Source organism: Streptomyces sp. NPDC057939 (assembly GCF_042887545.1).
GTDB lineage: Bacteria > Actinomycetota > Actinomycetes > Streptomycetales > Streptomycetaceae > Streptomyces.
In genome coordinates this window covers 1-114,131 of record NZ_JBHVPG010000016.1, presented here as the reverse complement: position 1 = coordinate 114,131, position 114,131 = coordinate 1, and the positions used below count along the sequence as shown (strand labels likewise).

The following is a 114,131-nucleotide window of genomic DNA, read 5'->3' as shown; positions in this document are numbered from 1 at the left end:
GTACTGGCCGCCGTCGGCCGAGCCGAGAGCGGCGAGGCGGCCGTCGCGGCCGCCCGAGGGGTCCGCCGCCGCGAACTCTTCCGCACCACCGCCGCCGACATCATCGCCTCGTACGGGACGGAGGACAGCCCGGCCGTGACGGACCAGGGCGCGCTCGTCGACCGGGTCGGCGAAGCCGTCTCCGACCTCACCGCCGCCACCATCGCCGGAGCCCTGCGCGCAGCCGTGCGCGACCACTGGGGCGAGACCCTCCCCACCCGCTTCGCCGTCATCGGCGTCGGCCGCTTCGGCGGCCACGAACTCGGCTACGGCTCCGACGCCGACGTCCTGTTCGTCCACGAACCCCGCGAGGGCGTCGACGAACAGGAAGCCGCCAAGGCCGCCCAGACCGTCATCTCCGAGATGCGACGGCTCCTCCAGCTGCCCACCGCCGACCCGCCGCTGCTCATCGACGCCGACCTGCGGCCCGAGGGCCGCTCCGGCCCCCTCGTGCGCACCCTCTCCTCGTACGCCGCCTACTACCGCCGCTGGTCGCTCACCTGGGAGAGCCAGGCGCTGCTGCGCGCCGTACCGGTCGCCGGGGACGACGAACTCGGGCGCCGCTTCATCGACCTCATCGACCCCCTGCGCTACCCCGTGGAGGGCCTCGGCGAGGAGGCCGTACGGGAGATCCGCCGGCTCAAGGCGCGGATGGAGACCGAGCGGATGCCCCGCGGCGCGGACCCGACCCTGCACACCAAACTCGGCCGCGGCGGCCTCAGCGACGTCGAGTGGACCGTCCAACTGCTCCAGATGCGGCACGCCTGGGCGGAGCCGGGCCTGCGCACCACCCGAACCCGTCGGGCCCTGTCGGCCGCCCACGCCGCCGGACTGATCCCGACCGAGGAGGCCCAGATCCTCGACGAGGCCTGGGTGCTCGCCACCCGGGTCCGCAACGCCGTCATGCTGGTCCGCGGCCGGGCCGGGGACACCTTCCCGTCCGAGGCCCGCGAGCTGGCGGCCGTCGGCCGCTACCTCGGCTACCCGGAGGGGAAGGTCGGCGAGATGCTCGACGACTACCGCCGTACGACGCGCCGCGCACGGGCGGTCGTCGACGAGCTCTTCTACGGCTCCTGACCCGGGCGGGACTGACCCGCGCGCACCCGGCCCGCGGGCACCCGACCCGCGGGCACCCGACCCGCGGGCACCCGGCCCCGGCGGCCCGCGCCGGCCGCGCGCTCGGGGCCCGGACCGGGGTGCCGAGCGCGCGGGCGCCCCGCGCCTTCCCGCCCGGGGTGCCCGCCTCTCACTCCCGCGCCGCCCGCAGGGCGCGGGCGTGCGCGAGGAGCGCTTCGAGGCCCAGGTCGAAGGCCGCGTCGGCCCGCCCCGGCCCGCCCGCGGCGAGCGCCCCGGCCAGCAGCGGGGTCTGCGGCGAGGGCTCCCACATCGCCTCGGGGGCCGCCAGGTCCAGCGCGGAGCCCAGCACCAGGTTCTCCAGGCCGGTCAGCAGCGGCATCACCTGCTCCCGGCCGAACCCGGCCGCGAGGAGCAGGGCGACCGCCCGTTCGTACTGGGCGAGCACGGCGGGGGCCCGTACCGGCGTGGTCATCAGCAGCGGGATGGCCCGCGGGTAGGCGGCGAACGCCGCCCGGTAGGAGCGGGCCCACTCCTCCAGCGCCCGGTCCCAGGGGGTCAGGGTCAGCGCCGAACCGGAGATCGAGGCGCACACCCGTTCCCGGATCAGCTCCACCACCCCGGCCCGGCCGTCCACGTGGTGATACAGCGAGCCCGTCTGCACCCCGAGCGCCCGGGCGATCTGCGGAACACTGAATTCCCCTTGTTCCGCGACCAGTTGCAGGGCGGTCGCGGCGATCCGCTCCCGGTCGAGCAGGGGGGTGCGCGGCCGTGCCATCGGTCTTCTCCCGCCGTGAGGTCTTCCCGTACGCCAGAACCGGAGGCTACATTGCCGCAAACCGAAAGCCTTTAGGTTTTCGGATTCCCGCCGCCTGCCGTTCGCAGAAGGGTGCCCCCGCATGCCCGAAACGCCGGACCCCGCGCCGAGACCCACCTCCGCCGCCACCCCCGCTCCCACCCCGGGCCCGCCCCCCACCGCGGCCGGATCCGCCCTGCGCCGGGGCGCCCTCGGCACCGCCGACATCTCCTTCTTCGTCGTCTCCGCCGCCGCCCCCCTGACCGTCATGGCCGGCGTCGCGCCCGTCGCGATCCTCCTCGGCGGCATCGGCGCCCCCGCCGGGTACCTCCTCGCCGGCCTCACCCTCACCGTCTTCGCCGTCGGCTTCACCGCCATGAGCCGCCACGTCAGGAGCGGCGGCGCCTTCTACGCCTACATCGCGCGCGGCCTCGGCAAGCGCGTCGGCATCGGCGCCGCCCTGCTCGCCCTCGTCGGCTACAACGGCATGGAGATCGGCGTCTACGGCCTCCTCGGCACCACCACCGCCGACACCGGCCACGCCCTCGCCGGCATCGACGTCCCCTGGCTGCCGGTCTCCCTCGCCGGCCTCCTGCTCATCTGGTACGGCGGCTTTCGCTCCATCGACTTCGGCGCGAAGCTCCTCGGCGTCCTCCTCGTCGCCGAGACCGGAATACTCGTCCTCCTCGCCGTCGGCGTGCTGGCCGAAGGCGGCGCCCACGGCCTGTCCGCCGCCTCCTTCACCCCCGGCGCGGTCCTCGTCCCCGGCACCGCCGCCGTCCTGGCCTTCGCGTTCGCCGCCTTCACCGGCTTCGAGTCGACCGTCATCTACCGCCGCGAGGCCCGCGACCCCGACCGGACCATCCCGCGGGCCACCTACATCGCCGTCGCCTTCCTCGGCCTCTTCTACGCCTTCATCGTCTGGACCGTCATCCAGGCCTTCGGCGCCGAGGAGGTCGTCACCGCCGCCGCCGAGGACCCGGGCGGCCTGTTCTTCGCCGCGATCACCACCTACGTCGGCCCCTGGGCGGCGGACCTCATGCACGTCTTCATCGTGACCAGCGTCATCGCCTCCCTCCTCGCCTTCCACAACGCCATCAACCGCTACGTCCTCGCCCTCTCCGAGGAAGGCGTCCTGCCCGCGGCCCTCGGCCGCGTCCACCCCCGCCACGGCTCCCCGTACCTCGCAGGCGCCGCCCAGACCGTCCTCGGCGCCGTCATCGTGCTCGCCTTCGCCCTCGCCGGCGCCGACCCGTACCAGCAGCTCCTGCTCTGGGTGAACACCCCGGGCATGATCGGTCTCATGGCCCTGATGCTGCTCGCCGCCATCGCCGTACCGGTGTACTTCCGGCGCACCGCCCACGACGAAGGGCCCTGGCGCACCCTGATCGCCCCCGTGACCGCGGCCGTCCTGCTGGCCGTCGCGATCTTCCTCGTCGTCTCCAAGGTCGGCCTCTTCACCGGGGCCTCGACCACCGTCAACACCGTCCTCGTCGCCGTCGTCCCCGCGGTGTTCCTCACCGGCCTCGGCCTCGCCCGCCGGATCAGGACCCGCCGCCCCGAGGTCTACGCCCGCTTCGCCGAGGAACCGGCCGAAGCCGGCGCCGCGGCCGAACCCGCAACCCCCGCCACCCCCCTCGAAGGAGCAGAGCCGTGCCCGCTGCCGACACCGTCCTCACCGGAGCCCGAGTCCGCACGCTCGACCCCGCCCGTCCCGAAGCCGGCGCGGTAGCCGTCCGCGACGGGCAGATCATCGCCGTCGGCCACGAAAGCGACGTACCGGACTGGCGCGGACCCGGCACCGAGGTCGTCGACCTGGCCGGCGCCACCCTCACCCCCGGCCTGACCGACGCCCACAGCCACCCCGTCTGGGGCGTCGAGATGGCCACCGGGACCGACCTCTCCGCCGTCCGCGACCTCGACCAACTGCGCGCCGTCCTGCGCACGGCGGAGCGCGGCCCCGGCGGCTGGGTGCTGGGGCACGGCCTCGACCACAACGCCTTCGGCGGCCGCCCCGTCGACCGCGCCCTCGTCGAGGAGTCCCTCGCGGGCGCCCCCGCCTTCCTGCGCCTCTACGACGGCCACTCCGCCCTCGCCACCGGCCCGGCCCTCGCCGCCGCGGGCATCACCGGACCCCGCGTGTTCGCCCAGCGCTCGGAGATCGTCTGCGCCACCGACGCCACGGGCGCCGTACGCCCCACCGGGCACCTCATCGAGCACGCCGCGATGGCCCTCGTCGGTGCCGTCGCCCCCAAGCCCACCGCCGCCGCCCGCCGTGCCCGCCTCCTCGCCCTGCTCGGCGAGATGGCCGCCACCGGCCTCACCGGAGCCCACGTCATGGACCTCGGGGACGGCGACGTCCCGGCGCTCCTGGCCACCGTCGAGTACGAGGGCGACCTGCCGCTCCGGCTGCGGTTGGCCCCCTGGTGCATGCCGGGAGCGAGCGACGAGGACCTGGCCGAACTGATCGAACTCCAACTCACCGGCGGCCGCCACTGGCAGGTCGGCGGCGTCAAGTTCTTCATGGACGGCACCGTCGAGGGCGGCACCGCCTGGCTGGAGCACGCAGACTGCCACGGCCAGGGCACCGACGCCTTCTGGCCCGACCTCCCCGCCTACGCCCGCGCCGTGCGCATCCTCGACACCGCCGGGGTCCGCACCGCCACCCACGCCATCGGCGACGCGGCCGTCCGGCACGTCCTGGACACCGTCGCCTCCCTCGGGGCGCACGGCTCCATGCGACACCGCGTCGAACACATCGAGACCGTCCCCGACGACCAGCTGAAGCGGTTCGCCGAACTCGGCGTGATCGCCTCCATGCAGCCCCCGCACACCGCGTACACCCGCGCCGACCACACCGACGAATGGTCCAGGCGGCTCGGCGACGAGCGGGCCGCCCGGGCCTGGCGCTGCCGGGACCTGCGGGACGCGGGCGCGGTCCTGGCCCTCGGCTCCGACTGGCCCATCGCCCACCACGACGCCCGCCAGGTCCTCGCGACGGCGCTGCGCCCGCGCGGCGCGGCAGCCGCCGGCCGCTACCTGACGGGGCTGATGGCCCTGGAGGGGATGACCTCGCACGCCGCGCTCGCGGCGGGGGAGCAGCGGGTGGCGGGCCGGATCGCCCCCGGATACCGGGCGGACCTGACGGCCTTCGCCCTCGACCCGGTCACGGCCGCCCCGGACGAACTGGCCGAGGCCCCGATCCGCCTCACGGTCTCCGGCGGCCGCATCACCCACCGCGACCAGGGCCCCTCCACCCCCTGACCACGGCCGGCCGCACCGTGGCACGATCCGCTCGGTTCTTCGATCGAGAAAGCACCGGGAGAGACATGAACATCGAGCCGTCGGGCGAGGACCTCTGCCGGAGCGGCTCCGTCGCGCACGCCGTCGCCGCGTGAGACGGGTGGAGTCCGCCGTCGCCGCCGTCCACCGCCACCGGCGGCCGGATCCTTCGTGCTGGGACGCCGTGGTCGAAGCGGTCTGTGGTGACGGGTCGAGCCACGACGCCGACCGGGCGCTGGTCCAAGGGGGCCGGGCGATCCTCCGGCACGCCGACCGGCGCTCGTGGGGTGACGGACGGACCGGGCGGTGCCCGCGCCCATCCGCCCGAGCCTTCAGGCGCGGGCGCGGAAGCGGTTCAGCAGCGCGGCCGCGGGATGCGGTCCGGTGTGCTCGGGGTGGCGCGGCAGCCGGTGCGGCAGCGCGCCGTACCAGGCCCGCGAGACGGCGTAGCCGAAGGCCAGGCAGATCATCCCGCCGACCGCGTCGAGCCAGAAGTGGTTCGCGGTGGCCACGATGACGACGAGGGTCGCCGTCGGGTAGAGCAGGCCCAGGATCCGGGCCCAGGGGGCCGAGGCGACCGCGAAGATCGTCAGCCCGCACCAGAGCGACCACCCTATGTGCATGGACGGCATCGCCGCGTACTGGTTCGACATGTTCTTCAGGTTCCCGGAGGCCATCGAACCCCAGGTGTGGTGCACGAGCACCGTATCGATGAAGTTCTGCCCGTTCATCAACCGCGGCGGCGCGAGCGGGTACAGGTAGTAGCCGACCAGGGCGACGCCCGTGGTGGCGAAGAGGACCAGGCGGGTGGCGGCGTAACGCCCCGGATGGAAGCGGTAGATCCAGACCAGCACGCCGATCGTCACCACGAAGTGGAGGGTGGCGTAGTAGTAGTTCATGCCGACGATCAACCACGTCACCGAGTTGATGCCGTGGTTGACGCTCTGCTCCACGGCGATGCCGAGGCTGCGCTCCACCTCCCAGATCCAGTCGGCGTTCGCCAGCGCGGCGGCCTTCTGCTCGGGCACGGCGTTGCGGATCAGCGAGTACGTCCAGTAGCTGACCGCGATCAGCAGGATCTCGAACCAGATGCGGGGGCGCCGCGGTGCGCGCAGCCGTGTCAGCAGGGTGCGTTCCGACGCCGGACGGGCCTCGTTCTCGGCCACGATGGGTGGCGAGACGTCCGTCCGGGTTTCCAGTGTCTTCACGCTCGCTTCACCCATGGGGAGAGAGTCTGCCAGATGAGATCTCCCCTCCGATCATCCCTCGGGACGGTCTTGGGGATGAGGGGATCCCCCCTGCGGACTACACCCCGCCCCCTAGGGAGCGGGGGCTTCCCGAACCCGTCGCTGTCCCGGCCCCGAAGCCGTCGATCCGCGGACCACCAGCTCGGGAAGGAAGACGAACTCGCTGTGCGGGGCCGGCGTACCGCCGATCTCCTCCAGCAGGGTCCGTACCGCGGCCTGACCCATCGCCTGGACCGGCTGCCGGATCGTGGTCAGCGGCGGATCGGTGAACGCTATGAGCGGGGAGTCGTCGAAGCCCACGACCGACACGTCCTGCGGCACCCGCAGCCCCTGTTGCCGGGCGGCACGGATCGCGCCCAACGCCATCATGTCGCTCGCGCACACCACGGCGGTGCAGCCCCGGGAGATCAACGCGGACGCCGCGGCCTGACCGCCCTCCAAGGTGTAGAGGGAGTGCTGGATCAGCTCCTCCGCCTCGGCCTCGTCGAGCCCGAGGCGTTCCCGCATCCCCAGCCGGAAGCCCTCGATCTTGCGGAGCACCGGCACGAACCGCTTCGGCCCGACGGCCAACCCGATCCGGGTGTGCCCGAGCGCGGTGAGGTGGGTCACGGCGAGCTGCATGGCGGCCCGGTCGTCGGGGGAGACGAAGGGGGCCCGCACCTTGTCGGAGAACCCGTTGATCAGGACGTACGGGACGCCCTGGCCGCGGAGTTGGTCGTAGCGGCCCATGTCGGCGGTGGTGTCGGCGTGCAGCCCCGAGACGAAGATGATCCCCGAGACGCCGCGGTCGACCAGCATCTCGGTCAGCTCGTCCTCGGTGGACCCGCCGGGCGTCTGCGTGGCCAGTACCGGGGTGTACCCCTGCCGGGTCAGCGCCTGCCCGATGACCTGCGCGAGCGCCGGGAAGATGGGGTTGTCCAGCTCGGGCGTTATCAAGCCGACGAGCCCCGCGCTGCGCTGCCGGAGTCGTACGGGACGCTCGTAGCCGAGGACGTCGAGGGCGGCCAGCACGGACTCACGGGTGCCTGCGGCCACACCGGGCTTGCCGTTGAGCACGCGGCTGACTGTGGCTTCGCTGACCCCCGCCTGGGCTGCGATGTCGGCTAGCCGTGCGGTCACGGGATTGGACTGTACCGGGCGCGCGTTCAGATTGCCCACCACGTGCAGGAATCCGCCGGGAGCAGCACCGTACGCCCGTCCGTCCGCACCGGCGCGCTCGACAGGACGGGACGTCCGGGCGACGGCAGCTCCATCGGTTCCGGCCGGGTGTTGAGGGTGCAGGCGAAGCCGGGACGGGTGAAGAGGAGCACGCCCTCGGGCGCCGGCAGCCACTCCATGCCGGAGGGGAGGACGACCCCGGGCCCGGCGGCGCCGGGTTCGCGGGCCCCGGGGTCGGCGCCGCAAGCCCCGGCGTCCGCGGCCCCTGCGACCGCTTCCGGCCGGCCCGCTTCCGGGGCGCCCAGGCCCGGCATCGCCCGACGCAGCTCCAGGGCGGCCCGGTACAGCTCCAGGGTGGAGTGCGGGTCCCCGGTCTGGGCGGCCACGCTCAGGCCGGCCCAGTCGGCGGGCTGCGGGAGCCAGCTGCCGGCGCCGCCGAAACCGTACGGGGGCTCCTCGCCGGACCAGGGCAGCGGGATCCGGCACCCGTCGCGCAGCCCGTCCTGCCCGGCGGCCTCGACCTCGCCGCCGACCGCCCCGACCTCCACGCCCCCGGCATCCGGCCCCGCCTGTCGCGGGATCCGGCCGCGGCGGAACGCCGGGTCGCGGCGCGCCGCGTCGGGCAGGTCGGTGACCTCGGGCAGCCCCAGCTCCTCCCCCTGGTACACGTACGCCGACCCGGGCAGGGCCAGCATCAGCAGCGCCGCCGCCCGCGCCCGGGCCAGGCCGCGCGCCCCGCCCCCGTAGCGGGTCACGTGCCGGACGACGTCGTGGTTGGACAGCACCCAGGTGGTCGGCGCCCCCACCGAGGCGGTCGCGGCCAGGGACTCGTCGATGACGGTCCGCATCGCGGCCGGGTCCCACGGACAGTTCAGGAAACGGAAATTGAAGGCCTGGTGCAGTTCGTCGGGCCGCACGTACAGCGCGAGCCGCTCCGAGGTCGGCGCCCACGCCTCGGCGACGCCGATCCGCTCGCCCCCGTAGGAGTCGAGGAGCCGCCGCCACGAGCGGTGGATCTCGTGGACCCCGTCCTGGTCGAAGAAGGGGAGCGGCTCGGTGCCGATGAGCGTGGCCTGGGCGCCGCGGCCGATGTCGGGCAGCCCGGGCGCCTTGACCATGCCGTGGGCCACGTCGATGCGGAAGCCGTCCACCCCGAGGTCCAGCCAGAACCGCAGGACCGAGGCGAACTCGGCCGCCACCTCCGGATGCTCCCAGTCCAGATCGGGCTGCTCGGGGGCGAACAGGTGCAGGTACCAGTCCCCGTCCGGCACCCGGGTCCAGGCGGGGCCGCCGAAGACGGACTCCCAGTCGTTCGGCGGCAGTCCTCCGTCCGCCCCGCGCCCCGGGCGGAACAGGTACCGCTCCCGGGCCGGGCCCCCGGGTCCGGCGGCGAGGGCCTCCCGGAACCAGGGGTGCTGCTCCGAGGTGTGGTTCGGCACCACGTCCACGATGACCCGCAGACCCAACGCGTGCGCGGCCCGGACCAGGTCGTCGGCGTCGGAGAGGTCCCCGAAGAGGGGGTCGACGGCGCGGTAGTCGGCGACGTCGTAGCCGCCGTCCGCCTGGGGGGAGACGTAGAAGGGGGTCAGCCACACCGCGTCGACGCCGAGCCGGGCCAGGTGCGGGAGCCGCTCGCGGACCCCGCGCAGGTCGCCGACCCCGTCGCCGTCGCCGTCGGCGAAGGAGCGCACGTAGACCTGGTAGATGACGGCATCGCGCCACCAGCCGCCGCTCGTGGACGTGTTGCTGGAAGCGCTTGCAAGCCCGGAGGCCGTCAACTCGTGGGTCATATCGGGGTCAACGCGGGTACACACCCCATGGTTGCGGGCCCGGTCACTCGAAGGTGGGTCGAACTAACAGCAAGCTGCGGCAACCGTCCGGACACACCGATGTAACGATCACCGCGTCTTGCAGAAAATTGCCGCAAGGTCTTTCGGTCGGCTTTCAGTCTTGTTACGTTCTCGGCAACTCGGGACCGCAGGGACGCGGCCGGGATCATCGAAGGAGTTCATATGCGGCGTGGCATAGCGGCCACCGCGTTGGTCGCGGCCCTGGCGCTCGCGGCGACGGCTTGCGGCGGTGACACCAAGGACGACGGTGGGGACATCAAGGCCGGCGGCGAGCTGAGCGGCACGGTCACCTGGTGGGACACCTCGAACGAGGCCGAGAAGGCGAGCTTCCAGAAGATCGCCGAGGCGTTCACGGCCAAGCACCCCAAGGTCACCGTCAAGTACGTCAACGTCCCGTACGGCGACGCGCAGAACAAGGTCAAGAACGCCTTCAACTCCGGCGCCGAAGCCCCTGACGTGATCCGCGCGGACGTCGGCTGGGTCGCCGACTTCGCCTCCCTCGGCTACCTCGACGAGGTTCCCGCCGAGACGGCCAAGAAGGTCGACGCCGAGTTCCTGCCGCAGGCCGCGGCCAGCGGCAAGTACGAGGGCAAGACCTACGCCGTCCCGCAGGTCATCGACACCCTCGGCCTCTTCTACAACAAGAAGATGCTCGCGGACGCCGGAGTCCAGCCCCCCACCACGCTGGAGGAGCTGAAGACGGCCGCCGCCGCCATCAAGGCGAAGACCGGCAAGACCGGCCTGTACCTGCGCGGCGACGACTCCTACTGGTTCTTCCCGTTCATCTACGGCGAGGGCGGCGACCTGGTCGACGCCAAGAACAAGACCGTCACCGTCGACAACCCCGCCGGCGTCAAGGCCTTCAAGGCCGCCCGTGACCTCGTCGCCTCCGGCGCGGCCGTCACCAACGCCACCGACGGCTGGACCAACATGCAGACGGCCTTCAAGTCCGGCGAGGTCGCCATGATGATCAACGGCCCCTGGGCCGTCGCCGACACCTACGCCGGTGAGCAGTACAAGGACAAGGCCAACCTCGGCGTCGCACCGGTCCCGGCCGGCTCCACCAAGGCGGGCGCCCCCCAGGGCGGCCACGACCTCGCCGTGTACGCCGGCTCCAAGAACCGCGCCGCCGCGCACGCCTTCGTCGAGTACCTCACCTCCCAGGAGGTGCAGGTCCGGTCCGCCAAGGAACTGAGCCTGCTGCCGACCCGCACCGCCGCCTACGACCAGCCGGACGTCAAGAGCAGCGAGATGGTCCAGTTCTTCAAGCCGGCCATCGACAAGGCCGTCGAGCGCGCCTGGATCCCGGAGAACGGCTCCCTCTTCGAGCCGCTGAAGGTCGAATACACCAAGGCCCTCACCGGCACCTCCACCCCGGAGGAGGCCGCCAAGGCCGCCGGAGCCGAGTTCCGCAAGATCCTCAAGGGCTGGAAGTAACGAACCATGGCTGCTCACACCAGCCAGTCGGTGGCGAAGGCCGCGGACGGGGAAGCCGGTACCACCGGTCCCGTCCGCGGCCGGAGCCGCAGGACTGACAGCGACAGCACCGGCGGCGGGCGCGGCGGACTCAAGCGCGCGCTCGCCACACACTGGTACGCCTGGACCATGATCGCCCCGGTCGTGCTCGTCCTCGGCGTGATCATCGGTTGGCCCCTCGTCCGCGGCATCTACCTGTCGCTGACCGACGCCAACGAGCGCAACGTCGCCCGGACCATCGGCGTCCGCCACATCGAGGCCACGTACGAGTTCGTCGGCCTCGACAACTACGTGGCCGTCCTCGGCGACCCGGTGTTCCTGCAGCGGCTGGTGTGGACGGTGGTGTGGACCGTCGCGTGCGTGTCCATCACCTTCGCCATCGGCCTCGGCCTGGCCAACATACTCAACCGGCAGTTCCGGGGCCGCGCCGCCTACCGGATGGCGCTCATCCTCCCCTGGGCCGTCCCCGGCTTCGTCTCCGTCTTCGCCTGGCGGTTCCTCTTCAACCGCGACAACGGCATCCTCAACAAGATCCTCGACGGCGGCGGCATCAGCGCGATCCCGTGGCTCGACGACCCCACCTGGGCCAAGTTCGCCGTCATCGCCGTCAACGTCTGGCTCGGCGTCCCCTTCATGATGGTCGCCCTGCTCGGCGGACTGCAGTCCATCCCCGGCGAGCTCTACGAGGCCGCCGAGATGGACGGGGCCAGCCCCTGGCAGCGCTTCCGGCACATCACCCTGCCCGGGCTGCGCGCGGTGAGCATGACCGTCATCCTGCTCTCCACCATCTGGACCTTCAACATGTTCCCGGTGATCTTCCTGCTCACCCGGGGCGGACCGGGCGACTCCACGGAGATCCTCGTGACCCAGGCCTTCCGCGAGGCCTTCGTCGCCAGCCCGCGCGACTTCGCCGGCTCCGCCACCTGGGGCGTCCTCATCCTGGCCCTGCTCATGATCTTCGCGCTGGTCTACCGGCGCTCGCTGCGCAAGCAGGGAGAGGTGTGGTGACCGTGACCACTTCCACGACCGCCGACACCACGACCGCCGCGGGCACCCGGAGCGCGCCCGCACCGGCGAACACCGACCGCGTCCGCCCCCGGGGCAGCCGCTCCCCGCTCGCCTCCTTCGCGCTGCACGCCACCCTCGTCGCCGCGTCCGTGATCGCCGTCTTCCCGGTGCTCTGGATCCTGCTGACCTCGTTGAAGCCCGCGCAGCACGCCATCACCACCGACTTCGTCAAGGAACCCACCTTCGCGAACTACAGCCACCTGCTGGAGGACACGCACTTCCTCAGCTGGTTCGCGAACTCCGTCCTGGTCGCCGGCGTCACCACCGTCCTCGGCGTGTTCATCGCCGCCACCACCGGATACGCCGTCAGCCGCTTCAAGTTCCCCGGCATGAAGCCCCTCATGTGGACCCTGCTCGTCACGCAGATGTTCCCCATGGCGATCCTCATCGTCCCGCTCTACAACCTGATGGGCGAGCTCGGACTGCTCAACCAGCCGCTCGGCCTGATCATCACGTACCTCACCATCGCCGTGCCGTTCTGCGCCTGGATGATGAAGGGGTTCTTCGACACCATCCCCGTCGAGATCGACGAATCCGGACGCGTCGACGGCCTCAACCCCTTCGGCACCTTCTGGCGACTGATCCTCCCGCTCGCCAAGCCCGGCCTCGCCGTCACCGGCTTCTACGCCTTCATCACCGCCTGGGGCGAAGTCGCCTACGCCTCCGCCTTCATGGTCGGCGAGGAGAACCTCACCCTGGCCGGCGGCCTCCAGACCTTCGTCACCCAGTACACCTCCAACTGGGGTGCCATGAGCGCGGCCTCCGTCCTCATCGCCATCCCCGCGGCCGTCTTCTTCCTCTTCGCCCAGCGTCACCTCGTCGCCGGGATGACGGCAGGCGCCACCAAGGGCTGACCACCCGAGCCTGCCCGCCCCGCTCCCGGCCCGATCTCTCCAAGGACGACATGACCCAGCACCTCGCCGACGCACTTCCCGCCCCGACCGGCACCCTGCCCGGTTGGTGGAGAGAAGCGGTGATCTACCAGGTCTATCCGCGCAGCTTCGCCGACTCCAACGGGGACGGCATGGGGGACCTCGAAGGCATCCGCACCCGACTGCCCTACCTCAAGGAGCTCGGCGTCGACGCCGTGTGGCTGAGCCCCTTCTACGCCTCCCCGCAGGCCGACGCCGGCTACGACGTCGCCGACTACCGGGCCATCGACCCCATGTTCGGCACCCTGCACGACGCCGACGCCGTGATACGCGAAGCCCACGCCCTGGGCCTGCGCATCATCGTCGACCTCGTCCCCAACCACTGCTCCGACCAGCACGAATGGTTCAAGCAGGCACTGCGGGAAGGGCCCGGAACCCCGCTGCGCGAGCGCTTCCACTTCCGCCCCGGCCGCGGGACCGACGGCGAGGAGCCCCCGAACGACTGGGAGTCCATCTTCGGCGGACCCGCCTGGACCCGCGTCGCCGACGGCGAGTGGTACCTGCACCTCTTCGCCCCCGAGCAGCCCGACTTCAACTGGGAACACCCCGCCGTCCAGGACGAGTTCCGCTCCATCCTGCGGTTCTGGCTCGACCTCGGCGCCGACGGCTTCCGCATCGACGTCGCCCACGGCCTCGTCAAGGCCCCCGGCCTGCCCGACCTCGGCCGCGACGAACAGCTCAAGCTGCTCGGCAACCAGGTCCTGCCCTTCTTCGACCAGGACGGCGTCCACGAGATCTACCGCTCCTGGCGCACCGTCCTCGACGAATACGCGGGCGACCGCATCGGCGTCGCCGAGGCCTGGACCCCCAGCGCCGACCGCACCGCGCTCTACCTGCGCCCCGACGAACTGCACCAGGCCTTCAACTTCCACTACCTGAACACCGGTTGGGACGCCGCCGCGCTGCGCGGCGCCATCGACGACTCCCTCGACTCGATGCGGCCCGTCGGCGCCCCGACCACATGGGTGCTGTCCAACCACGACGTCGTCCGCCACCGCACCCGCTTCGGCAGCCTGGACCGAGCCCGCGCCGCCGCGCTGCTCATGCTGGCCCTGCCCGGATCGGCGTACGTCTACCAGGGCGAGGAACTCGGCCTGCCCGAGGTCACCGACCTGCCCGACGAGGTCCGCCAGGACCCGTCCTTCTTCAAGGCGAACGGACAGGACGGACTCCGCGACGGCTGCCGCGTCCCGATCCCGTGGTCCGGCGACCGCGCCCCCTACGGCTTCGGCGACGGCGGCAGCTGGCTCCCGCAGCCCGCCGAGTGGGCGGGCCTGAGCGTCGAGGCGCAGACCGGCGACCCGGCGTCCACCCTGGAGCTGTACCGCGCCGCCCTGCGGATCCGGCGCGAGCACACCGACCTCGGCGCGGGCGACTCCGTCGACTGGCTGCCCGCACCTGCCGGGGTGCTGGCGTTCCGCCGCGGCGGCTTCGTGTGCACCGTCAACACCACCGGCGAGGCCGTCGCGTACCCGGCACCGGGCGAGGTGCTGCTCGCCAGCACCGACCTCGACACCGCCGCAGTCCCGCAGGGGGTCCTGCCCGCCGACAGCACCGTGTGGTGGCGGGGGTGACTTCCCCGCTGAGGCTGACGGACATCGCCGCGCAGGCCCAGGTCAGCGAGGCGACCGTCAGCCGTGTGCTCAACGGCAAGTCGGGCGTGGCCGCCGGCACCCGCCACAAGGTGCTGGCCGCGCTCGACCTGCTGGGCTACGAACGGCCCGTACGGCTCAAGCGCCGCAGCAACGGCCTCGTCGGGCTGCTCATCCCCGAACTCACCAACCCCATCTTCCCGGCGTTCGCCCAGGTCATCGAGCAGGCCCTGGCCGGGCACGGGTACACGCCCGTGCTGTGCACGCAGACTCCGGGAGGGGCCACCGAGGACGAACTCGTCGAGCAACTGGAGGAGCGCGGCGTCACCGGCATCGTGTTCCTGTCCGGGCTGCACGCCGATGCCCACGCCGACCCGTCGCGCTACCAGCGGCTGGCGGCGCGCGGCGTGCCCTTCGTGCTGATCAACGGGTTCAACGAGGGCATCAGCGCCCCCTTCGTCTCCCCGGACGACCGGGCGGCCGCGGACATGGCCGTCCGGCACCTGGAGGAACTCGGACACCGGCGGATCGGCCTGGCCATCGGGCCGACCCGGTACGTGCCGTCGGCGCGCAAGGAGCAGGGCTTCCTCGCGGCCGTCCCCTCGGCCGAGACGGAGGGACTGATCCAACGCACCCTGTTCACGGTGGAGGGCGGCCACGCCGCCGGCGGAGCCCTGCTCGACCGGGGCTGCACCGGCATCGTGTGCGGCAGCGACCCGATGGCACTGGGCGTCGTCCGCGCCGCCCGCGAGCGGGGGCTGCGGGTCCCGGAGGACGTGTCGGTGGTCGGCTTCGACGACTCCCCGCTCATCGCGTTCACCGACCCGCCCCTGACGACGGTCCGCCAGCCGGTCCGCGCCATGGCCACGGCGGCCGTCGGCGCCCTCCTCGAAGCGGTGGCCGGCACCCCGGTCCAGCGCACGGAGTACGTCTTCCAACCGGAACTGGTGGTACGCGGCTCAACGGGGCCGGGGCCGGGGGTGGGGGCGGGGCCGGGGGCGTAGGGGCGGGGCTTGAGGGGGTGGGGGCGGTGCGTGGGTCGGGGGGTAAGGGGCGGGGTCCGGCTGGTCCGTGTCAGGGAGGGTTTGGTGGTTTCCCGCCGGTCTCATCGTCTCCCCGTGGCGGGCCGGTCCCTCAAGGGCGCTCCTCCTTCGTCGTCGCGTCGCTTCGCGATGGCCTTCGGCCACCCTTGACCGACCGACCCGCCACGGAAAGCCGAAGACCGACGGGAACCCCCCAAAAGAACGGTCACGGGTCAGAGACGAGGAGGGGCGGGTCCGTCAGTGACGAGACGAGGGACCGGGCGCTGCCATGCCGGGCATGCGGGCGCGCCGTACCTTTCCCGGGGCCACGGCCACGCCCCGCCCACCGGGCGAGGCGGATCGCTACGTATTTCTCGCGGCTGGTGTCCTACGGCCGTTCTGTGGTGAGAACCGGATCAGTCGACGGCTTTTTCGATGGCCTCGAAGATGTCCGAGTCGGTTTCCTGCTGCCAGGTGGGCAGTTCGGGCCAGTCGGCGACGTACCCGGGCTTCGGGTCCTCGAACTGCTTGTACATCTGGGCCGTCCAGCACGTCGCGACGAACCGGCCCTTCTGCTCGCGTGACAATCGGGACGTGTGGCCGCCGCTGAGCTTCACGAACTGCCGTACCTGTTCGTAGACGGAGCCGGCCGCCTCGCGTTCCCACTGCGGCGTATCGGACCACGGTGTGACGTAGCCCGGCTTGGGTTCCCCGGGAAAGTGCTGGTGGACGCCCGCGATCCACGTCTCCCGGAACAATCGTGCGCCTTCGGTCTGTGGCATGCCGACCCTTCTCCTCACGGTGTGTTCAGCATGGCGATGCCCGCTCCCAGCTCTGCCACGCGACGGTCGTGTCTCATAGGGCCGAACTCGTCGCACAGCGCCAGGAGTCTACGGGCGATATAGCCGGATGATGAGGCCTGAGCCAGATGGATGGCCTGCCATCCATACGCGATGAGCTGTTCAGGATCGCGCCGCCTTGCCCCGATGGCGGCCAGGTCCGCGAGCACCACGCCCTTGCGGCGGTAGGACTGTCCGGAGAGCAGAGCGGCTTGATGCAAAGCGGAGTTCAGCGTCTCCTCTGCCGAGTCCAAGCGGCCGAGCTTCAGGTACCGGGCTCCTCTCTCCTCGGCGAGTCGTGTTCCGTCGAATCGCAACCAACCGCCATTGGTGCTGTCGGAAGCGAGGTCACGGACCTTCTCGGCCCGGTCCAGTGCACGTTCGCAAGCACTCAGGTCACCAAGGCCCGCATAGGCCTCAGCCTGGACCGACGCGACCCACTGGCGGGTGGACAGACTGCTGTTTCCTCGTCCGGCCAATCGCTCGGCCGCGCCGAGCATCTGTGCCGCCTGCCCGTAGCGGTGCTCGGACATGTCCACATAGGCGTGGCGAACGAGGGCGCAGGCCCACAGGTCGTATGCGTCCGCGTCCTTGCTGACGGAGGCCGCGAGCGTGTAGGAGGCGGCCGCATCGGCGTACCTGTTGCTGTCGAAGGCGACTTCGCCTGCCATTTGGAAGAGATCGGCAGCCGCACTCAGGAGGAGGCGGGAATTGCCTCGGCCGGCGGACAGAGCCTCGTTCAATGTCGTCAGCTCGTCACGAATGATCGTGTATACGGAGCCTTTCGAGCGGGCCAGTCGATAGACCTGCCAAAGGTGGGCGTTCATCAGCTCGAAGTCTGCGGGCGTGCCCCTTGCCGCCCCGCCCGGGAGGGCGTCGGCATCGTCCAAAGGGAAGGAAGAGAGCGCCCCGCTGATCGTGAGAATGCGGAGGAATTCGCGGCGGATCATCTCGTCGAGGTCTCCCGCGGTCGGGTGGTCACTGCACTGCTTCCCCGGGGCCTCAAGGCCTACGGCTCGTGGCTGCGCGAGGAGGTCTTCGAGCTCTTGGAGGCTGATCCCGAGGGTGGTTGCCAGGCGTCGTCGCTGGGGTGGTTGCGGCTCGACCTTGCCGCTTTCCCAGCGCCCGACCGTCGTACGGTCCACGCCGAGCAGTTCGGCCAGTTCCTCCTGACTGTAGCCCAGGGCCTTCCGCCGTCCAGCAAGTCCCATTCCGGTCCCTTCTCGCAGTTCGGAACCTCGTGCACGGATCTGCGTCAAGCCTGCCGCATCGATGCTGTGGAGTCCGCCGACTTCCGTCGGTTTCCTTGGACTTGTCGCGAGCGGGTCGTCGAGTCGGAAAAGGGATGAGCCATGGCAATGGATGGCGCGGAGGGTCTGCCTTCGGACGGGACCGGTGGGCTCCAGCCCCTCGTGAGGGCCCACGGCCCGGGCTGGGGAGCGTGTTTCGGGATCAGCGAGGAACTGCTTGAGCGGGCACGTGCCGGTTGGGAACTCTTCGTCTTCTCCCTTGAGGAGTCGGCCGATGAGTGAGCGGTACGAGTACGTGCCCCATCGGCTCCTGCGTCACCGGGTTCGCGATGTCGCTTCCGGCGTCGAAGGCGAACTGATGGCCGTGATCAACGAGAACGTTTCGGACACGGCAGTGGAGCGCTGGATGGAGCTGGCCTACATTCGTGCCGAGTCCGGTCGGGAATTCACCACCTCGGTCGCCAACCTCGCCCCCGCCGCTGACCCGCCCCAGGCGGCTCGCGGACGCTGAACCGGGCGAGGGACGCACGGATCTGAAGCGTATGGGCCGTCTGCCGTGCCCTGGGTCGATTTCCTCGTTCTGGCGGGCGGGTAGGGGCTCGTGGCCGCGCTCGTGGCCCGGCCGCAGCCCTCCGAACTCCCCGTGTGCCCGGTGGGCCGACCCCTGACCCCTCGCCTCGTCACTGAGGGACCCGTCCCTGTTCATCTCTGACCCGTGACCGTTCTTTTGGGGGGTTCCCGTCGGTCTTCGGCTTTCCGTGGCGGGTCGGTCGGTCAAGGGTGGCCGAAGGCCATCGCGAAGCGACGCGACGACGAAGGAGGAGCGCCCTTGAGGGACCGGCCCGCCACGGGGAGACGATGAGACCGGCGGGAAACCGCCAAACCAGCCCTGATCCGGAGGAGTTGGATCCCGCCCCCGGTGGCCCGACCGGCCCTGTACCCCACCCCCGGAAACAAATCTGCAACCTCTTGCGCAAAGTCTTGCAACACTCCCGGCCTGGCCCTACGGTCGCGTGCAATCCCCACCTCTACGCCAGGAGGCCCCCGCATGCCTGTCAGAGCCGCCAGAGCTGCAACCCTTTTCGCCGTCGCCGCAGTTGCCGCCGCCGGGACCCTCACCGCCCAGGCGCCGCAGGCGCGGGCCGCCGCGCCCGGGGAGCGGGACGTGACCGCCGTGCTCTTCGAGTGGCGGTTCGACTCCGTCGCCAAGGCCTGCACCGACGGCCTCGGACCCGCCGGGTACGGGTACGTCCAGGTTTCGCCGCCCCAGGAGCACGTCCAGGGCAGTCAGTGGTGGACCTCGTACCAGCCCGTCAGCTACAAGATCGCCGGCAGGCTCGGTGACCGGGCCGCGTTCAAGCGGATGGTCGACACCTGCCACGCCGCCGGCGTGAAGGTCGTCGCGGACGCCGTCATCAACCACATGGCCGGCCCGGCGGACGCGGGCGCCACCCACACCGGGACCGGCGGGAGTTCGTACACGAAGTACAACTACCCGGGCCTCTACTCCGGCGCCGACATGGACGACTGTCGGGCGACGATCTCCAACTACCAGGACCGGGGCAACGTCCAGAACTGCGAGCTCGTGCAGTTGGCCGACCTGGACACGGGGGAGGACTACGTACGGGGCCGCATCGCCGGGTACCTCAACGACCTGCTGTCCCTCGGCGTCGACGGGTTCCGGATCGACGCCGCGAAGCACATGCCCGCCGGCGACCTCGCGAACATCAAGTCCCGGCTGACGAACCCCGGCGTGTACTGGAAGCAGGAGGCCATATTCGGCGCGGGCGAGGCCGTCTCCCCGAGCGAGTACCTCGGCAGCGGGGACGTCCAGGAGTTCCGCTACGCCCGCGACCTCAAGCGCGTCTTCCAGAACGAGAACCTCGCCCACCTGAAGAACTTCGGCGAGGCCTGGGGCCACATGCCCTCCGGGCAGAGCGGCGTCTTCGTCGACAACCACGACACCGAGCGCGTCGGCGACACCCTCAGCTACAAGAACGGCTCCGCCTACACCCTGGCCAACGTCTTCATGCTGGCCTGGCCCTACGGTTCCCCGGACGTGCACTCCGGCTACGAGTGGTCCGACAAGGACGCCGGCCCGCCCAACGGCGGTACGGTCAATGCCTGTTACGCGGACGGCTGGAAGTGTCAGCACGCCTGGCGGGAGATCTCCTCGATGGTCGGCTTCCGCAACGCGGCCCGCGGTCAGTCCGTGACGAACTGGTGGGACAACGGCGGCGACCGGATCGCGTTCGGGCGCGGCGCGAAGGCCTACGTGGCCATCAATCACGAGGGTTCCGCGTTCACCAGCACCTTCCGGACCTCCCTCCCGGCCGGTGCCTACTGCGACGTGCAGAGCGGTCGCGCGGTGACCGTGGACGGCTCGGGCCGCTTCACCGCGACCCTCGGCGCGGGCACCGCGCTCGCCCTGCACGTCAACGCCCGTACCTGCGCCGCGACCCCGGAGAACCCGTCCCCGGCGACGGGCGCCTCCTTCGCCGTCACCGCGACGACCGTGCCCGGTCAGGACGTGTACGTCACCGGGGACCGCGCCGAGCTCGGCAACTGGAGCCCGGCGTCCGCCCTGAAGCTCGACCCCACCGCCTATCCCGTGTGGAAGCTCGACGCGGGCCTCCCGGCCGGCGCGGCCTTCGCCTACAAGTACGTGCGCAAGGACGCCGCCGGGAACGTCACCTGGGAGAGCGGCGCCAACCGTACGGCCACCGTCCCCGCGAGCGGCAAGGTCACGCTGACCGACACCTGGCGCAACTGAGCCGCCGCCCCGCAGACCAGGGCCGCCCGGCACCCATCGGACCCGCCACCGCCGGGCGGCCCTCCACCCCGTGACCGAGGAGAAACCGCCTTGATACGCCCCGTCGCAGGAGCGCTCGCCGCCGCACTGGCCGTGACGCTCCTGCCCGTCCTCCCGGCGGCGGCCGCCGCACAGGCCCCCGCCCCGCCCCCGGACGCGAAGTTGGCCGCCGAGCCGGCCCGGCACGACCTGACCCGGGAACAGTTCTACTTCGTCCTGCCCGACCGGTTCGCGAACGGGGACCCGCGCAACGACCGCGGCGGTCTGACCGGCACCCGCCTGCGGACGGGCCTGGACCCGACGGACAAGGGCTTCTACCAGGGCGGTGACCTCAAGGGCCTCACCGACCGGCTCGACTACATCAAGGGCCTCGGCACCACCGCCATCTGGATGGCGCCGATCTTCAAGAACCAGCCGGTCCAGGGCGAGGGCAAGGACGCCTCGGCGGGCTACCACGGCTACTGGATCACCGACTTCACCCAGGTCGACCCGCACTTCGGCACCAACGCCGACCTGGAGAAGCTGATCGACGCGGCGCACGGGAAGGGGATGAAGGTCTTCTTCGACGTCATCACCAACCACACCGCCGACGTCGTCGACTACCGCGAGGGGTCCCACTCCTACCTGTCGAAGGGCGCGTTCCCCTACCTGACCAAGGACGGCGTCCCCTTCGACGACGCCGACTACGCGGACGCCAAGGCCAGGAACGACGCCAAGGGCACGACCGACGCCAAGGCCACGACCGACGCCAAGGGCACGACCGACGCCAAGGACCCGAGCGACGCCAGGGCCAAGGAGAAGTTCCCGAAGACCGGCCCCGCCACCTTCCCCCGGACCCCCTTCGTGCCCGACGCGAAGAAGAACCTCAAGGTCCCCGGCTGGTTGAACGACCCCACGATGTACCACAACCGCGGCGACTCCACATTCGCCGGCGAGTCCTCCGAGCAGGGTGACTTCTCCGGGCTCGACGACCTGTGGACCGAGCGTCCCGAGGTGGTCAGCGGCATGGAGAAGATCTACGAGAAGTGGGTCAAGGACTTCCGGATCGACGGCTTCCGGATCGACACCGTCAAGCACGTCAACACGGAGTTCTGGACCCGCTGGGCCACCGCCCTCGACGCGTACGCCGCCGAACGCGGCCGCGACGACTTCTTCATGTTCGGCGAGGTCTACTCCGCCGACACCGCCGTCACCTCCCCGTACGTCACCCGCGGCCGCCTCGACGCGACCCTCGACTTCCCGCTCCAGGACGCCATCCGCGCCTACGCCTCCCAGGGCGCGGCCGCCGGCCGGCTGGGCTCCGTACTCGCCGACGACTACCGGTACACCACCGACAAGGCGAACGCCTACGAGCAGGTCACCTTCCTCGGCAACCACGACATGGGACGCTTCGGGACCTTCCTGAAGCAGGACCGGCCCGGGGCGGGGGAGCAGGAGCTCCTCGACCGCTACCGGCTCGCCAACGAGCTGATGTTCCTCTCCCGGGGCAACCCGGTGATCTACTCCGGGGACGAGCAGGGCTTCACCGGAGCGGGCGGCGACAAGGACGCCCGCCAACCCCTGTTCGCCTCCCGGACGGCCGACTACCTCGACGACGACCAGCTGGGTACGGACCGCACCCACGCGAGCGACGCCTTCGACGCGAAGCACCCGCTGTACCGGCAGATCGCCGCCCTCTCGAAGCTGACCAAAACCCACCCCGCCCTGCGCGACGGCGTGCAGAGCGAGCGCCTCGCCGACGGCCCGGTGTACGCCTTCGCGCGCACCGACGCCCGCACCCGGACCGAGTACCTGGTCGCCGCGAACAACGCCCCCGAGGGCCGCACCGTGGAGATCGACGCCCCGGCCGGCGCCCAGTACCGCACCCTGTACGGCGGCACCGCGCTGGTCCGCGCCTCCGCGGCCGGCAAGCTCACCGTCCCGCTGCCCGCGCTCGGCTCGGTGGTCCTCCAGGCGGTCGCCCCGCTCGCCCTGCCCGCCACCGGACCCGCGCTCACCCTGAAGGCCCCGGCCTCCGGTGCCACCGGCACCGTCGAGCTGTCCGCCGAGGTCACCGGCGGCGGCCTGAACCGGGTCGTGTTCGCCGCGCAGACCGGCACCGGGAAGTGGCAGGTCCTCGGCTCCGCCGACCACGCCCCGTACAAGGTCACCCAGCACGTCACGGCCCCGGCCGGAACGCCCCTGCGCTACAAGGCCGTCGTCATCGACTCGGCCGGACGCACGGCCTCCGCGCTCGCCGCGTCCGTCGCCGGACAGGTGCCGCCGAAGGAAACCCCGACCGCCGGCCAACGTGAGTACGCGGTCGTCCACTACAACCGCCCCGACGGCGACTACGCGAACTGGCGGCTGTCCGCCTGGGGCGATCTGGCGGAGGACGGGACCGCGGCGTCGAAGGCGCAGCCCGAGACGCACGCCTTCACCGGTCGCGACGCCTACGGCGCCTTCGCCCACGTCAGGTTGAAGCCCGGCGCCTCCTCCGTCAGCTACCTCGTCATCGACAAGGACGGCAACAAGGACGTCGCCGTCGACCGCACCATCGACGTGACGAGGACCGGCGAGATCTGGCTCGAACAGGGCAAGGAACCCGCCCGAACCGACCGCCCCGCCCAACCGCCGCAGGACACGACGAAGGCCGTCCTGCACCACCAGCGCCCCGACGGCGCCCACGACGGCTGGGGCCTGCACGTCTGGACCGGCGCCGCCAACCCCACCGACTGGTCGAAGCCGCTGATGCCCGCCCGGTTCGACTCCTACGGAGCGGTCTACGAGGTTCCCCTCGCGCCCGGTGCCACCAGCCTGAGCTACATCCTCCACAAGGGCGACGAGAAGGACCTCCCCACCGACCAGTCCCTCGACCTGAAGGCCACCGGCCACGAGGTGTGGATGCTGGCAGGCCGCCAGACGTACCTGCTGCCGCAGCCCGCCGGATCGGCCGCCGCCCTCGACCTCACCAAGGCCGAAGCCGTCTGGATCGACCGGGACACCGTCGCCTGGAAGGCACCCGCAGCGGCCGCGTCCGTGCAACTCCTCGCCTCCCGCGAAGGCCGGATCACGGCGGACAACGGCATCCTGCGCGAGGCCGGCGCCGGCTGGCTGCGGCTGAGCCCTTCCGAGCTGACCGCCGCCCAGAAGCAGAAGTTCCCGCACCTGGCCGCGTACCCGGCCTTCACCGTCGACCCCCGCGACCGCGACCGCGTGCGCGACGCCCTGCGCGGCCAACTCGTCGCGAGCGCCCGCACCGCCGACGGAGCCGCCCTCGCCGCCACCGGCGTCCAGCTCGCCGGGGTCCTCGACGACCTTTACGCGACGAACGCCGCGCTCGGACCCGTCTTCAAGGACGGCCGCCCCACCCTGTCCGTGTGGGCGCCGACCGCCCAACAGGTCGCGCTCGAACTCGACGGCCGCAGCGTCCCGATGCGCCGCGACGACACCACCGGCGTCTGGTCGGTGCGCGGCGAACGCTCCTGGGCCGGCAAGCCCTACCGGTACGCCGTGACCGTCTGGGCGCCCAGCACCCGCCAGGTCGTCCGCAACCTCGTCACCGACCCCTACTCCACCGCCCTCACCGCCGACTCGACGCACAGCCTCGCCGTCGACCTCGCCGACCCGAAGCTCGCCCCGCCCGGCTGGAAGGGCCTGCGCAAGCCGGCGGCCGTGCCCTTCACCTCCGCGCAGATCCAGGAACTGCACGTCCGTGACTTCTCCGTCGCGGACCGCACCAGCACCCACCGGGGCCAGTACCTGGCCTTCACCGACACCGGCTCGGCGGGCATGCGGCACCTGCGCGACCTCGCCGCCGCCGGCACCTCGTACGTCCACCTGCTGCCGGCCTTCGACATCGGCACCATCCCCGAGAAGCCCGCCGACCGCACCGAACCCGCCTGCGACCTCAAGGTGTACGCCCCCGACAGCGAGGAGCAGCAGGCCTGCGTGGCGGCCGCCGCCGCGAAGGACTCGTACAACTGGGGCTACGACCCGCTGCACCACACCGTGCCGGAGGGCTCGTACGCGAGCGACCCGAACGGAACCGCCCGCACGGTCGAGTTCCGCAGGATGGTCCAGTCGCTGAACGGGGCCGGGCTGCGCACCGTCATGGACGTGGTCTACAACCACACCGTCGCCGCGGGCCAGGACGACAAATCGGTCCTGGACCGCATCGTCCCCGGCTACTACCAGCGGCTCCTCGCGGACGGCGGCGTGGCCACCTCCACCTGCTGCGCCAACACGGCGCCCGAGAACGCCATGATGGGCCGGCTCGTCGTGGACTCCCTCGTCACCTGGGCGAAGGAGTACAAGGTCGACGGTTTCCGCTTCGACCTGATGGGCCACCACCCGAAGGAGAACATCCTCGCCGTCCGCAAGGCCCTCGACGCCCTGACCGTCGCCAAGGACGGCGTCGACGGCAAGAGGATCGTCCTCTACGGGGAGGGCTGGAACTTCGGTGAGGTCGCCGACGACGCCCGCTTCGTCCAGGCCACGCAGAAGAACATGGCGGGCACCGGCATCGCCACCTTCTCCGACCGCGCCCGCGACGCCGTCCGCGGCGGCGGGCCCTTCGACGAGGACCCGCGCGTCCAGGGCTTCGCCACCGGCCTGTTCACCGCCCCCAACGGTTCCCCGGCCAACGGCACCCCCGCCGAGCAGCGCACCCGGCTCCTGCACTCCCAGGACCTGATCAAGGTCGGCTTGTCCGGGAACCTCGCCTCGTACTCCTTCACCGACACCACCGGCCGCCGCGTCAAGGGCTCCGAGGTCGACTACAACGGCTCCCCGGCCGGGTACGCGGCCGCCCCCGGCGACGCCCTCGCCTACGTGGACGCCCACGACAACGAAACCCTCGCCGACGCCCTCACCTTCAAGCTGCCGCAGGGCACTTCACCCGCCGACCAGGCCCGCATGCAGGTCCTGGCCATGGCCACCGCCGCGCTCTCGCAGGGCCCGGCGCTCTCCCAGGCGGGCACCGACCTGCTCCGCTCGAAGTCCCTGGACCGCAACTCCTACGACAGCGGCGACTGGTTCAACGCCCTGCACTGGGACTGCCGGGACGGCAACGGCTTCGGTCGGGGCCTGCCGCCCGCCGCCGACAACCGCTCGAAGTGGACGTACGCGAAACCCCTGCTGACCGGCCCGGCTCCGGGCTGCGCCGAGATCACCGCGACGTCGGCCGCCTACCGGGACCTGCTGCGGATCCGCACGACGGAGGCCGTCTTCGGCCTCACCACCGCGGACGCCGTCGGGGCGAAGCTGGCGTTCCCGCTCTCGGGCCCCGAGGAGACCCCCGGCGTGATCACCATGACCCTCGGCGACCTGGTGGTCGTCTTCAACGCCACCCCCGCCGTCCAGCGACAGCGCGTACCCGCCCTCGCGGGCACCCCGTACGCGCTGCACCCCGTCCAGCGGGCGGGCGCGGACCCGGTGGTCAAGTCCGCCGGGTACGAGGCGACGAAGGGGGAGTTCACCGCACCGGCCCGTTCTGTCGCCGTCTTCACACGACGGTGAGCCGGTCCAGCCGCTTCTCCAAAAGGATCACCCCGTAGATCCTGCCGTCCGGCCCCTCCTTGTGGGGGAACTCCCCGACCACCCGGTAGCCCGCGTTGCGGTAGTACGCGAGCAGCCGGGGGTTGGTGGAGACGCAGTCCAACCGGACCCGGGCCAGCCCGGACCGGGCGACGCGCCGCTCGACGTGTTCGAGCATGCGGCGTCCGGTCCCGGCCGGCGCGGTCCGACGGTCCACCATCAGCCGGTGCACGTAGCCGGCGACCGGCGGTTGAACCCCCCAGGCCTCCTCGTCGGACCACCACAGCTCGTACGCCCCGACGATCCGCCGGTCCGGGTCCCCGGCCAGCCACACCTCGCCCTCGCGCATCTTCGTCAGGAAGTGCGCGGCGTCCTTCTCGCCGGGTTTCCACTGCTCGATCCCGCGCTTCTGCATCCACCGGGCGGCCTGGTCGTACAGGTCGACCAACGTGCCGACGTCCTTCTCCACGGCCCGCCGGAACAGGATCTCGTCGTCAATGATCACGCGGGCATTATCGCCACAGCGGTGATCATCCGGTCGCGGGCACCCCGCCGCGCTCGTCACCTTCACCGGAGCCGGCCGCCGTACCGCTGCCGGGCACCAACCCGACCAGCCGCGTCACGAGCTCCCCGAACGGTCCGTCCGCCGGCTCGTGCACGAGGATCTGCCCCAGGATCCCCGCCATCTCCGCGTCGTACGCGGCACTGACCGCGGCCAGCGCCGCGAAGTCGTGCACCAGCTGCAACTCCAGCTCGGCACGCGGAATGCGCCGGCCGTCGAGCCAGATCAACGCCGTCGACTCGGCGAGCGACACCCACGACCGCACGACGAGCTCCAGCCGGGCGGGCGGCTCCTGCACCCCGATGTGCGAGACGATCTGCTCGTAGGCGGCCTGCCGCACCTCGTCGATCATCGCGTTCGCCCGGCTGCTGCCGGCCGCCGGACCACCGCGCATCAACGCCGAGAAGCCGGGCCCGTGATCGTCCACGAACGCGAAGAACCGACCCATGACCCGCAGCAACCGCGCCCCGAGCGGCCCCTCGTGCGGCTCGACGAACCGCTGCGCCAACTCGTCGGCGGCCCGCCGCAGCGCGGCCTCGTACAGGCTGAGCTTGCCGGGAAAGTAGTGGTAGACGAGCGGCCGCGATATTCCGGCCGCCGCCGCGATCTCGTCGATCGAAACGTCGTCGGGGGAGCGGTTGCTGAACAGCTCCAGGGCCACCCCGATCAGCTGCTGCCGCCGCTCCTCGACTCCCATCCTGCGCCGCACCCCGGTTGTCATGCCGACACCCTACTGCGCGCCGCCCGTTCCCCGACCGGAGCGGGTGGGCACCTCTCCAACCTGCGGCAGGCACGCCGCCATGCACGGTGATGTCGGACTCTTGTGCGATTTATCGAGCGGGCTGTTTCCCGTCAATCATGAACCCGCCAACTCGGCACCATTGTTCGACAGTTGATGGTCGTCGTACGTTCGCGAACGCGATCGTTTTCGGCAACTGGTGGGTGATCAAGTGTGGTCTCGCAGGTCTTTCCTGAAAGGGCTCGTTGTTGGCCACCTGCTACTGGTGGGATGCACGCCGGCGCCGAAGCAGATCGTGGGGGTGGAGCGGACGGCGGGGGGTGTGGGGAAGGTGCTCATCGCACCCTGCCCGGGGTACGTGGCCCAAGTCGTCGGGGTCTCGGCGGACAAGGGCGCTCCGCGGTGGTCGGTGTGGAACAGTCCCGGGACCCGGGATGTCTCCGAGGTCGAGTTCTTCCGGGCGCCCGATGGATGGAGGGTTTCGAAGGCCTCCCTCACCGATCTCAAGACCGGTGACGACACCTTCTCCGCCGGTGTGATGGGAGGCATCGCGGGACGTGGGCTGAACGGTGACGTGACGTTCGACCTGGACCGGTTCGAGGGGCTCGGGGACGGTGAGGTCATCGTGGGTGACAACAAGGTCGTCAAGCGGGCGGACTTCATGAAGGCCGACTCCGACCGCTGCGAGCCGTGATCGGGGACGGGAGGTCCGGGGCGGGTCGCCCCGGGCCCCCACCGGCCGTTACAGGTCCAGGACCAGGTGGTCCGCCGCGGCGCGGGAGACGCACAGGAGCATCGAGTCCGCGCGTTCGCCGTCGGTGAGGAGTTCGTCGCGGTGGTCGATCTCCCCCTCCAGCACCCGGTGTTGGCAGGTTCCGCAGAAGCCCTGCTCGCAGGAGTACGGGGTGTTGGGGAGCTCCCGGCGGACCGCCGTCAGGGTGGATTCGTCCGCCGCGACCTGCACGGTGCGGCCCGAGCGGGCCAGTTCCACCGTGAAGGGGCGCGCCGGGCCGCCCGCTTCCGGCGCGAACCGTTCCAGGCGGACCGCCGACGGGTCCGCCACCGCCCCGGTGACGGCCCGCATCAGGGCGTCCGGGCCGCAGCAGTAGACGAGGGTGCCCGGCGCGAGCGCCGCCAGCGGGCCCAGGTCCGGCAGGCCCGTCTCGTCCTCGGGCAGGACGGTGACCCGGTCCCCGTACGCGGCGAGTTCGGGCAGGAACGGCATCGAGGCGCGCGAGCGACCCCCGTACAGGAGGGTCCAGTCGGCGCCGGAGGCCGTTGCCGCGCGGAGCATCGGGAGGATCGGGGTGATCCCGATGCCGCCCGCGACGAAGGCGTACGAGGGTGCGGGCGCGAGCTCGAACCGGTTGCGGGGCGGGCGGACCTCCAGCTCCGCGCCCTCCACCAGTTGGGCGTGCGCCTCGCGGGAGCCGCCCCGGCCGTCCTCGATCAGCCGGACCGCGATCGTGTACCGGCCGGCTTCGGCCGGGTCCCCGCACAGCGAGTACTGGCGGACCAGACCCGAGGGGAGGACGACGTCCACGTGCGCGCCCGGCGCCCAGGCCGGCAGCTCGGGGGACTCCAGGACGAGCCGCAGCACGCCCTGCGCCGGTTCCGAACGGGACACGATCAGGGCGCTCAGCAGTCGCCGCGGGGAGTGGCCCGACACCGGGTTCTCCAGCGCGGGCAGCGGCCACAGCGGGGAGCGGCGGATCCGCCCGCTCAGCGCCCGCCGGGTGAGGTACGCGGCGCCGGCGACGGCCGTGACCGTCAGGACCCGCCTCACGGCCGGACTCCGCCGTTGGCGCCCGGCGAGGTGGCCAGGTAGGCCTCGGCCTGGGCGGTGGATCCCTCCTGGGAGGGATGGTAGGTACGGGAGAGGTACGTCGGGATCGACCGCGCCATCGCCCCCGCCGACGGCAGGACGCCCTGCTGTCCCGCCCGGAAGAACTGCCCCAGGGAGGCCTTGGCGGCCGGCAGGTGCGGGTCGTTCTCCATGAAGAAGCGGGCGCCGCGCTGCCACAGGAACACCAGGGCCGTGAAGGCGGTCGCCCAGGTCCGGGCGCGCCGCCGGTAGTTGCCGTCCACGTGCATGAACAGGTCGAAGGCCACCGAGCGGTGCTCGACCTCCTCCGCGCCGTGCCAGCGCAGCAGGTCCAGCATCGTCGGGTCGGCGCCGCGCCGGTCCAGTTCGTCGGCGTTGAGGATCCAGTCGCCCAGGAACGCCGTGTAGTGCTCGATCGCGGCGATCATCGCGACCCGTTCCATGAGCCACCACCTGCGGGCCCGCCCCGGCGGCAGGGTCCGGTCGCCGAGCAGCTTCTCGAAGAGCCAGTCGACCTGCGCGGTGTACGGGGTGGGGTCCAGTCCCAGCCGCTTCAGGTGCGGAAGCACGTCGTCGTGGGCGGCGGCGTGCATCGCCTCCTGCCCGATGAAGCCGATGACGTCCGCCCGCAGCCGCTCGTCCGTGATGTACGGGAGGACCTGCTTGTAGACGTGGACGAACCAGCGTTCACCGGCGGGCAGCAGCAGGTGCAGCACGTTGATGGTGTGCCCGGCGAAGGGGTCGCCGGGCAGCCAGTGGAGCGGGGTGTCCTGCCAGGAGAAGGAGACGTTCCGCGGCTGTAGGTCCGTCTGTTCCGACGCCACGGGGGCGGGCACGAGCGGCGTATTAGACATGGCGTCAATGTACTGATGGGTACGGGTGAGGAAAACCCCTCCGGCACGCCAATCTGCCACCGCCCCACCGGGACGACGCGCCCTATCGCAACACCCCGGCCTTCGTGCCGTCCGTCAGCTTGCCCGAGAGGTCGACCTGCGCGCCCTCCGGGGCCTTCACGGCCAGCCGGTTGCCCGTCGCCGAACCGCTGACACCACCCGACACCGACAGCGAGGCGAACTGCGCGCTGCCCGCGGCCAGGACGTACCAACTCCCCGCGCGGGACTTCCACAGCACCCCGGCGAGCACCCGCGGTTCCCGGGGACCGCACGCCGCCGACCCCTCCGCCTTCGCCGCCTGGGCCGCCAGCGCCGCCCCCGGGGCCAGGAACTGCGCCTGCACCCGGTCGGACCCGCCGTGCCAGGTCTCGGCACGCGTGCACAACCAGGTCGCCGTCCCGTCGTTCTCGGGCAGCGGCTGCTTCGCGTACGTCCACGCGTTGACGCTGCGCACCCCGTGCGAGCGGACCGAGGGCAGCAGGCAGGCGATCCGCGACCACTCGCCCAGCTCGGCCGCCTCCGACACGTCCCGCGCGGCACCCGGCGCACCCGACGTCAGCCGGGCCGGGGTCAGCTCCCCCAGGTCCGTGACCAGCCGCGTCGCCCCGTCACCGGTCAGGGCGATGGCGTTCCAGGCGGTGCAGCTGCCGCCGGGGGCGGGACTCCCCACCGGAGGGGTCATCCCCTCCGGCGTCAGCTTCAGCGCCACCGGCGCCTCACCCGGCTTGAGGAGGTCGCGCAGGGCGGCCCCGGTGACCCAGGGGGCCGTCAGGTAGCGGACGTTGCCGTCGACCCGGCTGAGCACCAGCCCCGTCGCCGTGTCCGCGGATGCCCCGTCGGTCCGGGCGAAGTCGAGGGCCGCGCCCGCGGTCCCGGCGCGCGGTTCGGCGTACCGGACCACCCGCAGCCCGTCGTGCAGCAGCACCACCACCGCCTGGTCGACGACCCCCGCGAACAGCAGCTGCGGCGGCCCCATCGGCGGCCCGGACGGCGTCGCCGGCGTCGCCGAGACCACCACCGACTTCCCCGGTCGGGCCCACACGGCCAGCGCCCGGCGCAGCAACTCCTTGTCGTCGGCGCGGTCGCCGCGCGCCGGCCACGCCGAGTAGTCGGTACGGGACGACGTGCGCCACAGCGTCGCCGGGGCCCGCACCAGCTGCCCGGGGTCCAACGCCTGCTCCGCCGCCGCGTTCAGCGCGTACGGCGGAGCCGCCGGCCCGTCGGAGCCCCAACCGCCACCCGGTAGCGCCAGCAGCGCCCCGCACACCGCGAGGGCCGCGGCCGCGGCCAGCCCGGCGCGGGTGAACCGCCGCCGGCGCAGCAGGTCGGTGGGCCGGGCCTGGAGCACGCACGGATCGAACTCGGGGGACGCGAACAGGCCGTCGTGCGCGGGATCCCCGGACTCGGCGACGGCCGCGGCCGGATCGGCGACCCCGGCCTCGGTCAGCACCCGGAGCACGTCCGGCTCGGCCAACCCCTCCAACGCCCGCAGGACGCACGCCGCCCGACCGGGCCCGTTCAACGTGGCCAACCACTGGTCCAGCGCCAGCTCCTCGGCCCCGCCCGACCTCGGGAACAGCCGCAACCCCCACACCTGGGGGAGCAGTGGCGGCAGCTGCCCGCGCAGCGGGAGCGCCCGGAAGCTCAGCGGGATCCCCGCCTCCAGGGCGGAACGCAGCACCCGCAGCCGGACGTACGCGTACCCCGACTCGGGCCCGTCCGCCCCGTCGCGCTGCGCGGGGACCCCGCCGCGCACCTGGGCGGCGTCGGCCGCCGCGGCGCGCCGGCCGCGCGGCAGGGCGCGCTGGGCCAGCGAATGGGCGGTCAGGACCCGCCGGTTGCGGCCGAGGGAGGGCGGCAGCACCAGATAGGCGAGCCGCACCAGCCGCGGGTAGTGCTCGACGATGGCGGCCTCGGCCTGCTCGACGTCGGGAGGCAGGGGGCGGGTGGCGGTATCCGGCGCAGTCACGTTCAGCAGAACGAGCGATTCGTCGGATGGTCACCCGTCCCCAGCGCACACGTTCGGACGAACCCGGCGCCCCGGAACGCGCACGCCCCGAGGGCCCGCGGGGCGTGCGGGGGACGTCGGGCGCGGGGTGCGCCGGGTCAGGCGATGAGCTTGGTACGCAGCGCCTCGACGGTCTCGTCGGACACGCCGAGGCCCTCGCGCACGTACTTCTCCATCGATCCGTAGCGCGTGCGGACCTCGTCGAGGCCGGCCTCCAGGTACGAGGGGAACACCCCGATCAGGGCGAGCGCGATGTCCGGGTCCCCGCCCGCCGCCGTGAAGCCCTCGATCATGGGGGCGAAGGCCACCTTGACCGCCGGGTTCACCGACAGGTACTCCGCCATCAGGGTCTCCTCGTCGGCGCCGAGCAGCGCGAGGATCAGCGTCGCGCCCCAGCCCGTACGGTCCTTGCCGGCCGTGCAGTGGAACAGCAGCGGACCCGAATCCGGATCGGCCGCCTCGACGAGCAGCGTGCGGTACGCGGCCTGCCCGGAGCCGGAACTGACGAACGACCGGTAGACCGACCCGAAGAGTTCCTGCGCCCGGCCGCCGCCCAGGTGCTCCTCGGCCACCACCGGATCGGCGAGCAGGTCCTTGAGCTGGGTCGCGGCGGGCATCCGGCCGTCGTTCATCTTGTCGGCCAGCACGTCGCGCACCACCAGCCGCGCGCCCTCGGGCAGCCGGTCGGGGTGGTCGGCGCGCTCGGAGTCGCTGCGGAAGTCGATGACCGTACGCAGCTCCAGCGCGGCCACCACCGGGTCGGCGGCGAGGTCGAGCCGGTCGAGGGAGCCCGAACGCAGCACGAGTCCGGGCCGGACGGTCCGGCCGCCGGCGAGCGGGGTGCCACCGAGGTCGCGGAGGTTGGCGACGGTGGTGGAGGGCGTGGCGGTCATCGTGGCGTCTCCAGCGGTATGCGCGAGGTGTGGATTACTCGTGTCATTCAGATCATTCGTATCATTCGGGTCACGCAAGGGCGAGATTCCGACGAGCCGGTCCCACATGCCGGTCGAGAGGGAACCGGTGCAGGGGCGACCGGGCGAGGGGCGACCGGTCGAGGGGCAACCGGTCCAGGGCCAGGGAGAGTCCGATCCCCAAGCCCAACGCGGCGAGGTGCCCGGCGTCGGTGAAGGTCCGGTCGCGGCTCAGTACCGGCCGGACCGCGAGCGCCAGCAGCCCCACCCGGGCCGTGTTGCGCACGGTTCCGCGGGGCAGGGCGGAGGTCAGGGCGCCGAGCACGGTGTTGAACCCGTAGCTCGTGCCGACGTCCACGGCGCGGCGGGTCTCCTTGTCGGTGGTGCCCCGCAGGGCGCCGTAGACGAGCAGGGTCGCCGCGGCGTGCCCGAAGAGGAACGCCGCGGCCGTCCACCACGCCCCGTACGCGTACTCGGCGTATCCGAGCACCGCCGCCAGCAGCAGCGCGTAGGGCAGCGGCATCGGTTCCTCGACGACGAAGGCGCTGCTCAGCAGGGTTTCCCAGCGTCCGGTCGCGAGGTTGTCGACGTTCGTCGAGCAGCCGCGCAGCACCCGGTCCCGGCGTTCCGGCCCCAGCCGGTCCAGGGCGTGAGCGCCGAGCTGCACCCCTGCGGCGTACACCGCGCCGAAGGGCAATGACCATGACCATGGCGATGGATTCACCCGCCCATGATCGGATACGACCCTGCCGGCGGCATCACCGGGCCTCGTGGGAACATGACCGGAACATGTCTGGAACCCCCGCGCCGATGCGCGTCGTGCGGGCCGCGATGTTCGCGGCCGTGTGCGTGGCATTGGGCGCGCTGGGGCATTCGTACATGTCCGGGATGAATGTCCCCCTCGGCTCGTTGACGGTCGCCTTCGCCGTGACGGGCGCGCTCGCCTGGCTCGCGGCCGGCCGCCGCCGCGGACCCGTCGGGATCGGCGCGACCCTCCTCGGCGCACAGGCCGCGCTCCACCTCACCTTCTCCGCGGGCCAGGCCCACGCGCCCACGGCCGCCGCGCACCGGCCGAACCCCGGCCACCACCCCGCGCACACGGTGCCCGCCGCGGCCGGCGAGGCCTCGGTGGACGGTGCGGCGGCAGGTCCCGCCGGGGGAGCGGTCCACGGTGTGCCGGGCACCGCGCATGCGCCGGGCACCGCACATGCGCCGAGCACCGCAACTGACATGGCGGGCATGACCCACGACATGCCCGCCACCGCCGGCATGGGCGACGGCACGGCCGGCATGCACGACGGCATGGCGGGCATGCACGAGGGCGCAACCGGAATGGCCGACGCCGTGACCGGCATGCACGACGGCATGGCCGGCATGGCCGACGGTCTGCAGGGCACGGCCTCCATGCTCGCCATGGCGGGCCACGGCGGCTTCGGCATGATCGCCGCCCACGTCCTCGCCGGGCTCTTCTGCGCCGCGTGGCTGGCCCGGGGCGAGGCCGCCGTGTTCCGGCTGGCCACCGTCCTCGGCGCGACCGCGCTGCTGGCGGCCCGTCCGCTCGCCCGCGCCCTCGCACTGGTCCGCACCCGGGTGGCCCTCGTACCGCCGCCGCCCGCGCACTGCGCCCCGTGCGACCGACCGCGCCGACTCCGCGGCGCGGTCCACGCCCACACCGCGGTGCGCCGCGGGCCGCCCGGCCGGTGGAACACCCGCGCCACGGCCCCCGGCCGTCCTGCCCGCGCCTGACCGGCGCACCTCCTCGGCGAGGGGGCGAGACCTGGGGCCGCCCACCCATGCCTTCGCCAACCCTGAGGACCGACATGTCCCTCGACATGCTTCCGGACGCCCCCACCGGGGACTCCGCCGCACCGCCGAAGCGCACCGGCGGCACCTGGGCCGCCCTGCGCCCGCTGCTCCTGCGCCTCCACTTCTACGCGGGGCTGCTCATAGCCCCGATCCTGTTCCTCGCCGCCACCACCGGCCTGCTGTACGCCGGTTCGTGGCAGGCCGAGAAGATCCTCTACTCCGACGAACTCACGGTCGCCCGGGTCGGTGAGGGCGCCCTGCCGCTCGGCGCCCAGATCGGGGCCGCCCGCGCCGCGGCGCCCGAGGGCAAGGTCCTCGCCGTGTGGCCCGCGCCCGAGGAGGAGGCGACCACCCGGGTGATCATGGAGAGCCCGGGCCTCGGCGAGGGGGAGACCCTCACCGTGTTCGTCGACCCGTACACCGCCGACGTGCGCGGCCAGCTCACCACCGCCGGCGACGCGCTGCCGCTGCGGGCCTGGCTCAGCGGGTTCCACGCCAACCTCCAGCTCGGTGAGTTCGGCCGGAACTACAGTGAGCTGGCCGCCAGCTGGTTGTGGGTCGTCGCCCTGGGCGGCCTGGCCCTGTGGATCGGCCGCCGCCGCTCCCGCAAGGCACACCTCGTGGTCCCCGACCGCAAGGCCACCGGCCGCCGCCGGACCTTGTCCTGGCACGGCACCGTCGGCCTGTGGGCCGTCGCCGGACTCGTCGTCCTCTCCGCCACGGGCCTGACCTGGTCCCGGTACGCCGGCGAGAACATCGGACAGCTCCAGGACCGCCTCGGCGGAGCCACTCCGTCCGTCGCCGCCGCCCTGAACGGCGCCGCGGCGGGCGGCGACGAGCACGCCGGGCACGTCATGACGCCGGGCATGGAGATGCCCCCGCCGCCGCCCACCGCCGACATCGGCATCGACCGTGCCGTGGCCGCCGCGCGGGCCGCCGGGGCGAACGCGAGCCTGCGCGTCACCCTCCCCGCCGACGGCAAGGGCTACGTCGTCAAGGAGGCCGACAAGCAGTTCCCGGTGCACCTGGACGCGGTCGCCGTCGATCCCGCCGACGGCCGGATCATGGACGAACTCCGTTTCTCCGACTACCCGTTGCTCGCCAAGCTGACGCGCTTCGGCATCGACCTGCACATGGGCCTCACCTTCGGGCTCGCCAACCAGATCGCCCTGGCCGCGCTCGCCGTCGCCGTGATGTTCCTCGTGGTGTGGGGGTACCGGATGTGGTGGATGCGCCGCCCCACCAAGGAACGCAGGCTCTCCGTGGGACGCCCGCAGCCGCGCGGCGCCTGGCGGAAGCTGCCGGTGACCCTCCTGCTGCCGCTCGCCGCCGTGACCGCGCTCGTCGGATGGTTCGTCCCGATGCTCGGGATCAGCCTGCTCGTCTTCCTCGCGGGTGACGTGCTGCTCGGCTTCGTGGCCGGCCGTCGCGGGGCCGGGTCGCCCGAGTCCCAGGTCCGGTAAGCGGGCCGACGTACAGGTGGGCCCGCACTCCCCCCGGAGAGTGCGGGCCCTTCGTCATCCCGGTGTGCGGGCGTTTCGGCCCGTGGGCCGCCGCGCCGCTCAGGGCGCGTACTTGTAGCCCACCCGGCGCACGGTCTGGATGGTGCCGCGGTGGGCCGCGCCCAGCTTGCGGCGCAGCCGGGCGATGTGGACGTCGACCGTACGGCCGTCGCCGACGTGGCCGTAGCCCCACACCGTGGTCACCAACTGGTCCCGGCTGTGCACCCGGTGGGGGTGGGCCACGAGGTGGGCGAGCAGCTCGAACTCCAGGTAGGTCAGGTCCAGGACCTCGCCGTCCACCTCGGCGGTGCGCTGGGCGGAGTCGATCCGTACGAGGGCGTCCCCGGTGGTCGTCGGCGCCTCGGGGGCCGGGAGGGGGACGGACTGCGGGGCGAAGGCGATCGGCGGCTGCTGGTCGGCCGGTACGAGCACCAGGTAGCCGACCATCGGCGGGTTGCCGGGCAGCGTCGGCAGGGTGTGCTGGGGCGCGGGCAGCCAGGTGGCGCCGGGCGGGAGCAGGTCCACGACGCGCGCCACCTCGTCCCGGTCGACGGCGCGCAGTCGATGGCGCGGACTGGGCGGGAAGGTCAGGGGCGAGGTCGCAGCGGAGGTCAGGGTACGGGTGTTAGCCATGAGTGGTCAGCTCTTTCACGCGGAGTGGTCGGCAGGAGACGTGCGTACGTCGTCGTTGTCGTACCGCGCAGACCGAAGGCCTCGGGCGGGTCTGTCGGGAGGTCCCGGAAGGCTTTAGAGGGCCGGCGCGTTCTTCGCGCGGCAACACTCCCGGTCGAAATCGTGATCCTGACGGGAGGGCCAGAACGGCTCGAGGTCGCTGCGACCCGTCGAGGTGTGCAAGTGGCTGGCCATGGGCCATATTGAAGCAGATTCAGGGGGCCGGAGCAGCCCCTGTCTCACTCAGTGGAGCGGAATCTCATATTCCGTGACCAAGGTTTCGTCAGGACGTCACATTCCCGACAAACGGTCAGCCGATCAGGCGCTTCCGCCAGTCCAATCCGGTGACCCGTACCGCATCCTGGGCGGATCCGTCCCATACCCACTTCAGCCCGACCCCGTCGAGCGCCGCGACGACCTCCCTGCCGACGGAAACCGTCAGCTCGTCGCCGCCCTCGAAACCCCCGTACAGCAGCCACAGGTCGTGACCCGCCGCCACGCCCCCGGTGCACTGCGAGTGGAAGAAGACGAACCCCCGCGCGTCCTCCTCACCGTCCCCCCGAATCTCCCCGAGGCCGCAGGTGCGGCAGCAGGTGAAGTTCTCCCGCGCCGTGATCCCGCCCGCGTCGAGCGCCTCGAACGCCCGGGTCAGCCGCTCGGGATCGGTCTCCCCCTCCCAGCCGGCCTGCTCCGCCACCCGCTCCCGCCACAACCGGTCCACCAGCCGCCACGCCTGCGCGGGGGACACCGGCGACCCGTCCGCGCTCCCCAGGACGTATCCGGCGTACTCGGCCAGGGCCGCCCGGTCGTCGTAGCCGCACAGGAGCCGCTCCCGGACGAGCCCCGTCAGCTCCTCCTCCACCCCCGCTTCGAGCGGCGGCGCCTCCTCCACCGGGAAGTCCAGCCGCTCCCACGCCGGTCCGAGGTCCCAGCCCGACTCCTGCCGGGCCCAGCCGAGCATCACCCGCGCCACCTCCGCCGTGGTGCGGACGGAGGCCGTGAAGTGCAGGTCCGGGCTCCCGGCCCGGTGTTCCAACCGGTAGTCACCGCCCGCCTCGTGCCAGACCTGGACGAAGCCGTCCGGCTCGTCGGGGATCCGGTTCACCACGAGGAACCGGTCCCCGTCCGCCCCGATGCGCTCCACGAGCTCGGACAACAAGGGGGCGGCGGGCCGTTCGTAGGACTCGGCGCGTTCGGTGTGGATCTTCACGGGCAGCATGGCCACACCCTGGCAGGCGCCACCGACAACGCGGCGCCCGCCCTCCCGCGGGGGAGGACGGGCGCCGCGTCGTCGGGGGGCGCCGGTCTCAGACCAGACCGTCCTTCTTCAGGCCCGCGCAGCAGGTGTCCGTGATCAGGCGCGTCACCACGTACGGGTCGACGTTCGCGTTCGGGCGGCGGTCCTCGATGTAGCCCTTGCCGTCCTTCTCCACCTGCCACGGGATGCGCACCGAGGCACCGCGGTCGGAGACGCCGTAGCTGAACTCGTTCCACGGGGCGGTCTCGTGCAACCCCGTCAGGCGCTCGTCGATGCCCGCGCCGTAGTTCTTGACGTGGTCCAGCGGCTTCGAGCCCTCGCCCAGCGCCTCGCACGCCGAGATGATCGCGCGGTAGTCCTCGCGCATCGCCTTCGTGGAGAAGTTGGTGTGCGCGCCCGCGCCGTTCCAGTCGCCCTTGACCGGCTTCGGGTTCAGCGTCGCCGACACGTTGAAGTCCTCGGCCGTGCGGTACAGCAGCCACCGCGCGATCCACAACTGGTCCGAGACCTCCAGCGGACCCACCGGGCCCACCTGGAACTCCCACTGGCCCGGCATGACCTCGGCGTTGATGCCCGAGATGCTCAGGCCCGCCGCCAGACAGTGGTCCAGGTGCTTCTCGACGATGTCCCGGCCGAAGATCTCGTCCGAACCGACACCGCAGTAGTAGCCGCCCTGCGCCGCCGGGAAGCCGTTGACCGGGAAGCCGAGCGGGCGGGCACCGTCGAAGAACGTGTACTCCTGCTCGATGCCGAAGATCGGCGCCTGCTCGGCGAACTCCTCCGCGACCGGACGCAGCAGCGCGCGGGTGTTCGACTCGTGGGGGGTCATGTCGATGTTCATGACCTCGCACAGGACGAGCAGGTGGTCGCCACCGCGGATCGGGTCGGGGCAGGAGAACACCGGCTGGAGCACGCGGTCCGAGGCGTGGCCCTCCGCCTGGTTCGTGCTGGACCCGTCGAAGCCCCAGATCGGCAGGGCCTCGCCGTCCGCCAGGATCCTCGTCTTGGAGCGAAGCTTCGCCGTCGGCTCGGTGCCGTCGATCCAGATGTACTCAGCCTTGTAGCTCACGGGCCCCATCCTGACTCTGCGGGTGCTGCGGATCGCCTTGGTGTCCTCCGCAGAGTCCCCCGCCGCGATTTCTCATCCGTTGCCCATGTGTGAACCCCGTGTTACCGAGGTTTACACCGCAGGTCGAACGGGCTGTGCGGGTTTGCGACCGCACGCCCGTCCGGGTGCGGCAGACTGGGCGCGTGAGCATTTCGTACGATTTGAACTCCGCCGACGGCGCCCCCGAGGCAGCCCCCGGCCACGCCCCCCACCAGGCCTCCGGCACCCCCCGCCCCCGCATCGGCCTGCTCGGCACCGGCCCCTGGGCCCGCCGCACCCATGCCCCCGCCCTCGCCGCCCACCCGGGCTCCGAGTTCGCCGGGATCTGGGGTCGGCGCCCCGAAGCGGCCGCCGAGCTCGCCCGGGAACACGGCGTGAAGGTGTACGAAGACCCCGACGCGCTGTTCGCGGACTGCGACGCGGTGGCCTTCGCCCTGCCCCCGGACGTCCAGGCCCCCCTCGCCGTCCGCGCGGCCGCCGCCGGCTGCCACCTGCTGCTCGACAAACCCGTCGCCACGACGGTCGAGGAAGCCCGCGCCGTCGCCGACGCCGCGGCCCGCAACCAGGTCGCCTCCGTCGTCTTCCTCACCCTCCGCTTCGCCGAACCCACCGCCGGATGGGTCGACGAACAGGCCGGCCGGACCGGCTGGTTCACCGCCGCCGCCCACTGGCTCGGCGCCGTCTTCCCGCCCGACGGCACCCCCAGCGCCTACGCCGACTCGCCCTGGCGCAAGTCCAAGGGCGGCCTGTGGGACGTCGGCCCGCACGCCCTCTCCGTCCTGATCCCCGTCCTCGGCGACGTCACCGACCTCACCGCCGCACGAGGCCCCTCCGACGTCGTCCAGCTCACCCTGCGCCACACCTCCGGCGCGGCCAGCACCGCCGTACTCAGCCTGGGCGCCCCGCAGGCCGCCGCGGGCGTGGGGCTCGAACTGCGCGGAGCCGAGGGCGTCTTCGCCCTCCCCGACTGGAGCGACGTGCCCGGCGCCTACGGCCGCGCCGTGGACGCCCTGCTCACCTCGGCCCGAACGGGCGTCCCGGACCCGCGCGGAGCGGAGTTCGGGGCCCGCCTGACGGAGATCCTGGCGGGGGCGGAGGAACAACTGGGCGACTGAGGGGGAACGGCCGACGGGCGGGGGAGACGGCCCCGGCGAGTGGATCACGCCCGTGCTCCGCGCGATGGAAAAGCACACCGTGGGAGCCGTGGGAGCTGCTTATGATCCGCTTGATCGACACGGCACGCTCTTCCCGGGGGGAACCACCCATGCGTCACCACCTGCTCCGCAGAACACTCGCTCCGCTGCTCGCCGCCAGCGCCGTGACCGTCCTGGTCCCGGCGGTGGCGTCGGCGGCCACCGACCCCGGTCGGTGCCGGACCGGCGGCGGCGGGCTCACCTCCGACCTGCGGCCCGGTCAGCGCCTCGAATCGGGCGCGAGCCTGGTCCCGACGCCCGGCAAGGCCGAGCTGGTCATGCAGCCCGACGGCAACCTCGTCATCCACCTCCCCGGCAGGCCGGGCGGCTACAAGCTGCCGGTGTGGAGCAGCGGCACCCACGGCAACCCAGGCGCGTACGCCACGATGCAGGAGGACGGCAACTTCGTCATCTACCGCAAGGGCGGCGGCCCCCAGCAGGGCGGCGCGATCTGGGACACCGCCACCTACGGGAGTCGGACCGGCACGTACGTGAGCGCGTCCTTCGTGGACGACGGCCGGCTCGTCGTGACCGGCCGCAGCGAGGACTACTACTGGACGACCGAGACCGTCGAGCAGCACGTCAGGGTGTGCGCGTCCGACATGTCCTGGAGCCAGGGCTTCTGGGCCCAGTCCGCCTCGGTGTGGCTGGTGCTCCAGCGGGACAACAACCTCGTCATGTACCGCAAGAGCGACGGCAAGGCGATCTGGAGCAGCGGAACGTACGGCAACCGGAACACCCTGACCCTGGAGATCAGGGACAGCGGCGACCTGGTGCTGCGCGAATACGACCGGAACGAGACGGTCCGCTGGCGCAGCAACACGGCCAAGAGCCCCGGCGCCTACGCCCTCCTCCAGGACGACGGCAACTTCGTCGTCTACAAGAAGGACGGCGGCCCCACCAAGGGCGGCGCGCTCTGGAACACGGCCACGTACAACAAGATCTGACCCGCGGCCGCGCCCCGTCGGCAGGCATCGCCGGGGGCCGCTCGGCCCGTCCGGGCCGACCGGCCCCCGGCACCGCGCGCGGGCCCGCTCCGGCAGGCCCTAACCCTTGCGGGAGAGCGCGTCGCGGACGGCTTCCTCGGAGCGGGCGACGACGGCCGTGCCGTCCTCGGCGGTGATGATCGGGCGCTGGATCAGCTTCGGGTGCGCGGCCAGGTGGGCGATCCAGCGCCGGCGGGCCTCCTCGGTCCCCTCGCGCGGCAGGTCCCGTACGCCGGTCTCCTTCGCCAAGGCGTCCGAGGTGCGGGTGATGTCCCAGGGCTCCAGGCCGAGGCGCTCCAGCAGCTCGCGGAGCTCGGCCTCGGACGGCACGTCCTCCAGGTACCGGCGGACGGTGTATTCGGCGCCCTCCGCGTCCAGCAGGGTCAGCGCGCCGCGGCACTTCGAGCAGGCGGGATTGATCCAGATCTCCATGGCCGCCAGCCTAGTTGGACCGCGTCCGGCCAGGGGCTTTTGTCAGTGCCCCCCGGTAAAATCGAGGGAGAACGACAGGAAGCCAACTACTGTTTGGGAGGCTGTAGATGGCCGCTGCCGCGATCATTGTGATGCCCAAGAAGAAGCCGCTGCCCGCGGGTCTGCCCCGCGAGTGGTACGAGAGCCACAACCGCCGTCTGAAGGCGATGCGGCTCGCGATATCCCTGCTCGACACCGGGACCTACGACGCACGGCGCGCGACCAACCGCAAGATCCGGACGATGGCGGTGCGGGTGGGCATCCACCGCCCCTCCAACCTCACCTGCAAGATGGTGCGCTCCTTCATCCGCGACGGTTCATGACGCCGCGATGACGTCCGGGACGCCGGCGAAGCCGGAGGCACCGGCGGAACCGGCGGCCCCGCCGTGGTCGAGGGGCACGCCGACCACCGTGCCGCCCTCGTCCCCGACGAAATGAATGGATCCGGTCCGCGCCCCGGCGGGGGTCACGACGGCGGCACCGCCGTCGTGACCCGTGGAGCGCTCGGCGTGATCGCCGACCTCGTACCCGAGCAGCATCGCGCCGGTGAGCAGCCCGGTCGCGGCTGTCGCGGCGGCGACCGCCGCCAGGCGCTTCCTGTGCTTGAGCGGTGCGCGCATCGGGGGGCCTCGTCTTTCCGAGCTCGGTGTCGGGTTCGTCGCTGCCGAGCGAAACACGGAAACCGGGCCGGAGCCCGCACTGTTACCAACTGATCATCCGATCAGTACGGGCCGGTCACTCCGCCCCGACGGACAGCAACAGCAGGGCCACGTCATCGCGCGGACCGCCCCCGGTGAAGGCCGCCAGGTCCTTCCACACCGCTCGGACCAGTCCCGCCGGGTCGCCCGACAGCGCCGGCACCCGGGCGGCCAGCGGATAGAAGGCGCCCGCGGAGTCGCGTGCCTCCGTGACCCCGTCGGTGTGCGCGAGCAGCCGGTCGCCCGGCACCAGCCGGAGCTCGGTCACCGCGGGGAGGGTCGGGCCCGACAGGCCCAGACCCAGTGGAGGGCCCGGCTCCGTCACCACCTCCGAGGCCACGAAGTCCCGTAGCAACAGGACCGGGGGATGCCCGCACGACACGATCCGTACGAGGTCCAGTCCGGTCGGGAACTCCAGCAGCACGGCCGTCGCGAACAGCTCCGGATGCTCCACGGAGTCCGCGGCGGCGTCCGCCACCAGTCGCCTGTCCAGCCGCGAGGCGACGTCCACCAGCTCCCGGTCGTCCAGGACCGCCTCCCGGAAGGCGCCGAGGAGCGCCGCCACCGTCCCGACCGCCGCCAGGCCGTGCCCCTGCACGTCCCCCACGACCGCCCGCACCCCGAACGGCCCGGCCCGGACGTCGAAGAGGTCACCGCCGACCAGCGTGCCCTGCTGGGCCGCCCGGTAGAGGGCGGCGCAGCGCACCGGACCCACCCGTTCCGGGACGGGTGGCAGCACCGCCAGCTGGGCCGCCTCGGCGACGGTGCGGACGCTCACCAACTGGGTGTCCCGGCGGTGGCGCACCCAGGCGATGACCACGCTGAGCAGCCCGACGACGGCCACCGTGGCCAGGTCGGAGCCCTGCGCGTGCCCCACGCCGAGCTCGGGGAAGGCGAGCAGCACGAGCACCAGCGCGGCGAAGACGGCCGTGCCGGCCGCGCCGTAGGAGAAGGCGGCCACGGCGGGGAGGGCCGCCAGGAAGTAGCCCAGCTCGACGTTGCCGGGCGTGAGCCACTGGGCGAAGCACAGCGCCACCAGGGCCACGGCGGGCGCGAACCGGGCCCAGCGCGGCGGCGGGGCACCGTGCAGTCTGCCGGGATCCTCCCGTGCGTGTCTCACCCCTCCACCCTGGTACGGGCTCCCGGGCCGCGCACGCCGGGTGGCCCCTCGGGGCGTCGCCCGGGACAGTGGAGCGGTGACGGAAACCAGCGCGGCCATCAGCACCCGCCTGAACTGGCTGCGGGCGGGCGTGCTCGGTGCCAACGACGGGATCATCTCCACCGCGGGCCTCGTGGTGGGCGTGGCAGGCGCCACCACCTCGCGCACCGCGATCCTGACGGCGGGGGTGGCGGGGCTCCTGGCGGGCGCGCTGTCGATGGCGGCGGGGGAGTACGTGTCGGTCAGCTCCCAGCGGGACTCCGAACGGGCCGCGCTGGACGTGGAACGCCGGGAACTGGCGCAGCAGCCCCAGGCGGAGCTCGACGAACTCACCGACCTGCTGGCCGAACGGGGCCTCGGCCGGGAGCTGGCGCGGGAGGCCGCCGTCCAGCTCACCGAACGCGACGCGCTGCGGGCGCACGCGCGGGTGGAGCTGGGCATCGAGCCGGACGAACTGGCGAACCCGTGGCACGCGGCGGTGGCCAGCCTGATCGCGTTCACGGTGGGGGCGCTGCTGCCGCTACTGGCGATCGTCCTGCCGGGGGCGTCGGCGCGGGTGCCGGTGACGGTGGCGGCGGTCCTCGCGGCGCTCACCCTCTGCGGGGTGGTCAGCGCCCGGCTGGGCGGCGCGCCAGCGCCTCGCGCGGTACTCCGCAACGTCACGGGAGGCGCCCTCGCGATGGCCGTCACCTACGCGGCCGGCACCTTGCTGGGCACCACCTGACCGCCCCCGTGTCCCGCGCCTCAATCGCCGGCGGGGCTGGGTGGTGCGGCGGGGCCGGATGGTCCGCAGGGCCGGGTTGTGCGGCGGGGTCACGGTGCAGGCTCCCGGGGCTCCGCCCCGGACCCCGCGCCTCAAACGCCGGCGAGGCTGAATTGTGCGGCCGCGCTGAATTGTGCGGCGGGGCTGGATCGGGCGGGGCCGTGTTGGCGGACCCGGAGCGGGACGGTGATGCCGCGGGGCGGGGTCGGGGACGGGGTGGGGTGTCGGCCGGGACTAAAACGTGATTTGTTGGCGCGCGGTGCCGCCCCGCAACAGGAGGCTCGGACAGGGCGCCATAAATCATGCCCGTCCCGGACGACACCCCACCCCGGCACCGGCCCCGCCCCACCCGCGCAGCCACCAACCCACCCGCAGCCTCCACCCCCACCCCCACCCCCGAACCCCCGACCGGCCAGGTCAGGCGGGACGTCGGCGGATCACCATCGCCATCAGCGCCGCCATCGCGCACAGCCCCCCGGACGCGTACCAGACCAGGTCGTACGAGCCGAACGCGTCCCGGGCGACGCCGCCCAGGAAGGCCACCAGCGCCGCGCCCACCTGGTGCGAGGCCAGGACCCAGCCGAAGACGATCGCGCTGTCCTCCCCGTAGTGCTCCCGGCACAGGGCGATCGTCGGCGGAACGGTGGCGACCCAGTCCAGGCCGTAGAAGACGATGAAGAACACCATCGGCGGGTGCACCGAGGGCGCGAGCAACATCGGCAGGAAGAGCAGCGAGACCCCCCGCAACGCGTAGTACACCGCCAGCAGCCGCCGCGCCTCGAAGCGGTCCGTGAACCAGCCGGAGGCAATGGTCCCGACGACGTCGAACACGCCGATCACCGCCAGCAGCCCGGCGGCCGCCGTCACCGGCATGCCGTGGTCGTGCGCGGCCGGCACGAAGTGGGTCTTGACCAGCCCGTTCGTCGAGGCCCCGCAGATCGCGAACGTGCCGGCCAGCAGCCAGAACGGCCCCGTCCGCGCCGCCTTGAACAGCACCGTCACCGCCCGCCGCGCCGCCCCCGGCACCGGCGCCGGCTTGGGCGCGTACGCGCCCCCGTACGGCGCGAGCCCCACATCGGAGGGGTGGTCGCGCAGCAGCAGCCACACGAACGGCACGACGGCCAACGCCGCGAGGGACACGGTGACCGCCGCCGGGCGCCAGCCGTGGTGTTCGACCATCCAGGACAGCAGCGGCAGGAACACCAGCTGGCCGGAGGCGCCCGCCGCGGTGAGGATCCCGGTGACCAGGCCGCGCCGCGCCGTGAACCAGCGGTTGGTGACGGTGGCCGCGAAGGCCAGCGCCATCGAACCGCTGCCGAGACCGACGAGGACGCCCCAGTAGAGGACCAGCTGCCACGGTCGCGTCATCCACACCGTGGCCACCGAGCCGCCGGCGATGACGGTGAGGGCCAGGGCGACGACCTTGCGTATGCCGAAACGATCCATCAGCGCGGCGGCGAACGGCGCCGTGAGCCCGTAGAGGGCGAGGTTGACGGAGACGGCGAAGCCGATCGTGCCGCGCGACCAGTCGAACTCCTCGTGCAGCGGCTCGATGAGGAGGCCGGGCAGGGAGCTGAAGGCGGCGGCCCCGATGATCGTCACGAAGCCGACGGCCGCCGCGTACCAGGCACGGTGGATGCGGCCGGCCCGGCGAGGGGCCCGCGGGGCGCCCGTGGGGGCGGCGGAGGTGGGTGCTGTCTGCGTCACCCCGACAGCTTCCGGTGGGCGCTGCACCCGCCGACAGTGGCCTGACTGTCACGCTTCGGTACGATCGGGCCATGGAGTCGAACAGGCCGGCCCAGACCCCGGCCCCCGCCCACCGCGTCGTGGTCCTCGCCCTCGCCGGGCTGCTGCCCTTCGAGCTCGGGATCCCGCACCGGATCTTCGGTCGGGCCAAGGATCCGGCGGGGCGCCCGCTCTACGAGATCCTCACCTGCGGACTGGCCCCCGGCCCGGTGTCCACGGACGCCGACTTCGCGGTCCACGTCGAGCACGGCCCGGAGCTGCTGGCCACGGCCGACACGGTGGTGGTGCCCGCCTCGTACGAGCTGGGCCCGGTGCACGAGAGCGGGGTGCTGACCGAAGGGCTCGCGGCGGCCCTCGCGCACATCCGACCCGGCACCCGGCTCGTCTCGATCTGTACGGGCGGCTACGTACTGGCCGCCGCCGGCTACCTGGACGGCCGGCCCGCCACCACGCACTGGGCGTCCGCCGAGCACTTCCAGCGGCTCTTCCCGGCCGTCCGCGTCGACCCGGGCGTGCTGTACACCGATGACGGGGACGTGCTCACCTCGGCCGGGGTCGCCGCCGGGATCGACCTGTGCCTGCACATCGTGCGCCGCGACCACGGCGTGGCCGTCGCCAACGAGGTGGCCCGGCGGACCGTCGTGCCGCCCCACCGGGAGGGCGGCCAGGCGCAGTTCGTCGACCGGCCGCTGCCCGAGCCGCGACAGGCCTCCACCACGGCGGCCCGCGCCTGGGTGCTGGACCGGCTGCACGAACCGCTGCGCCTCAGCGACCTGGCCCGGCAGGAGGCCGTGTCGGTACGGACCTTCACGCGCCGGTTCCGGGAGGAATCCGGCGTCAGCCCGGGGGAGTGGATCACCGGGCAGCGGGTCGAGCGGGCCCGGCGGCTCCTGGAGCGGACGGAGCTGTCCATGGAACAGGTCGCGCGGGAGGCCGGCTTCGGAACGGCCCAGTCGCTGCGCAAGCACGTCCAGGCGGCCCTGGGCGTGAGCCCTACGGCCTACCGGCGCACCTTCCGCCCGGCCGCGGACACCGCGGATCGGGTCACCCTGCCGGCTTCTGATGGCCCATCAGAGACTGCCGGACCCGTGCATTGACTTCTCCCGCCGCCCGCTCGTGAATGGCCCCCTGTCGGGGCGACGGAACGCAGGGGGCGGGCAGTGCGAACAGGCGCGCGCAGCAGGGGACGGTCGGCGGCCGTCGGCATGGTCGTGCTCGCGGCGGTGACCGGGGGAGCGCTGAGCGCACCGGCCGCCGCCGTGGGGGAAACACCCCCCGGGCAGGTGGAGTTCCCCACCCACTGCCTGCCCCCGCAGGAAGCCGGACTGCCCCCCGCGGACGGACCCACCACGGCCCGGATCACCGTCGACGACCCGGCGCCGCGCGTCGGCGACACGGTCACGGTGACCTACCAGGTGGCCGCCGCCCCGGCCGTGAACCCGCTCCCCTCCGAACTGCCCGTCGACGTGCTCACCCCCACCGGACGGGTTCTGCTGGGCGGTGCGCAGAGCGGCGAGGTCACCGTCACCGGAGCCAAGCGCAACGAACCGGTTCCGCCGGGCGGCGCGCTCCCGGCCGTGACGATGACCGGCACCTTCACCGTCACCGCGCCCGGCGCGATCACCCTCACCCCGGGCCCCTACACCCTGCACACCGCCCACCTGCTCGACCTGGCCACGGTCTGCACCGCCGGACCGGGCACCCCCGTGTCCGAGCGCCTGACCGCGACCCCGCTGCCCACCGCCAACCTGCGCGGCCTCACCCTCGCCACCGCCTACGGGGCACCGGGCGCCCGCGTCAAGGTCACCGGCGCGGGCTTCGCCCCCGGCGCGGCCGTGACCGTGGCCGGTCGGGCGGGCGCCGCCGAGACGGCCGACCGGGTCGCCGCCACCGCCGACGAGCGGGGGCAGGTCGTCGCGGAACTGCCCCTGACGGACCGGGCGACCACGGGGGTGGTCGCGTACGAGGGCACGGCCTGGACGGCGCCGCGGGGCACCGCCCCGGCCGCCTACACCGTCGTCGAGCCCGCCCCGCCCGCTCCCGCGCGGACCCCCGAGCCCGTGGCCCGCGAGGTGATCGCCACCGTGGAGCCGGGCACGCTCGCCATGACCCAGGCGGGCGAATCGGTGACCCTCGGGGCGGTTCCGTACGGGGACGGCGGCGCGGCCCCCGGCCGGATCGGCACCGTCACCGTCAAGGACGCCCGCGGCGGCCCGGCGGGATGGTCGCTGGTCGGGAAGGTCACCGACTTCACCGGTCCCGGCGGCATCCGCATTCCCGGCGCCCGACTGTCCTGGACCCCGTCCTGCACGGCCGCCGAGGGCAGCCCCGGCGCCTGCGCGGCCGGCAGCGCGGGTGTCGTCGGACCGGAGGGGGCCGTCCTGGCCTCCACGGCCGACGGCCCGACGCCCGGCGGCACCTTCACGGTGGACGCCGCCGTCTCCCTCCAGGTGCCGCCCTACACCCCGCCGGGCGCGTACACGGCGGTCCTGACGCTGACCCTGTCGTGACCAGGGACCGCCGCCCCGCCCCGCCGGCCCGGGCCGGCGGGTTCGCGCGGGCCGTCCCGGCCGCCCTGGCCGTGGCGGCCCTCGTCCTGCTCGGGACGCTCGCCCGCACCGCACCGGCAGCCGCCGCGGACAACGGCCGGTGGTCCGTCCTCCCGGCCACCACCGCCGTCGGACAGCGCCCCTACTTCCACCTCTCCGCCCCACCCGGCGCGGAGGTGCGCGACACCGTCACCGTCGCCAACCGCACCGACCGGCCCCGCACCTTCCGGCTGTACGCCGCCGACGCCCACAACACCGCCCGCGACGGCGGTTTCGCCCTGCGCGGCCCCGACGAGCCGCGCCTGGGCGCCGCCGCCTGGACCCGGCTGTCGCGGGAGCGGATCACCGTTGCGGCCGGGGGCACCACGGACGTGCCGTTCACCGTCGCCGTCCCCGAGCGGGCCGAGCCGGGTGACCACCCGGGAGCCGTCGTCGCCGTCGAGGACGGCCCCGCCACCTCCGCCGGCGGCGGGATCGGCGTACGGCAGGCCGTCGCCGCCCGCCTGTACCTGAGGGTGGCGGGACCCACCGCGCCCGCCCTCGCCGTCGAGGACGTCCGGGTCGCGCCCGTCGGCACCGGCGCGGTGGTCACCTACACCCTCCACAACCTCGGCAACGTGACGCTGCGCCCCCGGGGGACCGTCACCGCCTCCGGTTTCCTCGGCCGCGACCTGTTCCGGCGCGAGCTCACCGGCCTGCCCCCCGAACTGCTCCCCGGGACCCGGGTCACGCTCACCGTTCGTTGGGACGACCCGCCCGACCTGGAGTGGAGCCGGCTGACGGTGCGCGCCGAGGGCGGTGGAGCGAGCGCCCGGGGCGTCGCCGACCACGCCGCGCACCCCGGTCTGACGACCGCTCTGGGCTTCGCTTCGGCCCTCGCGGCGGTGGCCTGGTCGGCGCTGGGAGCCGCATCGGGGAGAATGGCCCGTATGAGCGATCGTTCCCCCGAGCCCACCGCCCCGCACCGCGCGGGCTTCGCCTGCTTCGTCGGCCGCCCCAACGCGGGCAAGTCGACCCTGACCAACGCGCTCGTGGGCACCAAGGTCGCGATCACCTCCAACCGGCCGCAGACCACGCGCCACACCGTCCGCGGCATCGTGCACCGCCCCGACGCGCAGCTCGTCCTGGTCGACACACCGGGTCTGCACAAGCCGCGCACCCTGCTCGGCGAGCGCCTCAACGACGTCGTTCGGGCCACCTGGTCCGAGGTCGACGTCATCGGCTTCTGCCTGCCCGCCGACCAGAAGCTCGGCCCCGGCGACAAGTTCATCGCCAAGGAGCTCGCGGGGATCAAGAAGACCCCCAAGATCGCCATCATCACCAAGACCGACCTGGTCGAGTCCAAGGCGCTGGCCGAACAGCTCCTCGCCGTGCACCAGCTCGGCGCCGAGCTCGGTTTCGAGTGGGCCGAGATCGTGCCCGTCTCGGCGGTCGGCGACAGCCAGGTCCAGCTGCTGGCCGACCTGATCGCGCCGCTGCTACCGGAGAGCCCGCCGCTCTACCCGGAGGGCGACCTCACCGACGAGCCCGAGATGGTGATGGTCGCCGAGCTCATCCGCGAGGCCGCGCTGGAAGGCGTGCGCGACGAGCTCCCGCACTCCATCGCCGTCGTGGTCGAGGAGATGATCCCGCGGGAGAACCGCCCGGCCGACCGTCCGCTGCTGGACATCCACGCCAACGTCTACATCGAGCGTCCGAGCCAGAAGGGCATCATCATCGGCCCGAAGGGCTCGCGCCTGAAGGAGGTCGGCATGAAGTCGCGCAAGCACATCGAGGCGCTGCTCGGCACGCCGGTCTTCCTCGACCTGCACGTGAAGGTCGCCAAGGACTGGCAGCGCGACCCCAAGCAGCTCCGCAAGCTCGGCTTCTGACCCACGGCGCCGCGGTCGCGGCGCCCACCGTGCACAGCGGTCCGTCCGGGTCCGGCCCGGCCCCGGGTCCGGCCCGGACCCCGACGCGCATTCAAGACCCGCTCCCGTAGCCGACCCGCGCGCGGCCGCCCGGCCGTTCGCGGGCCCGGTACGGACGCGGCTACTCCGCCGACGGCTCCGCGATCATGGCCGTGCCCACCCGGCGGAACCCGGCGCGTCCGTAGATCCGGGCCACGTCCTCGTCACCGGCCGACAGGAACACCGTCCCGGCCCCTCGTTCGCGGGCCCGCTCCACCAGGGCCGCGGTCACCCCGAGGGCCAGGCCCTGCCGCCGGGCGGCGGGCAGCGTGCCCACACCCACGATCTCGGAGACCTCGCCGACCGGGTTGAACTGGCCCGAGCACAGCACCACGCCGTCCCGGACGGCCGCCGCCAACCCCGTGCGACCCGTGGCGAGCATCCGCGCGACGAAGGCGCGGCGCTGCTCCACGCCCGGATCCGCCAGCGCGGAGGCCAGTTCGGCGGGGCCCGCCTCGCCGAGTGCCGTGCCCGGCGCGGAGAACGCCAGCGCGGGCACCGTCACCGCCGCCGCGAGCAGCGGGTCGTCCGGTCCGAGGACCCTTACGTCCGGATGCGGCGCGGGCGGTTCCGCGTCGGCCTCCAGGACCATGAGCGGGTGCGCGTGGACGTGCAGGCCCGCCGCCTCCGCGGCGGCCCGCAGGGCGGGGTTGTTCTCGGCCACCCACTCGAAGGCCTCGGGCACCTCCAGCTCCCGCTGTCTCTCCCGCACCCGCTCCACATCGGCCGCGGTGGCCTCCGGGGCTCCGGGCGTGGGGCGCGCGTAGTACTTCCAGCCCTCACCCTCCTGCACGAAGAGGGTCAGCGGTCCGAAGTCCTCGCCGCGAGCCCCGCCCCGGCGGGGGACCGCGTCGTAGTACCGCTCCAGCGCTGTCAGGATCATGTCGGTCATCCGGACATCAAAGCGCAAGGGGAGGGGCCGGGCATCCGGGTTTCAGGCGCCCTCCTTCAGCACGCGCGAGATCAGGTTCCGCTGCGCCTCGGACAGGTGGGGGTCCCGGCAGGAGACCGTCCGTCCGTCCACCGTGATCCGGTACGAGAAGCCGTCCCGGACACCGCTCGCGTCCTGCGGCCCCGCCGGGTCCGGCCGCAGGGCCAGCAGGGCCAGCGCCCGCCACTCGTCCTCGTCGGACCGGCCCGAGGTGTCCACCTCGGCCCGGCGCTCGATGCCCGCGAAGCCGCCCGTCCTGATCACCTGGATGCGCATGGGGAGCGTCCTACCCCGCCGCCGGGACGCCTACCGTCGCCCAGGCCTTCTGCAGGGCCCGGTGTTCGGCCCCGCCGTCCCCGAAGCGGGTGGCCGCGGCCGCCACCGACAGCCGGGCGAAGTCGGCGAAGCCGGCCTTCTCCGCCAGCTCGCCGCCGGTCAGGGTGTCGTACCAGATCTGTCCGGCCCGCTCCCAGGCCCGGCCGCCGAGTTCGGTCGCCGCGATGAAGAAGGCGTGGTTGGGGATGCCGGAGTTGATGTGGACGCCCCCGTTGTCGCGCGAGGTGACCACGTAGTCGTCCATCGTCGCGGGCTGGGGGTCCTTGCCGAGCTCGTCGTCGTCGTAAGCGGTGCCCGGCGCCCGCATCGAGCGCAGCGCGACGCCGGTGACGTTGGGTCCGAGGAGCCCGGCGCCGATCAGCCAGTCGGCCTCGTCGGCGTTCTGGCCGAGGGAGTACTGCTTGATCAGGGAGCCGAAGACGTCCGACATGGACTCGTTCAGCGCGCCCGACTGGCCGTGGTAGTCGAGGTTGGCCGTGTACTGGGTGACGCCGTGGGCCAACTCGTGCCCGATGACGTCCACGGCGACGGTGAAGTCGAGGAACAGGTCACCGTCCCCGTCGCCGAAGACCATCTGTCGGCCGTCCCAGAAGGCGTTGTTGTAGTCCTCGCCGTAGTGCACGGTCGCGTCGAGCGGCAGCCCGGAGTCGTCGATGGAGCGGCGACCGAAGCCCTGGAGGAACAGCTCGAAGGTCGCCCCGAGGCCCGCGTAGGCCCGGTTGACGGTGGCGTCGCGGCCCGGCTCGTCGCCCTCGCCGCGGACCTTCCTCCCGGGGAGGCGGGTGCGGTGCTGGGCGTCGTACACGGTCCGCAGCGGGGTGTCGGAGCCGGGAACGGCGGCCGCGGGGACGATGCCCCGGACGGTGCTGATGCGCCGCCGGGTCCGCAGGAAGGCGTCCTGTTCCAGGGTGCGCTGCGCGGCGTCGGCCCTGCCGCTGTCGGCCGAGCGGGCGGCCCTGTCGAGCAGGTGCGGGGGCACGACGGTGCAGAAGACGGGGTGGCGGTGGGTGTGGCCTGGGGAAAGGGGGGCGTCCATGACCGGCAATGTGGCAGTGGGTCACGCCACTGTCACTACCTGCAACCATGATTCATTCTCTTGTCTGAAAGCGGTCGCGCCGCGTTGACGGATCGACCGGACATCGGACGGCGAACCCCTCCAGGAAAGAGAAATACCTCACCAAGGGTACAAATCGGACCCAAGGGTCTTGCATACTGAACAGGTCCTCGCGATACGGCGCGGCTCGGATAGGCTCGGTCCATCATGCGTTTCGGGCTGCTTCTCCTTAGCTGCCGCGGCGAGGGTCTGTAGTCGTAGGCCGGCCCCCTCCCCGCGGAGTTTGGTGTTGCGGTTTTTACGACCGCCGTCGGCCGTCCCAGCGAACTACACGCGGACACGCGAGGAGCCCAACGCCATGAGCCAGCAGCCTTTTGTCGGTCGCCCCACGCCCATCACGAACGCGACCCACACCCAGAAGCCCTCCGGCATGCCGATCCACAAGTACGGCTTCTACGAGCAGGTCGAGATCGCGGACCGCACGTGGCCCGATGCCCGCGTCACCAAGGCCCCGCGCTGGCTGTCCACCGACCTGCGCGACGGCAACCAGTCGCTGATCGACCCGATGACCCCCGCCCGCAAGCGCGAGATGTTCGACCTGCTGGTGCGCATGGGCTACAAGGAGATCGAGGTCGGGTTCCCCTCCTCCGGCGAGACCGACTTCGCCTTCGTGCGCTCGATCATCGAAGAGGGCGCGATCCCGGACGACGTCACCATCTCCGTACTGACCCAGGCCCGCGAGGACCTGATCGAGCGGACCGTGGAGTCCCTGGTCGGCGCCAAGCGCGCCACCGTCCACCTGTACAACGCGACCGCCCCGACCTTCCGCCGGGTCGTCTTCCGCGGCTCCAAGGAACAGATCAAGCAGATCGCCGTCGACGGCACCCGCCTGGTCATGGAGTACGCCGAGAAGCTGCTGGGCCCCGAGACGACCTTCGGCTACCAGTACAGCCCGGAGATCTTCACCGACACCGAGCTGGACTTCGCCCTGGAGGTCTGCGAGGCCGTCTGTGACGTCTGGCAGCCGGCCGAGGGCCGCGAGATCATCCTGAACCTGCCCGCCACCGTGGAGCGTTCGACGCCGTCCACGCACGCGGACCGCTTCGAGTGGATGGCCCGCAACCTGACCCGGCGCGAGCACATCTGCATCTCCGTGCACCCGCACAACGACCGCGGCACCGCCGTCGCCGCCGCCGAGCTGGCCCTGATGGCCGGCGCCGACCGCGTCGAGGGCTGCCTGTTCGGACAGGGCGAGCGCACCGGCAACGTCGACCTGATCACGCTGGGCATGAACCTGTTCTCGCAGGGCATCGACCCGCAGATCGACTTCTCGCAGATCGACGAGATCCGTCGCACGAGCGAGTACTGCAACCAGATGGAAGTCCACCCGCGCCACCCCTACGCGGGCGATCTGGTCTACACGGCCTTCTCCGGCTCCCACCAGGACGCCATCAAGAAGGGCTTCGACGCCATGGAGGCCGACGCCGCCGCCGCCGGCAAGACGGTCGACGACCTGGAGTGGGCCGTCCCGTACCTGCCGATCGACCCGAAGGACGTCGGCCGTTCCTACGAGGCCGTCATCCGGGTCAACTCGCAGTCCGGCAAGGGCGGCATCGCCTACGTCCTGAAGAACGACCACAAGCTGGACCTGCCGCGCCGCATGCAGATCGAGTTCTCCCGGATCATCCAGAACAAGACCGACGCCGAGGGCGGCGAGGTCACGCCGAAGGCCATCTGGGACGTCTTCTCGGACGAGTACCTGCCCAACCCCGAGAACCCGTGGGGTCGCATCCAGCTGCGCTCCGGTTCGACCGCCACCGACAAGGACGGCACGGACACGCTGACCGTCGAGGCCGTCGTGGACGGCGTCGAGGCCGTGCTGAGCGGCACGGGCAACGGTCCGATCTCGGCCTTCTTCGACGCGCTGGCCGGCATCGGGATCGACGCCCGCCTGCTGGACTACACCGAGCACACGATGAGCGAGGGCGCCTCCGCCGTGGCCGCCTCCTACATCGAGTGCGTGATCGACGGCCGCGTCCTGTGGGGCATCGGCATCGACGCCAACACCACCCGCGCCTCCCTGAAGGCGGTCATCTCCGCCGTCAACCGCGCGGGCCGCTGACCCACCCGCCGGAGCCCCCTCCCTTCCCCCGTGCGGGCAGGGAGGGGGCTCCGGCGTTTTCCGGGCCGCGGCGTCCCGGCCGGCCGCCGTCCACCGGCAGGACACCGCCCGCCGGGACCGGCGCGGGGAGGGGCGCAGACCGGCCAAGTACGCCCCCCTGGGCGAGGTTGTCCTGTCACACGGCTGACGCATCCTCACCGATGTGGCTAACATCACGCCAACCCGGCGATGTTGCCGGAAGGTTACGGAGGTGCGACGTGCTGCCAGTTCGGGGTGGGGACGGCCGGAAGCTGACGGCCTGGGGCATCCGTACCACCTGGAGCACCGTGGGCGACGGGGAGTTCTTCTGCCCCGGCTGCGGCGGTGACCGCAACTACCGTCGGCGCACCGGGCGACGCCGGTTCACCGTGCTCGGCGTCCCGCTGCTGCCGCGGGGCCAGGCCGGGCCCGTCGTCGAATGCCACGGCTGTCGGGAGCGCTACGACACCGACGTGCTCGACCACCTCACCACCACGCGCTTCTCCGCCCTGCTCCGGGACGCCGTGCACACCGTCACGCTGGCGGTCCTCGCCGCGGGCGGCACCACCTCCCGCAGCGCCCTGGAGGCCGCAGTGTCGGCCGTACGGGCCGCCGGGTTCCAGGACTGCACCGAGGAGCAGCTGGAGTCCCTGGTGGAGGCCCTGGCCACCGACGAGGGCCGGCTGGGGCTGTACGACGGGCCCGAGTGCTGCGGGGCCGCGCTGTCGATAGAGCTCCACGAGGCGCTGGAGCCCCTCGCCCCCCACCTGGCCGGTCCCGGCCGGGAGTCGATCCTGCTCCAGGGTGCTCGGATCGCCCTCGCGGACGGGCCGTACATCCCCGCCGAGCGGGAGGTGCTGGCCACCGTCGGCGCCGCCCTGCGCATGGACACGGACGAGGTGGCGCGACTGCTGTCGGCGGTGCGCGCCCCGTAGCGCCCCGCCCGGCCCCGCCCGAGCGGGACGCGGGGCGTACGAGGCTCCGGGCCCGGCGGGATCCCCCGCCGGGCCCGGCCGCGTGTCCGGGCGGCTCCGGAGCGCGGGCGAACGTCCGAAACGGGCCCGGGGAGGGTAACGATCCGGCCTCGTGAGGGGTGAACCGGCCTCCCGCTCCGTCCGTGCAGAGGGATGGAGGCTCCGCCTCCACCCCGGACCGTCCACCCCTTGGACGGCCGGAACCGGGCGTCCCGACGGGCCCGTGACGCGGTCCCCGGAAGCGTGTTTCCGCAGGTCCGGTGGTGTGGCCGCAGTGGATGCCACCGTTCGGAACGGATGCTTCGACGGTCTCCGGGCATACGCCCGCGCAGAGGTCCGCGCCATTGGGGGAACCTCCAGATCGTGCGTCCTGGAACTTCCACAGTTTGTAGAAGTCGACGATATCTGTGAGCCCTCCCACAGGCGTTCAATTCCGGTCACACGACGAGACGCCGCCTGAAACACAGCGGGGCTTCGATCCACGTGTTCCCACCATCGGCCTCCGGCGGATCAACGGGTTAGCGACCCACTCCGACCGGGGCAACCAGACTCCTCTCGTTACCTACCTCTTTGAAGGGCAAGGCAGAGATGGCACGTGTCGCCGCCCGGCTTTCCGCCAACGGAGAGCAGAGCACGCACCCGGTCGACGAGGTGCTCCCCCTCCCCAAGCTCGCGCTGTACGGCTTCCAGCACGTACTCGCCTTCTACGCCGGCGCGGTGATCGTCCCGATCATCGTCGGCAACGCGCTGAAGCTGAGCCCTGAGCAGCTCGTCTACCTGATCAACGCCGACCTGTTCACCTGCGGCATCGCCTCGATCATCCAGGCCTGGGGCATCGGTCGGGTCGGCGCGCGCCTCCCGCTGATCCAGGGCGTCACCTTCACGGCCGTCTCCCCGATGATCGCCATCGGCCTCGGCGCGGGTGGCGGGACCGCCGCGCTGCTGGTCATCTACGGCGCGGTGATCACCGCCGGCATGGCGACGTTCGCCTTCGCCTGGCTGCCCGCCAAGGCCTTCCGCACGGTCATGAGGCTGTTCCCGCCGGTCGTCACCGGCACCGTCATCACCGTGCTCGGCATCGTCCTGATCCCGGTCGGCCTCAACGACGCGGCCGGCGGCCTCGGCAGCCCCGACTTCGGAGACCCCAAGAACTTCGCCTACGCCGGCGGCACGATGCTCTTCATCCTCATCCTGATGAAGATCGGCAAGCCGTTCCTCTCCAGCATCTCCATCCTCCTCGGCCTGGTCGGCGGCACCGCGGTCGCCTTCCTCCTCGGCGACGCGAAGTTCGGCGACGTGGGCGACGCGGGCTGGATCGGCGTCACCACCCCCTTCCACTTCGGCGCCCCGAAGTTCGAGTGGTTCCCGATCGTCCTGATGCTCATCGTCATGCTGATCACCATGGTCGAGACGACCGGTGACACCTACGCCGTCGGCGAGATCGTCGAGAAGGACATCGACAGCGAGACCGTGGCCCGCGCCCTGCGCGCCGACGGCGCCGCGACCGCGCTGGGCGGCGTCCTCAACTCCTTCCCGTACGTGGCCTTCGCCGAGAACGTCGGCCTCGTGCGGATGACGAAGGTCAAGAGCCGGTTCGTGGTCGTCGCCGCCGGCGTCTTCATGATCATCCTGGGTCTGTTGCCCAAGGCCGCGGCCATCGTCGCCGCGGTCCCGCACGGAGTCCTCGGCGGCGCCGCGACCGTGATGTTCGGCATGGTCGCCCTCGCCGGCATCCAGACGCTCGGCAAGGTCGACCTCAAGGAGGAGAAGAACGCCCTCATCGTGGGCGTCTCCCTCGCCTTCGCCCTGCTGCCCGCGACCGTCCCGGTCTTCTTCACCAAGCACATGGACCCGGACCTGTCCTCGCTCCTCAACAGCGGCGTCACCCTCGGCGCCACGGCCGCCATCGTCCTCAACCTGATCTTCAACGGCCTGGCCAAGGACAAGGCGCCGGCCCCGCTCGCACCGGTCGGGCTGCCCGTCCAGGCGGCGGCGGCCCCCGCGGGCGCCGAGAAGGCCGCGGCGACCGCCGAGAAGCCCGCCGTGACCACCGAGAAGACCCCGGTGAGCACCGAGAAGGCCCCCGCGGCCGCCGAGCAGGCCCCGGCGAGCGGCGAACGGGCCGACGGGGCGGGAACCCCCGCCGGCTGATCCTCCCAAGGGGGTGCCGACCCCTCGTCCGGACCCCGGGTCCGGACGAGGGGTCCGCGCCGTCCGCGCAGGCGTTCCCGTACGGGTTCCCGCGCAGGGGACAATGGGCGCATGAGCCTGTTCCGCGACGACGGCATCGTGCTGCGCACCCAGAAGCTGGGTGAGGCGGACCGCATCATCACGCTGCTCACCCGCGGCCACGGCCGCGTCCGGGCCGTCGCCCGCGGAGTGCGGCGCACCAAATCCAAGTTCGGCGCCCGGCTGGAACCCTTCTCCCACGCCGACGTCCAGTTCTTCGCCCGCGGCGCCGACCTCATCGGCCGCAGCCTGCCGCTGTGCACCCAGACCGAGATCATCGCCCCGTACGGCAACGGCATCGTCACCGACTACGCCCGCTACACCGCCGGCACCGCGATGCTGGAGACCGCCGAGCGCTTCGCCGAGAACGAGGGCGAGCCCGCCGTCCAGCAGTACCTTCTGCTCGTCGGGGCCCTGCGGACCCTCTCCCGCGGCGAACACGAACCCCACCTGATCCTCGACGCCTTCCTGCTGCGCTCCCTCGCCGTCAACGGCTACGCGCCCAGCTTCGACGACTGCGCGAAGTGCGGCATCCACGGCCCCAACCGGCACTTCTCCGTCGCCGCGGGCGGGGTGATATGCGGGGACTGCCGCGTCCCCGGCTCCGTCGTACCCTCGTCGGAGGCCATCGCTCTGCTCAGCGCCCTGCTGACGGGCGACTGGGCTCACGCGGACGCCTGCGAGGCGCGTCACGTGCGGGAGGGCAGCGGGCTGGTCTCGGCCTATTTGCACTGGCATCTGGAGCGCGGGCTACGCTCCCTGCGATACGTCGAGAAATAGGAGCTGGGCACATGGCACGACGCGGGATTCTGGGACGCTCTCGCCGCGAGTACAAGGTTCCCGAGCCGCACCCGTCCGGTGCGCGCCCCCCGAAGATCCCCGGCGAGCTGGTCCCGAACCACGTCGCCATCGTGATGGACGGCAACGGCCGCTGGGCCAAGGAGCGCGGGCTCCCGCGCACCGAGGGCCACAAGGTCGGCGAGGGCGTCGTCCTCGACGTCCTCAAGGGCTGCCTGGAGATGGGCGTCAAGAACCTGTCCCTGTACGCCTTCTCGACGGAGAACTGGAAGCGCTCGCCCGACGAGGTCCGCTTCCTCATGAACTTCAACCGCGACGTGATCCGCCGCCGCCGCGACGAGATGAACGAACTCGGCATCCGCATCCGCTGGGTCGGACGCATGCCGAAGATGTGGAAGTCGGTCGTCCAGGAGCTCCAGGTCGCCCAGGAACAGACCGTCGACAACGACGCGATGACCTTGTACTTCTGCGTGAACTACGGCGGCCGCGCCGAGATCGCCGACGCCGCGCAGGCCATCGCCCGCGACGTCGCGTCGGGCCGACTGGACCCGTCGAAGGTCAACGAGAAGACCTTCGCGAAGTACATGTACTACCCGGACATGCCGGACGTGGACCTCTTCCTGCGCCCCAGCGGCGAGCAGCGCACCTCGAACTACCTGCTCTGGCAGAGCGCGTACGCCGAGATGGTCTTCCAGGACGTGCTGTGGCCGGACTTCGACCGCCGCAACCTGTGGGCGGCCTGCCTGGAGTACGCGCAGCGCGACCGCCGGTTCGGCGGCGCCGTCCCGAACCAGGCCGAGGGTCCCACCGGCTGACCCCGCCGGTACGCTCTGCCGCCATGGACACGACTGACAGGGCGGTGGGGCTGTACTACGGCACGGCGCGCTCCGACGTGCGGCAGGTGCAGCGCTGGTGCCTGCGCGAGCGTCCCCAGGACCGCCGAGGACTGCCGTCGAGGCTGCTCTCGGTGCCCGTGCTCGTCGTGGCGCTCGCCTGGCTCACCAACGGGGGCCGGGTGCCGCAGCCTGCCGTCACGGTCGCGGCGGGCCTGGCCATGGGCCTGCTGTGGTGCCTGACCGACCTGGCGCTGCGCTGCCGCCGCTGGTACGCGTGGGCGGCGGAGCACCCGGAGTACCACTGCGTGATCTCGGAGTCGGGGACGACGAACCACCGGCCCGACGGGTCGGTGGTCCGCTACGGGTGGGCGCAGTACAGCGGCTGGAGCGAGACCCGACACCTGTTCGTCGTGGTCTTCACGACGGGGGACGTGGCATGGCTGCCCAAACGGGCGGCGACGACCCCGCAGGACATCGACCGGATCCGATCGATCTTCGACCGGAACCTGACCCGGGTCGGGCGCGTCGGCCGCGGCGGACTGGCCGGCCGGGGCGCCGGTTCCTGACGGATCAGCCGGCGGCCGCGCAGTCCGCGCAGGTGCCGAAGATCTCGACGGTGTGGGCCACGTTGACGTAACCGTGCTCGGCGGCGATGGACTCGGCCCACTTCTCCACGGCCGGTCCCTCCACCTCGACGGCCTTGCCGCACTTGCGGCAGACCAGGTGGTGGTGGTGGTCGCCGGTGGAGCAGCGCCGGTACACGGACTCCCCGTCGCTGGTCCGCAGGACGTCTACCTCGCCCGCGTCGGCGAGGGACTGGAGCGTGCGGTAGACGGTGGTCAGGCCCACGGAGTCACCGCGGTGCTTGAGCATGTCGTGCAGCTCCTGGGCGCTGCGGAACTCGTCCACCTCGTCCAGCGCCGCCGCTACGGCGGCCCGCTGCCGGGTGGACCGTCCTCGTACTGGCGCGGTATTCGTCTCGCCAGGCGCAGTCGCCACCGGTTCCTCCTCGTTTCGGCCTGCCGCCATTGTGCCAGGCGGCCGCCGGCGCCAAGCCGTCTCTTCGGGATCTTGCCGGGCCCGCGCGGCCGAGAACCCTAGACCTTCACGTCGTCGCGCGTGCAGACCTCTTCCGCGGCCGCCCGGGCCGCCTTCGCCCGGCGCCTGGCCAGCGGCGCCGAAACCGCGGTCATGACGACGAACACGGCGATGGCGAGCAGCACGATCGCCGCGCCGGAGGGGGCGTCGAGGTAGTACGTCGTGGTCACGCCGGTCAGCGAGACCAGCACGCCGATCGCCATGGCCAGCGTCAGGGTCGCGGTGAACCCGCGGGTGACCCGCTGGGCGGCCGCGACGGGGATCACCATCATGGCGCTGACCAGCAGCAGGCCCACGATCCGCATCGCGACGGTGACGGTGAGGGCGGCGGTGACTGCCATCAGGAGGTTCAGCGCGCGCACCGGCAGGCCGGTGACCCGCGCGAACTCCTCGTCCTGGCTGATCGCGAACAGCTGGCGGCGCAGCCCGACGGTGACGGCGAGGACGAACACCGCGAGGACCGCCGCGGCCGTGACGTCCTCCGGCGCGACGGAGGTGATGCCGCCGAAGAGGTAGCTGCTCAGGCTGGCGGTGGACCCACCGGCCACGTTGATGATCATGACGCCGCCGGCCAGGCCGCCGTAGAAGAGCATGGCAAGCGCGATGTCGCCGCTGGTCCTGCCGCGGGAGCGGATCAGCTCCATGCCGACCGCGCCGACGACGGCGACGATGCTGGCCATCCACACCGGGTTGGTGTTGAGCAGGAACCCGAGCGCGACACCGGTCATGGCCACGTGCCCGATGCCGTCGCCCATGACGGCCTGCCGGCGCTGGACGAGGTACGTGCCGATGGCGGGCGCCGTCAGGCCCACCAGGACGGCCGCGAGCAGCGCCCGCTGCATGAAGGCGTAGTTCAGGAGGTCCATCAGCTCAGCAGTCCCGTCCGCAGGGGCTCGGCGTCGTGCGCCGCGTGGGGGTGTACGTGGTCGTGGCCGGGCAGGGCGTGCTGGCCGACGGCCTCCGGGGGCGGCCCGTCGTGGACGACGCAGCCGTCGCGCAGGACGACGGCCCGGTCGATGAGCGGCTCCAGCGGCCCCAGCTCGTGCAGGACCAGCAGGACGGTGGAACCGGCGGAGACCTGCTCGCGCAGGGCGTTCGCGAGGACCTCCTGGTTGGCGAGGTCGACGCCCGCCATCGGCTCGTCCATGATCAGCAACTCGGGCTCGACGGCGAGGGCCCGGGCGATGAGCACGCGCTGGTGCTGCCCGCCGGAGAGGGCGTTCACCGAGGCGTCCCCGTACGCCTCCATGTCGACGAGGGCCAGGGCGCGGTTCACGGCGTCCTTGTCGGCCCTGCGCAGGATCCCGAAACGGGAGCGGGCCAGCCGGCCGGAGGAGACGACCTCGCGGACGGTGGCCGGGACGCCGCTGGCGGCGGTGGTGCGCTGCGGCACGTAGCCGATCCGCGACCACTGCCGGAAGCGCCGGAAGTCGGTGCCGAAGAGGGACAGCGTTCCGTCGGTCAGCGGGACCTGGCCGACCACGGCGCGCACGGCCGTGGACTTGCCGGAGCCGTTGGCGCCGAGGAGCGCGACGACCTCGCCGCGGTGGACGGTGAGGTCGACGCCGCGCAGTACGGGGCGCGAGCCGAGCGAGGCCGTGGCCCCGCGCAGGGATATGACGGGCTGGTCCTCTGCCGTGCGGGGCGTGGACTGCATGGCTCGCACCTCCGTGACTGCTGGTGTCATTACTTGGCTCCGAGTGCCTTCTGGAGGTTCTTCAGGTTGGACCGCATGACCTCGAAGTAGTCCTTGCCCTGGGACTTGTCGGTGATGCCCTCGAGCGGGTCCAGGACGTCGGTGGTCAGGCCCGTGTCCTTGGCGAGGGTCTTGGCGGTCTTGTCGCTGGCCAGCGCCTCGAAGAACACCGTGGTGACGTTGTCCTTCTTGGCCAGGGCCTGGAGGTCCTTCATGCGGGCCGGGCTGGGCTCGGCCTCGGGGTCGACGCCGGAGATGCCCTCCTGGTCGAGGCCGTAGCGCTCGGCGAGGTAGCCGAAGGCGGAGTGCGTGGTGATGAACGTCTTGGTTGCCGTGTTCTTCAGGCCGTCCTCGAACTCGGTGTCCAGGGCCTGCAGTTTGCCGACCAGCTCGGAGGTGTTCTTCCGGTAGTCCGTGGCGTGGGCGGGGTCGGCCTTCTCCATGGCGGCGCCGAAACCGGTGGCTATCTCCGCGTACTTGGTGGGGTCGAGCCAGACGTGCGGGTCCTCGCCGGCCTCGCCGTGGTCGTGGCCGTCGCCCTCGGAGTGGCCGCCGGCGTGCTCGTCGCCGTCGGTGTGCTCGTGACCCTCCTCGCCGTGGCCCGCCCCGGCGTGGGACTCCAGCTTGGTGAGGGCGGTCGCGTCGACGGCGTGCTCCAGGCCGGAGTGGGCGACGGCCTGGCCGACCGCCTTGTCGACGGCGGGCTGGAGGGTGCGCAGGTAGAGCACCACGTCGGCCTCGGCCAGCTGCGCGGTCTGCTTCGGCGTGATCTCCAGGTCGTGCGGTTCGACACCCGGCTTCGTCAGGGTCTCGACCTTCACGTGGTCCCCGCCGACCTGCTCGGCTATGAACTGCATGGGGTAGAACGACGCCAGCACACTGACCTTGCCGTCCTTGTTCCCGGCCGCGTCGGCGGCTCCGGAGCACGCGGTGAGGGCCGTGGCCGCGAGGGCGACGGCACCGGCGAGGGCGGCGCTGGGTATGAGGCGTCGTACGTTCATGACATCCATTTTCATCAAAGATGGAAACGATTGTCAAAAACCCAGGTGAGGGGCCCGGGCGGTATGCGTAGAAGGGGATCCCGATTTGAAGAGGGGGGTGTGGGCGCCGGTAACCTGAAGCCTTCGCCGTTCGTCCTCGTAATGAAGAGAGCACCGTGGCCGCCGACAAGATCGAAACCATCGTCAGCCTGAGCAAGCGCCGTGGCTTCGTTTTCCCGTGCAGTGAGATCTACGGCGGCTCCAGGGCTGCCTGGGACTACGGCCCGCTCGGTGTCGAGCTCAAGGAGAACATCAAGCGCCAGTGGTGGAAGGCCATGGTCACCGGACGTGAGGACATCGTCGGTATCGACTCCTCCGTGATCCTGGCCCCCGAGGTCTGGGTGGCCTCCGGCCACGTCGGCACCTTCTCGGACCCGCTGACCGAGTGCACCTCCTGTCACAAGCGTCACCGCGCGGACCACCTTGAAGAGGCGTACGAGGCCAAGCACGGCCGTGTGCCCGCCAATGGTCTTGCCGACATCAACTGCCCCAACTGCGGTGTGAAGGGCCAGTTCACCGAGCCGAAGCAGTTCTCCGGCATGCTGGAGACCCACCTCGGCCCGACCCAGGACACCGGCTCGAAGGCGTACCTGCGGCCCGAGACCGCCCAGGGCATCTTCACCAACTTCGCCCAGGTGCAGACCACTTCGCGCAAGAAGCCCCCCTTCGGCATCGCGCAGATGGGCAAGTCCTTCCGCAACGAGATCACGCCGGGCAACTTCATCTTCCGCACGCGCGAGTTCGAGCAGATGGAGATGGAGTTCTTCGTCAAGCCGGGCGAGGACGAGCAGTGGCAGGAGTACTGGATGCAGGAGCGGTGGAACTGGTACCGCGACCTCGGCATCCGCGAGGAGAACATCCGCTGGTACGACCACCCGAAGGAGAAGCTCTCCCACTACTCGAAGCGCACCGCCGACATCGAGTACCGCTTCAACTTCGGTGGCAACGAGTTCTCCGAGCTCGAAGGCGTCGCGAACCGCACCGACTTCGACCTCAAGGCCCACTCGGCCGCCTCGGGTCAGGACCTCGTCTACTTCGACCAGGAGACGAAGGAGAAGTACACCCCGTACGTCATCGAGCCGGCGGCCGGTGTCAACCGCGCCATGCTCGCCTTCATGCTCGACGCGTTCAACGAGGACGAGGCCCCGAACGCCAAGGGCGTCATGGAGAAGCGCACCGTGATGCGCTTCGACCCGCGCCTGGCCCCGATCAAGGTCGCCGTGCTGCCGCTGTCCCGCAACGCCCAGCTGTCGCCGAAGGCCAAGGGCCTCGCCGCCGACCTGCGCAAGTTCTGGAACATCGAGTTCGACGACGCGGGCGCCATCGGCCGCCGCTACCGTCGCCAGGACGAGATCGGTACGCCGTTCTGCGTCACCGTCGACTTCGACACCCTCGACGACAACGCGGTGACCGTGCGCGAGCGCGACACGATGAAGCAGGAGCGCGTCTCCCTGGACCAGATCCAGAGCTACCTGGGCAGCCGTCTGCTCGGCTGCTAGTGGCACCCCGGGCCCTCTTCGAAGCGGCCTGAAACGACCGGTGGCCCGGTGCGCGATCCGCGCACCGGGCCACCGTCGTCCCCACCCGCCCTACGCGGGCACACCGCCGGTACCGGCGTCGGCCGGCTCGTCCCGGCCCTCGCGCGCTGCCTTGGCCTTGGCCTCGGCCTCGCGGCGCTCACCCTCGGCCTGGGAACGCTTGCCGTAGAGGGCCGTCCAGACGCCGAGGGCGGCCAGGACGGCGTAGACCATGATCGGACTGACGACCACCATGGTCCCGGTGCTCAGGCTGTACGACAGGACGACGCGCACCAGCGCCTCGATCACGTAGGCCACGCCCCAGACCAGGGTCATGCGGCGCATGGTGGTGCGGAAGCCCTCGTACTGCCACAGGCCGTTCCACCAGGCGGTGCTCTCGGCGGTGCCGTCGGTGGCGAACTTGCGGCCGAAGTAGAACATCAGCGGGCGCTTGGCGAGCAGGGTGGCCAGGCAGAGCACGCCGAAGAGCCCCGTCACGACGGAGTCCTTGATCAGCAGTGTCCTGGCCGAGTGGTCCCCGACGAGTCCCACCACGGCGGTGATGACCAGGAACACCATGGTGACCACGGCGAACTCGTCGACCTTGCGGCGCCAGGCCACGTGGATCACGGTGTCGAGGACCGGCCAGACGCCGCTCAGCAGCAGCGCCGGGAACTCCTCCCAACCCCGGCTGTCGGTCAGGATGTTGTAGGTGACGATCGGCGCGACCACGTTGAGCCCGATGGTCAGGAGCCAACCGAGGGCGGTGGCGACGCCCGATCGGGCGGGTGCGGCGGGTCGAGCGACCTGGGTGGACATGCTTCCCCTTGGTGTGCCTCGTGCGTGCGGTCCAGGGGGACCGTAGGCAGCAAGATGGCATGGACAAGCCATCGCGTGCCCAAAATGATCGTCAAGACACCCGGACCATCGAATTCCGGACATCGCGCCGAACGGGCTCACGGCGAACCGAGCAGCGGGCGCGGGGGAGCACGCGGGAACCCGGGCGCGCCGGGGCTCAGGCGCGCAGGCCCCGGATCACGAGGGCGGTGACCGCCTCGAACTCCGTGAGGATCGACGGCGAGAGCCAGTCCGCCGCGTACTGGGGGTCGTGGAACCGCCCGGTGGCGTGGAAGACCGCGCGGGCGGCGGCCCGGACGTCGGGCGCGGACAGGGTTCCGTCCTCGACTCCCTCGGCGATGATCCCGGCCAGCTGGTCGATCAGCTCGGTGAGGTGCGCGTCGACCGTGCCACTGTTCTCGGCGAGCAGCACCGTGTAGGTGGCGAACAGCTCGGGGTCGTCACCGGCCTTGTGGCGCTTGGCCTCGAAGAGCGCCTCCAGCCACGCCTCCAGCTTGGAGGGGGCAGGCTCGGCCGGGGCCGAGGCGATCTTCTCCAGCATCACGACGCTCTTGGCGAGCCATCGGTCGGTGACCGCCTCGCGCAGCGCCGCCTTGGAGGGGAAGTGCCGGTACACGCTGCCGTGGCTGACTCCCAGGGCGCGTGCGACGTCCACCACGGTCGCCTTGGTCGGGCCGAAGCGGCGCAGCACCTCCTCGGTGGTTTCGAGGATGCGCTCAGGGGTCAGTGGCTCGGCGGCAGCGGGAGGCATGAGTACGACCGTACAGCCGCGTCAGTGCTCGCTGTCGAGGTGGGCCATCTGCGCCGCCGGGTAGCGTTCGCCCGCCGCGGCTCCGGCCGGTACTGCCTCCTCGACGGCCGCCAGGTCGGCCGCGGTCAGCTCCACCCGCATGGCACCGAGTGCCTCGGTGAGCCGGTCGCGGCGCCTGGCGCCGACCAGCGGCACGATGTCCTCGCCGCGCGCGAGCACCCAGGCGATGGCTATCTGGGCGACGCTCACGCCCTTGTCCTCGGCGACCTTGCGCAGGGCCTCGACCAGGTCGAGGTTGCGATCGAGGTTGTCGCCCTGGAATCGGGGGCTCATGCCCCGGAAGTCGCCCGGGGCCAGTTCCCGCTCGCGCGAGAAGTGCCCGCTGATCAGTCCTCGGGACAGCACCCCGTACGCCGTGACGCCGATGCCGAGCTCGCGGGCGGTGGGCAGGATCTGCGACTCGATGTTCCGGGAGACCAGGGAGTACTCGATCTGGAGGTCCGATATCGGGGCGACGGCGGCGGCCCGGCGCAAGGTGTCCGCGCCGACCTCGGAGAGGCCGATGTGTCGGACGTGCCCGGCCTGCACGGCCTCGGCGATGGCGCCGACGGTCTCCTCGATCGGCACGTCCGGGTCCACGCGGGCGATCCGGTAGACGTCGATGTGGTCGCGGCCGAGCCGCTGGAGGGAGTAGGCCAGGAAGTTGCGGACGGCGTCCGGCCTGCCGTCGTACCCGGTGAAGCCGCCTTCGACCGTCCGCAGGGCGCCGAACTTCACACTGGTCAGGGCCTTCTCGCGGGCCGCTGCGGGCGCGGTGCGCAGGGCTTCGTTGATGAGCAGTTCGTTGTGGCCCATCCCGTAGAAGTCGCCGGTGTCGAGGAGGGCGTGCGTGCCCTCGGGGACGGCTTCGAGGAAGGCGTGGAGGGTGGCGAGGGATTCGTTCCGGTCGGCCTCGCCGTACAGGGCGGACATGCCCATGCAGCCCAGGCCGAGCGGGAAGACGGAGGGGCCGTTCGCGCCGAGCGTGCGAGGGGCCTGCGGGGTGTTCCGGTTCGTGGTCATGGAACGAGAATGACATGACGAGTGACAGATTTCAATATCTGTCACTCGTCAGTGCGACGGGATGGCCCCGGCCCGTCACGGCGGGGGAGGGGCGGAAGGGTGAGGTCGTCGTTACCGCGGCGCCCCGACCGGGGCGGAGCCCTGCCCGGGCGGGCCGGGCTCCAACTCGGCGGCGGTGCGCAGGGCGGTCTCGCGGGCCCAGCGGCCGTTGGTGGCGGCGCCGACCAGCAGGACGAGCAGCCCGCAGACGGTGATGATCCAGTAGGCGGGCCGGGCCGCCGCCGTGAACTCCCCGCCGCCCGCCGTCCCGGCGGCCAGCACGGCGCCGATCACGGCGACCCCCAGCGTCCCGCCGGTCTGCCGGCTGGTCGCGGCCACGGCGGCCGCGACCCCGGCCTGGGACCGCGGCATCCCGGACACGGCCGTATTGGTGATCGGGGCGTTGACCATGCCGAAGCCCAGGCCGAAGAGCATGAACCCGGTGAACATCAGGGGGGTGGAGGTCTCCGCCGAGAAGGCCGCGAACAGGAGCCCGCTGGAACCCATCGCCCCGCCCGCGATCAGCAGCGGCAGCCGGGGCCCGCGACTGCCGGTCAGCCGTCCCGACAGGGGTGCGAAGAGCAGCGTCAGCCCCGCCATCGGCACCATGTACAACCCGGCGTGCAGGGCGCTGAGCCCCCGTACGTCCTGGAGGTACAGGGTGTTCAGGAAGAGGAACCCGGACAGCGCGGCGAAGGCGCTGACGGCGCACACGGTCGCCCCGCTGAACGGCGCGCTGCGGAAGAACCGCAGGTCGATCAGGGGTTCCTCGCGCCGGGGCTCGTACAGCAACAGTCCCACCAGCGAGGCGACGGCCACGAGGGCGCACCCCAGGATCAGCGGGGAGCCGATGCCCGCGGCCGGGGCCTCGATGATCCCGTACGTCAGGGAGCCCAACAGGCCCATGATCAGCAGCTGCCCGACCGGGTCCGGCCGGCGCGCGTGCGCGGCCCGGGAGTCGGGGACGTGCCGCAGGGTCAGCCAGAGGGCCGCGAGCCCGATCGGCAGGTTCACCCAGAAGATGGACCGCCATCCCACCGAGTCCACCAGCACGCCGCCGATCACGGGACCCGCCGCCATGGAGAGACCGGCGACGGCCCCCCAGATGCCGATGGCACGGGCCCGTTCGGCCGGATCGGTGAAGGTGTTGGTGATGATCGAGATCGCGACGGGGTTGAGCATCGCCGCGCCGACGGCCTGGACCATCCGGAAGGTGATGAGCCAGCCCAGCCCGGGGGCGAGGGAGCACAGCAGGGAGCCCAGGGTGAAGAGGATCAGGCCGGTGACGAACACCTTGCGGCGGCCGATCCGGTCGGCGGTGGAGCCCGCGAGCATCAGCAGCGAGGCCATGACGAGGGTGTAGGCGTCGATGGTCCACTGCATGCCCGCGACGGAGGCGTCCAGATCCTGGCGCATCGAGGGCAGCGCCACGTTGAGGACGGTGTTGTCGAGGCTGACGATGAGCAGGCTGATGCAGCAGATCGCCAGGACGAGCGTGCGTTGCCGGTGACTCGGCTCGATCATGGGGCCGATCGTACGTCCGCACCCGCGACCCGGCATGCGGGACAATGGGCGGATGACCACGCTTCCCCAGCCCCTCGCGATCGGCCCGCACACCGTGCAGCCCCCGGTGGTGCTCGCGCCGATGGCCGGCATCACCAACGCCCCCTTCCGCACGCTCTGCCGCGAGTTCTCGGGCGGCAAGGGGCTGTTCGTGAGCGAAATGATCACGACCCGCGCCCTGGTCGAGCGCAACGACAAGACCATGCAGATGATCCACTTCGACGCGACCGAGAAGCCCCGCTCGATCCAGCTGTACGGGGTGGACCCCGCGACCGTCGGCAAGGCCGTCCGGATGATCGTCGACGAGGACCGCGCCGATCACATCGACCTCAACTTCGGCTGCCCCGTCCCGAAGGTCACCCGCAAGGGTGGCGGCTCGGCGCTCCCGTACAAGCGGAACCTGCTGCGCGCCATCCTCCGCGAGGCCGTCGCGGGCGCCGGGGACCTGCCGGTCACCATGAAGATGCGCAAGGGCATCAACGACGAGCACCTCACCTACCTCGACGCGGGCCGGATCGCCGTCGAGGAGGGCGTCACCGCCATAGCCCTGCACGGCCGGACCACGGCCCAGCACTACGGCGGCACCGCCGACTGGGAGGCCATCGCGCGCCTCAAGGAGCACGTGCCGGAGATCCCGGTCCTCGGCAACGGCGACATCTGGTGCGCCGAGGACGCGCTGCGCATGGTCCGGGAGACCGGCTGCGACGGGGTCGTGGTCGGGCGCGGCTGCCTGGGCCGGCCGTGGCTCTTCAACGACCTGGTCGCGGCCTTCGAGGGCCGCCCGGAGGACTTCCACAAGCCGACCCTGCGCGAGGTCGCGGTCACCATGCACCGGCACGCCCAGCTGCTGGGGGAGTGGATCGGTGACGAGGCGCGCGGGGTGATCGACTTCCGTAAGCACGTGGCCTGGTACCTGAAGGGCTTCGCCGTCGGATCCGAGATGCGCCAGAAGCTGGCGGTCACCTCCACCCTGGCGGAACTGGACGCTCATTTGAGCGAGCTCGATCTGGATCAGTCGTGGCCCGAGAGCGCGGACGGCCCGCGGGGTCGGACGTCCGGAAACAACCGAGTTGTCCTGCCTGAGGGCTGGCTGAACGATCCGTACGACTGCGCGGGTGTGAGCGAGGACGCGGAGCTGGACACTTCCGGAGGCTGACAAATCGCCCTCCGTGTCGCGTGATATACGCCACGCATGGGAGAGGTTTCGCTCAGATGAGCAGAAAGGTCACGGGTAAGACTTTCAAAGGGTGGCACTGGGTGCCACCCTTTGTGCGTTCAAGACTTGAACGCAAATGTATCGATGATCGCTCATCCGAGCGTGATCAGGCCTGTGTGGGCCCCTCCGCCTTCGAAAGGTGAACGCTCTTCGTACCTTCCGATTACCCGTGAGTTACTTTCGATCTGCTGGCGCACGGGTGGTTACAGCCGTATGACGACCAAGTGGACGTACCCATAAGCCTTCGATCTGGGTATGTTCCTGGCCGTCAGGGCAGCCACCCGAGTCCTCGAGGAGTCGAGACCCGTGTCGGAAAACAAAGATCAGAAGTTCGTCTACGACTTCACCGAGGGAAACCGGGACCTCAAGGACCTTCTCGGCGGCAAGGGAGCCAACCTCGCCGAGATGACCAACCTGGGTCTCCCCGTCCCTCCCGGCTTCACCATCACCACCGAGGCCTGCAAGGTCTACCTCGAGAGCGGCGAGGCTCCGGCCGAGCTGCGCGACGAGGTCAGCGCACACCTTGCCGCCCTTGAGGCGCAGATGGGCAAGAAGCTCGGCCAGTCGGACGACCCGCTGCTGGTCTCCGTGCGTTCCGGCGCCAAGTTCTCGATGCCCGGCATGATGGACACGGTCCTCAACATCGGCCTCTCCGACGAGTCCGTGACCGGCCTCGCCTCCCAGGCCGGTGACGAGCGCTTCGCGTGGGACTCCTACCGCCGCCTCATCCAGATGTTCGGCAAGACCGTCCTCGGCGTCGACGGCGAGCTCTTCGAGGACGCCCTCGACGAGGCCAAGGCCGCCAAGAAGGTCACCGTCGACACCGACCTCGACGCCGCCGACCTGAAGAAGCTGGTCAAGCACTTCAAGAAGATCGTCGCGAAGGAGGCCGGCCGCGAGTTCCCGCAGGACGCCCGCGCGCAGATGGACCTCGCCGTCGAGGCCGTCTTCAACTCGTGGAACACCGACCGCGCCAAGCTCTACCGCCGCCAGGAGCGCATCCCGAGCGACCTGGGCACCGCCGTCAACATCTGTTCCATGGTCTTCGGCAACCTCGGCCCCGACTCGGGCACCGGCGTCGCCTTCACCCGCGACCCGGCCAGCGGCCACGCGGGCGTCTACGGCGACTACCTCCAGAACGCCCAGGGCGAGGACGTCGTCGCGGGCATCCGCAACACCGTGCCGCTCGCGGACCTGGAGGGCATCGACAAGACCTCCTACGACCAGCTCATGACGATCATGACGACGCTGGAGACCCACTACAAGGACCTCTGCGACATCGAGTTCACCATCGAGCGCGGTCAACTGTGGATGCTCCAGACCCGTGTCGGCAAGCGCACCGCCGGCGCCGCCTTCCGCATCGCCACGCAGCTCGTCGACCAGGGCCTGATCGACGAGGCCGAGGCCCTCCAGCGCGTCAACGGTCACCAGCTCGCGCAGCTGATGTTCCCGCGCTTCGACGACACCGCCCACGGCAGCGAGGGTCCGACCCTGCTGGGCCGCGGCATCGCCGCCTCCCCGGGCGCGGCGGTCGGCAAGGCCGTCTTCGACTCGTACACGGCCGTCAAGTGGTCCCGGTCCGGCGAGAAGGTCATCCTGATCCGCCGCGAGACCAACCCCGACGACCTCGACGGCATGATTGCCTCCGAGGGCATCCTGACCTCCCGCGGCGGCAAGACCTCGCACGCCGCCGTCGTCGCCCGCGGCATGGGCAAGACCTGCGTCTGCGGCGCCGAGGAACTCGACGTCGACACCAAGCGCCGCCGCATGACGGTCGGCGAGACCGTCATCGAAGAGGGCGACGTCGTCTCCATCGACGGCTCCACCGGCAAGGTCTACCTCGGTGAGGTACCCGTCGTACCGTCCCCGGTCGTCGAGTACTTCGAGGGCCGCATGCACGCCGGCGCCGACGACGCCGACGAGCTCGTCGCCGCCGTGCACCGGATCATGGCGTACGCGGACCGCGTCCGCCGCCTGCGGGTGCGCGCCAACGCCGACAACGCCGAGGACGCGCTGCGCGCCCGTCGCTTCGGCGCCCAGGGCATCGGCCTGTGCCGCACCGAGCACATGTTCCTCGGCGAGCGCCGTGAACTGGTGGAGCGACTGATCCTCGCGGACACCGACGGCGAGCGCGAGGAGGCACTCAGTGCCCTCCTGCCGCTGCAGAAGAAGGACTTCGTCGAGCTGTTCGAGGCGATGGACGGTCTGCCCGTCACCGTCCGCCTCCTGGACCCGCCGCTGCACGAGTTCCTCCCCGACATCACCGAGCTGTCGGTCCGCGTCGCCCTCGCGGAGTCCCGCAAGGACGCCAACGAGAACGACCTGCGCCTGCTCCAGGCCGTGCACAAGCTGCACGAGCAGAACCCGATGCTGGGTCTGCGCGGCGTCCGTCTCGGCCTGGTCATCCCGGGTCTGTTCAAGATGCAGGTCCGGGCGATCGCCGAGGCCGCGGCCGAGCGCAAGAACGCCAAGGGCGACCCGCGCGCCGAGATCATGGTCCCGCTCGTCGGCACCGTCCAGGAGCTGGAGATCGTCCGCGACGAGGCCGACCAGGTCATCGCCGAGGTCGAGGCGGCCACCGGCACCAGCCTCAAGCTGAGCGTCGGCACCATGATCGAGCTGCCGCGCGCCGCGCTGACCGCCGGCCAGATCGCCGAGGCCGCCCAGTTCTTCTCCTTCGGCACGAACGACCTGACCCAGACGGTGTGGGGCTTCTCCCGCGACGACGTCGAGGCCAGCTTCTTCACCGCCTACCTGGAGAAGGGCATCTTCGGGGTCTCGCCCTTCGAGACCATCGACAAGGACGGCGTCGGCGCCCTCGTGCGCAGCGCGGTCGTGGCCGGCCGGGCCACCCGCCCCGACCTCAAGCTCGGTGTCTGCGGTGAGCACGGCGGCGACCCCGAGTCGGTGCACTTCTTCCACGAGGTCGGCCTCGACTACGTCTCCTGCTCGCCCTTCCGGATCCCGGTGGCGCGCCTTGAGGCGGGCCGTGCGGCCGCCGAGTCGAAGGGCTCCGACAGCCGCTGACCGTAGAACGTCACCGGCCTCCTGACCGCGCCCGCCCCGGGTTCCCTGACTGCCCGGGGCGGGCGTCCACGTCTTTTCGAAGGTCCCGTTCCGCAAAGTATTCAACAAAGTTTTACGGCGTCAGGCGGTGGACGGATCCCCACCCGTCCACCGCCTGACGCCTATCCGCCAGGCACGTCGGCGCTTCCCTGTGCGACCGACCGCCAGGCCCCGCAAAGCCCCCCACGGCCTTCACGGAGCGTTTCGGTCGCACCGGAGTGTGCCTGGCGGACTACAGGATTTCGCTTGTCACGCCCCTGCCGAAAGGGGTTTCAACTGTGGCCGAAAGGGCGTGGTGACCACGTGTGACGGCATGCATACTCATGGGGCGGGGGGATTGCGGTTGCACAGCTGGGGGTTCGGTGCTTCGTATCCATTTCACTGGAGTGGACCTGGCACGCGTAAGGATGGCAGGGCGTCCCGATGCGTTGTGGGAAACGATTCTTAGTTTTCACCGCTTAAGAGACCGGCGCGACGCCCGGCTGTTCGGCGAATGGCGTACGGAAACCCGGAGCCGGTTGAATAGTGAAACAAGGCTGCTCGGTGCCTTGATACCGGCGCGCGGCTATTTCCCGGATTTCCTCACCCCGACCGAGGGGCAGTACGGCTGGGACGTCGCCCTCGACGCGCTGCGCGGGCTCCGCCCCGAACGGCTGCGGCGCGAGCTGTCCCTCGTCGGCGCGGGCGCCGGGGCCGGCTTCGGCGCGGCCTTCGGGACACCGCCGCCGAACCGGCTGCGGGAGTTCATGGACGGCGGCACCAAACACCTGCCCCGGTTGCTGAGCGAACTGCGCGGGTACCACCGGGCGGCCGTGGAGCCGTACTGGACCCACATACAGGCCCAGATAGAGGCCGAGCGGGCCGCGCGCGGTCGGGCCCTCCTCGACGGCGGCGCGGACGAACTGCTCGCCTCGCTGCCGCCGATGCTGCGCTGGCGGGCGCCCGTCCTGGAATGCGAGTACCCCGTGGACCGGGACGTACGGCTGAGGGGGCGCGGGCTGCTGCTCCAGCCGTCCTTCTTCTGCCGGCGCACCGCGGTGACCCTGCACGACCCGGAGCTGCCGCCGGTCCTGGTCTACCCGGCCGCCGCGCAGCTGGCCTCCGCGTCCGCCGGGGGCGAGTCGGGCCGGCCCGAGGAGCTGCGGCAGAGGACCCTGGGCAAGCTGGTGGGGCACACCCGCTCGGTGGTCCTGCGGGCCATCGGCGACGGGGCCACCACCAGCGAGCTCGCCCGCCGGGCCGGGGTCTCCCTGGCCTCGGCGAGCCAGCACGCCTGCGTGATGCGCGAAGCGGGCCTGGTCACCACGCTGCGCCACGGCAATGCCGTCCTGCACACGGTCACCCCGCTCGGCGCGGCCCTGCTCAAGGGCGGCGCCGTGGTCTCGTGACGGGGCTCGTGCGGGTGCTTGCGTACGGGCTCCCGCGCGGCCCGGGGTCTGCGGGGCCGCGCGGGAGCGTCGGTGGCGGCCGGGGCCGCGGGGGCGTCAGGTGCGGAAGGGGCCGGTCACCTCGTAGGTGATGCCGTTGGAGGAGCTGCCCGTGGTGCCGCGCTGGCTGCTGAAGTACAGACGGTTGCCGGCCGGGGAGAACGCCGGGCCGGTGATCTCCGAGGAGGACTGGCCGGTGATCCGCAGGAACGGGGCCACCACGTCGTCCGGGGTGATCACGCAGATCTCCATGTTGCCGCCGTCCTCGGCGACGTACAGGTCCCCGTACGAGGACCCCGTCACGTTGTCGACGCCGGTCAGCGGGGCCGCGCCGCCGGGGACCAGGGAGTCGTCGTAGGCCAGCTCGTAGGTGCTGTTGGCGAGGTTGAGCTGCCAGACGCGGTTGTCGCCCTTGGTGGTGAACCAGACGGTGTCGTTGGCGTAGTGGCAGCCCTCGCCGCCGTTGAACTTCTTCGACCCCGAGACCTGGCTGCGGGTGACCGTCGGCGAACCGTCCGGGTCGGGCACGTTGGCCCAGGTGAAGGAGCCCGAGGTGGCCGTGCCCGCCTTGAGGACCTGGAGGGTGCCGGAGGACAGGTTGCCCCAGGTCGTGGGGATGAAGCGGTAGAAGCAGCCGCTCGTCTCGTCCTCGGTCAGGTAGATCACCTTGCGGACCGGGTCCGCCGCCGCGGCCTCGTGCTTGAAGCGGCCCATCGCCGGGCGCTGCACCGACGCGTTGATCCCGTACGGGTCGGCCTCGTAGACGAAGCCGCGGTCGACCTCCTCGCACGACAACCAGGTGTTCCACGGGGTCTTGCCGCCCGCACAGTTCTGTCGGGTGTTGGAGAGGATCCGGTAGGCGCCGGTGACGGTGCCGGACGAGTTGAACCTGACCGCGCTCGCCCCGCCGGAGGGGTTGATCTCCGAGTTGGACACGTAGATCCAGCCGGAGCCGTCGGCGTAGCAGGCGCCGCCGTCCGGGGCGTTGTGCCAGGTGTACGAGGTGCCGGCGACGGTCTGGCCGGAGCGTGCGACGACCCGGCTGGTGAAACCGGCGGGCAGCATGATGCCGTTCGCGTCGGCCGCGCCGAGGGCCCCGTAGGGGCCGGCGCCGGGCTGGGCGGGTGCCGCGTAGGCGGCCCCCCGCATCAACGTGCCCCCGAAGGCGGCGGCGGACGAGCCGATGACAGCACCGCGCAGGAAGGTACGACGTTCCACGGTCACTCCAGTGGGAGGAAGGCCCCGCGTCCGGTCGGGCGCGAGGTCGCATGCGTCGAGGAACCTAGAGGCGTCGAATTGACGTGACGTCAATTCCTCATGACGCACGAGCGACCGGCTCGGGGTCAATCCTCCTGCGGGGACTTCCGTACACGCGGACGTTCCCCGCGGGTCGCTTCGGGCCGGTGTCCGGGCGTCGACGGCCCGCCCCCCGCGCACGGCGCCCCGGGAGCCCGCCCGCCGCCGGAGGCGACCCCGGCCCACCCTGCCGACCTGCGTCTTCGTCGGGGTGGGCGGGATCCTCGAAAAAAGTTCGCCGGACGCCGATGAGTTTCGCCGGCGGCTCCCGTCTACCCCTCGAACAGCACGGACGGCGCTGCGCCGCACACGAGAGAAGAGGGACCGAGATGTCCGCCACCATGATCTTCGTCAACCTGCCGGTCAAGGACCTGGACGCCGCCAAGGCCTTCTGGACCAAGCTCGGCTACTCCTTGAACGCCCAGTTCTCCGACGAGAACTGCGCCTCCGTGGTGATCAGCGACACGATCGTCGCCATGCTGCTGACCGAGGCCCGGTACAAGGACTTCACCCACAAGGAGATCGCCGACGCCACCCGCACCTCGGAGGTGCTCCTGTGTCTGAGCGCCGAGAGCCGCGCGGCGGTCGACGAGCTCGTCGACGCGGCGGTGGGCGCCGGGGCCACCGAGCCCCGGCCGGCCCAGGACCACGGCTTCATGTACGGGCGGGCCTTCGACGACCTCGACGGCCACACCTGGGAGATCATGTGGATGGACCCGGCCGCCCTCCAGGGCTGAGCCCGGCCCGGGCCGGACCCGGGCCGGCGCCCGCGGGGCTCAGGAGGTCGCGGCGGTCCGCACCGGGTAGGTCAGGACCGTCACCGCCTCGTCGTCCAGGCAGCGCCCCGACTCCAGGTCGAAGCGCTGCTTGAGCAGCGGCGAGGCGACGAAGGGCCGTCCCGCCGCGCAGCCGACCAGCCCGCGCGACAGGACGTGCGCGCCGGTGAAGGGGTCCTGGTTGCCGATGGCGTACGGGCGCCCCGACCGGTCCACGAACACCGCGGCCTGGCTCCCGTCGGGGAGCAGTGCGGCGACCCCGCGCCCGGGGACGAGCGCGGACAGCTCGCACACCGTGAGCCAGCCTTCGGCCACCCGCAGTTCGACGGTCATCGGACGGTTCCTCCTATGGTCAGGACGGCCAGGTCGGGCTTGACCTGGTCGCGTTCGGGGACGAACCTCACGGTCGGGTCCGGGGCCCCGGGGGCGTTGACGAAGGACACGAACCGGCGCAGCCGCTCCGGGTCCTGAAGGGTTTCGGCCCACTCGTCCCGGTAGTGCGCCACGTGCCCGGCCATCAGCGACTCCAGTTCGGCGCACAGGCCGAGCGAGTCGTGCACGATCACGTCCCGCAGGTGGGACAGCCCGCCCTCCAACCGGTCCAGCCAGGTGGAGGTCCGCTCCAGCCGGTCGGCGGTGCGGATGTAGAACATGAGGAACCGGTCGATCAACCGGACCAGTTCGGCGTCCGACAGGTCCTGGGCGAGGAGGTCGGCGTGGCGCGGGGTGGCCCCGCCGTTGCCGCCGACGTAGAGGTTCCAGCCGCTCGCCGTCGCGATGACCCCGAAGTCCTTGCTCTGCGCCTCCGCGCACTCGCGGGCGCAGCCCGACACCGCCGACTTCAGCTTGTGCGGGGCGCGCAGGCCGCGGTAGCGCAGCTCCAGGTCGATGGCCATCCGCACGCTGTCCTGGACCCCGTAGCGGCACCAGGTCTGCCCCACGCAGGACTTCACCGTCCGCAGGGCCTTCCCGTACGCGTGGCCGGACTCGAACCCGGCGTCGACGAGGCGGGCCCAGATCCGCGGGAGCTGGTCGACGCTCGCGCCGAACAGGTCGATGCGCTGCCCGCCGGTGATCTTCGTGTAGAGGCCGAAGTCGCGGGCCACCTCGCCGATCACGATGAGCTTGTCCGGGGTGATCTCCCCGCCGGGGATGCGCGGGACGACCGAGTACGAGCCGTTGCGCTGGAGGTTCGCGAGGAAGTGGTCGTTGGTGTCCTGGAGGGCGGCCTGCTCCCCGTCGAGGACGTAGCCGCTGGCCCCGAGGACGGGGGCGAGCGAGGCGATGATCGACCCGACGGTGGGCTTGCAGACCTCGCAGCCGTCGCCGCCGCGGGCCTCCGGTCGGCCGTGGCCGTCGAGGATCTCCTCGTACGAGACGAGCCGGCGGGTCCGGACGATCTCGTACAGCTCGGCCCGGGTGTACGGGAAGCAGCCGCACAGGCCCTTGTCGGTGGCGGCGGGCAGCAGCTGACCGATGACCTTGACGCAACTGCCGCAGCCGGTGCCCGCCTTGGTGCACTTCTTGACCTCGGGCAGCGTGGCGCAGGCGGTGATCGCCTTCTTGGTGACGTTGTGGCAGGAGCAGATCACGGCGCTGTCGGGGAGCGCCGACGGACCCAGCTGGGCGGCGGGACCGAGCCCCGCGGGCAGCACCAACTGCTCCGGGGCGACGGGCGGGACGCTGCCGGTGAGCGGGCGCAGCAGGCCGTACGCGTCGGCGTCGCCGACCAGGACCCCGCCGAGCAGGACCCCGTCGGGGGAGACCACCAGCTTCTTGTAGACGCCGGAGCGGGAGTCGGACCAGACGACGTCGAGGCTGCCGGGGGCGGTGCCGTGGGCGTCGCCGAAGGAGGCCACGTCCACGCCGAGCAGCTTGAGCTTCGTGGAGAGGTCGGCGCCGGTGAACTCCTTCTCGCGCCCCAGCAGGTCCTCGGCGGCCGTCTCCGCCATCTCGTACCCGGGGGCGACCAGGCCGTAGACGCGGCCGTCGCTCGCCAACGCGCACTCGCCGATGGCGTAGACGTGCGGGTCGGAGGTGCGGCAGCGGGAGTCGACGGCGATGCCGCCGCGTTCGCCGACGTCGAGGAGGGCCTCGCGGGCGAGTTGGTCGCGCGGGCGGACGCCGGCGGAGAAGACGACCAGGTCGGTGTCGACGGTCGAGCCGTCGGAGAGCCGCATCCCGCTGACGGAGCCGTCCTCCCCGGTGAGCACCTCCTGGGTGCCGACGCCGGTGTGCACGGTCAGCCCCATGGACTCGATGGTGCGCAGCAGCGCCGCACCGCCGCCCTCGTCGACCTGGACGGGCATCAGGCGGGGGGCGAACTCCACGACGCGGGTGACGAGCCCCAGCCCCTTCAGGGCGCCCGCCGCCTCCAGGCCGAGCAGGCCGCCGCCGACGACCGCGCCGCTGGTGCGGGTCCTGGCGTACTCCTCGATCGCGAGGAGGTCCTCGATGGTGCGGTAGACGAAGCAGCCGGGGGCGTCCTTGCCGGGAACGGGCGGCACGAACGGGTAGCTGCCGGTCGCCAGGACGAGCACGTCGTACGGGAACACCCGCCCGGAGCGGGAGGTCACCGTACGGGCATCCCGGTCGATGCTCTCGGCGGGGTCGTCGAGGTGCAGGTCGATGCCGTTGTCGCGGAGGAAACCGGCCGGGGTCAGCGACAGGTCCTCGGGGGTGGAACCGGAGAAGTACGAGGTCAGGTGCACGCGGTCGTACGCGGGCCGGGGCTCCTCGCACAGCACGGTGACGCGGTGCGTGGCGGTGGCGCCGCGCTCGGCGAGCGCCTCCAGGTAGCGCTGGCCGACCATGCCGTGCCCGATGAGCACGATTGCGGGCAGGGGCTCGGTCATGTCAGTGGCCTCCGTCGTCGGTGAGCAGGTGGAACAGGTCGTGCAGCGACTCGTCGTCCTCCCAGGTGCGGGCCAGGGCCCCCACGGTGGAGAGCTCGCCGAGCAGGACCCCGCCGACGAGCCGGTCGCCGCGGACGACGACCTTCCGGTAGGTCCGGCGAGTGGCGTCGGCGAGGCGGACCACGTCGTCGCCGGGCCGCGGCGTCGGCTCGCCGAAGGCGGCCAGGTCGAAGTGGCCGTCCCCCCGGTCGGTGCGGCCGAGGGTGAGGCGGGTGAGGGCGCGGGTCCCGGCGTACGGGGCGGACGCGGGGGCCGGTCCGGGGCCGCCCGTCAGCAGGGCGGCGAGGGTCTCGGCCTGCTCCAGCGCGGGTCCGGCCAGGCCGTACACCCGGCCCGCGTGCTCCGCGCAGTCGCCGATGGCGTGGACGCGGGGGTCGCTCGTGCGGAGCCGGTCGTCGACCACGACGCCCTTGCGGACGTCGAGCCCGGCCGCCCGGGCCAGACCCGTACGGGGGCGAACCCCGCAGGCCAGTACGACCAGGTCGGCGTCGAGCCGGTAGCCGTCGGCGAGCTCGACCCCGGTGACCCGCCGTCGCTCCGGCCCGGGTCGCTCCGGCCCGCCCGGAGCGGGCCCCGGGCCGGCCGCCGGGCCGGTGGCCGTGGTCAGGCCGCGGACCCGGCACTCCGTGTGGATCTCCACGCCGAGCGCCGTCAGGTGCGTGTGCAGCAGCGCCGAGGCGTCCGCGTCCAACTGGCGCTCCATCAGGCGCTCCGCCTGCTGCGCGAGGACCACCTGGGCACCCCGGGCGGCCAACGCTCGGGCCGCGGACACCCCCAGCAGCCCGCCGCCGATCACCACCGCCCGCACCCCGGGCCGCACCGCCGCGTCCAGCGCCAGGCAGTCGTCCATGGTGCGGAACGCGTGCACCCCGTCGGGGAGTTCCCGGCCGTCGGGCGGGAACAGCCCGCGCAGCGGCGGCAGCACCGGGTTCGACCCGGTGGCCAGGACCAGTACGTCGTACTCCGGCGCCGTGCCGTCGTCGCAGTGCACCCGCCGGTCCGCCCGGTCGATGCGGACCGCCCGGACGCCCCGGCGCAGCACCGGGCCGGGCGCGGGCAGCGCCGTCACCTCGGGCGGGTACCGGCCGGCGAGGACCTCGGCGAGCAGGACCCGGTTGTACGGCGCGTGCGTCTCCTCCCCGAGGACGGTCACCGCCGGGCCCCGCTCCGCGCCGAGCCGCTGTGCGAGCCGCAGGCCCGCCAGCCCCCCGCCGATCACCACCACACGCTGTTCCGAGGTCATGGCACGAGCGTGCGCGGCCGCTGTTTCCCCTCGGCATCGCCCTTGTTACCCGGACGGAACGCCGACCTCAGCGCCCGGATCGCAGGCCGGTGAGGCGTCCCTCAAGGGCCCGTACCGGGGTCGGTGAAGTGCTCCTCAAGGGCTCGGATTAAGGGTCGGTGAGGCGCTCCTCAAGGCCGCCTTAAGGATCACCCCGGGCGTCCGGACGGGCCCCGGGGGCCGCCTAGCGTGAGCGGCATGCGAGATGCGGCGGTGCGGGTCAAGGGCGGGATGCTGGGCGGAGCGGGGCTGGTGACCCTGCTCTGGGCGGCCCAGGTGCGCCCCTCGGCCCGGCTCGACGCCCTCTTCGCGACGGCCGCGCACCTGACCGGCCTCCTCGCCGGGTACGGAGTGCTCGTCATGCTGTTCCTCATGGCCCGGGTGCCCGCCGTGGAGCATGGCGTGGGCGCCGACCGGCTCGCCCGCTGGCACGCGTTCGGTGGCCGGCACGTGCTCCTGCTCTGCTTCGGGCACGGCCTGTTCGCCCTGCTCGGTTACGCCGTGCACGAGGGCGTCGACGTGCTCTCCGCCGCCCGGGAACTGCTCGGCTACCCCGCGCTCGCCGCCGCCGCGGCCGGGACCGTCCTGCTGGCCGCCGTCGGGGTGACCTCGGCCCGCGCCGTACGCCGCAGGATCCCCCACGAAACCTGGCGCGGGGTCCACCTCCTCGTCCACCTCGCCGCCGCCCTGGGCTTCGTCCACCAGCTCGCCGGGCCCGACCTGGCGGCCGTCGGCTGGTTCTGGGCCCTCGCCCACGCCGTCGTCGCCGTCCTGTTGGTCTGGTACCGGGTCGTGGTCCCGGTGCGCCAGGCCCTGCGGCACGCGCTGCGGGTCGCCGAGGTCCGGGTGGAGGGGCCCGGGGTGGTCTCCGTCGTCATGTACGGGCAGCACCTCGCCGAGCTGCGCGCCGAGCCGGGACAGTTCCTGCGCTGGCGCTTCCTCCAGCGACGGCTCTGGTACACCGCCCTGCCGTTCTCCCTCTCCGCGCCCGTCGAAGGGGGCCGGCTGCGGATCACCGTCAAGGCGCTCGGCGGCCACTCCCGCCGGATCCGCCGGCTGCGCCCGGGCACGCGGGTCCTGGCCACCGGGCCGTTCGGGGCGCTCACCGCCGCCCGGCGGACCAGGCCCAAGGTGCTGCTGATCGCCGGTGGGGTCGGGATCACCCCGATGCGGGCCCTGTTCGAGACCCTGCCCGGCGGGCCGGGGGACATCACCCTGCTCTACCGGGCCGGCGCCGAGGAACACCTCGTGCTGCGGACCGAGCTGGAGGCCATAGCCGCCGGACGCGGGGCCGGGCTCCACTACCTGCTCGGGCCGTCGGGGGCCGCGTACGACCCGCTCGCCCCGCAGGCGCTGACCGCGCTGGTGCCGGACCTCGCGGAGCACGACGTGTACCTGTGCGGGCCGCCCGGGATGACGGAGGCGACCCTGGCCGCCCTGCTGCGGGCCGGGGTGCCCGCGGACCGCGTGCACAGCGAGTGCTTCAGCTTCTGAACCCGTGGCCCGCCCCCTCCGGCCCCGCCCCGCCCGCCATCCCGCGCTTCCCCCACTTACTCCGCTTACTCCGCTTCCGCACGTCCCGCCGAGAGGTCACCGCGTCCATGCGTCACCCCCTGCACGTCGCCCTGCCGTTGTCCGCGACCGCGACCGCGATCGTCACCGCAGCCCCGGCCGCGGGCCGGCACCGCAAGCCGCGCCGGGAGTCCCTCGTGCGGGTCGGGCTGGGCGCGGCGGCCCGCGTGCCGGCACCGCGACGGCTGGCGGCGGGCCTCGGGCTGGCCGGAGCGCTGATCGCGACCGCGTTGACGGCCGTGGTGGACCCGGCCGCGCCGGTGGCTCCGGACCGGGTGCCGGCCCGGCAAAGCTCAACCTTTGCGCAAGATTCCGGCGATTGATGGCCGCTGCACCGATCCGCTCCATAGGGTCATCAGGTGCCTGACATATCGACGACGATGATCATCGTGCTGTGCGTGGCCGCCGCGGCGGCCGGCTGGATCGACGCGGTGGTGGGCGGTGGCGGACTGCTCCTCCTGCCCGCCCTGCTGCTCGGCCTGCCCAACGCCCACCCCGCGACCGTGCTCGGGACGAACAAGGCGGTGGCCATCGTCGGCACCGCCGGCGCGGCCGTCACGTACGCCCGCAAGGCCCCGGTGGACGTGAGGATCGCGGTCCGGATCGGGCTGGCCGCGCTCGCCGGGTCGATGGGAGGGGCCGCCCTCGCGGGCGGCATCAGCAAGGACGCCCTCCGGCCGCTGATCATGGTCGTCCTCGTGGTGGTCGCCGCGGTGGTCATCTTCAAGCCGGGGTTCGGCGCCGCGCCCTCCGCCTCGCCCGTCTCCCGGGGCCGGGTCCTGCTGACCATCGCCCTCGCCGGCCTCGGCATCGGCTTCTACGACGGCCTCATCGGACCGGGCACCGGCACCTTCCTGGTGCTCGCGCTCACGGCCCTGCTCCACCTCGACCTGGTCACCGCCTCCGCCACCGCCAAGATCGTCAACACCTGCACGAACGCCGGAGCGCTCGCGATGTTCGCCCACCAGGGCATGGTGCTCTGGCAACTGGCCGCCCTCACGGCGGTCTTCAACCTGGCCGGCGGCATGATCGGGGCCCGCATGGCCCTCAAGAAGGGCAGCGGCTTCGTCCGCGGCGTGCTGCTGACGGTCGTGGGCGCGCTCGTCGTCAAGCTCGGCTTCGAGCAGTGGGGCTAGGGCCTGTCGTCGAAGTCCCGTTGTCGCCCGGAGGCGGACGGGAGTTCGGCGACAGGTCCTGGGCCCGGGCCGTGCGGGTCAGTACGTACCCGTGAGGTGGGCGAAGACGACGACGTTGCCCTGGTAGCCGGTCCGCGGTGAGAAGCCGCCGCCGCAGGTGATCACCCGCAACTCCGCGCGCGGGGAAGGCCCGTACACGCGTCTGTCGGGGAACGCGTCGGCGTCGTGGACCTCGACGGCGTGGACGGTGAAGACGGCCGTGCGTCCGTCCTCGCGGACGACCTCGATGGCCGCTCCCCGGCGCACCGCGCCCAGGTGGTAGAAGACGGCCGGACCGCGCGCGTGGTCCACGTGACCCGCGACGACGGCGGTACCGGTGGCCCCCGGGGTGGTCCCCTCGCGGTACCAGCCCGCGAGGTCGCCGCGGGTCGGCGGGGGTACTTCGAGGCTGCCGGCGCGGTCCAGACCCAGACCGGTCATCGGCGCGTCCACACGGATCGAGGGAATCCGGATCCTGGTCGGCGGGGAGCCGGGCAGCGGATCGATGCTCCCCGGGTACGCCGCCTGCGCGCTCAGCGCCTCACCGGGGGAGGGCAGCGGGGGCCCGACCGTCTCGCCCGAGCCGCTGCTCACGAGCCAGACGCCGACGCAGGCGGCGAGGGCGACGAGCCCTCCGCGCCCGGAGGTCCGCCCGGAGGTCCACATGGCTGCCCCCTCGTCTCGCCGTTCCTGTGACTGGCCGTCGCCCGGCCCCGCGAACGGGGGGGACCTCGCGGGGGCGGGCGACGGGGACGGTACCGGTCGGACCGCGGCCGGAGCCGCGGTGGGCGTCCGTCAGCTCCGCGTGCCGCTCGCCCGGCGACGCAGGAGCCAGGTACCGCCGACGGCGGCGGCGGCCAGTACGGCCACCCCCGCCGCGATCTTGGCGGGGTCGGAGGTGGTGGTCGTCCCACCACCCACCCCGGTGCGGACGTGGCCCTGCGGGCCGCGTTCGGTGATGGCCAGGTCGCCCGTCGCGAACTTGCCGTTCGCGCAGGTCACCCCGATGCCGTAGGTACCGGACCGGGTGCCGTGGGCGACCTGGAACTGACCCACGACGACCTCCTTGTGCGTGCCCGGGGCGAGCTTGAACCGCCCGCCGCCGACCGTGCTCGCGTCGCCCTCGGCGTGACTGCCCTTGCCGCAGGCCGTGGTGTTCACGGTGACGGTCGCGCCCGCCGGGGCGGACTTCGGCCAGACCTCCAGCACGGCGAAGTCCCCGGGCGCGAAGGCGGTCATGCCGAGGTCCGCGGCGGCGACCGCTCCGGCGACCGGACCGACGAAGGCGACGGCGGTCAGCGCGGTGGCGGTGAGCACGTGGGCGGTGCTGCGGCGCATGGGAACTCCTGAGTGCACGGGGTCGTGTCCTGAGGTAAACCTGCGTGTCCGGCGCGCGCCTGCTGAGCCTCCGTCAGATCTCTGTCGTGCTGCCCGCCGGAACGGCATCCGTGCACGTCAGGGCCGTGCGACGGCATCCGTGTCCGCCCACCCCGTCCGGGTGAACGCGAGCCACCGGGGCCGGCCGGACGGACGGGCGGCCGCGCCGGCGGGCAGGCCCCGTCCACGCCCTCCGCGTCACGCCGCCGGCAGGGTCACCGTCGCCGCCGCGCCCGACGGCGCCGGGTTGGTCAGGATCACCTCGGCGCCGATGACCTGGGCCTGCCCGAAGGCGATGGTCAGTCCGAGCCCGGTGCCCTGGCCGCGCTCCGCCGCGCCCGTCATGAAACGTCGCGGCCCCTCCCGCAGCAGCGTCGCGGGGAAGCCCGGACCCCGGTCCCGGACGGTGACCGAGGTCCCCGACACCGACACCGTCACCGGCCCGCCCCCGTGCCGATGGGCGTTCACCAGCAGGTTCGTCAGGATCCGCTCCAGCCGCCGCACGTCGGTCCGCACCCACGCCCCGGCCTCGCCCGTCCCGCCGGCCTCGCCCGTCCCGCCGGCCTCGCCCGTCTCCCCGGCCCCGAGCATCTCCCCGGCCTCGTCCGTCACGCCGGTCACCCCGTCCACCACGGCCGCCACCCCCGACCGTCGGGTGATCGACGCCACCAGCGGCCCCAGCCGGTGTGCCTCCAGCCGCGGCTCCTCCTGGTCGGCGTCGAGCCGCGCCACCTCCAGCAGGTCCTCCGTCAACGTCCGCAACACCGCGACCCGGTCGCGCACCAACTCCGTCGGCCTCCCGGCGGGCAGCAGCTCGGCCGCCGTGTGCAGCCCGGTCAGCGGAGTCCGCAGCTCGTGCGCCACGTCCGCAGTGAACCGCTGCTCCGCCACCAGCCGCCGTTGCAGGCTCGCGGCCATCGTGTCGACCGCCGAGGCCAGCTCGGTCACCTCGTTGCGCGTTCCGGGCACCCCGGACGGCCCGATCCGGGCGTCGAGGTCGCCCGCGCTGATCCGGCGCGCCGTCTCCGCGGCCGTCCGCAGGTCCTTGCTCAGCCGGCTCGCCAGCAGCGCCCCGCCGCCCGCCGCCAGGGCCACGACACCCGTCCCCGAGGCGATCAGCAGGCCGTCGAGCTCCGCGAGCTCGGCCTTCTCGGCGGCCAGCGGATGCCGCACCGTCAGGACGTGGGAACCGCCGATCGGCCGCGCCGCCCATACGGCCGGCCGCGGGCCGGTCAGGTCCAGGTAGGTGGTGCGGAGACCGCCCAGGGCGGCTCTCCGCAGGGCCGGGGGCACGGCGGGGCAGTCGATCCGGGCATCGGCCTCGCCGACCTTGTCGAAGTCGAGCTTGCCGGTGAGCTCGTACACCTGCCCCACGCGGACCAGTTGCTCGATCGCGCTCCTGCGGGCCGCGTCGGCCACCTGACGCGCCCGCGCCTCGTGGATCAGGACGCCGATGGTGACCGCGACCAACGCGCAGCCCACGGCCAGCAGGGCGGAGATCTTCCAGCGCAGCCCCAGCGACCGGACGGCCCGTTGGACGCGCCGCAACAGCGCTCTCATCGCGGGTCCCGCCCCGCCGCGGCGGACGGCCCGGCTCCTGTGCTCGGCGGGGACTTGTCGAACCGCCGCTCGTCGCTGACCACCTTCATCCGCTCGCCGTCCCAGCGGTAGCGGACGGCCTGCTCGGAGTTGTCGTCGGCCGCGGTGCGGATCAGCAGGTCCGATCCGAGGGTCTCGGCGACCATCCGCCGCCCGAGGGTGAACAGGATGGGAACGATCCGCTTTCCCCGCGCGGTGTACACGCTCAGCGCCGTGCGGCCGCTCTCGGTGTCGGCGGCGACGACCAGGTCCTCCTTGCCGTCCCCGGTGAGGTCGGCGTGCACGACGGGCCGCACACCGGCCCGGCCCGGGAAGCGGATCGTCCCCTTGGCCAGGAACGGGCGCATCCGTTTGTCGGCCCGTACGACGTCCAGCGCGTTCACCGCCGCGAGGCCCCCGGGGCCCACCTCCGGCCCGTCCGGCAGTGAAGCCGGCGCGGGCACGCGGGTGGCGGCGCCCGTTCCCGGCGCCCGGGGCGAGGTCCCGGGCCAGGCCGGCCACAGGGCCTCGGGCCGCGGCTGGGCCGACACCGCGGGCACGGGCTCGCCCGGGCCGAGTCCGCCGGGCGCGGCGCAGCCACCGACGGCCGACGCGGCGGCGGCCAGCACGGCGGCGCGGAGCAGGAGGGCGGCGGGGCAGCGGCGGGATGATCGCGTCATGGGGGAGGGGAGCCGTCGGATTCGGGGATTCGGGGATTCGGGGGGCCGGGCGGGGGACGCGGGAGGGATGCGTACCGTGTGGGTCGAGTCAGTCTGAGTCGAGGGAGGATCCCGTGGCATCGGTCGATCGGCCAGAATCCGGCGCCCTGCCGTTCTTCGTGTACGGGACGCTGCGGCCGGGCGAGGTCAACCACGACCTGTTCCTGCGCGGCCGCACCGCCGCCGAGGAACCGGCCGTGCTGCCCGACGCGGCCCTCTACGACGGCCCCGGCTACCCGTACGCCGTGGACCGACCCGGCGCCGCCATAGCCGGCGAGCTGATCACCGCGCTGCCCGACGCGTACGGGGAACTGCTGACCGCGCTGGACCTGCTGGAGGAGTACGAGGGCCCGGGCCGCCCGGGGAACCTCTACGACCGGGTGGCCCGTGACGCGGTCCGCCCCGACGGCGTCCGCGTCCGCGCCTGGGTATACCTCGCGGCCGCGCCCCTTGCCGGCCGACTGGCCGACTCGGGTACGGAGATCCCGGGCGGCGACTGGCACGGCCGCCGCGGCACGGGACTTTGACGACAGCCCTAGAGCCCTTCCGCCCCGCGGTTGCGCAGGCGGCGGCCGTACTGCTGGAGCACCCACAGCTCTTCCTGGACCGCCGCGTGCTGCTCCGGCGGGGCCTGCGGCCCGAGCCGGGACATGGTGCCCTGGACCTCGTGGACCCGGCGGTCGACGGCGCGCAGGCGCACCTGCACCAGTTGGACCCCGGCGTACACCTCGTCCACCGTCTTGGCGTGGATGGCCTCGACGGCCAGCTCCGTCACCAGGGCGCGGACGGTGTCGTTGGGCGCCGCCTCGCGGACCCGGATCAGGTAGTCGTCGGCTTCCTGCGCGGCGCCGCCCGCGTCCTGGATGGCCTGGCGGACCGCCGCGTAGGGCGGGGCGGTGAACTCGTCGATGCCGTACGCGTCGAAGGCGGGGGAGACCAGGGCCGGGCGTTGGAGCGCCAGCTTGAGGAGCTCGCGCTCGGTGCGGTGGGCGGGGCTGCGCAGGTTCAGCGCGGGTCCGCCGGGCATCACGGCCGGGGTCGCGGGGGCCGACTCGGGGGACCGGCCGCCGCCGCGGCCCTGCTGCTGGGGCTGGTTGCCGCGCTCGCGGGCCCAGCGGGCCAGCTGCGCGACCCGCTTGACGACGAACTGTTCGTCACGGATGCCGAGCATGCCCGCCAGCTGGACGGCCGACTCGTGCTGGATCGCGATGTTCTTGATGTTGGCGACGACCGGAGCGGCCTCGTCCAGCGCGGCCGCCCGGCCCGCCGGGTTCTCCAGGTTGTGCCGGGAGACGATGTGCCGCAGCGCGAACTCGAACAGCGGGGTCCGTGACTCGACCAGCCCCGACACCGCCGCGTCGCCCTGCGCGAGGCGCAGGTCGCAGGGGTCCATCCCGTTGGGGGCGATGGTGATGGAGGTCTCGGCCGCGAACTTCTGGTCGTCCTCGAACGCCCGCAGCGCGGCCTTCTGGCCGGCCGCGTCCCCGTCGAAGGTGAAGATCACCTCGGCGGTCGCGTTGTCCATCAGCAGCCGGCGCAGGATCTTGATGTGGTCCCCGCCGAAGGCCGTGCCACAGGTGGCGATGGCGGTGGTGACGCCGGCCATGTGGCAGGCCATCACATCGGTGTAGCCCTCGACGACCACCGCCCGGGAGGTCTTCGCGATCTCCTTCTTCGCCAGGTCGATGCCGTAGAGGACCTGGGACTTCTTGTAGATCGCGGTCTCGGGGGTGTTCAGGTACTTCGGGCCGTTGTCGTCGTCGCGGAGCTTGCGCGCGCCGAAGCCGACCACCTCGCCGCTGATGTCCCGGATCGGCCACATCAGCCGGCCTCGGAAGCGGTCGATGGGCTTGCCGCTGCGGCTGTCCTGGGCGAGCCCGGAGGTGACCAGTTCCTTGTCGGTGAAGCCCTTGCCCCTCAGGAACCGGGTCAGGTGGTCCCAGCCGGCCGGGCTGTAGCCCACGCCGAAGTGCTCGGCCGCCGCCTGGTCGAAGCCGCGCTCCGCCAGGAAGCGGCGCCCGATCTCCGCCTCGGCGCCGTCCAGCTGCTCCGCGTAGAAGAGGGCGGCGGCCTTGTGCGCCTCGACCAGCCGGATCCGCTCGCCGCGGCCGCTGGTGCCGGCGGTGTAGCCGCCCTCCTCGTACCGCAGGGTGATGCCGGCCTGGCCGGCCAGGCGCTCGACCGCCTCCGAGAAGGAGAGGTGGTCGATCTTCATGATGAAGTCGAGGGTGTCCCCGCCCGCCTGGCAGCCGAAGCAGTGGTAGAAGCCCTTGCTGGGACTGACCTGGAAGGACGGGGACTTCTCGTCGTGGAAGGGGCACAGGCCCTTGAGGTTGCCGCCGCCGGCGTTGCGGAGCTGCAGGTACTCGGAGACCACGGCGTCGATCGGGACCGCGTCCCGTACCGCCTTCACGTCGTCGTCGTTGATCCGTCCTGCCACGCGTGAAGTCTACGGCCGGCCGGGGACAATCCCGTCAGGCGCCCTCCCCGGTGATCAACGACGCGAGCGGAACGGACGGGTCCGCCAGCCTTTCGCGGTCCACGGGCGTCTTCGACCTGATCAGCGCCTGGATGTGCTCGGTGACGTCCCACACGTTCACGTTCATTCCGGCGAGCACGCGGCCCTCCGACAGCCAGAACGCGATGAACTCGCGCTTGCCGACGTCCCCGCGGATCAGCACCTGGTCGTAGCCGCCCGCCGGGGCGTACCCCGAGTACTCCAGGCCCACGTCGTACTGGTCGGAGAAGAAGTACGGCACCCGGTCGTAGCGGACCTCCTGCCCGAGCATCGCCCGCGCCGCGGCGGGCCCGCCGTTGAGGGCGTTCGCCCAGTGCTCGACCCGCAGCCGGGCCCCCAGGACCGGGTGGTGGGCGGCGGCGACGTCCCCGACGGCGAAGACGTCCGGGTCCGAGGTGCGCAGGGAGGCGTCCACGGCGATCCCCCCGCCGTGCTCGCGGTCCACCAGGGCCAGCCCGGACGTCTCGGCCAGCGCCGTCCGCGGCGCGGCCCCGATCGCGGCGAGCACCGCGTGCGCCGGGTGTTCCTCGCCGTCGTCCGTGCGGGCCGCAAGCACCATGCCGTCGTGACCGACGATCTCGGTGAGCCGCGCCCCGAAGTGGAACCGGACCCCGTGCGCGGCGTGCAGGTCGGCGAACAGCCGGCCGATCTCCGGCCCGAGCACCGTGTACAGGGGGGTCGCCTCCGACTCGACCACGGTGACCTCGGCGCCGTAGCCGCGGGCCGCCGCCGCGACCTCCAGACCGATCCATCCGGCGCCCGCGATCAGCAGGTGCCCGTTGTCCCGTCCGAGGGAGGCCAGTACGTTGCGCAGCCGCTCGGCGTGCGCGAGCCGCCGCAGGTGGTGCACCCCGGCCAGCCCGGTGCCCGGGATGTCCAGGCGCCGCGGTTCGGCCCCGGTGGCCAGCAGCAGCTTGTCGTAGTGCAGCAGCGCGCCGTCACCGAGGCGCACGGACTTGTTCTCCCGGTCCAGGTGGACCGCCGGCTGCCCCAGGTGCAGCTCGATGTCGGCCGCCGCGTACCAGGACGGTTCGTGGACGAAGACGCTCTCGCGCTCCTCCTTGCCCGTCAGGTACCCCTTGGACAGCGGAGGCCGTTCGTACGGATGGTCGCGTTCGTCGCCGATCAGGATCACCCGGCCCGTGAACCCCTCCGACCTCAGTGTTTCGGCCGCCTTCGCCCCGGCGAGCCCTGCCCCGACGATGACGAACGTCCGGTGTGCGTCGACCACCTGATGCCTCCTCATAACCTCTCCGCCACATGCGACCACATGCGAGCGTCCCGCACCCAGCCTGCCGCGTGAAGGGGGAGTGGCCCGATCGGCTCACCCTTCGGCGCGTTGCGGGCGTCTGGTGAGGCGGGCGTGCAGGGAGCGGGCGGCCGCGTCGGTGAGGCAGGCGATCTGGTCGATGACCGCGCGTTTCCGCGCCCGGTCGTCGGGCGCCGCGTCGAAGATCGCCCGGAACTGCGGGTCCAAGCCCTCCGGGGCCCGGGCGCTCAGCGCCTCCGCGAGTTCGGCCAGGACGATGCGCTGGTCGGCCCGCAGACGCTCCTGCTCGTCGCGCTGCATGACGTACAGGTCGGCGACGGCCTTGAGGACGGCGCACTCGTTGCGCGCCTCGCGGGGGACGACCAGCTCCGCCGCGTACCGGGTGAGCCGGCCGGGCCCGTACGCCTCGCGGGTGGCGCCCTCCGCCGCCTGGCAGAACCGGCCGATCAGCTGGCTGGTGGCGTCCTTCAGCCGGGCCTGGGCGACGGCCGAACCGTCGTAGCCGTGCGGCCACCACTCCTGCTCCATCAGCCGGTCCAGGGCCTCGCGGAGTTCCTCGGGGGCGGTGTCGGAGGGCACGTACCGGCCGATCGCGACCTGCCAGATCGAGGTGCGCTCGGGTTCCGCGAAGAGCATGTTCGGGTCGAGGTGGCCGGCGTGCAGGCCGTCCTCGAAGTCGTGCACCGAGTACGCGACGTCGTCGGCCCAGTCCATGACCTGCGCCTCGAAGCACTTGCGGTCGGCGGGTGCGCCGCGCCTGAGCCACTCGAAGACCGGCAGGTCGTCCTCGTAGGCGCCGAACTTCACCGAACCCGGGTCCGTCGGGTGGTCGCCGCGCGCCCACGGGTACTTGGTGGCGGCGTCCAGGCAGGCGCGGGTCAGATTGAGGCCGACGCTCATCAGCCCGCCGCCCGCCGGATCGGGCACGAACCGCTTGGGCTCCAGCCGGGTCAGCAGGCGCAGCGACTGGGCGTTGCCCTCGAAGCCGCCGCTGTCCTTCGCGAACTCGTTGAGAGCCTCCTCGCCGTTGTGCCCGAACGGCGGGTGGCCCATGTCGTGGGACAGGCAGGCCGCCTCCACCAGGTCGGGATCGCAGCCGAGGGCCGCGCCGAGCTCGCGTCCGACCTGAGCGCACTCCAGAGAGTGCGTCAGCCGGGTACGGGGGCTCGCGTCCCAGTCGTAGGAGCGGGTGCCCGGGGTGACGACCTGGGTCTTCCCGGCGAGGCGGCGCAGCGCGGCGGAGTGCAGGACGCGCGCCCGGTCGCGCTGGAAGGCGGTGCGGCCCGGTTGTTTGTCGGGCTCGGGGGCCCATCGTTCGGTGGCGGCGAGGTCGTAGGACTCGTAGGCGGGGGGGTGTGCGGTGCCTTCCATGCTCCGACGGTAACCGCACCGGCCGACAAACCGGGAGATCCGTCTCGACGCGGCCCCTCAGGCCGTGGCCAGTTCGAGGGGCCGGGCCCGCCGGGCGAGGGCCTGTTCGTAGCGGAGCAGGACGAGCCGGGCGAGCGCCGGGTGGTCGCCGAGCGGGGCGGCGGCCGGACCGGGCGCGGCGGCCGCGCACGCGGCGGAGAACCGGCCCGGGGCGGCGAAGTACGAGGCGACCGCGATCCGGTGGTGACCCCGGGAGGTCAGCGCGCGGACGGCGTCGGGCACGCCCGGCGCCGCGGCGGAGGCGTAGGCCGGGACCACGGGCACCCCGTCGAGCCGCTCCGACAGCAGGGCGGCGGCGCGCCCGGTGTCGGCGGCGGAGTCCGGGTCGCGGGACCCGGCGGCGGCCAGCACCACCGCCGTCCCCGGGGTCCAGCCGGCCTCCAGGAGCCGCTCGTACAGGGCCTCGACGAGCAGCGGGTGCGGCCCGAGCGGGGCGGCGACGCGGACCCGCAGGTGTCCGGCGCGGGCGGCGGCCGCGGGGAGGTCCCGCTTGACGTGGGTGCCGCGGCCCAGCAGCAGCGGCACGAGGACCGCCTCCCCGCCCGCCGGCAGCCCGCTCAGGGCGTCGCCGAGGAGCGGCTGGTTCAGTTCGACGTGCCCGAGCCGGACGTCGAGGCGGGGGCGCAGCTCGCGGACCCGTTCGAGGAGGGCGAGGACGGTGCGCGGGGCGCGCGGGTCACGGCTGCCGTGGGCCACGGCGACGAGGGTGGGCTGCATGCGGGGGCTCCGTGGGCGCGTGGTGGGCGCAGGCCGCTGAGCTGCGTGCCGAGTTGTGAGGTGATCCGGGTCAGCAGCTCGGCCGCGCTGCCGAAGGGGAGGGCGAAGGGTTCGGGAGGGTGCACCGGCTCCGTCATGAACCGATCCTGGGGGTCGGAGGTTGCGCGGGCGTTGCGTCGGGGTGACGGGTGTTTACGGGCTGCTCACCGGCGGGTGTACGGCGCCGTGCGCGCGGCCCGGCCGCCGGGTCCGGGGGCCTTCGGACCGGGCCGTCGTCGGCCCCGGACGGCGGCCCCGGCGCGCGGCGCTCCGGCGGCCGGTGAAACCGTCCTCCTCCCGCGCACGTCCTGACCTGCGGGTGCGGCACCGGCCGCACACCGGCCGGCACGACCAGGGGGAACCTCATGCGCACACCGCGCCCGCACCGGATCGCGCGCGCCGCGCGGGAGTTGGTGCCGCGCACCGTCAGGGCCCGACGCCGACTCGTACGGCTGGTGATGGCGGCCTGCGTCCTCGCGCTGCTGCCCTCGGCGTGGACCCACGCGGTCGCCGCCGATCGGCTGCGGACCACGGCCGACGCGCCGCGGGCGGAGGTGGCCGTCGTGTTCGGGGCGGGCCTGCTCCACGACGGCCGTCCCACGCCGTACCTCGCGGACCGGCTCGACGCGGCCGTGGAGCTGTACCGCGCGGGGAAGGTGAAGGTGGTCCTGGTGACGGGCGACAACAGCCGTACCGAGTACGACGAGCCGAACTCGATGCGCGGCTACCTCACCGCCCACGGGGTGCCGGACGGCCGGATCGTCAGCGACCACGCCGGCTTCGACACCTGGGACTCCTGTGTGCGCGCCCGGGAGATCTTCGGCGTCGACCGGGCGGTGCTGATCAGCCAGGGGTTCCACATCCGCCGCGCGGTCGCGCTGTGCCGGGCGGCCGGCGTGGACTCGTACGGGGTCGGCGTCCAGGACGTGCACGACGCCACCTGGTACTACGGCGGGACCCGCGAGGTCTTCGCGGCGGGGAAGGCGGCGCTGGACGCCGTCTTCAAGCCGGAGCCGCGGTTCCTGGGGCCGAAGGAGGAGGGGGTGTCGCGGGTGCTGGCCGCTCTGGCAGACTGACGCCGCGATCGGCGTATGCCGATTAGTCATATACCAGTCTGTACGTCAGGGGTGTGGAACCGTGGCTGTTGTGGATCTGGGCGGCAAGGCCGTCGTCATCACCGGTGGGGCCCGAGGCCTGGGCGCGGCGGCCGCCCGGGCCGTCGTCGAGGGCGGCGGCCGGGTGCTGATCACCGACGTGCTGGAGGCCGAGGGCGCCGACACCGCGGCCGAGCTGGGGGACGCGGCGCGCTTCCTGCGGCACGACGTGACGAGCGAGGCCGACTGGGAGGCGGCGTTCGCGTACGCGGTCTCCGAGTTCGGTCGGGTCGACGGGCTCGTGAACAACGCCGGCATCTCCACCGGCCAGTTCCTGGAACACGAGAGTGTCGAGGACTTCCGCCGGGTGGTCGACATCAACCTGGTCGGCGTGTTCATCGGCATCAGGACCGCGATCCCGCTCCTGCGCGACAACGGCGGCGGCTCCATCGTCAACATCTCCTCCGCGGCCGGCCTGACCGGACTCGCCCTCACCGCCGGATACGGGGCCTCCAAGTGGGGCGTGCGCGGCCTGTCGAAGATCGGCGCCGTCGAGCTCGCCGAGGCCCGGATCCGCGTCAACTCGGTCCACCCGGGGATGACGCTGACCCCGATGACCGCCCCGATCGGCATCGCGGCGGGCGAGGGCAACTACCCCGGCGCCCCGCTCGGCCGGGTCGGCCTCCCCGAGGAGATAGCCGCCGCCGTCGCCTTCCTCCTGTCGGACGCCGCAGGCTACGTGACCGGCGCCGAACTGGCCGTGGACGGCGGCTGGACCGCGGGCCTGACCGTGAAGTACCTGACCGGCGGGTGACCGGACCGGCCGTCCCCTCACCCCGGCCCCCGGCCGGTGGTGAGGGGGCCGTCCGGGAGGCGTAACCGGGAGCGGCGGCCGGTGTAACACCGCCGACGCACGCTGGGGCGCATGCACACGCCGCAAGCCGCTCCCGGCGCCCCGATCGCCACGCACTGCCCGTACTGCGCCCTGCAGTGCGGGATGAACCTGCGCCCCGCGCCCGGCGGCGACGGCGTGACCGTGGAGGAGCGGGCCGAGTTCCCCGTGAACCGGGGCGCGCTGTGCGGCAAGGGCCGCACCGCCCCCGCCGTGCTGTCCTCCCGGGTGCGCCTCACCGAACCGCTCGTCCGCGACGACGCGGGCCGGCTCGTGCCGGCCGGCTGGGAGGAGGCCCTCGACAAGGTCGCCGAGGGCCTGGCCCGCACCCGCCGCAGCCACGGCAACGACGCCGTCGGGATCTTCGGCGGGGGCGGGCTCACCAACGAGAAGGCCTACGCGCTCGGCAAGTTCGCCCGGGTCGCCCTGCGGACCTCGCAGATCGACTACAACGGCCGCTTCTGCATGTCCTCGGCGGCAGCCGCGCACCAGCGGGCCTTCGGCCTCGACCGCGGACTGCCCTTCCCGCTGGAGGACGTGCCCCGCACCGGCTGCGTGATCCTCGTCGGCTCCAACCCGGCCGAGACCATGCCCCCCGCCCTGCGCTTCCTCACCGAGCTGAAGGCGAACGGCGGCACCCTGATCGTCGTCGACCCGCGCCGCACCCGCACCGCGGAACTGGCCGACCTGCACCTGGCGCCCCGCCCCGGCACGGACCTCGCCCTGGCCCTCGGCCTGCTGCACCTGATCGTGGCCGAGGGCCGCACGGACGAGGAGTTCATCGCCGCCCGCACCACCGGCTGGGAGGAGGCCCGGGCCGGTGCGATGGCCCACTGGCCCGAACTCGTCGAACGGATCACCGGCGTCCCCGTGCCCCGACTCCGCGAGGCCGCGGACCTGTTCTGCGCCCCCTCCACCGCCATGGTCCTCACCGCCCGCGGCCCGGAACAGCAGTCCAAGGGGACCGACACCGTCGGCGCGTGGATCAACCTGTGCCTCGCCACCGGCCGGGCCGGCCGCCCCCTCTCCGGCTACGGCTGCCTCACCGGCCAGGGCAACGGCCAGGGCGGCCGCGAACACGGCCAGAAGGCCGACCAGCTCCCCGGCTACCGCAAACTCACCGACCCCGCCGCCCGCGCCCACGTCGCCGGGGTCTGGGGCGTCGACCCCGACACCCTGCCCGGCCCCGGCCGCAGCGCCTACGAACTCCTCGACGCCCTCGGCACCGACGTCCGCGCCCTGCTCCTCATGGGATCCAACCCGGTGGTCTCCGCGCCCCGCGCCGGCCACGTCGAGGACCGCATCCGCTCCCTGGACTTCCTCGCCGTCGCCGACGTCGTCCTGTCCGAGACGGCCGCCCTCGCCGACGTGGTCCTGCCCGTCACCCAGTGGGCCGAGGAGACCGGCACCACCACCAACCTCGAAGGCCGGGTACTGCTGCGCCGACGCGCCCTCACCCCGCCGCCCGGCGTCCGCGGCGACCTCGACGTCCTCCACGGCCTCGCGGCCCGCCTCGGCGTGGAGAAGGGCTTCCCCACCGACCCCGAGGAGGTCTTCGAGGAACTGCGGCGCGCCTCCGAGGGCGGCCCGGCCGACTACTCGGGCATCACCTACGCCCGCATCGAAGCCGAACAGGGCGTCTTCTGGCCCTGCCCGGCCGGCTCGCCGGGCGCGCCCCGCCTCTTCCTGGACCGGTTCGCCACCGACGACGGCCGGGCCCGGTTCGTCCCCGTCGTCCACCGGGACGCCGCCGAGATGCCCGACGCGGACTACCCGCTGCTGCTCACCACCGGCCGGGTCGTGGCCCAGTACCAGTCCGGCGCCCAGACCCGCCGGGTGCCCGAACTCAACGAGGCCGCCCCCGGGCCCTTCGTGGAACTCCACCCGCGCCTCGCGGCCCGCCTCGGCATCGACGACGGCGCCCCGCTGGCGGTCGTCTCCCGCCGCGGCCGGGTGGTGGCCCCGGCCCGCATCACCGACACGATCCGCGCCGACACGGTGTTCATGCCGTTCCACTGGCCGGGCGAGGGCCGCGCCAACACCCTCACCAACCCGGCCCTCGACCCCGTCTCCCGAATGCCCGAGTTCAAGACCTGCGCGGTCCGGCTGGAGGCGGCCGGCGACACGCCCTAAGGGGCCTCGCCGGAGAAGGTCGGACGCAGGGCCGCCGCCAGGCGCGCGACGAACGCCTCCTCGCCCGGTCCGGCCAGGTGCGGGTACTCCGCCTCGAAGTGCTCCCACTCGGCGCCGACGTACCCGTTCGGAACGAGGAACTCGATGTGCTCCGGGCCCACCTCCGCGTTCGGGTGGGGCCACTCGCCCGCCTCCCGGAAGACCTCCTGCAAAAGGGAGTTCGGCAGCCGGTGGTGCTCCGCGAGCAGCACCGCGTCGTACAGGTCCTTGCCCTGCGGGTGCCGGTCGCTGATCAGCCACAACACCTTCCACGCCAGGGACAGCGCGGGCGTCGCCGCCAGGACCAGGGCCCCGCAGGCCAGTTCGACCGGCTCCGGCGGCCGCGCGAGCCGCTCGTTGAACACGAAGTCCAGCTGGACCTGCCCGGCCGGCAGCCCCGGCACGGACCACGGCAGCACCATCCGCCGTCCGGGCACCCGGTCGTACGTCCAGATGTCCTCGCAGACCGCGCCCGGGGCCCGGATCCCGGCCCGACCGTCGGCCGCCGCCGCGATCCCCTCCAACATCCGCCCGGTACGCGCCGATTCCATCGGCCACGTGTGCGGGACCACCACGAAGTCCAGGTCGCCCGGCTCCCGCGCCGCCTCCCCGAACCGGTCCGCCGGCAGCACGCTGCCGCGCAGCACGAGCGAGTCCACCCACGGCGACTCCGAGATCGACAGCAGTACGGCGTCCATCGCCGCCCGCCGCGCCGCCACCCAGGCGACCGTCCGGTCCGGGTCGTCGAACACCGGGTCCCCGGCCCGGTACGCCCGGAAGTTGTGCCGCAGCGACGGATCGAAGAGGGCCCGTTGGCGCACGTCGTCCCCGGCCACCGGCCGGAGCGTGCGCGGCAGGTCCCCCGCCACCCGCGTCCCCTCGTCCAGCGGCTCCCGCGGCAGGTGCGTGCTCCGCGTCCCGAACTCCCGCCACGAGCTCATCGCGGCACCTCCCCGGTCCCGATCCAGCCCTCGTCCACCGACAGGTCGCTGTCGTACAGCACGAACTCCCTCTCCTCCGAGAGGATCTCGTACCCGCATTCCACCAGGACGGAGATCAACGTGTCGCAGGCGGCCGTGGCCCCGGAGGCGGTGCCCCGGCAGCGCTGCGTGATGAAACGTTCGTGCAGACCGTCGGGACCCGGCAGGGTGCGGCGGGCGTTCCACGACAGGTGGGCCCGGTGCTCCATGACCAGCGTCTCCAGGGCCGCCCGGTCGTAGTCCGCCGGCAGCCGCAGCTTCAGGTGGTGCTCGTAGTAGCCGCCGCCCGGACCCGGGCTGTCCGTGGTCCACGGGACCGTCTCGACCTTGACCCTGACCGGGTCGAAACCCGCCGCCCGCAACTGCGGCACCAGCCGCTCGTGGCTCGTCCGGTCCGGCAGCGTCAACATCGGTTGGGAGAGCATCCGACCCCGGGCCAACAGGATGTGCGTGACCTTCAACTCCCGCGCCGCGGCCCAGGATTCGAGCCGCTCCAGCTCCACCGCGTCCGGGCAGCGGACCGTCACGTGGGTTTCGTAGGTTCCGTGCGAAGACATGACATCGATCATCTCGGACATGCGTCCGATCCGCATCGGGGTTCCCACCGGGGGGTAACCATCCGGTCACGCACCGGACTCAGAAAATGCTCGCACGCCCCTCGTGGCGGTGATGTGTCGTACCCCACACTGAGGTGCGGTGCCACCGTCCTCGGAGCCCTGGAGGTCGCCCCCGTGCAGTCCCGGACCCTGACCGCGAACGTGAGCCACCCCGCCGCCCCCGCCGCCGACGCGGACCCGGCAGACGACACCGAAGCCGTCGCCGCCGTCGCCGAAGAGCCCGACCCCGAGGCCGAAGCCGTGGACGACGAACCCGAGGCCCTGGAACCGGTCGACCGGGAGCCCGCGCCACGTACGCGCAGCAGGGACAACGCGGCCGGAGCGGGGCCGTCCGCGGACCTCTTCCGGCAGTACCTGCGCGAGATAGGCAGGATCCCGCTGCTCACCGCCGCCGAAGAGGTGGACCTCGCGCGGCGGGTGGAAGCGGGTCTCTTCGCGGAGGAGAAACTGGGCAGCACCCCGGACCTCGACTCCCGGCTGGCCCACGACCTCGACAAACTCGTCGTCATGGGCCGGATGGCCAAACGCCGCCTCATCGAATCGAACCTGAGGCTCGTCGTCTCCGTCGCGAAACGGTACGTCGGCCGCGGCCTCACCATGCTCGACCTGGTCCAGGAGGGGAACCTCGGACTGATCCGCGCCGTCGAGAAGTTCGACTACGCCCGCGGCTACAAGTTCTCCACGTACGCCACCTGGTGGATCCGCCAGGCGATGTCCCGGGCCCTCGCCGACCAGGCCCGGACCATACGCGTCCCCGTCCACGTCGTCGAACTCATCAACCGCGTCATCCGGGTCCAGCGCCGCATGCTCCAGGAGCGCGGCTACGAGCCCACCGCCGAGGAGGTCGCCGTCCACCTCGAACTGACCCCCGAGCGGGTCATGGAGGTGCTCCGGCTCGCCCAGGAACCGGTCTCCCTGCACGCCCCCGTCGGCGAGGAGGACGACGTCGCCCTCGGCGACCTGATCGAGGACGGCGACGCCGCCTCGCCCGTGGAGTCCGCCGCGTTCTTCCTGCTCCGCGAACACCTCGAAGCCGTCCTGTCGACCCTCGGCGAACGCGAACGCAAGGTCGTCCAGCTCCGCTACGGACTCGCGGACGGCCGGCCCCGCACCCTGGAGGAGATCGGCCGGATCTTCGGCGTGACGCGCGAACGGATCCGCCAGATCGAGTCCAAGACCCTCGGCAAGCTGCGCGACCACGCCTTCGCCGACCAGCTCCGCGGCTACCTCGACTGAAACGGGCAGGGGGCGCCCCGAAGGACGCCCCCACCCCGCTCGACCCCGCGGGTCAGTCGACCTCGGCCACCGCCTGCGCGAACTGCGCCGCGTACAACCGCGCGTACGCGCCGCCCGCTGCCAACAGCTCCTCGTGCGTGCCCTGCTCCACGATCGAACCGCTCTCCATGACGAGGATCACATCGGCGTCCCGGATCGTGGACAGCCGGTGCGCGATCACGAAGGACGTACGGCCGTGCGCCAGGCGCGCCATCGCCTTCTGGATCAGCACCTCGGTACGGGTGTCCACCGAGCTCGTCGCCTCGTCGAGGACCAGGATCACCGGATCCGACAGGAACGCCCGGGCGATCGTGATCAACTGCTTCTCGCCCGCGCTGACCCCGGCGCCCTCGTCGTCCAGCACCGTGTCGTAGCCGTCCGGCAGGGTACGGATGAACCGGTCCGCGTGCGCCGCCCGCGCCGCCTCCTGGACCTCCTCCCGCGTGACCTCGCGGGAGGCGCCGTAGGCGATGTTCTCCGCGATGGTCCCGCCGAACAGCCAGGTGTCCTGGAGGACCATGCCGATGCCGCCGCGCAGCTCCTCGCGGGTCATCTTCGCGATGTCCACGCCGTCCAGGGCTATCTCCCCGCCGGTCACCTCGTAGAAGCGCATCAGCAGGTTCACGAGCGTGGTCTTGCCGGCGCCCGTCGGGCCGACGATCGCGACCGTGTGACCCGGCTCCACCGTCAGCGAGAGGTTCTCGATGAGCGGCTTGCCCGGCTCGTACCGGAAGGCCACCTTGTCGAGGGTGACCTGGCCGCGCAGGACCTCCGGACGCTCCGGAACCTCCACGTCCGGCTCTTCCTCCTCCGCGTCCAGCAACTCGTACACCCGCTCCGCCGAGGCGACGCCCGACTGCACCAGGTTCGCCATCGACGCCACCTGCGTCAGCGGCATCGAGAACTGGCGCGAGTACTGGATGAAGGCCTGCACGTCACCGATCGACAGGGTGCCCGAAGCCACCCGAAGACCACCGACGACCGCGATCAGCACGTAGTTGATGTTCGACAGGAAGAACATCACCGGCTGCATGATGCCGCTGACCAGCTGCGCCTTGAACGAGGCCCGGTACAGCTCCTCGTTCTGCTCGGCGAAGACGGCCGCCGACTCCTCCTGCCGCCCGAACACCTTCACCAGCGTGTGGCCGGAGTACATCTCCTCGATGTGCGCGTTCAGCGCGCCCGTGGTCTTCCACTGCGCCACGAACTGCGGCTGCGACTTCTTGCCGATCCTCGCCGCGACGACCACCGACAGCGGAACGGTCACCAGCGCGACCAGCGCCAGCAGCGGCGAGATCCAGAACATCATCACCAGCACGCCGACGATCGTCAGCAGCGAGTTCAGCAGCTGCCCCATCGTCTGCTGGAGCGTCTGCCCGATGTTGTCTATGTCGTTCGTCGCCCGGCTCAGCACCTCGCCGCGCTTCTGCCGGTCGAAGTACGACAACGGCAGCCGCGACAGCTTCGCCTGCAACTCCTCGCGCATCCGGTAGACGGCGCCGTTCATCACGTGGTTCGACAACCGCGTCGCGACGAGCATCAGCAGACCGGCCAGCGTGAACACCAGCAGCGCCCACAGCGACACCACCCCGACCGCGCCGAAGTCGATGCCCTTGCCCGGCGTGAACGCGGTGCCCGACAGCATGTCGGCCATCCCGCCGTCACCGTTGGCGCGCATCCGCTCCAGCGCCTGCTCCTTGGTGACGCCGGCCGGGAACTCCCGGCCGACGATCCCCGCGAAGACCAGGTCCGTCGCGTTGCCGAGGATCTTCGGGCCGACGACCGCGCAGCCCACGCTGCCGACCACCGCCGCGACCATGCCCCACAGCTTCGCCCGGTCCTGCGCCAGCTGCCCCAGCAGCCGCTTGCCCGACCCCTTGAAGTCCATGGACCGCTCGGCCGGGCCCATCATCATCCGTCCTCCGGGCCCGCTCATGCGGCCTCCGCCTCCGTCAGCTGGGAGAGCACGATCTCCCGGTAGGTCTCGTTGTCGGCCATCAGCTCGTGGTGCCGTCCCTCACCCACGACCGCGCCCTCGTCCAGGACGATGATCCGGTCGGCGTCGCGGATCGTGGAGACCCGCTGCGCGACGATGACCACCGTCGCGTTCTCGGTCTCCCGGGACAGCGCCGCGCGCAGCGCCGCGTCCGTCGCGTAGTCCAACGCCGAGAAGGAGTCGTCGAAGAGGTAGATCTCCGGCCGCTGCACCAGGGTCCGGGCGATGGCCAGGCGCTGGCGCTGCCCGCCGGAGACGTTCGTACCGCCCTGGGAGATGGGCGCGTCGAGCCCGCCCTCCAGCTCGGAGACGAACTCCTTGGCCTGGGCGACCTCCAGGGCCTGCCACAACTCCTCGTCGCTCGCCCCGGGGCGCCCGTAGCGCAGGTTGGAGGCGATCGTCCCGGAGAACAGGTACGGCTTCTGCGGAACCATGCCGACCGTCCGGGCCAGCAGCGCCGGATCGATGCGGCGCACGTCCTCCCCGTCGACGAGGACCTCGCCGCCGGTCGCGTCGAACAGTCGCGGGACCAGGCCCAGCAGCGTCGACTTCCCGCTGCCCGTCGAGCCGATCACCGCGGTGGTCTCGCCGGGACGGGCCACCAGGTCCACCCCGCGCAGCACCGACGCCTCGGCCCCCGGATAGCGGAAGTCGGCGCCGCGCAGCTCCAGCCGCCCGCGCAGTGCCAGCTCGCGCACCGGATCGGTGGGCGGCACCACGCTCGATTCGGTGTCCAGGACCTCCTGGATGCGCTCCGCGCAGATCTCCGCGCGCGGCACCATCATGAACATGAAGGTGGCCATCATCACGGACATGACGATCTGCATCAGGTAGGCGAGGAAGGCCGTCAGCTGACCGATCTCCATGCCGCCGCTGTCGACGCGCATCGCGCCGAACCAGATCACGGCCACGCTGGACACGTTCACGACCAGGATCACGACCGGGAACATCAGCGCGAGCAGCTTGCCCGCGGCCAGCGACACCCCGGTCAGATCGGAGTTGGCCTCGCGGAAGCGCTCCTTCTCGTACGGGTCGCGGACGAAGGCGCGGATCACCCTGTTGCCGGTGATCTGCTCGCGCAGGACCCGGTTCACGGTGTCGAGCCGGTCCTGCATCTGCCGGAACAGCGGGCGCGTCCGGAAGACGATCGCACCGACCGACAGGCCGAGGACCGGCACCACGGCGAGCAGCACGCCGGACAGCTTCACGTCCAGGGACAGCGCCATCGCGATGCCGCCGACGCACATGATCGGCGCCGAGACCATCAGCGTGAACGTCATCAGGGCCAGCATCTGGACCTGCTGGACGTCGTTCGTCGTACGGGTGATCAGCGACGGGGCGCCGAACTGTCCCAGTTCCCGGGCGGAGAAGCTCTGCACCCGGTCGAAGACGGCGGCCCGGATGTCGCGCCCCAGCGCGGCCGCCGTGCGGGCGCCGTAGTAGACGGCCCCGATGTTGCAGACCAGCTGGACGAGCGAGACGCCGAGCATCAGGGCGCCGAAGCGCAGGATGTAGCCGGTGTCACCGTTGACGACACCGTTGTCGATGATGTCGGCGTTGAGCGTCGGCAGGTAGAGGCTCGCACTGGTCTGCAGCAGTTGCAGCAGCACCAGGGCGGCGATCGGTTTCCGGTACGGACCCAGATGGGTCCGCAGAAGTCGTATGAGCACGCGCAGGCTCCGGTCGGCAAGATCGAGGGGGTTCCCTCCATCTTGTGCCAACCGGCACCCCGATCCCCACCGGATTTCGTAAAGCCCGGTCAAAAGGAGGAGGGCGCCCGCGTCCCCGGACCTAGAACTGGAACGCGCCCGGGTGCAACTGCTCCCGGGTGGCGATGTACTGCTGGCGGACCGCCTGCCAGGTCGGGTAGTCCTCACCGGGCTCGAAGACCTGCGCCGCGGCGGCCGGCCAGATCGGGGGGGTGTGCGGGGCCAGCGTGCCCCGGTGCACCCCGAGCGCCCACGCCGCCTGCCGGGCCGCGCCCAGCGCCGCGTAGTCGGCCGGGGCCGGGACCACCACCTGCGTCCCGAACAGGCCGGGCGCCGCGAGCTGGACGGCCGGCAGGTCGGCCGCCGCGCCCAGCAGGAACACCCGCCGGATCCCGACGCCCCGGTGCCGCAGCACGTCGAGGGCGTCCACCAGCCCGCACAGCATGCCCTCGAAGGCCGCCCGCGCCAGGTGCTCGGGCTTCATCGAGTCCCGGCGCAGCCCGCTCAGGGTGCCCGCGGTGTGCGGCAGGTTCGGCGTCCGCTCGCCCTCCAGGTACGGCAGGAGCACGAGCCCGTGTGCACCGGGAGTCGACTTCAGCGCGAGCGCGCTGAGTCCTTCCAGGTCGGTGCCGAGCATGTCGGCGGTGCCCCGCAGGGCCCGCACCGCGTTGGAGGTGTTCACCACGGGCAGGTGCATGCCGCCCGCGTCGGCGAGGGAGGTGATCAGACCGCCCGGTTCCGCGAGGGCCTCGTGGTGGACGGCCATCACCGAGCCGGAGGCGCCCAGCGAGACCACCGCGTCACCCGGACCCAGACCCAGCCCGAGGGCGGCGGCCATCGTCTCGCCGGTCCCGGCGGAGATCAGCAGGCCCTCGGGCGTCATCCCGGCGGCCTCGGCCGGGCCGAGCACCTCGGGCAGCAGCGCCTGCCGGCCCAGCGCCAGCTCGACCAGGTCCGGACGGTACGAGCCGGTCGCCGCCGACCAGTAGCCGGTACCGGAGGCCCCGGCCCGGTCGGTGGTGCGACGGGCCGGCCGGCCGAGCAACTGCCAGACGAGCCAGTCGTGCGGGGACATCAGCACCGCAACCCGGCGGGCCGCCTCCGGCTCCGTCCGCGCCAGCCAGGCCAACTTCGCTATCGGCTGAGCCGCGTGCGGCACCGAACCCACGGCCTGGACCCATGCCTGCCGCCCGCCGAGCGCCTCGACCAGATCCGCCGCGGCGACCTGCCCGCGCTTGTCGTTGCCGACGAGCGCGGGACGTACGAGTGCGCCCTGCGAGTCCAGCGGCAGGACGCCCTGCTGCTGCGCCGAGACGCCGATCGCCTCGACGCCCTCCAGCAGCCCGCCGCCCGCGGCCTCGCCGAGGGACAGCAGCCACGCCTGCGGATCGGTTTCGTGGGGGACCGTCTCACCGGCGGACTGCGGATGGGGCGCGTAGCCCTGGCGCAGCACGGCGCCCGTGTCCGCGTCGCAGACGACGATGCGAGTGAAGGTGGAACTGCTGTCCAGTCCGGCGACTATCCCCATGCGGAGAATTCTGCCGCACGCCGCGCCGGGCTCCCGCGCGGACTCCGTCCCACCCGCACCCGGGGCTCAGGTGTTGCTCGTGCCCCACTCGTCCTCGGTGCCCGCGCCGCTCCCGACGCGGCCCCGCAGGGTCCGCACGCGCTCGGTCAGCGAGTCCGGTACGGCGTCGCCGACCTTCTGGCTCACCGCGGCGAAGGCCTTGCCGGCGACCTGGCGCCCGCTCTGACCGGCCGTTTCGGCGGCGTTGCGCACCACTGGGTTCTGCGCGACCTGGCGCGCGGACTTCTTCAGCTGCTCGTAGCGCTCGCGTCCCGCCCGTGTTCCGAGGACGTATCCGAGGGCCAGTCCGACCACGAACGTGACCTTGTACCGCATGCCTGCCACCCTTCGTCGTGTGGTGCCCGGCCCGCTGGCGATACCGATTGGCGGAGCACCCCCCTGCTTGCGCTAATCTATGACTCGCAACGAGCGCTCGCCCCCCGGCAAGGCCGGAGGTGGGCCGTTCGATGCACCCGCAGCAATCCCCTGTAGCTCAATTGGCAGAGCAGCCGACTGTTAATCGGCAGGTTACTGGTTCGAGTCCAGTCGGGGGAGCGCGGTCCCCTGTAGCTCAATTGGCAGAGCAGCCGACTGTTAATCGGCAGGTTACTGGTTCGAGTCCAGTCGGGGGAGCAAAGAAGAAGGGGACCCGGGTGGGTCCTCTTTTTTTTGCCCGGACCCTGGAACCGGGCAGCACTCAACGCGGTCTCTCTGAACAGCGAAGCCGATCATGCGAGGCATCCGAGGCAGGAGATCGTATGAGCGGCTATGCTGCGGCAGACGGCGCGCACACATGTACGCGCCACGCCGTAAAGGGGCGGTAGCTCAGCCGGTTAGAGCAGCGGACTCATAATCCGTCGGCCGTGGGTTCGAGTCCCACCCGCCCCACTGCGGAGCAGGTGTGCAGAAACGATAAGGCGGTCCTTCGGGGCCGCCTTTCGCGTGTTCCGGGCCGTGTTCCGGCGCCCGGTCCGGTGCGGCCGCGGGCGCCGGGGGCGGCCGGGGCCGCACCGGGGGCGGGGCGGGCGATGACGGGGACTAGAAGTTCTCGGTCTCCTCCACCAGGTGGCGCAGTACGTCGTCGAGGTTCTGGCGGCGGGCGAAGGCGGCACGCTGGCGGGCGGCGCCCGAGCCGTCGCGCAGCAGTCCGCCCAGGGTCTTGGCCGCGTGGTCGAGGTCACCGGCGGCGGCCAGCTCCGGGGCGACCAGGTCGAGCAACGCCTCCGCCAGATCGGCGGCCGGGAGTTCGACCCCCGTGTACGGGTCCAGCCCGAAGCCCTCCAGGCCGTCGTGCGCGGCCCGCCAGCGCGCGAGCCGTAGGACGTCGTCCCGCAGGGCCGGCTCCGGCACCCGCTCCGTGATGTCGCGCAGGGCGGTGGCCACCAGGGCGCGGGCCAGCTCGGCCTGGAGGACGGCCGTGTCGATGTCCGGGGACATGTCGGGCGCCCGGATTTCGAGCGTGGGCCAGTTCCCGGAGGGGCGGAGGTCCCAATAGACCATCTTGGTGTCCAGGGCCGCCCCGGAGCCGAGCAGGGTCTGCACCGAGCGCCGGAAGTGGGCCGTGGACGTGAAGTGCGGGGGCGGACCGGCGGAGGGCCAGCCCGACCAGGCCATGGCCCGCCAACTGGAGTGGCCGGTGTCGCGGCCGCCCCAGAAGGGGGAGTTGGCCGCCAGCGCGATCAGCGTGGGCAGCCAAGGTCTGACCCGGTTCGACACCGCCACGGCCGTGTCCACGTCGAGGGTGCCGATGTGGACGTGGCGTCCGCAGCTGACCAGGGTGTCGGTCAGGGCGCCGAAGCGGCGGTGCTGCTCGCGTTGGCGCGGCTCGTCGTCGGTCAGGTGCAGCGGCCCCTCCAGGGCCACGACCGGCGAGGGCGCCGCGAGCAGCCGGCAGCCGTGCGCGCGGGCGGCCCGGGCGAGGGTGCGCCGCAGGGCGGCGAGCTCCTCGCGCAGGGTGACCGCGGAATCGGCGACCGGGGTGGAGATCTCCACCTGGTACCGGGTCCCCTCGGCGTGCAGTTCGTGGGGGAGTCCGGCCGCGGTGGCGAGGACGTGCTGAGCGGCGGGGACCACCCGCAGGGTGCGGGCGTCGACGAGGAGGAACTCCTCCTCGACCCCGACGGTGAGGGGGGAGGTGCGGCCTCTCGCGGTGCGCAGGCCGTGGCCCGTGGGGCCGGTGTCACTGGTGCTCGTGGTGCTGTTGCCAGGTTCGATCACTACGCCTCCCTGGACATACGAGTCTTTTCATCATGAGCCGAGCGGGAGTCGAGGAGGGTACGGCGATTCGGTCAAATGTCCGGTGATAGTGGCGGGTTAGCGGCAGGCTTCGGCCAGGCCTGGGGCGCCGGATCCGGGTGGGGAAGGCGTTGCGGATGTGTGAACAACGGCCGGCGGCCCCGGAGCCCCCCGGAGGCGGGTGGTTATCATCCGCTGTGACCGGTACCGCCTCTCCTCCGCAGCCCCGCCGACGGATATTCGCCGACCTGACGCCCCTGCGCGCCTCCGCCGACTACCGGCGGCTGTGGGTCGGGAGCACCATTTCCTGGCTGGGCCAGGCGATGACCGCGCTCGCCATCTCGCTCCAGGTCTACGAGATCACCGGATCCAGCTTCTCCGTCGGGCTGGTCGGACTCTTCTCGCTGGTCCCGCTCGTCGCCTTCGGTCTGTACGGCGGCGCCATCGCCGACACCGTGGACCGGCGCAAACTCGGCCTCTACAGCTCCCTCGGCCTCACCGGACTGTCCCTCGCCCTGGCCGGAGCGGCGCTGCTCGACTACCACCGGGTCTGGCTGCTCTACGCGGTCGTCGCCCTCCAGGCCGTCTGCGGGGCGCTCAACGGGCCCGCCCGGTCGGCCATGATCCCGAGGCTGCTGCCCAAGGAGCAGCTGCCCGCCGCCAACGCGCTGAACTCCGTCACCATGACCACCGGGATGATGGCCGGGCCCGTCCTGGGCGGTGTGATCGTCGGCTGGTGGGGCTACCAGGCGGCGTACGTGATCGACGCGGTTACCTTCGGCGCCGCCCTCTACGCGATGTGGCGACTCCCGTCGATGCTGCCCGAGGGCAGGCAGGGGCGGGCCTCGGTCATGGACGGGCTGCGGTTCCTCGGCACCCGGCCCAACATCCGGATGACCTTCTTCTCCGACCTGGCCGCGATGGTGCTGGCCCAGCCCCGCGCGCTGTTCCCGGCCATCGCCGTGCTCTGGTACGGCGGTGACGCCAGGACGGTCGGCCTGCTCGTGGCCGCGCCCGCCGTGGGGGCGCTGCTGGGCGGACTGTTCTCCGGCTGGCAGGGCCGGATCCGCAGCCACGGGCTGGCGATCCTGATCTCCGTCGCGGCGTGGGGGCTGGCCGTGGCCGTCTTCGGGCTGACCCGGAACCTGTGGGCCGGCCTGTTCTTCCTGGCCGTGGCCGGCTGCGCCGACACCGTCTCGATGGTGTTCCGCTCCACCATGCTCCAGGCCGCCACCCCGGACGGCATGCGCGGCCGGCTCCAGGGCGTCTTCATCGTCGTCGTCGCCGGCGGTCCCCGGCTCGGGGACTTCCTCGCCGGGACCGCCGCCGAGCTCACCTCACCGGCCGTCGCCATTACCGGCGGCGGGCTCGGCTGCGTCCTCGTCGTGGGCCTGCTCGCCGCCCGCTGGCGGAACTTCGCCCGCTACGACGCCCGCTCGCCGCAGGCCTGAGGCCCGGCTCCCGCGACCTACGCGTCCACCGGCTCGCGGGTGCGTTCCCCGCCCCGGTCCCCGGTGTTGCGGGTGCCGGTGGGCTCGAAGAGCAGGACCGTCACCTCCTCGTCCGCCACCGGCTGGTGCTCGACCCCGCGCGGGACCACGTACAGCTCGCCCGGGTGCAGGACGACCTCGCCGTCCCGGAGCCGGATCCTGAGGGTGCCGCTCACCACGAGGAACATCTCGTCGGTGTCCTCGTGGCTGTGCCGGACGAACTCGCCCTGGAGACGGGCCGCCTTGACCTCGTAGTCGTTGACGCGGGCGATCCGGCGCGGAGCCCACTGCTCGGTGAAACCGGCCAGTTTCTCGGCGATGTTGACCTTCTGTGTCGTCATGTGGACAGGCTGCCCCGGTGGGCGGGGCCGGTCTTGTACGTTCCTGACATGGCCGCCGCACCCCCGCGCAGTACCGTCTCCGCCTGGCGGCCGCCGGTCGCCGGCATCGCCGAGGTCTTCCACGCCCGGTTCACCGCGCACGCCTACCCGGCGCACGTCCACGACACCTGGACCCTGATGCTCCTCGACGGCGGCCGGGTGGACTTCGCCCTCGACCGCGAGCGGCACGGCGCCGGGGTCCGCGACCCGGTGATCCTGCTGCCGCCCGGCGTGGCCCACGACGGCCGGACCGTCACCGAGACGGGCTTCCGCAAACGGGTCCTGTACCTCGACACCTCCGTCCTGCCGGAACGGTTGACCGGGGCCGCCGTGGACGCCCCGCTGCTGCGCGACCCCGCACTGGGGGCACGCCTGGACGGGCTGCACCGGGCCCTGGCCGACCCCGACCCGTTGGAGGCCGAGACGCGGTTGGCCTTCGTGGGGGAGCGGCTGCGCCGGTGGCTTGCGGGGCGGCGGCCCGCGCCGTACGAGGCCCCGGGCGCGGGGGTCGCCGTACGGCTGCGGGAACTGCTGGACGCCCGGCTGGTCGAGGGCGTCACGCTCGCGCAGGCCGCGGCCGTGCTGGGCGGCGTACACCCGACCCACCTCGTGCGGGCCTTCCGGCGTGCCTACGGGTTGCCGCCGCACGCCTACCTGATCGGACGACGGGTGGCCCGGGCGCGGGAGCTGCTGCTGGCGGGGACGCCGGCGGCGGAGGCGGCCACGGCGGCCGGATTCCACGACCAGGCGCACCTGACCCGCCACTTCGGGCGCCACGTGGGGATCGGACCGGCCGGATTCGCCCGTTCCGGCCGAATGTGAAGGGGAGTTGGCGGGTTCGTTGCGATGCCGTTGCCACCCCTTCCGTTTTATTTCTGTTCGACATATGACAGTTCGGCAGTCATCGCCCGCGCCGACGCGGACGATCCAGCAGGACCAGTCGAACCAGGAGGAAGGCCTTCATGCGCCTTCGCACGCTCGTCACCACCGCGGTGACCACCGCCGCACTCGCCGGAGCACTCGCCCCGCAGGCCGTCGCGGCCCCCGGGGGCCGCGCCTGCTCGCCCCACCTGTCGGTCGGGGGATTCTCCGACTCGCTCGACAAGAGCCTCCTCGACGGGCGGCTGGTCGGCGGCATCTCCGGCCTCTCCCTCGACCGCGACGGCTCGGTCGCCGCGATCTCCGACAAGTCGGCGCTCTACCGCCTCAAGGTCGCCCGCGGCGACACCCCGACGGCCACGGCCACCGCCCGGCTGCCCCTCACGGACGGCGCCGGGAAGGCGCTCGACTCCGAGGGAGTGGTCGTCGACCGTGACGGCACCTACCTCGTCACCGACGAGAACGCCCCCGCCATCCGCCGCCACAGCCGCACCGGCCAGGTCCTCGCCACCCTGCCCGTCCCGCCCGCGTTCCGGCTCGCGCCCCAGGGCCGGGCCACCGTGAACCAGACCTTCGAATCGCTCACCCTGCTGCCGGGCGGCCGCACCCTGGTCGCCGGGGTCGAGGGCCCCCTCGCCGGCGACGGCAAGGACGCGCAGGGCCGCACCCTGCAACGCGTCCAGACCTGGGAGCGCGGCCGGGACGGACAGTTCGTGCTCGGGCGCCAGTACGCCTACCCCGTCGACGCCGGCCACGGCCTGGTCGAGCTCGCGCCGACCCGCGACGGGCGGCTGATCGTGCTGGAACGCGGCTTCACCCAACAGTTCGCCATCACCGTGCGGCTGTACGTCGCCGACCCGCTCGGCGCGAGCGACACCACGAAGGTCGACACCCTCACCGCCGGCCCCGGCCTGCGGGTCGCCCGCAAGACGCCGATCGGCGACCTGAACGACTGCCCGACGCTCGGGGCCCCGTCGAAGCTGCCGCAGAACCACCCGCTGGTCGACAACGTCGAGGGCATGGTCGTCCTCGACGACGACAGCCGCGGCCGCACCCGACTGCTGCTGGCCAGTGACGACAACGAGTTCCCGCAGCAGATCACCCGGCTCTACACGCTGGACGTCCGCCTGCCGGCGCGGCGTCACCGGTAGGCCGTCCCCGGCCCGGTCCCTACGGCCCGACGACACCCCGGGCCACGCCGAGCGCCACCAGGTCCTGGGGACGGATGCGCAGCTGCTCCGCCGTCTCCGGGGCCCGGTCGGCGGGGCGCTTGAGGATGGCCGCCGCCAGCTCCGGGGCGATCACCGAGAAGTAACTGTCCGGGGTCACCCACGTGTTCCCGGGCGCGGCCAGCGCCAGCGCGCCGCCCGAACCGCCCTCACCGATCAGCAGGGTCGTCACCGGGACCGTCGCCGCGGCGAGCGCCGCGAAGGTGTCGGCGATGGCCGCGCCGGCCCCCGCGTGCTCCGCCGCGGCGTCGTTGGCCGCGCCGGGGGTGTCCACCAGGGTCAGCACCGGGATCCCGAGCCGGTCCGCGAGCCGCACCAGGCGGGCGGCCGTACGGTAGCCCGCCGGGCGGGTGGCGGTGCCGCACTGGGCGGCGTACGCCACGGCCCGCCCGTCCCGCAGCCCGAACCCGCACAGTATCCCCGGGTCGACGCCGCCGGCGCGGTCCCCGGAGAGCGGCAGCCACAGGTCGAAGTACGCCTCCAGGTACGCCTCGGCGCGGGGGCGGGCCGGATGCCGGGCCAGGAGGACGGCGTCCCAGCCGGTCGCGGGCGGCGACACGGCGGCCAACGCGGTCGGGGGCTCCACCGCCCCGGCCGGCCGGGGCGCGGTCAGCACGCGCAGCCAGTTCGCCAGCACCGTGGGCAGCTCCGCCGGCGGCACCACGGCATCGACGTGCCCGGCGGCGTACTGTCCCTCGGCGGTGTAGGCCGCCGGATCGGCGTCGGCGGGCCGAACCCTTGACCCGGCGAAGCCGACCTGCGCCCCCGGGAGCGCGAGCACCACGTCCGCGCCGGCGCCGAGGGTGGCCCACCCGCCGCCGGTCGTCGGATCGCGCAGCACCGCGATCTGCGGCAGGCCGGCCGCCCGGGTCCGTACGCACTGCGCGGCGACCCGCTGGAGCTGGGTCAGCGCGAGCATCCCCTCCTGCATCCGGGACCCGCCGGTGGCGATCAGCGACACCAGCGGCAGGCCGCGCTCCCGAGCGTGCCCGTACGCGGCTTCGAGCCGGTCCCCGGTGCGGTGCCCGAGGGACCCGCCGAGGAATCCGAACTCGAACGAGATCAGGCCGACTTCGCGGCCACCGATGCGGGCGGTGCCGGTCACTACGGACTCCTGCTCGCCGGTACGGGCCGTGGCCCGGGCCCGGGAGTCGTCGTAGCCGGCCCAGCCGAGGGGGCCGTCGGTCGGTGACTCCCCCGGCGGGGAGGGCAGTTCGGCGAAGCTGTCGGGATCCACGAGGGCGGCGATGGCGGCGCGGGCCGAGAGGCGGGTCGTCACCCCCACACCCTAGGCCCGCCCCCACGGAGCCCCCCAGGCCCCCGGGCCCCGCGCCTCAATCGCCGGCGGGGCTTGATGGGCCGGGTTGTGGAGCGGGGTTCACGGTGCAGGCCCCCGGGGCTCCGCCCCGGACCCCGCGCCTCAAACGCCGGCGAGGCTGGAGGGGTCGGCGGGGCTGGATGGGGCGGGGTCGGGGACGGGGTGGGGTGTCGGCCGGGACTCAAACGTGATTTGTTGGCGCGCGGTACCACTCCGCCAACGCAGCCCCGGACAGGGCGCCATAAATCAT

General features: G+C 72.4%; 96 protein-coding genes, 3 tRNA genes and 1 pseudogene (1 of these 100 running past the window's edge). 48 read left to right on the top strand and 52 right to left on the bottom strand.

What is annotated here, in order from left to right; translation table 11 throughout:
* Positions 1-1,116 carry the 3' portion of a bifunctional [glutamine synthetase] adenylyltransferase/[glutamine synthetase]-adenylyl-L-tyrosine phosphorylase gene (locus ACFVS6_RS19695; protein ID WP_389705333.1) on the top strand. 1,872 nt of this gene lie to the left of the window's left edge, so 1,116 of the gene's 2,988 nt are visible here — the last part of the coding sequence; the start codon falls outside the window, past its left edge; it ends in the stop codon at positions 1,114-1,116.
* A gap of 169 nt (positions 1,117-1,285) precedes the next feature.
* Here the strand turns inward: ACFVS6_RS19695 and ACFVS6_RS19690 are convergent, their stop codons facing one another.
* Positions 1,286-1,891 carry a TetR/AcrR family transcriptional regulator gene (locus ACFVS6_RS19690; RefSeq protein ID WP_389705331.1) on the bottom strand — a complete coding sequence of 202 codons (606 nt, stop codon included), beginning with the start codon at positions 1,889-1,891 and terminating at the stop codon, positions 1,286-1,288.
* A 121-nt stretch (positions 1,892-2,012) separates the two neighbouring features.
* Between ACFVS6_RS19690 and ACFVS6_RS19685 the strand changes: the two genes are divergently transcribed.
* Together ACFVS6_RS19685 and ACFVS6_RS19680 are read left to right on the top strand one after the other, a co-directional pair.
* A complete protein-coding gene (locus ACFVS6_RS19685; protein WP_389705330.1) occupies positions 2,013-3,641 on the top strand; it encodes an APC family permease in 1,629 nt (542 codons plus the stop codon).
* Positions 3,563-5,173: an amidohydrolase gene (locus ACFVS6_RS19680; RefSeq protein WP_389705328.1), complete on the top strand. Its 1,611-nt coding sequence runs from the start codon at positions 3,563-3,565 to the stop codon at positions 5,171-5,173. Before ACFVS6_RS19685 ends, ACFVS6_RS19680 begins: the two co-directional genes overlap by 79 nt.
* Before the next feature lie 350 nt (positions 5,174-5,523).
* On the opposite strand, the gene ACFVS6_RS19675 is transcribed toward ACFVS6_RS19680, so the two are convergent.
* The 3 genes from ACFVS6_RS19675 to ACFVS6_RS19665 form a co-directional block, all read right to left on the bottom strand.
* Positions 5,524-6,414: a phosphatase PAP2 family protein gene (locus ACFVS6_RS19675; protein ID WP_389705326.1), complete on the bottom strand. Its 891-nt coding sequence runs from the start codon at positions 6,412-6,414 to the stop codon at positions 5,524-5,526.
* Positions 6,415-6,510: 96 nt separating this feature from the next.
* Positions 6,511-7,557: a LacI family DNA-binding transcriptional regulator gene (locus ACFVS6_RS19670; protein ID WP_389705324.1), complete on the bottom strand. Its 1,047-nt coding sequence runs from the start codon at positions 7,555-7,557 to the stop codon at positions 6,511-6,513.
* Between the two features lie 26 nt (positions 7,558-7,583).
* The gene (locus ACFVS6_RS19665; protein ID WP_389705322.1) at positions 7,584-9,386 is read right to left on the bottom strand and encodes a glycoside hydrolase family 13 protein; all 1,803 of its coding nucleotides are present in this window, start codon (positions 9,384-9,386) and stop codon (positions 7,584-7,586) included.
* 222 nt (positions 9,387-9,608) lie between these two features.
* On the opposite strand from ACFVS6_RS19665, the gene ACFVS6_RS19660 reads away from it, so the two are divergent.
* Genes ACFVS6_RS19660 through ACFVS6_RS19640 form a run of 5 tightly spaced genes read left to right on the top strand, consistent with a single transcriptional unit; the run spans position 9,609 to position 15,518 of the window.
* Positions 9,609-10,883, top strand: a complete 1,275-nt coding sequence (locus ACFVS6_RS19660) for an extracellular solute-binding protein (RefSeq protein ID WP_389705320.1) — start codon at positions 9,609-9,611, stop codon at positions 10,881-10,883.
* A 6-nt stretch (positions 10,884-10,889) separates the two neighbouring features.
* The gene (locus ACFVS6_RS19655; protein ID WP_389705318.1) at positions 10,890-11,930 is read left to right on the top strand and encodes a carbohydrate ABC transporter permease; all 1,041 of its coding nucleotides are present in this window, start codon (positions 10,890-10,892) and stop codon (positions 11,928-11,930) included.
* Positions 11,931-11,932: 2 nt separating this feature from the next.
* The gene (locus ACFVS6_RS19650) at positions 11,933-12,844 is read left to right on the top strand and encodes a sugar ABC transporter permease (protein WP_389705317.1); all 912 of its coding nucleotides are present in this window, start codon (positions 11,933-11,935) and stop codon (positions 12,842-12,844) included.
* A 50-nt stretch (positions 12,845-12,894) separates the two neighbouring features.
* Positions 12,895-14,496, top strand: coding sequence for a glycoside hydrolase family 13 protein (locus tag ACFVS6_RS19645; RefSeq protein ID WP_389705316.1), 1,602 nt, complete (start codon positions 12,895-12,897; stop codon positions 14,494-14,496).
* Entirely contained in the window at positions 14,484-15,518 is a 1,035-nt protein-coding gene (locus tag ACFVS6_RS19640) for a LacI family DNA-binding transcriptional regulator (RefSeq protein ID WP_389705314.1), read from the top strand. Before ACFVS6_RS19645 ends, ACFVS6_RS19640 begins: the two co-directional genes overlap by 13 nt.
* A 434-nt stretch (positions 15,519-15,952) precedes the next feature.
* Here ACFVS6_RS19640 and ACFVS6_RS19635 read toward each other — a convergent pair whose 3' ends face one another.
* Together ACFVS6_RS19635 and ACFVS6_RS19630 are read right to left on the bottom strand one after the other, a co-directional pair.
* The gene (locus ACFVS6_RS19635; RefSeq protein ID WP_389705312.1) at positions 15,953-16,318 is read right to left on the bottom strand and encodes a hypothetical protein; all 366 of its coding nucleotides are present in this window, start codon (positions 16,316-16,318) and stop codon (positions 15,953-15,955) included.
* Positions 16,319-16,332: 14 nt separating this feature from the next.
* Positions 16,333-17,586: a multiprotein-bridging factor 1 family protein gene (locus ACFVS6_RS19630; protein WP_389705311.1), complete on the bottom strand. Its 1,254-nt coding sequence runs from the start codon at positions 17,584-17,586 to the stop codon at positions 16,333-16,335.
* 141 nt (positions 17,587-17,727) lie between these two features.
* Between ACFVS6_RS19630 and ACFVS6_RS19625 the strand changes: the two genes are divergently transcribed.
* The 4 genes from ACFVS6_RS19625 (at position 17,728) to pulA (ending at position 25,936) form a co-directional block, all read left to right on the top strand.
* Positions 17,728-17,907 carry a hypothetical protein gene (locus tag ACFVS6_RS19625; protein ID WP_389705309.1) on the top strand — a complete coding sequence of 60 codons (180 nt, stop codon included), beginning with the start codon at positions 17,728-17,730 and terminating at the stop codon, positions 17,905-17,907.
* Positions 17,900-18,136, top strand: coding sequence for a hypothetical protein (locus tag ACFVS6_RS19620; protein WP_389705307.1), 237 nt, complete (start codon positions 17,900-17,902; stop codon positions 18,134-18,136). Before ACFVS6_RS19625 ends, ACFVS6_RS19620 begins: the two co-directional genes overlap by 8 nt.
* Before the next feature lie 537 nt (positions 18,137-18,673).
* Positions 18,674-20,398 (top strand): carbohydrate-binding module family 20 domain-containing protein, encoded by a 1,725-nt coding sequence (locus tag ACFVS6_RS19615; protein ID WP_389705305.1) that lies wholly within the window; start codon positions 18,674-18,676, stop codon positions 20,396-20,398.
* 90 nt (positions 20,399-20,488) lie between these two features.
* A complete protein-coding gene (gene pulA / locus ACFVS6_RS19610; RefSeq protein WP_389705303.1) occupies positions 20,489-25,936 on the top strand; it encodes a pullulanase-type alpha-1,6-glucosidase in 5,448 nt (1,815 codons plus the stop codon).
* On the opposite strand, the gene ACFVS6_RS19605 is transcribed toward pulA, so the two are convergent.
* Positions 25,923-26,459: a GNAT family N-acetyltransferase gene (locus ACFVS6_RS19605; RefSeq protein ID WP_389705302.1), complete on the bottom strand. Its 537-nt coding sequence runs from the start codon at positions 26,457-26,459 to the stop codon at positions 25,923-25,925. The two genes, pulA and ACFVS6_RS19605, sit on opposite strands and share 14 nt — an antisense overlap.
* Positions 26,460-26,484: 25 nt before the next feature.
* Positions 26,485-27,237 carry a TetR/AcrR family transcriptional regulator gene (locus tag ACFVS6_RS19600; RefSeq protein WP_389705300.1) on the bottom strand — a complete coding sequence of 251 codons (753 nt, stop codon included), beginning with the start codon at positions 27,235-27,237 and terminating at the stop codon, positions 26,485-26,487.
* 217 nt (positions 27,238-27,454) lie between these two features.
* Here ACFVS6_RS19600 and ACFVS6_RS19595 point away from each other — a divergent pair, with 217 nt between their 5' ends.
* Positions 27,455-27,949, top strand: a complete 495-nt coding sequence (locus tag ACFVS6_RS19595) for a hypothetical protein (RefSeq protein ID WP_389705298.1) — start codon at positions 27,455-27,457, stop codon at positions 27,947-27,949.
* 48 nt (positions 27,950-27,997) lie between these two features.
* Here ACFVS6_RS19595 and ACFVS6_RS19590 read toward each other — a convergent pair whose 3' ends face one another.
* The 5 genes from ACFVS6_RS19590 to ACFVS6_RS19570 form a co-directional block, all read right to left on the bottom strand.
* Positions 27,998-29,041, bottom strand: a complete 1,044-nt coding sequence (locus ACFVS6_RS19590; protein ID WP_389705296.1) for a PDR/VanB family oxidoreductase — start codon at positions 29,039-29,041, stop codon at positions 27,998-28,000.
* A complete protein-coding gene (locus tag ACFVS6_RS19585) occupies positions 29,038-29,934 on the bottom strand; it encodes a metal-dependent hydrolase (protein ID WP_389705294.1) in 897 nt (298 codons plus the stop codon). Before ACFVS6_RS19585 ends, ACFVS6_RS19590 begins: the two co-directional genes overlap by 4 nt.
* Positions 29,935-30,016: 82 nt before the next feature.
* Positions 30,017-31,942: a hypothetical protein gene (locus tag ACFVS6_RS19580; protein WP_389705293.1), complete on the bottom strand. Its 1,926-nt coding sequence runs from the start codon at positions 31,940-31,942 to the stop codon at positions 30,017-30,019.
* Between the two features lie 137 nt (positions 31,943-32,079).
* Complete coding sequence (locus tag ACFVS6_RS19575) at positions 32,080-32,874, bottom strand: tyrosine-protein phosphatase (RefSeq protein WP_389705291.1); 795 nt, start codon at positions 32,872-32,874, stop codon at positions 32,080-32,082.
* A gap of 70 nt (positions 32,875-32,944) precedes the next feature.
* Entirely contained in the window at positions 32,945-33,559 is a 615-nt protein-coding gene (locus ACFVS6_RS19570; RefSeq protein ID WP_389705289.1) for a rhomboid-like protein, read from the bottom strand.
* Between the two features lie 122 nt (positions 33,560-33,681).
* Here ACFVS6_RS19570 and ACFVS6_RS19565 point away from each other — a divergent pair, with 122 nt between their 5' ends.
* Both ACFVS6_RS19565 and ACFVS6_RS19560 read left to right on the top strand, forming a co-directional pair.
* Positions 33,682-34,638, top strand: coding sequence for a hypothetical protein (locus tag ACFVS6_RS19565; protein ID WP_389705288.1), 957 nt, complete (start codon positions 33,682-33,684; stop codon positions 34,636-34,638).
* Positions 34,639-34,712: 74 nt separating this feature from the next.
* Entirely contained in the window at positions 34,713-36,161 is a 1,449-nt protein-coding gene (locus ACFVS6_RS19560; protein WP_389705287.1) for a PepSY-associated TM helix domain-containing protein, read from the top strand.
* Between the two features lie 99 nt (positions 36,162-36,260).
* Here the strand turns inward: ACFVS6_RS19560 and ACFVS6_RS19555 are convergent, their stop codons facing one another.
* From ACFVS6_RS19555 to glnII, 3 genes are all read right to left on the bottom strand, one after another.
* Positions 36,261-36,833, bottom strand: a complete 573-nt coding sequence (locus ACFVS6_RS19555; protein WP_389705286.1) for a winged helix-turn-helix domain-containing protein — start codon at positions 36,831-36,833, stop codon at positions 36,261-36,263.
* Between the two features lie 349 nt (positions 36,834-37,182).
* Complete coding sequence (locus ACFVS6_RS19550) at positions 37,183-38,091, bottom strand: DUF6891 domain-containing protein (RefSeq protein ID WP_389705285.1); 909 nt, start codon at positions 38,089-38,091, stop codon at positions 37,183-37,185.
* An 88-nt stretch (positions 38,092-38,179) separates the two neighbouring features.
* Complete coding sequence (gene glnII, locus ACFVS6_RS19545) at positions 38,180-39,199, bottom strand: glutamine synthetase (RefSeq protein WP_389705284.1); 1,020 nt, start codon at positions 39,197-39,199, stop codon at positions 38,180-38,182.
* Positions 39,200-39,399: 200 nt separating this feature from the next.
* On the opposite strand from glnII, the gene ACFVS6_RS19540 reads away from it, so the two are divergent.
* On the top strand, positions 39,400-40,353 hold the full coding sequence (locus tag ACFVS6_RS19540) for a Gfo/Idh/MocA family protein (RefSeq protein WP_389705378.1): 954 nt from the start codon (positions 39,400-39,402) through the stop codon (positions 40,351-40,353).
* A 149-nt stretch (positions 40,354-40,502) separates the two neighbouring features.
* Positions 40,503-41,378, top strand: a complete 876-nt coding sequence (locus tag ACFVS6_RS19535; protein ID WP_389705282.1) for a hypothetical protein — start codon at positions 40,503-40,505, stop codon at positions 41,376-41,378.
* 99 nt (positions 41,379-41,477) lie between these two features.
* On the opposite strand, the gene ACFVS6_RS19530 is transcribed toward ACFVS6_RS19535, so the two are convergent.
* On the bottom strand, positions 41,478-41,849 hold the full coding sequence (locus tag ACFVS6_RS19530; protein WP_389705281.1) for an ArsC/Spx/MgsR family protein: 372 nt from the start codon (positions 41,847-41,849) through the stop codon (positions 41,478-41,480).
* Between the two features lie 107 nt (positions 41,850-41,956).
* Between ACFVS6_RS19530 and ACFVS6_RS19525 the strand changes: the two genes are divergently transcribed.
* The gene (locus ACFVS6_RS19525; RefSeq protein ID WP_281210014.1) at positions 41,957-42,211 is read left to right on the top strand and encodes a hypothetical protein; all 255 of its coding nucleotides are present in this window, start codon (positions 41,957-41,959) and stop codon (positions 42,209-42,211) included.
* Here the strand turns inward: ACFVS6_RS19525 and ACFVS6_RS19520 are convergent.
* Positions 42,206-42,508 (bottom strand): hypothetical protein, encoded by a 303-nt coding sequence (locus tag ACFVS6_RS19520; RefSeq protein WP_389705279.1) that lies wholly within the window; start codon positions 42,506-42,508, stop codon positions 42,206-42,208. The two genes, ACFVS6_RS19525 and ACFVS6_RS19520, sit on opposite strands and share 6 nt — an antisense overlap.
* A 115-nt stretch (positions 42,509-42,623) precedes the next feature.
* Positions 42,624-43,706, bottom strand: coding sequence for a PP2C family protein-serine/threonine phosphatase (locus ACFVS6_RS19515; protein ID WP_389705277.1), 1,083 nt, complete (start codon positions 43,704-43,706; stop codon positions 42,624-42,626).
* Positions 43,707-43,782: 76 nt separating this feature from the next.
* Here ACFVS6_RS19515 and ACFVS6_RS19510 point away from each other — a divergent pair, with 76 nt between their 5' ends.
* Positions 43,783-44,469 (top strand): VIT family protein, encoded by a 687-nt coding sequence (locus ACFVS6_RS19510; protein WP_389705275.1) that lies wholly within the window; start codon positions 43,783-43,785, stop codon positions 44,467-44,469.
* A gap of 456 nt (positions 44,470-44,925) precedes the next feature.
* Here the strand turns inward: ACFVS6_RS19510 and ACFVS6_RS19505 are convergent, their stop codons facing one another.
* Positions 44,926-46,215 (bottom strand): MFS transporter, encoded by a 1,290-nt coding sequence (locus ACFVS6_RS19505; RefSeq protein WP_389705273.1) that lies wholly within the window; start codon positions 46,213-46,215, stop codon positions 44,926-44,928.
* 71 nt (positions 46,216-46,286) lie between these two features.
* Here ACFVS6_RS19505 and ACFVS6_RS19500 point away from each other — a divergent pair, with 71 nt between their 5' ends.
* The 4 genes and pseudogenes from ACFVS6_RS19500 (at position 46,287) to era (ending at position 50,674) form a co-directional block, all read left to right on the top strand.
* Positions 46,287-47,351: a GlxA family transcriptional regulator gene (locus ACFVS6_RS19500; protein ID WP_389705271.1), complete on the top strand. Its 1,065-nt coding sequence runs from the start codon at positions 46,287-46,289 to the stop codon at positions 47,349-47,351.
* A 108-nt stretch (positions 47,352-47,459) separates the two neighbouring features.
* Positions 47,460-48,764: a beta-xylosidase gene (locus ACFVS6_RS19495; protein WP_389705376.1), complete on the top strand. Its 1,305-nt coding sequence runs from the start codon at positions 47,460-47,462 to the stop codon at positions 48,762-48,764.
* Positions 48,761-49,222 (top strand): annotated as a pseudogene (locus tag ACFVS6_RS19490) (WxL protein peptidoglycan domain-containing protein); the annotation flags it as partial. The gene ACFVS6_RS19495 and the pseudogene ACFVS6_RS19490, both read left to right, overlap by 4 nt.
* Before the next feature lie 501 nt (positions 49,223-49,723).
* Positions 49,724-50,674, top strand: a complete 951-nt coding sequence (gene era, locus ACFVS6_RS19485) for a GTPase Era (protein WP_281205950.1) — start codon at positions 49,724-49,726, stop codon at positions 50,672-50,674.
* Positions 50,675-50,834: 160 nt separating this feature from the next.
* Here the strand turns inward: era and ACFVS6_RS19480 are convergent, their stop codons facing one another.
* Genes ACFVS6_RS19480 through ACFVS6_RS19470 form a run of 3 tightly spaced genes read right to left on the bottom strand, consistent with a single transcriptional unit; the run spans position 50,835 to position 53,055 of the window.
* Positions 50,835-51,644, bottom strand: coding sequence for a GNAT family N-acetyltransferase (locus ACFVS6_RS19480; protein ID WP_389705270.1), 810 nt, complete (start codon positions 51,642-51,644; stop codon positions 50,835-50,837).
* Positions 51,645-51,686: 42 nt separating this feature from the next.
* On the bottom strand, positions 51,687-51,959 hold the full coding sequence (locus tag ACFVS6_RS19475; RefSeq protein ID WP_389705269.1) for a protealysin inhibitor emfourin: 273 nt from the start codon (positions 51,957-51,959) through the stop codon (positions 51,687-51,689).
* Positions 51,960-51,969: 10 nt separating this feature from the next.
* Positions 51,970-53,055: a M4 family metallopeptidase gene (locus ACFVS6_RS19470; RefSeq protein ID WP_389705267.1), complete on the bottom strand. Its 1,086-nt coding sequence runs from the start codon at positions 53,053-53,055 to the stop codon at positions 51,970-51,972.
* 376 nt (positions 53,056-53,431) lie between these two features.
* Here ACFVS6_RS19470 and leuA point away from each other — a divergent pair, with 376 nt between their 5' ends.
* From leuA to ACFVS6_RS19440, 6 genes are all read left to right on the top strand, one after another.
* Positions 53,432-55,195 (top strand): 2-isopropylmalate synthase, encoded by a 1,764-nt coding sequence (gene leuA, locus ACFVS6_RS19465; RefSeq protein WP_389705266.1) that lies wholly within the window; start codon positions 53,432-53,434, stop codon positions 55,193-55,195.
* A 257-nt stretch (positions 55,196-55,452) separates the two neighbouring features.
* On the top strand, positions 55,453-56,148 hold the full coding sequence (locus ACFVS6_RS19460; protein ID WP_389705264.1) for a TerB family tellurite resistance protein: 696 nt from the start codon (positions 55,453-55,455) through the stop codon (positions 56,146-56,148).
* Positions 56,149-56,775: 627 nt separating this feature from the next.
* Entirely contained in the window at positions 56,776-58,338 is a 1,563-nt protein-coding gene (locus tag ACFVS6_RS19455) for a nucleobase:cation symporter-2 family protein (protein WP_389705263.1), read from the top strand.
* Between the two features lie 111 nt (positions 58,339-58,449).
* Entirely contained in the window at positions 58,450-59,196 is a 747-nt protein-coding gene (recO, locus tag ACFVS6_RS19450) for a DNA repair protein RecO (RefSeq protein ID WP_389705262.1), read from the top strand.
* Positions 59,197-59,207: 11 nt separating this feature from the next.
* Positions 59,208-60,029 (top strand): isoprenyl transferase, encoded by an 822-nt coding sequence (locus ACFVS6_RS19445; RefSeq protein WP_389705260.1) that lies wholly within the window; start codon positions 59,208-59,210, stop codon positions 60,027-60,029.
* A 23-nt stretch (positions 60,030-60,052) separates the two neighbouring features.
* Positions 60,053-60,616, top strand: a complete 564-nt coding sequence (locus ACFVS6_RS19440; RefSeq protein WP_389705258.1) for a YcxB family protein — start codon at positions 60,053-60,055, stop codon at positions 60,614-60,616.
* Positions 60,617-60,620: 4 nt separating this feature from the next.
* On the opposite strand, the gene ACFVS6_RS19435 is transcribed toward ACFVS6_RS19440, so the two are convergent.
* From ACFVS6_RS19435 to ACFVS6_RS19420, 4 genes are all read right to left on the bottom strand, one after another.
* Entirely contained in the window at positions 60,621-61,049 is a 429-nt protein-coding gene (locus ACFVS6_RS19435; protein ID WP_150519707.1) for a Fur family transcriptional regulator, read from the bottom strand.
* A gap of 98 nt (positions 61,050-61,147) precedes the next feature.
* Positions 61,148-62,014, bottom strand: a complete 867-nt coding sequence (locus ACFVS6_RS19430) for a metal ABC transporter permease (RefSeq protein ID WP_389705255.1) — start codon at positions 62,012-62,014, stop codon at positions 61,148-61,150.
* Complete coding sequence (locus tag ACFVS6_RS19425) at positions 62,014-62,805, bottom strand: metal ABC transporter ATP-binding protein (RefSeq protein WP_389705253.1); 792 nt, start codon at positions 62,803-62,805, stop codon at positions 62,014-62,016. The genes ACFVS6_RS19430 and ACFVS6_RS19425 overlap by 1 nt, the downstream gene beginning before the upstream one ends.
* A 29-nt stretch (positions 62,806-62,834) precedes the next feature.
* Positions 62,835-63,845 (bottom strand): metal ABC transporter substrate-binding protein, encoded by a 1,011-nt coding sequence (locus tag ACFVS6_RS19420; protein WP_389705251.1) that lies wholly within the window; start codon positions 63,843-63,845, stop codon positions 62,835-62,837.
* Positions 63,846-64,000: 155 nt separating this feature from the next.
* Between ACFVS6_RS19420 and ACFVS6_RS19415 the strand changes: the two genes are divergently transcribed.
* The gene (locus tag ACFVS6_RS19415; protein ID WP_319194172.1) at positions 64,001-65,383 is read left to right on the top strand and encodes a glycine--tRNA ligase; all 1,383 of its coding nucleotides are present in this window, start codon (positions 64,001-64,003) and stop codon (positions 65,381-65,383) included.
* Between the two features lie 90 nt (positions 65,384-65,473).
* Here the strand turns inward: ACFVS6_RS19415 and ACFVS6_RS19410 are convergent, their stop codons facing one another.
* The 4 genes from ACFVS6_RS19410 to ACFVS6_RS19395 form a co-directional block, all read right to left on the bottom strand.
* Positions 65,474-66,220, bottom strand: a complete 747-nt coding sequence (locus ACFVS6_RS19410; RefSeq protein ID WP_389705249.1) for a VC0807 family protein — start codon at positions 66,218-66,220, stop codon at positions 65,474-65,476.
* A 196-nt stretch (positions 66,221-66,416) separates the two neighbouring features.
* A complete protein-coding gene (locus tag ACFVS6_RS19405) occupies positions 66,417-67,010 on the bottom strand; it encodes a TetR family transcriptional regulator (protein WP_389705247.1) in 594 nt (197 codons plus the stop codon).
* A 21-nt stretch (positions 67,011-67,031) separates the two neighbouring features.
* Positions 67,032-68,072 (bottom strand): aldo/keto reductase, encoded by a 1,041-nt coding sequence (locus ACFVS6_RS19400; protein ID WP_389705245.1) that lies wholly within the window; start codon positions 68,070-68,072, stop codon positions 67,032-67,034.
* A gap of 111 nt (positions 68,073-68,183) precedes the next feature.
* A complete protein-coding gene (locus tag ACFVS6_RS19395) occupies positions 68,184-69,635 on the bottom strand; it encodes an MFS transporter (RefSeq protein WP_389705243.1) in 1,452 nt (483 codons plus the stop codon).
* 34 nt (positions 69,636-69,669) lie between these two features.
* Here ACFVS6_RS19395 and dusB point away from each other — a divergent pair, with 34 nt between their 5' ends.
* From dusB to ACFVS6_RS19380, 3 genes are all read left to right on the top strand, one after another.
* Complete coding sequence (gene dusB, locus ACFVS6_RS19390; protein WP_389705241.1) at positions 69,670-70,830, top strand: tRNA dihydrouridine synthase DusB; 1,161 nt, start codon at positions 69,670-69,672, stop codon at positions 70,828-70,830.
* 366 nt (positions 70,831-71,196) lie between these two features.
* The gene (ppdK, locus tag ACFVS6_RS19385) at positions 71,197-73,917 is read left to right on the top strand and encodes a pyruvate, phosphate dikinase (protein ID WP_389705239.1); all 2,721 of its coding nucleotides are present in this window, start codon (positions 71,197-71,199) and stop codon (positions 73,915-73,917) included.
* A gap of 401 nt (positions 73,918-74,318) precedes the next feature.
* Positions 74,319-75,344, top strand: a complete 1,026-nt coding sequence (locus ACFVS6_RS19380; RefSeq protein WP_389705237.1) for an ArsR/SmtB family transcription factor — start codon at positions 74,319-74,321, stop codon at positions 75,342-75,344.
* Between the two features lie 96 nt (positions 75,345-75,440).
* Here the strand turns inward: ACFVS6_RS19380 and ACFVS6_RS19375 are convergent, their stop codons facing one another.
* Positions 75,441-76,601, bottom strand: coding sequence for an alkaline phosphatase PhoX (locus tag ACFVS6_RS19375; RefSeq protein WP_389705234.1), 1,161 nt, complete (start codon positions 76,599-76,601; stop codon positions 75,441-75,443).
* A gap of 407 nt (positions 76,602-77,008) precedes the next feature.
* Between ACFVS6_RS19375 and ACFVS6_RS19370 the strand changes: the two genes are divergently transcribed.
* Complete coding sequence (locus ACFVS6_RS19370; RefSeq protein WP_389705232.1) at positions 77,009-77,416, top strand: VOC family protein; 408 nt, start codon at positions 77,009-77,011, stop codon at positions 77,414-77,416.
* 39 nt (positions 77,417-77,455) lie between these two features.
* On the opposite strand, the gene nirD is transcribed toward ACFVS6_RS19370, so the two are convergent.
* From nirD to ACFVS6_RS19355, 3 genes are read right to left on the bottom strand one after another with little or no spacing between them, the layout of a single operon-like run.
* Positions 77,456-77,788 carry a nitrite reductase small subunit NirD gene (gene nirD / locus ACFVS6_RS19365; protein WP_389705230.1) on the bottom strand — a complete coding sequence of 111 codons (333 nt, stop codon included), beginning with the start codon at positions 77,786-77,788 and terminating at the stop codon, positions 77,456-77,458.
* Positions 77,785-80,310, bottom strand: a complete 2,526-nt coding sequence (gene nirB, locus ACFVS6_RS19360) for a nitrite reductase large subunit NirB (protein WP_389705228.1) — start codon at positions 80,308-80,310, stop codon at positions 77,785-77,787. Before nirB ends, nirD begins: the two co-directional genes overlap by 4 nt.
* Before the next feature lies 1 nt (position 80,311).
* Positions 80,312-81,613: an NAD(P)/FAD-dependent oxidoreductase gene (locus tag ACFVS6_RS19355; protein WP_389705226.1), complete on the bottom strand. Its 1,302-nt coding sequence runs from the start codon at positions 81,611-81,613 to the stop codon at positions 80,312-80,314.
* 237 nt (positions 81,614-81,850) lie between these two features.
* Between ACFVS6_RS19355 and ACFVS6_RS19350 the strand changes: the two genes are divergently transcribed.
* The 3 genes from ACFVS6_RS19350 to ACFVS6_RS19340 all read left to right on the top strand — a co-directional run bounded on the left by ACFVS6_RS19350 (position 81,851) and on the right by ACFVS6_RS19340 (position 84,360).
* On the top strand, positions 81,851-83,146 hold the full coding sequence (locus tag ACFVS6_RS19350) for a ferric reductase-like transmembrane domain-containing protein (protein ID WP_389705224.1): 1,296 nt from the start codon (positions 81,851-81,853) through the stop codon (positions 83,144-83,146).
* A gap of 107 nt (positions 83,147-83,253) precedes the next feature.
* Positions 83,254-83,547 carry a hypothetical protein gene (locus ACFVS6_RS19345; protein WP_389705222.1) on the top strand — a complete coding sequence of 98 codons (294 nt, stop codon included), beginning with the start codon at positions 83,254-83,256 and terminating at the stop codon, positions 83,545-83,547.
* Between the two features lie 36 nt (positions 83,548-83,583).
* Positions 83,584-84,360 (top strand): sulfite exporter TauE/SafE family protein, encoded by a 777-nt coding sequence (locus ACFVS6_RS19340; RefSeq protein ID WP_389705220.1) that lies wholly within the window; start codon positions 83,584-83,586, stop codon positions 84,358-84,360.
* A gap of 78 nt (positions 84,361-84,438) precedes the next feature.
* Here the strand turns inward: ACFVS6_RS19340 and ACFVS6_RS19335 are convergent, their stop codons facing one another.
* The 4 genes from ACFVS6_RS19335 to ACFVS6_RS19320 form a co-directional block, all read right to left on the bottom strand.
* Complete coding sequence (locus ACFVS6_RS19335) at positions 84,439-85,065, bottom strand: class F sortase (protein WP_389705218.1); 627 nt, start codon at positions 85,063-85,065, stop codon at positions 84,439-84,441.
* A gap of 129 nt (positions 85,066-85,194) precedes the next feature.
* Complete coding sequence (locus ACFVS6_RS19330) at positions 85,195-85,737, bottom strand: hypothetical protein (RefSeq protein ID WP_385572311.1); 543 nt, start codon at positions 85,735-85,737, stop codon at positions 85,195-85,197.
* Between the two features lie 237 nt (positions 85,738-85,974).
* Positions 85,975-87,336: a sensor histidine kinase gene (locus ACFVS6_RS19325; RefSeq protein ID WP_389705216.1), complete on the bottom strand. Its 1,362-nt coding sequence runs from the start codon at positions 87,334-87,336 to the stop codon at positions 85,975-85,977.
* Positions 87,333-88,034 (bottom strand): hypothetical protein, encoded by a 702-nt coding sequence (locus ACFVS6_RS19320; RefSeq protein ID WP_389705214.1) that lies wholly within the window; start codon positions 88,032-88,034, stop codon positions 87,333-87,335. The genes ACFVS6_RS19325 and ACFVS6_RS19320 overlap by 4 nt, the downstream gene beginning before the upstream one ends.
* Before the next feature lie 113 nt (positions 88,035-88,147).
* Between ACFVS6_RS19320 and ACFVS6_RS19315 the strand changes: the two genes are divergently transcribed.
* Positions 88,148-88,600: a gamma-glutamylcyclotransferase family protein gene (locus ACFVS6_RS19315; protein ID WP_389705212.1), complete on the top strand. Its 453-nt coding sequence runs from the start codon at positions 88,148-88,150 to the stop codon at positions 88,598-88,600.
* 8 nt (positions 88,601-88,608) lie between these two features.
* Here ACFVS6_RS19315 and dnaG read toward each other — a convergent pair whose 3' ends face one another.
* The 4 genes from dnaG to ACFVS6_RS19295 all read right to left on the bottom strand — a co-directional run bounded on the left by dnaG (position 88,609) and on the right by ACFVS6_RS19295 (position 94,009).
* Positions 88,609-90,513, bottom strand: a complete 1,905-nt coding sequence (gene dnaG, locus ACFVS6_RS19310; protein WP_389705210.1) for a DNA primase — start codon at positions 90,511-90,513, stop codon at positions 88,609-88,611.
* Between the two features lie 34 nt (positions 90,514-90,547).
* On the bottom strand, positions 90,548-91,822 hold the full coding sequence (locus tag ACFVS6_RS19305; protein ID WP_389705208.1) for an NAD(P)/FAD-dependent oxidoreductase: 1,275 nt from the start codon (positions 91,820-91,822) through the stop codon (positions 90,548-90,550).
* Positions 91,823-91,915: 93 nt separating this feature from the next.
* The gene (locus ACFVS6_RS19300; protein WP_389705206.1) at positions 91,916-93,232 is read right to left on the bottom strand and encodes a deoxyguanosinetriphosphate triphosphohydrolase; all 1,317 of its coding nucleotides are present in this window, start codon (positions 93,230-93,232) and stop codon (positions 91,916-91,918) included.
* A gap of 57 nt (positions 93,233-93,289) precedes the next feature.
* Positions 93,290-94,009 carry a sirohydrochlorin chelatase gene (locus ACFVS6_RS19295; RefSeq protein WP_389705205.1) on the bottom strand — a complete coding sequence of 240 codons (720 nt, stop codon included), beginning with the start codon at positions 94,007-94,009 and terminating at the stop codon, positions 93,290-93,292.
* A gap of 404 nt (positions 94,010-94,413) precedes the next feature.
* Between ACFVS6_RS19295 and ACFVS6_RS19290 the strand changes: the two genes are divergently transcribed.
* The 3 genes from ACFVS6_RS19290 (at position 94,414) to ACFVS6_RS19280 (ending at position 98,167) form a co-directional block, all read left to right on the top strand.
* The gene (locus ACFVS6_RS19290) at positions 94,414-95,124 is read left to right on the top strand and encodes a vancomycin high temperature exclusion protein (RefSeq protein WP_389705203.1); all 711 of its coding nucleotides are present in this window, start codon (positions 94,414-94,416) and stop codon (positions 95,122-95,124) included.
* Between the two features lie 61 nt (positions 95,125-95,185).
* A complete protein-coding gene (locus ACFVS6_RS19285) occupies positions 95,186-95,956 on the top strand; it encodes a glucose 1-dehydrogenase (protein WP_389705201.1) in 771 nt (256 codons plus the stop codon).
* A gap of 111 nt (positions 95,957-96,067) precedes the next feature.
* Positions 96,068-98,167: a molybdopterin oxidoreductase family protein gene (locus tag ACFVS6_RS19280; protein ID WP_389705199.1), complete on the top strand. Its 2,100-nt coding sequence runs from the start codon at positions 96,068-96,070 to the stop codon at positions 98,165-98,167.
* Here the strand turns inward: ACFVS6_RS19280 and ACFVS6_RS19275 are convergent.
* A complete protein-coding gene (locus ACFVS6_RS19275; protein ID WP_389705197.1) occupies positions 98,164-99,147 on the bottom strand; it encodes a nucleotidyl transferase AbiEii/AbiGii toxin family protein in 984 nt (327 codons plus the stop codon). The genes ACFVS6_RS19280 and ACFVS6_RS19275 overlap by 4 nt on opposite strands.
* On the bottom strand, positions 99,144-99,743 hold the full coding sequence (locus ACFVS6_RS19270) for a hypothetical protein (protein ID WP_389705195.1): 600 nt from the start codon (positions 99,741-99,743) through the stop codon (positions 99,144-99,146). The genes ACFVS6_RS19275 and ACFVS6_RS19270 overlap by 4 nt, the downstream gene beginning before the upstream one ends.
* Before the next feature lie 174 nt (positions 99,744-99,917).
* Between ACFVS6_RS19270 and ACFVS6_RS19265 the strand changes: the two genes are divergently transcribed.
* The gene (locus ACFVS6_RS19265; protein ID WP_389705374.1) at positions 99,918-101,039 is read left to right on the top strand and encodes an RNA polymerase sigma factor; all 1,122 of its coding nucleotides are present in this window, start codon (positions 99,918-99,920) and stop codon (positions 101,037-101,039) included.
* 52 nt (positions 101,040-101,091) lie between these two features.
* Here the strand turns inward: ACFVS6_RS19265 and ACFVS6_RS19260 are convergent, their stop codons facing one another.
* The 4 genes from ACFVS6_RS19260 to ACFVS6_RS19245 form a co-directional block, all read right to left on the bottom strand.
* The gene (locus tag ACFVS6_RS19260) at positions 101,092-103,014 is read right to left on the bottom strand and encodes an ABC transporter ATP-binding protein (protein WP_389705193.1); all 1,923 of its coding nucleotides are present in this window, start codon (positions 103,012-103,014) and stop codon (positions 101,092-101,094) included.
* Complete coding sequence (locus tag ACFVS6_RS19255) at positions 103,011-104,744, bottom strand: ABC transporter ATP-binding protein (RefSeq protein ID WP_389705191.1); 1,734 nt, start codon at positions 104,742-104,744, stop codon at positions 103,011-103,013. The genes ACFVS6_RS19260 and ACFVS6_RS19255 overlap by 4 nt, the downstream gene beginning before the upstream one ends.
* A 121-nt stretch (positions 104,745-104,865) precedes the next feature.
* A complete protein-coding gene (locus tag ACFVS6_RS19250; protein WP_389705188.1) occupies positions 104,866-106,311 on the bottom strand; it encodes an FGGY family carbohydrate kinase in 1,446 nt (481 codons plus the stop codon).
* A gap of 66 nt (positions 106,312-106,377) precedes the next feature.
* Entirely contained in the window at positions 106,378-106,686 is a 309-nt protein-coding gene (locus ACFVS6_RS19245; RefSeq protein WP_389705186.1) for a YtxH domain-containing protein, read from the bottom strand.
* 146 nt (positions 106,687-106,832) lie between these two features.
* On the opposite strand from ACFVS6_RS19245, the gene ACFVS6_RS19240 reads away from it, so the two are divergent.
* The 3 genes from ACFVS6_RS19240 (at position 106,833) to ACFVS6_RS19230 (ending at position 107,238) form a co-directional block, all read left to right on the top strand.
* Positions 106,833-106,905: transfer RNA gene (locus tag ACFVS6_RS19240), tRNA-Asn, on the top strand.
* 5 nt (positions 106,906-106,910) lie between these two features.
* A tRNA-Asn gene (locus ACFVS6_RS19235) sits at positions 106,911-106,983 on the top strand.
* A 181-nt stretch (positions 106,984-107,164) separates the two neighbouring features.
* A tRNA-Ile gene (locus ACFVS6_RS19230) sits at positions 107,165-107,238 on the top strand.
* 150 nt (positions 107,239-107,388) lie between these two features.
* Here ACFVS6_RS19230 and ACFVS6_RS19225 read toward each other — a convergent pair.
* Positions 107,389-108,567 (bottom strand): glutamate--cysteine ligase, encoded by a 1,179-nt coding sequence (locus tag ACFVS6_RS19225; protein WP_389705184.1) that lies wholly within the window; start codon positions 108,565-108,567, stop codon positions 107,389-107,391.
* Between the two features lie 215 nt (positions 108,568-108,782).
* Here ACFVS6_RS19225 and ACFVS6_RS19220 point away from each other — a divergent pair, with 215 nt between their 5' ends.
* Entirely contained in the window at positions 108,783-110,036 is a 1,254-nt protein-coding gene (locus ACFVS6_RS19220; protein ID WP_389705182.1) for an MFS transporter, read from the top strand.
* Positions 110,037-110,053: 17 nt separating this feature from the next.
* On the opposite strand, the gene ACFVS6_RS19215 is transcribed toward ACFVS6_RS19220, so the two are convergent.
* Entirely contained in the window at positions 110,054-110,416 is a 363-nt protein-coding gene (locus ACFVS6_RS19215; protein ID WP_389705180.1) for a cupin domain-containing protein, read from the bottom strand.
* Between the two features lie 48 nt (positions 110,417-110,464).
* Between ACFVS6_RS19215 and ACFVS6_RS19210 the strand changes: the two genes are divergently transcribed.
* Positions 110,465-111,277, top strand: a complete 813-nt coding sequence (locus ACFVS6_RS19210; protein ID WP_389705178.1) for a helix-turn-helix domain-containing protein — start codon at positions 110,465-110,467, stop codon at positions 111,275-111,277.
* A gap of 140 nt (positions 111,278-111,417) precedes the next feature.
* Positions 111,418-112,485, top strand: a complete 1,068-nt coding sequence (locus tag ACFVS6_RS19205) for an esterase-like activity of phytase family protein (protein WP_389705176.1) — start codon at positions 111,418-111,420, stop codon at positions 112,483-112,485.
* A gap of 19 nt (positions 112,486-112,504) precedes the next feature.
* Here the strand turns inward: ACFVS6_RS19205 and ACFVS6_RS19200 are convergent, their stop codons facing one another.
* Entirely contained in the window at positions 112,505-113,842 is a 1,338-nt protein-coding gene (locus ACFVS6_RS19200; RefSeq protein ID WP_389705174.1) for a carboxyl transferase domain-containing protein, read from the bottom strand.
* Positions 113,843-114,131: the final 289 nt, after the last annotated feature.

Excerpts from the sequence above, each read along its gene's own strand:
- ACFVS6_RS19685 (WP_389705330.1), top strand. The coding sequence starts at position 2,013 with ATGCCCGAAACGCCGGACCCCGCGCCGAGACCCACCTCCGCCGCCACC.
- ACFVS6_RS19645 (WP_389705316.1), top strand. The coding sequence starts at position 12,895 with ATGACCCAGCACCTCGCCGACGCACTTCCCGCCCCGACCGGCACCCTG.
- era (WP_281205950.1), top strand. The coding sequence starts at position 49,724 with ATGGCCCGTATGAGCGATCGTTCCCCCGAGCCCACCGCCCCGCACCGC.
- ACFVS6_RS19635 (WP_389705312.1), bottom strand. The coding sequence starts at position 16,318 with ATGCCACAGACCGAAGGCGCACGATTGTTCCGGGAGACGTGGATCGCG.
- ACFVS6_RS19350 (WP_389705224.1), top strand. The coding sequence starts at position 81,851 with ATGCGAGATGCGGCGGTGCGGGTCAAGGGCGGGATGCTGGGCGGAGCG.
- ACFVS6_RS19565 (WP_389705288.1), top strand. The coding sequence starts at position 33,682 with ATGTCTGGAACCCCCGCGCCGATGCGCGTCGTGCGGGCCGCGATGTTC.
- ACFVS6_RS19575 (WP_389705291.1), bottom strand. The coding sequence starts at position 32,874 with ATGACCGCCACGCCCTCCACCACCGTCGCCAACCTCCGCGACCTCGGT.
- ACFVS6_RS19555 (WP_389705286.1), bottom strand. The coding sequence starts at position 36,833 with ATGGCTAACACCCGTACCCTGACCTCCGCTGCGACCTCGCCCCTGACC.
- nirB (WP_389705228.1), bottom strand. The coding sequence starts at position 80,310 with ATGACCGAGCCCCTGCCCGCAATCGTGCTCATCGGGCACGGCATGGTC.
- ACFVS6_RS19335 (WP_389705218.1), bottom strand. The coding sequence starts at position 85,065 with ATGTGGACCTCCGGGCGGACCTCCGGGCGCGGAGGGCTCGTCGCCCTC.
- ACFVS6_RS19520 (WP_389705279.1), bottom strand. The coding sequence starts at position 42,508 with ATGCGCGCACCGCTCAAGCACAGGAAGCGCCTGGCGGCGGTCGCCGCC.
- ACFVS6_RS19275 (WP_389705197.1), bottom strand. The coding sequence starts at position 99,147 with ATGAGCTCGTGGCGGGAGTTCGGGACGCGGAGCACGCACCTGCCGCGG.
- ACFVS6_RS19270 (WP_389705195.1), bottom strand. The coding sequence starts at position 99,743 with ATGTCTTCGCACGGAACCTACGAAACCCACGTGACGGTCCGCTGCCCG.
- nirD (WP_389705230.1), bottom strand. The coding sequence starts at position 77,788 with ATGACCGTCGAACTGCGGGTGGCCGAAGGCTGGCTCACGGTGTGCGAG.
- ACFVS6_RS19260 (WP_389705193.1), bottom strand. The coding sequence starts at position 103,014 with ATGAGCGGGCCCGGAGGACGGATGATGATGGGCCCGGCCGAGCGGTCC.
- ACFVS6_RS19295 (WP_389705205.1), bottom strand. The coding sequence starts at position 94,009 with ATGCAGCCCACCCTCGTCGCCGTGGCCCACGGCAGCCGTGACCCGCGC.
- ACFVS6_RS19425 (WP_389705253.1), bottom strand. The coding sequence starts at position 62,805 with ATGCAGTCCACGCCCCGCACGGCAGAGGACCAGCCCGTCATATCCCTG.
- ACFVS6_RS19395 (WP_389705243.1), bottom strand. The coding sequence starts at position 69,635 with ATGATCGAGCCGAGTCACCGGCAACGCACGCTCGTCCTGGCGATCTGC.
- ACFVS6_RS19525 (WP_281210014.1), top strand. The coding sequence starts at position 41,957 with ATGGCCGCTGCCGCGATCATTGTGATGCCCAAGAAGAAGCCGCTGCCC.
- ACFVS6_RS19345 (WP_389705222.1), top strand. The coding sequence starts at position 83,254 with ATGCGTCACCCCCTGCACGTCGCCCTGCCGTTGTCCGCGACCGCGACC.
- ACFVS6_RS19320 (WP_389705214.1), bottom strand. The coding sequence starts at position 88,034 with ATGACGCGATCATCCCGCCGCTGCCCCGCCGCCCTCCTGCTCCGCGCC.
- ACFVS6_RS19480 (WP_389705270.1), bottom strand. The coding sequence starts at position 51,644 with ATGACCGACATGATCCTGACAGCGCTGGAGCGGTACTACGACGCGGTC.
- dusB (WP_389705241.1), top strand. The coding sequence starts at position 69,670 with ATGCGGGACAATGGGCGGATGACCACGCTTCCCCAGCCCCTCGCGATC.
- ACFVS6_RS19400 (WP_389705245.1), bottom strand. The coding sequence starts at position 68,072 with ATGACCACGAACCGGAACACCCCGCAGGCCCCTCGCACGCTCGGCGCG.
- ACFVS6_RS19455 (WP_389705263.1), top strand. The coding sequence starts at position 56,776 with ATGGCACGTGTCGCCGCCCGGCTTTCCGCCAACGGAGAGCAGAGCACG.
- ACFVS6_RS19530 (WP_389705281.1), bottom strand. The coding sequence starts at position 41,849 with ATGGAGATCTGGATCAATCCCGCCTGCTCGAAGTGCCGCGGCGCGCTG.
- ACFVS6_RS19690 (WP_389705331.1), bottom strand. The coding sequence starts at position 1,891 with ATGGCACGGCCGCGCACCCCCCTGCTCGACCGGGAGCGGATCGCCGCG.
- ACFVS6_RS19290 (WP_389705203.1), top strand. The coding sequence starts at position 94,414 with ATGCGCACACCGCGCCCGCACCGGATCGCGCGCGCCGCGCGGGAGTTG.
- ACFVS6_RS19245 (WP_389705186.1), bottom strand. The coding sequence starts at position 106,686 with ATGCGGTACAAGGTCACGTTCGTGGTCGGACTGGCCCTCGGATACGTC.
- ACFVS6_RS19330 (WP_385572311.1), bottom strand. The coding sequence starts at position 85,737 with ATGCGCCGCAGCACCGCCCACGTGCTCACCGCCACCGCGCTGACCGCC.
- ACFVS6_RS19280 (WP_389705199.1), top strand. The coding sequence starts at position 96,068 with ATGCACACGCCGCAAGCCGCTCCCGGCGCCCCGATCGCCACGCACTGC.
- ACFVS6_RS19205 (WP_389705176.1), top strand. The coding sequence starts at position 111,418 with ATGCGCCTTCGCACGCTCGTCACCACCGCGGTGACCACCGCCGCACTC.
- ACFVS6_RS19675 (WP_389705326.1), bottom strand. The coding sequence starts at position 6,414 with ATGGGTGAAGCGAGCGTGAAGACACTGGAAACCCGGACGGACGTCTCG.
- ACFVS6_RS19665 (WP_389705322.1), bottom strand. The coding sequence starts at position 9,386 with ATGACCCACGAGTTGACGGCCTCCGGGCTTGCAAGCGCTTCCAGCAAC.
- ACFVS6_RS19600 (WP_389705300.1), bottom strand. The coding sequence starts at position 27,237 with ATGACAACCGGGGTGCGGCGCAGGATGGGAGTCGAGGAGCGGCGGCAG.
- ACFVS6_RS19655 (WP_389705318.1), top strand. The coding sequence starts at position 10,890 with ATGGCTGCTCACACCAGCCAGTCGGTGGCGAAGGCCGCGGACGGGGAA.
- ACFVS6_RS19470 (WP_389705267.1), bottom strand. The coding sequence starts at position 53,055 with ATGGACGCCCCCCTTTCCCCAGGCCACACCCACCGCCACCCCGTCTTC.
- ACFVS6_RS19210 (WP_389705178.1), top strand. The coding sequence starts at position 110,465 with ATGGCCGCCGCACCCCCGCGCAGTACCGTCTCCGCCTGGCGGCCGCCG.
- ACFVS6_RS19430 (WP_389705255.1), bottom strand. The coding sequence starts at position 62,014 with ATGGACCTCCTGAACTACGCCTTCATGCAGCGGGCGCTGCTCGCGGCC.
- ACFVS6_RS19445 (WP_389705260.1), top strand. The coding sequence starts at position 59,208 with ATGGCACGACGCGGGATTCTGGGACGCTCTCGCCGCGAGTACAAGGTT.
- ACFVS6_RS19535 (WP_389705282.1), top strand. The coding sequence starts at position 40,503 with ATGCGTCACCACCTGCTCCGCAGAACACTCGCTCCGCTGCTCGCCGCC.
- ACFVS6_RS19370 (WP_389705232.1), top strand. The coding sequence starts at position 77,009 with ATGTCCGCCACCATGATCTTCGTCAACCTGCCGGTCAAGGACCTGGAC.
- ACFVS6_RS19500 (WP_389705271.1), top strand. The coding sequence starts at position 46,287 with ATGGAGTCGAACAGGCCGGCCCAGACCCCGGCCCCCGCCCACCGCGTC.
- ACFVS6_RS19405 (WP_389705247.1), bottom strand. The coding sequence starts at position 67,010 with ATGCCTCCCGCTGCCGCCGAGCCACTGACCCCTGAGCGCATCCTCGAA.
- ACFVS6_RS19550 (WP_389705285.1), bottom strand. The coding sequence starts at position 38,091 with ATGCTGCCCGTGAAGATCCACACCGAACGCGCCGAGTCCTACGAACGG.
- ACFVS6_RS19560 (WP_389705287.1), top strand. The coding sequence starts at position 34,713 with ATGTCCCTCGACATGCTTCCGGACGCCCCCACCGGGGACTCCGCCGCA.
- ACFVS6_RS19615 (WP_389705305.1), top strand. The coding sequence starts at position 18,674 with ATGCCTGTCAGAGCCGCCAGAGCTGCAACCCTTTTCGCCGTCGCCGCA.
- leuA (WP_389705266.1), top strand. The coding sequence starts at position 53,432 with ATGAGCCAGCAGCCTTTTGTCGGTCGCCCCACGCCCATCACGAACGCG.
- ACFVS6_RS19660 (WP_389705320.1), top strand. The coding sequence starts at position 9,609 with ATGCGGCGTGGCATAGCGGCCACCGCGTTGGTCGCGGCCCTGGCGCTC.
- ACFVS6_RS19250 (WP_389705188.1), bottom strand. The coding sequence starts at position 106,311 with ATGGGGATAGTCGCCGGACTGGACAGCAGTTCCACCTTCACTCGCATC.
- ACFVS6_RS19355 (WP_389705226.1), bottom strand. The coding sequence starts at position 81,613 with ATGACCTCGGAACAGCGTGTGGTGGTGATCGGCGGGGGGCTGGCGGGC.
- ACFVS6_RS19495 (WP_389705376.1), top strand. The coding sequence starts at position 47,460 with ATGGTCGTGCTCGCGGCGGTGACCGGGGGAGCGCTGAGCGCACCGGCC.
- ACFVS6_RS19475 (WP_389705269.1), bottom strand. The coding sequence starts at position 51,959 with ATGCGCATCCAGGTGATCAGGACGGGCGGCTTCGCGGGCATCGAGCGC.
- ACFVS6_RS19420 (WP_389705251.1), bottom strand. The coding sequence starts at position 63,845 with ATGAACGTACGACGCCTCATACCCAGCGCCGCCCTCGCCGGTGCCGTC.
- ACFVS6_RS19410 (WP_389705249.1), bottom strand. The coding sequence starts at position 66,220 with ATGTCCACCCAGGTCGCTCGACCCGCCGCACCCGCCCGATCGGGCGTC.
- ACFVS6_RS19300 (WP_389705206.1), bottom strand. The coding sequence starts at position 93,232 with ATGGAAGGCACCGCACACCCCCCCGCCTACGAGTCCTACGACCTCGCC.
- ACFVS6_RS19630 (WP_389705311.1), bottom strand. The coding sequence starts at position 17,586 with ATGGGACTTGCTGGACGGCGGAAGGCCCTGGGCTACAGTCAGGAGGAA.
- ACFVS6_RS19325 (WP_389705216.1), bottom strand. The coding sequence starts at position 87,336 with ATGAGAGCGCTGTTGCGGCGCGTCCAACGGGCCGTCCGGTCGCTGGGG.
- ACFVS6_RS19215 (WP_389705180.1), bottom strand. The coding sequence starts at position 110,416 with ATGACGACACAGAAGGTCAACATCGCCGAGAAACTGGCCGGTTTCACC.
- ACFVS6_RS19625 (WP_389705309.1), top strand. The coding sequence starts at position 17,728 with ATGGCAATGGATGGCGCGGAGGGTCTGCCTTCGGACGGGACCGGTGGG.
- recO (WP_389705262.1), top strand. The coding sequence starts at position 58,450 with ATGAGCCTGTTCCGCGACGACGGCATCGTGCTGCGCACCCAGAAGCTG.
- ACFVS6_RS19440 (WP_389705258.1), top strand. The coding sequence starts at position 60,053 with ATGGACACGACTGACAGGGCGGTGGGGCTGTACTACGGCACGGCGCGC.
- ACFVS6_RS19585 (WP_389705294.1), bottom strand. The coding sequence starts at position 29,934 with ATGTCTAATACGCCGCTCGTGCCCGCCCCCGTGGCGTCGGAACAGACG.
- ACFVS6_RS19620 (WP_389705307.1), top strand. The coding sequence starts at position 17,900 with ATGAGTGAGCGGTACGAGTACGTGCCCCATCGGCTCCTGCGTCACCGG.